The 97,329-nt window shown below is 62.4% G+C and carries 89 protein-coding genes, 14 tRNA genes and 3 pseudogenes (1 of these 106 running past the window's edge); 43 read left to right on the top strand and 63 right to left on the bottom strand.

Annotated elements, in window-relative coordinates; genetic code table 11:
• Together C2U47_RS14285 and C2U47_RS14280 are read right to left on the bottom strand one after the other, a co-directional pair.
• A protein-coding gene (locus tag C2U47_RS14285; protein WP_043155325.1) for an NAD(P)H-dependent flavin oxidoreductase crosses the window boundary here: on the bottom strand, nucleotides 1-422 show its beginning. Its footprint begins 625 nt before the window's first position; 422 of the gene's 1,047 nt are visible here — the first part of the coding sequence; the start codon lies at nucleotides 420-422; its stop codon lies beyond the left edge, outside the window.
• 203 nt (nucleotides 423-625) lie between these two features.
• Nucleotides 626-1,267, bottom strand: a complete 642-nt coding sequence (locus C2U47_RS14280) for a ribonuclease T2 family protein (protein ID WP_043155327.1) — start codon at nucleotides 1,265-1,267, stop codon at nucleotides 626-628.
• Nucleotides 1,268-1,488: 221 nt separating this feature from the next.
• On the opposite strand from C2U47_RS14280, the gene C2U47_RS14275 reads away from it, so the two are divergent.
• The 3 genes from C2U47_RS14275 (at nucleotide 1,489) to C2U47_RS14265 (ending at nucleotide 2,901) form a co-directional block, all read left to right on the top strand.
• On the top strand, nucleotides 1,489-2,049 hold the full coding sequence (locus C2U47_RS14275) for a gamma carbonic anhydrase family protein (protein ID WP_010672952.1): 561 nt from the start codon (nucleotides 1,489-1,491) through the stop codon (nucleotides 2,047-2,049).
• Between the two features lie 146 nt (nucleotides 2,050-2,195).
• Nucleotides 2,196-2,489: a hypothetical protein gene (locus C2U47_RS14270; protein WP_041214573.1), complete on the top strand. Its 294-nt coding sequence runs from the start codon at nucleotides 2,196-2,198 to the stop codon at nucleotides 2,487-2,489.
• 1 nt (nucleotide 2,490) lies between these two features.
• Nucleotides 2,491-2,901 carry a DUF6515 family protein gene (locus C2U47_RS14265; RefSeq protein ID WP_043155330.1) on the top strand — a complete coding sequence of 137 codons (411 nt, stop codon included), beginning with the start codon at nucleotides 2,491-2,493 and terminating at the stop codon, nucleotides 2,899-2,901.
• A gap of 89 nt (nucleotides 2,902-2,990) precedes the next feature.
• Here C2U47_RS14265 and C2U47_RS14260 read toward each other — a convergent pair whose 3' ends face one another.
• Together C2U47_RS14260 and C2U47_RS14255 are read right to left on the bottom strand one after the other, a co-directional pair.
• Complete coding sequence (locus tag C2U47_RS14260) at nucleotides 2,991-4,310, bottom strand: HAMP domain-containing sensor histidine kinase (protein WP_202608037.1); 1,320 nt, start codon at nucleotides 4,308-4,310, stop codon at nucleotides 2,991-2,993.
• A 14-nt stretch (nucleotides 4,311-4,324) separates the two neighbouring features.
• Nucleotides 4,325-5,005: a response regulator transcription factor gene (locus C2U47_RS14255; protein ID WP_010672948.1), complete on the bottom strand. Its 681-nt coding sequence runs from the start codon at nucleotides 5,003-5,005 to the stop codon at nucleotides 4,325-4,327.
• A gap of 148 nt (nucleotides 5,006-5,153) precedes the next feature.
• Here C2U47_RS14255 and C2U47_RS14250 point away from each other — a divergent pair, with 148 nt between their 5' ends.
• Nucleotides 5,154-6,314 (top strand): efflux RND transporter periplasmic adaptor subunit, encoded by a 1,161-nt coding sequence (locus C2U47_RS14250; protein ID WP_045523451.1) that lies wholly within the window; start codon nucleotides 5,154-5,156, stop codon nucleotides 6,312-6,314.
• 2 nt (nucleotides 6,315-6,316) lie between these two features.
• The gene (locus C2U47_RS14245; protein ID WP_045523449.1) at nucleotides 6,317-8,266 is read left to right on the top strand and encodes a MacB family efflux pump subunit; all 1,950 of its coding nucleotides are present in this window, start codon (nucleotides 6,317-6,319) and stop codon (nucleotides 8,264-8,266) included.
• A 224-nt stretch (nucleotides 8,267-8,490) separates the two neighbouring features.
• Here C2U47_RS14245 and C2U47_RS14240 read toward each other — a convergent pair whose 3' ends face one another.
• Together C2U47_RS14240 and C2U47_RS14235 are read right to left on the bottom strand one after the other, a co-directional pair.
• Nucleotides 8,491-10,386: a PhoX family protein gene (locus C2U47_RS14240; RefSeq protein ID WP_049637032.1), complete on the bottom strand. Its 1,896-nt coding sequence runs from the start codon at nucleotides 10,384-10,386 to the stop codon at nucleotides 8,491-8,493.
• A gap of 265 nt (nucleotides 10,387-10,651) precedes the next feature.
• On the bottom strand, nucleotides 10,652-11,560 hold the full coding sequence (locus C2U47_RS14235; RefSeq protein WP_039041304.1) for an SAM hydrolase/SAM-dependent halogenase family protein: 909 nt from the start codon (nucleotides 11,558-11,560) through the stop codon (nucleotides 10,652-10,654).
• 150 nt (nucleotides 11,561-11,710) lie between these two features.
• On the opposite strand from C2U47_RS14235, the gene C2U47_RS14230 reads away from it, so the two are divergent.
• Nucleotides 11,711-12,172: a hypothetical protein gene (locus C2U47_RS14230; protein WP_045523445.1), complete on the top strand. Its 462-nt coding sequence runs from the start codon at nucleotides 11,711-11,713 to the stop codon at nucleotides 12,170-12,172.
• A gap of 7 nt (nucleotides 12,173-12,179) precedes the next feature.
• Here C2U47_RS14230 and C2U47_RS23630 read toward each other — a convergent pair.
• Nucleotides 12,180-13,405 (bottom strand): annotated as a pseudogene (locus tag C2U47_RS23630) (MFS transporter).
• Nucleotides 13,406-13,651: 246 nt separating this feature from the next.
• Between C2U47_RS23630 and C2U47_RS14220 the strand changes: the two are divergent.
• The 12 genes and pseudogenes from C2U47_RS14220 (at nucleotide 13,652) to C2U47_RS14170 (ending at nucleotide 23,830) form a co-directional block, all read left to right on the top strand.
• Nucleotides 13,652-14,608 carry a LysR family transcriptional regulator gene (locus tag C2U47_RS14220; RefSeq protein ID WP_103261704.1) on the top strand — a complete coding sequence of 319 codons (957 nt, stop codon included), beginning with the start codon at nucleotides 13,652-13,654 and terminating at the stop codon, nucleotides 14,606-14,608.
• A 39-nt stretch (nucleotides 14,609-14,647) separates the two neighbouring features.
• Nucleotides 14,648-15,319 (top strand): CsgG/HfaB family protein, encoded by a 672-nt coding sequence (locus C2U47_RS14215; protein ID WP_045523438.1) that lies wholly within the window; start codon nucleotides 14,648-14,650, stop codon nucleotides 15,317-15,319.
• A gap of 11 nt (nucleotides 15,320-15,330) precedes the next feature.
• Entirely contained in the window at nucleotides 15,331-15,690 is a 360-nt protein-coding gene (locus tag C2U47_RS14210; protein WP_080944194.1) for a DUF4810 domain-containing protein, read from the top strand.
• Nucleotides 15,687-16,115 (top strand): annotated as a pseudogene (locus C2U47_RS14205) (GNA1162 family protein); the annotation flags it as partial. The gene C2U47_RS14210 and the pseudogene C2U47_RS14205, both read left to right, overlap by 4 nt.
• 71 nt (nucleotides 16,116-16,186) lie before the next feature.
• Nucleotides 16,187-16,339, top strand: a complete 153-nt coding sequence (locus C2U47_RS23325; RefSeq protein WP_233735896.1) for a GNA1162 family protein — start codon at nucleotides 16,187-16,189, stop codon at nucleotides 16,337-16,339.
• 219 nt (nucleotides 16,340-16,558) lie between these two features.
• The gene (locus C2U47_RS14200) at nucleotides 16,559-18,034 is read left to right on the top strand and encodes a GGDEF domain-containing protein (RefSeq protein ID WP_069784919.1); all 1,476 of its coding nucleotides are present in this window, start codon (nucleotides 16,559-16,561) and stop codon (nucleotides 18,032-18,034) included.
• Between the two features lie 102 nt (nucleotides 18,035-18,136).
• Nucleotides 18,137-19,387 carry a DEAD/DEAH box helicase gene (locus C2U47_RS14195; protein WP_069784920.1) on the top strand — a complete coding sequence of 417 codons (1,251 nt, stop codon included), beginning with the start codon at nucleotides 18,137-18,139 and terminating at the stop codon, nucleotides 19,385-19,387.
• Nucleotides 19,388-19,608: 221 nt separating this feature from the next.
• Nucleotides 19,609-20,934, top strand: a complete 1,326-nt coding sequence (locus C2U47_RS14190) for a ferric reductase-like transmembrane domain-containing protein (RefSeq protein WP_103261703.1) — start codon at nucleotides 19,609-19,611, stop codon at nucleotides 20,932-20,934.
• A 144-nt stretch (nucleotides 20,935-21,078) separates the two neighbouring features.
• On the top strand, nucleotides 21,079-21,906 hold the full coding sequence (locus C2U47_RS14185; RefSeq protein WP_069784922.1) for an AraC family transcriptional regulator: 828 nt from the start codon (nucleotides 21,079-21,081) through the stop codon (nucleotides 21,904-21,906).
• A 16-nt stretch (nucleotides 21,907-21,922) separates the two neighbouring features.
• Nucleotides 21,923-22,528: a LysE family translocator gene (locus C2U47_RS14180; protein WP_069784923.1), complete on the top strand. Its 606-nt coding sequence runs from the start codon at nucleotides 21,923-21,925 to the stop codon at nucleotides 22,526-22,528.
• 162 nt (nucleotides 22,529-22,690) lie between these two features.
• On the top strand, nucleotides 22,691-23,200 hold the full coding sequence (locus C2U47_RS14175; RefSeq protein WP_049637034.1) for a hypothetical protein: 510 nt from the start codon (nucleotides 22,691-22,693) through the stop codon (nucleotides 23,198-23,200).
• A gap of 234 nt (nucleotides 23,201-23,434) precedes the next feature.
• Nucleotides 23,435-23,830: a hypothetical protein gene (locus tag C2U47_RS14170; protein ID WP_045523424.1), complete on the top strand. Its 396-nt coding sequence runs from the start codon at nucleotides 23,435-23,437 to the stop codon at nucleotides 23,828-23,830.
• A 144-nt stretch (nucleotides 23,831-23,974) separates the two neighbouring features.
• Here C2U47_RS14170 and C2U47_RS23320 read toward each other — a convergent pair whose 3' ends face one another.
• Nucleotides 23,975-24,160 carry a hypothetical protein gene (locus tag C2U47_RS23320; protein ID WP_045523422.1) on the bottom strand — a complete coding sequence of 62 codons (186 nt, stop codon included), beginning with the start codon at nucleotides 24,158-24,160 and terminating at the stop codon, nucleotides 23,975-23,977.
• Nucleotides 24,161-24,593: 433 nt separating this feature from the next.
• On the opposite strand from C2U47_RS23320, the gene C2U47_RS22930 reads away from it, so the two are divergent.
• The 3 genes from C2U47_RS22930 (at nucleotide 24,594) to C2U47_RS14155 (ending at nucleotide 27,816) form a co-directional block, all read left to right on the top strand.
• The gene (locus C2U47_RS22930) at nucleotides 24,594-25,094 is read left to right on the top strand and encodes a hypothetical protein (protein WP_125117098.1); all 501 of its coding nucleotides are present in this window, start codon (nucleotides 24,594-24,596) and stop codon (nucleotides 25,092-25,094) included.
• 693 nt (nucleotides 25,095-25,787) lie between these two features.
• Complete coding sequence (locus C2U47_RS14160; protein WP_052815317.1) at nucleotides 25,788-26,828, top strand: IS481-like element ISAs19 family transposase; 1,041 nt, start codon at nucleotides 25,788-25,790, stop codon at nucleotides 26,826-26,828.
• 136 nt (nucleotides 26,829-26,964) lie between these two features.
• The gene (locus tag C2U47_RS14155; RefSeq protein WP_080988540.1) at nucleotides 26,965-27,816 is read left to right on the top strand and encodes an HNH endonuclease; all 852 of its coding nucleotides are present in this window, start codon (nucleotides 26,965-26,967) and stop codon (nucleotides 27,814-27,816) included.
• A 215-nt stretch (nucleotides 27,817-28,031) separates the two neighbouring features.
• Here C2U47_RS14155 and C2U47_RS14150 read toward each other — a convergent pair whose 3' ends face one another.
• Nucleotides 28,032-29,735 carry an amidase gene (locus C2U47_RS14150; protein ID WP_045523418.1) on the bottom strand — a complete coding sequence of 568 codons (1,704 nt, stop codon included), beginning with the start codon at nucleotides 29,733-29,735 and terminating at the stop codon, nucleotides 28,032-28,034.
• A gap of 136 nt (nucleotides 29,736-29,871) precedes the next feature.
• Entirely contained in the window at nucleotides 29,872-30,969 is a 1,098-nt protein-coding gene (gene aguA / locus C2U47_RS14145; RefSeq protein ID WP_049635914.1) for an agmatine deiminase, read from the bottom strand.
• 146 nt (nucleotides 30,970-31,115) lie between these two features.
• Between aguA and C2U47_RS14140 the strand changes: the two genes are divergently transcribed.
• Nucleotides 31,116-32,027 carry a LysR family transcriptional regulator gene (locus C2U47_RS14140; protein WP_049635915.1) on the top strand — a complete coding sequence of 304 codons (912 nt, stop codon included), beginning with the start codon at nucleotides 31,116-31,118 and terminating at the stop codon, nucleotides 32,025-32,027.
• Nucleotides 32,028-32,403: 376 nt separating this feature from the next.
• A complete protein-coding gene (locus C2U47_RS14135) occupies nucleotides 32,404-32,781 on the top strand; it encodes an endonuclease domain-containing protein (protein WP_080988541.1) in 378 nt (125 codons plus the stop codon).
• Nucleotides 32,782-33,057: 276 nt separating this feature from the next.
• On the opposite strand, the gene C2U47_RS14130 is transcribed toward C2U47_RS14135, so the two are convergent.
• Nucleotides 33,058-33,624 carry a TetR/AcrR family transcriptional regulator gene (locus C2U47_RS14130; RefSeq protein WP_049635917.1) on the bottom strand — a complete coding sequence of 189 codons (567 nt, stop codon included), beginning with the start codon at nucleotides 33,622-33,624 and terminating at the stop codon, nucleotides 33,058-33,060.
• Between the two features lie 167 nt (nucleotides 33,625-33,791).
• On the opposite strand from C2U47_RS14130, the gene C2U47_RS14125 reads away from it, so the two are divergent.
• From C2U47_RS14125 to C2U47_RS23550, 3 genes are all read left to right on the top strand, one after another.
• On the top strand, nucleotides 33,792-34,829 hold the full coding sequence (locus C2U47_RS14125; RefSeq protein ID WP_049635918.1) for an alkene reductase: 1,038 nt from the start codon (nucleotides 33,792-33,794) through the stop codon (nucleotides 34,827-34,829).
• 193 nt (nucleotides 34,830-35,022) lie between these two features.
• Complete coding sequence (locus C2U47_RS14120; RefSeq protein ID WP_043155371.1) at nucleotides 35,023-35,949, top strand: MarR family transcriptional regulator; 927 nt, start codon at nucleotides 35,023-35,025, stop codon at nucleotides 35,947-35,949.
• Nucleotides 35,946-36,407, top strand: a complete 462-nt coding sequence (locus tag C2U47_RS23550; RefSeq protein ID WP_039039413.1) for an acyltransferase — start codon at nucleotides 35,946-35,948, stop codon at nucleotides 36,405-36,407. The genes C2U47_RS14120 and C2U47_RS23550 overlap by 4 nt, the downstream gene beginning before the upstream one ends.
• Before the next feature lie 181 nt (nucleotides 36,408-36,588).
• Here the strand turns inward: C2U47_RS23550 and C2U47_RS14110 are convergent, their stop codons facing one another.
• From C2U47_RS14110 to C2U47_RS14095, 4 genes are all read right to left on the bottom strand, one after another.
• On the bottom strand, nucleotides 36,589-37,038 hold the full coding sequence (locus C2U47_RS14110; RefSeq protein WP_049635919.1) for a GNAT family N-acetyltransferase: 450 nt from the start codon (nucleotides 37,036-37,038) through the stop codon (nucleotides 36,589-36,591).
• Nucleotides 37,039-37,111: 73 nt separating this feature from the next.
• The gene (locus tag C2U47_RS14105; protein WP_043155376.1) at nucleotides 37,112-37,450 is read right to left on the bottom strand and encodes a nuclear transport factor 2 family protein; all 339 of its coding nucleotides are present in this window, start codon (nucleotides 37,448-37,450) and stop codon (nucleotides 37,112-37,114) included.
• A gap of 168 nt (nucleotides 37,451-37,618) precedes the next feature.
• Entirely contained in the window at nucleotides 37,619-39,208 is a 1,590-nt protein-coding gene (gene prfC, locus C2U47_RS14100; protein WP_102949290.1) for a peptide chain release factor 3, read from the bottom strand.
• A 244-nt stretch (nucleotides 39,209-39,452) separates the two neighbouring features.
• A complete protein-coding gene (locus C2U47_RS14095) occupies nucleotides 39,453-41,315 on the bottom strand; it encodes a diguanylate cyclase (protein ID WP_049635921.1) in 1,863 nt (620 codons plus the stop codon).
• A 195-nt stretch (nucleotides 41,316-41,510) separates the two neighbouring features.
• Between C2U47_RS14095 and C2U47_RS14090 the strand changes: the two genes are divergently transcribed.
• Complete coding sequence (locus tag C2U47_RS14090) at nucleotides 41,511-42,515, top strand: sensor domain-containing diguanylate cyclase (protein WP_049635922.1); 1,005 nt, start codon at nucleotides 41,511-41,513, stop codon at nucleotides 42,513-42,515.
• Between the two features lie 12 nt (nucleotides 42,516-42,527).
• Here C2U47_RS14090 and viaA read toward each other — a convergent pair.
• Nucleotides 42,528-43,980, bottom strand: a pseudogene (gene viaA / locus C2U47_RS14085) (ATPase RavA stimulator ViaA).
• Nucleotides 43,981-44,075: 95 nt separating this feature from the next.
• Nucleotides 44,076-45,689 carry an ATPase RavA domain-containing protein gene (locus C2U47_RS14080; RefSeq protein ID WP_049635923.1) on the bottom strand — a complete coding sequence of 538 codons (1,614 nt, stop codon included), beginning with the start codon at nucleotides 45,687-45,689 and terminating at the stop codon, nucleotides 44,076-44,078.
• Between the two features lie 216 nt (nucleotides 45,690-45,905).
• Between C2U47_RS14080 and C2U47_RS14075 the strand changes: the two genes are divergently transcribed.
• Together C2U47_RS14075 and rimI are read left to right on the top strand one after the other, a co-directional pair.
• Nucleotides 45,906-46,343, top strand: coding sequence for a DNA polymerase III subunit psi (locus C2U47_RS14075; protein ID WP_049635924.1), 438 nt, complete (start codon nucleotides 45,906-45,908; stop codon nucleotides 46,341-46,343).
• Between the two features lie 74 nt (nucleotides 46,344-46,417).
• Nucleotides 46,418-46,867, top strand: coding sequence for a ribosomal protein S18-alanine N-acetyltransferase (gene rimI / locus C2U47_RS14070; RefSeq protein WP_029313700.1), 450 nt, complete (start codon nucleotides 46,418-46,420; stop codon nucleotides 46,865-46,867).
• Between the two features lie 72 nt (nucleotides 46,868-46,939).
• Here the strand turns inward: rimI and C2U47_RS14065 are convergent, their stop codons facing one another.
• Nucleotides 46,940-47,482: a thioredoxin family protein gene (locus C2U47_RS14065; protein ID WP_039039406.1), complete on the bottom strand. Its 543-nt coding sequence runs from the start codon at nucleotides 47,480-47,482 to the stop codon at nucleotides 46,940-46,942.
• Nucleotides 47,483-47,663: 181 nt separating this feature from the next.
• Here C2U47_RS14065 and C2U47_RS14060 point away from each other — a divergent pair, with 181 nt between their 5' ends.
• A complete protein-coding gene (locus C2U47_RS14060; RefSeq protein ID WP_049635925.1) occupies nucleotides 47,664-49,454 on the top strand; it encodes an AMP-dependent synthetase/ligase in 1,791 nt (596 codons plus the stop codon).
• Nucleotides 49,455-49,514: 60 nt separating this feature from the next.
• Here C2U47_RS14060 and C2U47_RS14055 read toward each other — a convergent pair whose 3' ends face one another.
• The 4 genes from C2U47_RS14055 to C2U47_RS14040 form a co-directional block, all read right to left on the bottom strand.
• The gene (locus C2U47_RS14055) at nucleotides 49,515-50,729 is read right to left on the bottom strand and encodes an aldose 1-epimerase family protein (RefSeq protein WP_049635926.1); all 1,215 of its coding nucleotides are present in this window, start codon (nucleotides 50,727-50,729) and stop codon (nucleotides 49,515-49,517) included.
• 227 nt (nucleotides 50,730-50,956) lie between these two features.
• Nucleotides 50,957-51,649 carry an aspartate/glutamate racemase family protein gene (locus tag C2U47_RS14050; RefSeq protein ID WP_043155387.1) on the bottom strand — a complete coding sequence of 231 codons (693 nt, stop codon included), beginning with the start codon at nucleotides 51,647-51,649 and terminating at the stop codon, nucleotides 50,957-50,959.
• 135 nt (nucleotides 51,650-51,784) lie between these two features.
• Nucleotides 51,785-52,375, bottom strand: coding sequence for a LysE family translocator (locus C2U47_RS14045; RefSeq protein ID WP_010672906.1), 591 nt, complete (start codon nucleotides 52,373-52,375; stop codon nucleotides 51,785-51,787).
• Between the two features lie 102 nt (nucleotides 52,376-52,477).
• Nucleotides 52,478-53,074: a LysE family translocator gene (locus C2U47_RS14040; RefSeq protein ID WP_039039402.1), complete on the bottom strand. Its 597-nt coding sequence runs from the start codon at nucleotides 53,072-53,074 to the stop codon at nucleotides 52,478-52,480.
• A gap of 116 nt (nucleotides 53,075-53,190) precedes the next feature.
• Here C2U47_RS14040 and C2U47_RS14035 point away from each other — a divergent pair, with 116 nt between their 5' ends.
• The 3 genes from C2U47_RS14035 to C2U47_RS14025 all read left to right on the top strand — a co-directional run bounded on the left by C2U47_RS14035 (nucleotide 53,191) and on the right by C2U47_RS14025 (nucleotide 56,838).
• The gene (locus tag C2U47_RS14035) at nucleotides 53,191-54,564 is read left to right on the top strand and encodes an aminotransferase-like domain-containing protein (protein ID WP_049635927.1); all 1,374 of its coding nucleotides are present in this window, start codon (nucleotides 53,191-53,193) and stop codon (nucleotides 54,562-54,564) included.
• Nucleotides 54,565-54,593: 29 nt separating this feature from the next.
• Nucleotides 54,594-55,058: a hypothetical protein gene (locus C2U47_RS14030; protein ID WP_049635928.1), complete on the top strand. Its 465-nt coding sequence runs from the start codon at nucleotides 54,594-54,596 to the stop codon at nucleotides 55,056-55,058.
• Nucleotides 55,059-55,200: 142 nt separating this feature from the next.
• Nucleotides 55,201-56,838, top strand: coding sequence for a hypothetical protein (locus tag C2U47_RS14025; RefSeq protein ID WP_049635929.1), 1,638 nt, complete (start codon nucleotides 55,201-55,203; stop codon nucleotides 56,836-56,838).
• A 74-nt stretch (nucleotides 56,839-56,912) separates the two neighbouring features.
• On the opposite strand, the gene C2U47_RS14020 is transcribed toward C2U47_RS14025, so the two are convergent.
• The 3 genes from C2U47_RS14020 to C2U47_RS14010 all read right to left on the bottom strand — a co-directional run bounded on the left by C2U47_RS14020 (nucleotide 56,913) and on the right by C2U47_RS14010 (nucleotide 61,001).
• Nucleotides 56,913-58,226 (bottom strand): sodium-dependent transporter, encoded by a 1,314-nt coding sequence (locus tag C2U47_RS14020; RefSeq protein ID WP_041211033.1) that lies wholly within the window; start codon nucleotides 58,224-58,226, stop codon nucleotides 56,913-56,915.
• A gap of 412 nt (nucleotides 58,227-58,638) precedes the next feature.
• Nucleotides 58,639-59,952, bottom strand: a complete 1,314-nt coding sequence (locus C2U47_RS14015; protein WP_049635930.1) for a sodium-dependent transporter — start codon at nucleotides 59,950-59,952, stop codon at nucleotides 58,639-58,641.
• 209 nt (nucleotides 59,953-60,161) lie between these two features.
• The gene (locus C2U47_RS14010) at nucleotides 60,162-61,001 is read right to left on the bottom strand and encodes an isopenicillin N synthase family dioxygenase (RefSeq protein WP_069784926.1); all 840 of its coding nucleotides are present in this window, start codon (nucleotides 60,999-61,001) and stop codon (nucleotides 60,162-60,164) included.
• 200 nt (nucleotides 61,002-61,201) lie between these two features.
• Between C2U47_RS14010 and C2U47_RS14005 the strand changes: the two genes are divergently transcribed.
• On the top strand, nucleotides 61,202-61,765 hold the full coding sequence (locus C2U47_RS14005) for a DUF2799 domain-containing protein (protein WP_010672898.1): 564 nt from the start codon (nucleotides 61,202-61,204) through the stop codon (nucleotides 61,763-61,765).
• A gap of 54 nt (nucleotides 61,766-61,819) precedes the next feature.
• Here the strand turns inward: C2U47_RS14005 and C2U47_RS14000 are convergent, their stop codons facing one another.
• Nucleotides 61,820-62,641: a Cof-type HAD-IIB family hydrolase gene (locus C2U47_RS14000; protein ID WP_049635931.1), complete on the bottom strand. Its 822-nt coding sequence runs from the start codon at nucleotides 62,639-62,641 to the stop codon at nucleotides 61,820-61,822.
• Between the two features lie 234 nt (nucleotides 62,642-62,875).
• A complete protein-coding gene (locus C2U47_RS13995; protein WP_049635932.1) occupies nucleotides 62,876-64,114 on the bottom strand; it encodes an MFS transporter in 1,239 nt (412 codons plus the stop codon).
• A 148-nt stretch (nucleotides 64,115-64,262) separates the two neighbouring features.
• Between C2U47_RS13995 and C2U47_RS13990 the strand changes: the two genes are divergently transcribed.
• Nucleotides 64,263-64,886 (top strand): helix-turn-helix transcriptional regulator, encoded by a 624-nt coding sequence (locus C2U47_RS13990; RefSeq protein WP_041214535.1) that lies wholly within the window; start codon nucleotides 64,263-64,265, stop codon nucleotides 64,884-64,886.
• Between the two features lie 309 nt (nucleotides 64,887-65,195).
• A complete protein-coding gene (locus C2U47_RS13985; RefSeq protein ID WP_010672894.1) occupies nucleotides 65,196-65,672 on the top strand; it encodes an Lrp/AsnC family transcriptional regulator in 477 nt (158 codons plus the stop codon).
• 136 nt (nucleotides 65,673-65,808) lie between these two features.
• Here the strand turns inward: C2U47_RS13985 and C2U47_RS13980 are convergent, their stop codons facing one another.
• The 3 genes from C2U47_RS13980 to C2U47_RS13970 form a co-directional block, all read right to left on the bottom strand.
• On the bottom strand, nucleotides 65,809-66,126 hold the full coding sequence (locus C2U47_RS13980) for a hypothetical protein (protein WP_041211026.1): 318 nt from the start codon (nucleotides 66,124-66,126) through the stop codon (nucleotides 65,809-65,811).
• Between the two features lie 148 nt (nucleotides 66,127-66,274).
• Complete coding sequence (locus C2U47_RS13975; protein ID WP_029313696.1) at nucleotides 66,275-66,505, bottom strand: hypothetical protein; 231 nt, start codon at nucleotides 66,503-66,505, stop codon at nucleotides 66,275-66,277.
• A 35-nt stretch (nucleotides 66,506-66,540) separates the two neighbouring features.
• Entirely contained in the window at nucleotides 66,541-66,966 is a 426-nt protein-coding gene (locus tag C2U47_RS13970; RefSeq protein WP_029313694.1) for a MarR family winged helix-turn-helix transcriptional regulator, read from the bottom strand.
• Nucleotides 66,967-67,141: 175 nt separating this feature from the next.
• On the opposite strand from C2U47_RS13970, the gene C2U47_RS13965 reads away from it, so the two are divergent.
• The 4 genes from C2U47_RS13965 (at nucleotide 67,142) to C2U47_RS13950 (ending at nucleotide 71,088) form a co-directional block, all read left to right on the top strand.
• A complete protein-coding gene (locus C2U47_RS13965; RefSeq protein WP_049635933.1) occupies nucleotides 67,142-68,146 on the top strand; it encodes an NADP-dependent oxidoreductase in 1,005 nt (334 codons plus the stop codon).
• A 178-nt stretch (nucleotides 68,147-68,324) separates the two neighbouring features.
• The gene (locus tag C2U47_RS13960) at nucleotides 68,325-68,765 is read left to right on the top strand and encodes a nucleotide triphosphate diphosphatase NUDT15 (protein WP_039039391.1); all 441 of its coding nucleotides are present in this window, start codon (nucleotides 68,325-68,327) and stop codon (nucleotides 68,763-68,765) included.
• Nucleotides 68,766-68,938: 173 nt separating this feature from the next.
• Nucleotides 68,939-70,081 carry a chromate efflux transporter gene (chrA, locus tag C2U47_RS13955; RefSeq protein ID WP_049635934.1) on the top strand — a complete coding sequence of 381 codons (1,143 nt, stop codon included), beginning with the start codon at nucleotides 68,939-68,941 and terminating at the stop codon, nucleotides 70,079-70,081.
• A 137-nt stretch (nucleotides 70,082-70,218) separates the two neighbouring features.
• Nucleotides 70,219-71,088, top strand: a complete 870-nt coding sequence (locus C2U47_RS13950; protein WP_053288131.1) for an AraC family transcriptional regulator — start codon at nucleotides 70,219-70,221, stop codon at nucleotides 71,086-71,088.
• Between the two features lie 70 nt (nucleotides 71,089-71,158).
• Here C2U47_RS13950 and msrB read toward each other — a convergent pair whose 3' ends face one another.
• From msrB to malQ, 4 genes are all read right to left on the bottom strand, one after another.
• A complete protein-coding gene (msrB, locus tag C2U47_RS13945) occupies nucleotides 71,159-71,545 on the bottom strand; it encodes a peptide-methionine (R)-S-oxide reductase MsrB (RefSeq protein WP_049635936.1) in 387 nt (128 codons plus the stop codon).
• 56 nt (nucleotides 71,546-71,601) lie between these two features.
• The gene (gene glgX, locus C2U47_RS13940; protein WP_049635937.1) at nucleotides 71,602-73,740 is read right to left on the bottom strand and encodes a glycogen debranching protein GlgX; all 2,139 of its coding nucleotides are present in this window, start codon (nucleotides 73,738-73,740) and stop codon (nucleotides 71,602-71,604) included.
• Nucleotides 73,740-75,917, bottom strand: a complete 2,178-nt coding sequence (glgB, locus tag C2U47_RS13935) for a 1,4-alpha-glucan branching protein GlgB (RefSeq protein WP_049635938.1) — start codon at nucleotides 75,915-75,917, stop codon at nucleotides 73,740-73,742. Before glgB ends, glgX begins: the two co-directional genes overlap by 1 nt.
• An 82-nt stretch (nucleotides 75,918-75,999) precedes the next feature.
• The gene (malQ, locus tag C2U47_RS13930) at nucleotides 76,000-78,189 is read right to left on the bottom strand and encodes a 4-alpha-glucanotransferase (protein ID WP_042883055.1); all 2,190 of its coding nucleotides are present in this window, start codon (nucleotides 78,187-78,189) and stop codon (nucleotides 76,000-76,002) included.
• 346 nt (nucleotides 78,190-78,535) lie between these two features.
• Between malQ and gap the strand changes: the two genes are divergently transcribed.
• Together gap and C2U47_RS13920 are read left to right on the top strand one after the other, a co-directional pair.
• The gene (gene gap, locus C2U47_RS13925; RefSeq protein ID WP_010672882.1) at nucleotides 78,536-79,531 is read left to right on the top strand and encodes a type I glyceraldehyde-3-phosphate dehydrogenase; all 996 of its coding nucleotides are present in this window, start codon (nucleotides 78,536-78,538) and stop codon (nucleotides 79,529-79,531) included.
• A 105-nt stretch (nucleotides 79,532-79,636) separates the two neighbouring features.
• The gene (locus tag C2U47_RS13920; protein WP_049635939.1) at nucleotides 79,637-80,497 is read left to right on the top strand and encodes a D-hexose-6-phosphate mutarotase; all 861 of its coding nucleotides are present in this window, start codon (nucleotides 79,637-79,639) and stop codon (nucleotides 80,495-80,497) included.
• 70 nt (nucleotides 80,498-80,567) lie between these two features.
• On the opposite strand, the gene nadA is transcribed toward C2U47_RS13920, so the two are convergent.
• Nucleotides 80,568-81,641: a quinolinate synthase NadA gene (gene nadA, locus C2U47_RS13915; protein ID WP_010672880.1), complete on the bottom strand. Its 1,074-nt coding sequence runs from the start codon at nucleotides 81,639-81,641 to the stop codon at nucleotides 80,568-80,570.
• A gap of 142 nt (nucleotides 81,642-81,783) precedes the next feature.
• On the opposite strand from nadA, the gene C2U47_RS13910 reads away from it, so the two are divergent.
• The gene (locus tag C2U47_RS13910) at nucleotides 81,784-83,889 is read left to right on the top strand and encodes a methyl-accepting chemotaxis protein (protein ID WP_049635940.1); all 2,106 of its coding nucleotides are present in this window, start codon (nucleotides 81,784-81,786) and stop codon (nucleotides 83,887-83,889) included.
• Nucleotides 83,890-83,936: 47 nt separating this feature from the next.
• Here the strand turns inward: C2U47_RS13910 and C2U47_RS13905 are convergent.
• The 28 genes from C2U47_RS13905 to ruvA form a co-directional block, all read right to left on the bottom strand.
• Nucleotides 83,937-84,012 (bottom strand) — tRNA-Val (locus tag C2U47_RS13905).
• A 19-nt stretch (nucleotides 84,013-84,031) separates the two neighbouring features.
• Nucleotides 84,032-84,107, bottom strand: a tRNA-Lys gene (locus tag C2U47_RS13900).
• A gap of 22 nt (nucleotides 84,108-84,129) precedes the next feature.
• A tRNA-Val gene (locus C2U47_RS13895) sits at nucleotides 84,130-84,205 on the bottom strand.
• Nucleotides 84,206-84,224: 19 nt separating this feature from the next.
• Nucleotides 84,225-84,300 (bottom strand) — tRNA-Lys (locus C2U47_RS13890).
• A 21-nt stretch (nucleotides 84,301-84,321) separates the two neighbouring features.
• Nucleotides 84,322-84,397 (bottom strand) — tRNA-Val (locus C2U47_RS13885).
• 19 nt (nucleotides 84,398-84,416) lie between these two features.
• A tRNA-Lys gene (locus C2U47_RS13880) sits at nucleotides 84,417-84,492 on the bottom strand.
• Nucleotides 84,493-84,514: 22 nt separating this feature from the next.
• Nucleotides 84,515-84,590: transfer RNA gene (locus tag C2U47_RS13875), tRNA-Val, on the bottom strand.
• A gap of 19 nt (nucleotides 84,591-84,609) precedes the next feature.
• Nucleotides 84,610-84,685 (bottom strand) — tRNA-Lys (locus C2U47_RS13870).
• A 22-nt stretch (nucleotides 84,686-84,707) separates the two neighbouring features.
• Nucleotides 84,708-84,783 (bottom strand) — tRNA-Val (locus C2U47_RS13865).
• 19 nt (nucleotides 84,784-84,802) lie between these two features.
• Nucleotides 84,803-84,878 (bottom strand) — tRNA-Lys (locus tag C2U47_RS13860).
• 48 nt (nucleotides 84,879-84,926) lie between these two features.
• Nucleotides 84,927-85,002: transfer RNA gene (locus C2U47_RS13855), tRNA-Val, on the bottom strand.
• A gap of 19 nt (nucleotides 85,003-85,021) precedes the next feature.
• Nucleotides 85,022-85,097: transfer RNA gene (locus C2U47_RS13850), tRNA-Lys, on the bottom strand.
• Nucleotides 85,098-85,145: 48 nt separating this feature from the next.
• A tRNA-Val gene (locus tag C2U47_RS13845) sits at nucleotides 85,146-85,220 on the bottom strand.
• 32 nt (nucleotides 85,221-85,252) lie between these two features.
• Nucleotides 85,253-85,328, bottom strand: a tRNA-Lys gene (locus C2U47_RS13840).
• 174 nt (nucleotides 85,329-85,502) lie between these two features.
• Nucleotides 85,503-86,312: a tol-pal system protein YbgF gene (gene ybgF / locus C2U47_RS13835; RefSeq protein ID WP_042014605.1), complete on the bottom strand. Its 810-nt coding sequence runs from the start codon at nucleotides 86,310-86,312 to the stop codon at nucleotides 85,503-85,505.
• Nucleotides 86,313-86,469: 157 nt separating this feature from the next.
• Entirely contained in the window at nucleotides 86,470-86,994 is a 525-nt protein-coding gene (gene pal, locus C2U47_RS13830; RefSeq protein ID WP_010672877.1) for a peptidoglycan-associated lipoprotein Pal, read from the bottom strand.
• A gap of 48 nt (nucleotides 86,995-87,042) precedes the next feature.
• Nucleotides 87,043-88,368 carry a Tol-Pal system beta propeller repeat protein TolB gene (gene tolB / locus C2U47_RS13825; protein WP_049635941.1) on the bottom strand — a complete coding sequence of 442 codons (1,326 nt, stop codon included), beginning with the start codon at nucleotides 88,366-88,368 and terminating at the stop codon, nucleotides 87,043-87,045.
• Between the two features lie 77 nt (nucleotides 88,369-88,445).
• On the bottom strand, nucleotides 88,446-89,576 hold the full coding sequence (gene tolA / locus C2U47_RS13820; protein WP_010672875.1) for a cell envelope integrity protein TolA: 1,131 nt from the start codon (nucleotides 89,574-89,576) through the stop codon (nucleotides 88,446-88,448).
• 5 nt (nucleotides 89,577-89,581) lie between these two features.
• Nucleotides 89,582-90,028 carry a protein TolR gene (gene tolR, locus C2U47_RS13815; RefSeq protein ID WP_010672874.1) on the bottom strand — a complete coding sequence of 149 codons (447 nt, stop codon included), beginning with the start codon at nucleotides 90,026-90,028 and terminating at the stop codon, nucleotides 89,582-89,584.
• Nucleotides 90,028-90,714, bottom strand: a complete 687-nt coding sequence (gene tolQ, locus C2U47_RS13810) for a protein TolQ (RefSeq protein WP_010672873.1) — start codon at nucleotides 90,712-90,714, stop codon at nucleotides 90,028-90,030. Before tolQ ends, tolR begins: the two co-directional genes overlap by 1 nt.
• Complete coding sequence (ybgC, locus tag C2U47_RS13805) at nucleotides 90,704-91,111, bottom strand: tol-pal system-associated acyl-CoA thioesterase (protein ID WP_010672872.1); 408 nt, start codon at nucleotides 91,109-91,111, stop codon at nucleotides 90,704-90,706. The genes tolQ and ybgC overlap by 11 nt, the downstream gene beginning before the upstream one ends.
• A 286-nt stretch (nucleotides 91,112-91,397) precedes the next feature.
• Nucleotides 91,398-91,709 carry a cyd operon YbgE family protein gene (locus C2U47_RS13800; RefSeq protein ID WP_039039483.1) on the bottom strand — a complete coding sequence of 104 codons (312 nt, stop codon included), beginning with the start codon at nucleotides 91,707-91,709 and terminating at the stop codon, nucleotides 91,398-91,400.
• A complete protein-coding gene (gene cydX / locus C2U47_RS13795; protein ID WP_005331536.1) occupies nucleotides 91,696-91,812 on the bottom strand; it encodes a cytochrome bd-I oxidase subunit CydX in 117 nt (38 codons plus the stop codon). Before cydX ends, C2U47_RS13800 begins: the two co-directional genes overlap by 14 nt.
• A gap of 14 nt (nucleotides 91,813-91,826) precedes the next feature.
• A complete protein-coding gene (gene cydB, locus C2U47_RS13790) occupies nucleotides 91,827-92,963 on the bottom strand; it encodes a cytochrome d ubiquinol oxidase subunit II (protein WP_010672870.1) in 1,137 nt (378 codons plus the stop codon).
• A gap of 12 nt (nucleotides 92,964-92,975) precedes the next feature.
• On the bottom strand, nucleotides 92,976-94,532 hold the full coding sequence (locus tag C2U47_RS13785; RefSeq protein WP_010672869.1) for a cytochrome ubiquinol oxidase subunit I: 1,557 nt from the start codon (nucleotides 94,530-94,532) through the stop codon (nucleotides 92,976-92,978).
• 686 nt (nucleotides 94,533-95,218) lie between these two features.
• The gene (locus C2U47_RS22925; RefSeq protein WP_029313687.1) at nucleotides 95,219-95,461 is read right to left on the bottom strand and encodes a hypothetical protein; all 243 of its coding nucleotides are present in this window, start codon (nucleotides 95,459-95,461) and stop codon (nucleotides 95,219-95,221) included.
• A 10-nt stretch (nucleotides 95,462-95,471) separates the two neighbouring features.
• Nucleotides 95,472-96,482, bottom strand: a complete 1,011-nt coding sequence (ruvB, locus tag C2U47_RS13780; RefSeq protein ID WP_041211014.1) for a Holliday junction branch migration DNA helicase RuvB — start codon at nucleotides 96,480-96,482, stop codon at nucleotides 95,472-95,474.
• Nucleotides 96,483-96,490: 8 nt separating this feature from the next.
• Nucleotides 96,491-97,105 carry a Holliday junction branch migration protein RuvA gene (ruvA, locus tag C2U47_RS13775; RefSeq protein WP_010672867.1) on the bottom strand — a complete coding sequence of 205 codons (615 nt, stop codon included), beginning with the start codon at nucleotides 97,103-97,105 and terminating at the stop codon, nucleotides 96,491-96,493.
• Nucleotides 97,106-97,329: the final 224 nt, after the last annotated feature.

The following is a 97,329-nucleotide window of genomic DNA, read 5'->3' as shown; positions in this document are numbered from 1 at the left end:
TGGGCAAGCAATTCGGGCTCGGGCAAGCCGAAGTGGAAACTGACCACGGCAGGTCTGAACTCTGCAAGCAGGGCCGCATGCTCGTCATTGAAGGGGGCCCGAGAGGGGGCTCGCGACGGCGCAGCGGCATCCACCCCGAACTCGGCGTAATAGGGTAACAGTACCTGGCGCCAGCGCTGCTCCGCTGCTGGTTCCGGCTCCTGCTGCCGATGGCAAAAGAAGTTGATGTTGTATGGGCCCGGCCCGCTGGCGGCGAGGCGACTCAGCTCCTTGCGCAGATCGGCACCACTCAGCATGGCGGCAGGCAGGGAGCCCAGTGCCCCCGCACTGGTCGCCGCCATCGCCAGGGCGCTGTCCTGCACGCCCGCCATGGGGGCCTGAATGACGGGATAGCGCATCCCCAGTTCAGCAAAGAGCGTCATATGATGGTTTCCTGTTTCTGATGGTGAGTCTGCCTGTGCGCCAGAGGCGGGTTGAGTCGGCATAGCGCACCTGACGTGCTGACACGTCGTCTGGCCATATCGCCTGTCCAGTTCCCGGCCAGACATCCTGTCTTCGCTTTCATCCATCAGGCTCCTTGAGGTTCATGGCACATCGGGCCCGCGAAGGGCCCGAACGTGAAGTGTCAACGCACGCTGCGCAGCAGGAAGTCCGGCTGGCCACAGGAGCGGCGCTCCCGCTTCTGCATCTCGTCGGAGCAGGGAACAGCATCCGTCCCCTGCTTGTTGATGCAGATGTAGATCTCCCGCAGGAAGCGGCCCCCATCAGCGCAGGCCACCGTGATGTTATCGGGGGCCAGCCACTCGTTGGCGCTCGACAGATCGGCCTTGAGCTGGAAGCTGTTTTTGCGCAGCGGCTCTTCCGGCGATTGATAGGCGGCCGGGATCTTCACCTTCTGGCGCAGATCGCTGGCCAATTGGTGAAATGCCTCCTGGCTCAGCCCGGAACAGGTGCCGTGCTTCTCCCATTCATGGCGATAGAGGAAGCGGCTGGGGTAGAGCCCGGCAAACTGCTGCTCCATATCCGCATCCAACCGCTCGCGGGTGCAGCTGGCGGGGTAGCCGCGCTGATACTGGGGCCAGAGCCCATGCAGCACGAACCCCAGCTTGCGGGCGCACTGCTCCCGATCCCCTGGCTTGATGGCGCAATGCTCGGGCGACCAGGAGAGTGCCATGGCGTAATAGTCAAACTCCCCCGCATGGCCCTTGCCCTGGGCGGCGGAGATCCACAACAGCGACCCCACCAGCCATACCATGACCTGCTTCATCTCTCGTTCCCCCTCATCTCTTTGCACCCGGTGGCGCCCCATTTTGCGCCCTCATGCTCCCATAACAGGGAGTCAAAGAACAATCGCTCAAAATGGCCTTACTCACTGTGGGTCAGACCAGTAAAAGGTTTCCCCTGCCGGATCAGAGGCGTAAGCTGGCTCTCCGGCGGGCCTTCATGACGCGCCACGTTTCCCCGATTTCATCAGCAACAGGACGTAACATGATCCGCAAGAATCCCTCAGGTCACCTGCCCGTTATCGACGAATCCGCCTATATCGACAAGACCGCCATCATCTGTGGCAAGGTGATCATCAAGGAGAACGTGTTTGTCGGCCCCTATGCCGTGATCCGCGCAGACGAAGTGGACGAGAGTGGTGACATGGAACCCATCGTCATCGGCGCCAACTCCAACATTCAGGATGGCGTCGTCATCCACTCCAAATCCGGCGCTGCCGTCACCATCGGCGAGTTCAGCTCCATCGCCCACCGCAGCATCGTCCACGGCCCCTGCGAAGTGGGTAACCGGGTCTTCATCGGCTTCAACAGCGTGTTGTTCAACTGCCACATCGGCGAAGGGTCCGTGGTGCGCCACAACTCCGTGGTCGATGGCTGCGATATTCCCCCCGGCTTCTATGTCCCCTCCACCACCCGCATCAACCAGCAGAGCGATCTGGCGCAGATCCCGCGCGTCACCGTGGACGCCACCGAGTTCTCCGAGGATGTGGCTCACACCAATATCGACCTGGTCAGGGGTTACAAGGCGCTCTCCAACGAGTTTTGATCCGGCGAGCGGTTCACGACACACAACGGGCGCCACGGCGCCCGTTGTCACAACTGTAAAGAGGGCGAAAAGAGGGTGTAAAGGTGGTTGAGCCGGGCGCACGCGTCGCGTTTGATGGGGGCGTTCCCATCAATGGAGTCATCATCATGTCACGCTATCCTGTCGCCCTTGCCCTTCTGCTGGGCACCACGCTCCTTCATGCCGGCGAGATGCCGCCCCCGATGGGCGCCCGCCAGGGAGGCCCCATGACACCGCCCCCCTCAGTGCTCTATCACGCCAGCAAGCAGGGTGCGGATCCCCAGGTCCTGGTCCAGGCGCTGTCCAAAAACATTGATGCCGCCAAGCCGGATACCCGCTATGAGGTCACGGTCAGCGTGCGCGAACTGCCGCCCCAGCCACTCAAACCCCAGCCCGCCGGTGCACCGCTCAAGGGGCAGTGAGATGAGTCTGCACCGCCCTTCACTCTGGCTGCTTGCCATGGCCATCGCCCTGCCCGCCATGGCGGGTCCGGGGAACATGAGCAGACCGGGCGGATGGGAGAGCCCTGCCCCGCAGTACGGCCATGGGGCTGGTCCCGGCTTCGGCCACCGCGTCGACCGGCTGCCGGGAGGGGTGGAAACCTTGCTGCTGGCCGGGCTCACCTACTATGTGCTCGACGGCATCTTCTACCGTCGGCAGGAGAACCACTATGTGGTGGTCTCCCCACCTCCTCAGGTCCTGGTGGTGGCAGAGACAGGGCTCATCCCCCTGGATCTGGATGGCCGCCGCTATTACGTCAGGGAGGGTCACTACTACCTGCGAGAAATAGACGGGCGCTACACCGAGGTGCCGCCGCCAGCGGCGCTGCGCTGAATCGCACGGTGGAACAGATACGAGCAGGGGGCCTTGGCCCCCTCTTTCATTACCGGGGTTTTACCCCACTCAGGTCTGAGCCGCGTACCTCAGGACGGGTCATACAGGGGCAGCGTCATGGTCACTCTCAGCCCCCCCTGTGCGCGATTGCGCGCCTGGATGGTACCGCCCTGTAGAATCACCGCCTTGCGGGCGATGGCGAGCCCGAGCCCGTAGCCCTTGCCCATGCGGGGTGAGCCGATGCGTACGAAGGGGTCGAAGATCCCCGCCAGCTTCCCCTCCTCCACCCCGGGCCCCCGATCGGCGATGGAGAGCTGCACCTCCTGGCCCAGGCGCAGCACGCGAACATTCACCATCTGGCCCGACTGCGAGAAACGCAGGGCGTTGCGCACCACGTTCTCCACGGCGCGGCGCACCAGCTCGGCATGCCCCAGCAGGAGACAACCCTCCCCCAGCGCCGCCTCGAGCCCTATCTCGACTCCGGATTGCTGGGCTTCGAACCTGGCATCCTGGACAACCGTCTCCACCAGCGCCAGCAGGTCGTAGTGGCTCTGCTCAAGCCCGTGGCCCTGCTCGGCACGGGAGAGGGTCAGCAGCTCCCCTATCATCCTGTCCATCCGCTCCGTCTCGAGCCGGATCCGCGCCAGGGCGTCGCTCGCCTTCTCTGGGCGCTGCTCCGCCAGGCCGATGGCCATCTGGATGCGGGCCAGGGGGGATCGCAGTTCGTGGGAGACGTCGTGAAGCAGTTGCTCGCGCCCCTCGACCAACTGCTGCAACCGCTCCACCATGAGATCGAACTCCTTCGCCACCTCCGTCAGCTCGTCCCGGCGCCAGCGCAGAGCGGGCCAGAGTCTGACCCCCAGATCCCCCCTGGCTACCCGATCGAAGCTGCGCCGCAGGGCGTTCATGGGCCGGGTCAGGTGCCAGGCGAACAGAATGCTGAACAAGAGTCCCCCCAGGCCGCCAATCCAGAGCATGGGCGGAGGAATGTTGAGCCAGGAGAGGGGGCCGGGGGCCGGCCCGCCGGGGAGGACGCGCGGGTCCGCTCTGGTCTGCAGCAGATAGGTCTGCCCGTCGCTGGCAATCACGGTGCGTGTCAGCACGCTGCCCGGGCCAGGTTCCCCGGAGGCTGTCAACCTGGATGCCCGGGGCGCTGGCCGGGGAGGCGCATCGGAGACATCGAGGAGTGTTATCTGCAGCAACGGCGGCGACATGGCCTGGCTCAATGCCGTCGCAGCCTCGATTCCCCCCTTTGCCAGCACGGCTGCCGCCATCTCCAGATGCTGGCTCGCCAACTGCTGGGCCAGGTGCTCTTCCGGGGGGTCACGCTCGGCACGAAAACCGAGCCAGAGCAGTTGGCTGACCAGCACGATGGCCAGCCAAAACCCCAGCAGAATCTTCCAGAACAAACGTCCCTTGAGGATCACCGTATCTTGTACCCTATGCTGCGCACCGTCTCTATGGTGACGGCCTCCCCCGCTTTTTGCTGCAGTTTCTGCCTCAGGTTGCAGATGTGCACATCGACGCTGCGATCATAGGCCTCCCTCGGGCGCCCTACCCCTTGCAGGGAGAGGGTGTCCTTGGTGACCACCTGCTCCGGTGCTCGCACCAGCAACACCAGCATGTTGAACTCGGTGGCGGTCAGCTCCAGCGGCTCCCCCTGCCAGAGACAGACCCGGTTGGCCGGGGTGACCGTCAGATCCCCCAGGATGAGGGCATCCGGCGAGGGGGTTGCGCTCCCCCCCTCGTTGACCCGCCGCAGAACGGCCCGCAGCCGGGCCACCAGCTCCCTGGGGTAGCAGGGTTTGGGCACATAGTCATCGGCCCCCATCTCCAGTCCCACCACTCGATCCACGTTGTCCCCCTTGGCGGTCAGCATGATGATCGGCAGGCGGCTGCGCTGGCGCACCTGGCGCAGCACCTCGGTGCCGCTCAAGTCGGGCAGCATCACATCCAGCAGCAGGGCGCTGTAACGGCCGGAGAGGGCATGGTGAACACCTTCCCCTCCGGTCAGCACCTGGGTGGTATCAAACCCCTCTCCCCCCAGGTATTCACTCAACATGGCGCCCAGTTCGGCATCGTCATCCACCAGCAGGATCTTCATATGCGGTCTCCCTTGTCGGCGGCCATTTTCGCCGCTTGCCACGCACTTGGCAGCCATTTTTACGAAACCCTTACGCTTGGCGCAAAGAGCCTTAACCCGGCTCTGGGGTAGAGTGCCGCCGTGATCGTCATTCAGGATACAGGTTGTCATGCCCACGTTCTCCCCTCGTCTCTTCTGGCTGCTGCCCCTGTGCGCCCTCGCCCTGTTGCTGGCCTGGCGCCCCCAGGCCAAGGCACCCGCCAGCGACTACATCACCGCCAGCGCAAAGACCCGGGATCTGGAGCAGCTCATCATGGCGGACGGCACCCTGAAGGCGCGCAAGCAGGTGAGCGTGGGCGCCCAGGTGTCGGGCCAGATCAAGAAACTGCACGTGACTCTGGGGCAGGAGGTCAAACAGGGGGAGCTGCTGGTCGAGATAGACGATCTGCCCCAGCAGAACGCCCTCAAGGATGCCCTGGCCCAGCGCGACAACCTCCAGGCCCAGCTGGATTCCAAAGAGGCCACCCTTCGCAATGCTCGCCTCGCATACCAGCGCCAGCAGCAGATCGTCGCAAGAGGCCTTGGCAGCACGGCCGACCATGACAGCGCCAAGGCGACCCTGGACGAGACCCTGGCCGATATCCGGGCCCTCAACGCCCAGCGGGTGCAGGCCGAGATCGCGGTGGACACAGCCCGGGTCAACCTGGGGTATACCCGGATCCTGGCCCCCCTCTCCGGTACCGTGGTGGCCATGCCGGTGGAGGAGGGGCAGACCCTCAACGCCAGCCAGAGCACCCCTACCCTGCTCAAGATTGCCCAGCTCGACACCATGACGGTGGAGGCCAGGATCTCCGAGGCCGACGTCATCAACGTCCGGGTCGGCATGCCGGTCTATTTCACCATTCTTGGCAACAGCCAGCGCCGCTTCGAGGGATCCCTGCGGGCCATCGAGCCCGCCCCCGACACCATCAATGACGACGACACCACCACCAGCAGCAGCGACAGCAGCGCCATCTATTATCACGGCCTGTTCGAGGTGCCCAACCAGGACGGTCAGCTCAGGATCAGCATGACGGCCCAGGTCTATCTGGTGGTCGCCCGGCTCAAAGATGCGCTGGTGATCCCGGCCATCGCCCTGCAGGGGGATCAGGTCAGGGTGATCGACGACGGAGGCCGGATCAGCCTGCGCCGGGTCAAGGTCGGCCTGAACAACAAGGTGGATGCCCAGATCCTGTCGGGCCTGAGCGCCGGTGAGCGGGTCATCGTCAGCGAAGTGAGCGCAGGCCAGAGCAACGCCGCCGGGGGCATGCCGCCCCCCATGGGGATGTGACCATGGGCGCCTTGTTGCAACTGCGGGGCATCCGCCGCCACTTCAAAGAGGGTGAGCGCACCGTCACCGTGCTCGATGGCATCGATCTGGCGATCGCCCGTGGAGAGATGGTGGCCATCGTCGGCGCTTCGGGCTCCGGCAAATCCACCCTGATGAACCTGCTGGGCTGCCTGGATCAGCCGAGCGAGGGGGCCTATCTGGTGGCCGGGCGCGACACTGCCACCCTCAGCCGGGACGAGCTCGCCGCCCTGCGCCGGGAGCACTTCGGCTTCATTTTCCAGCGTTATCACCTGCTGGCGGATCTCGATGCCCGCACCAATGTGGAAGTGCCCGCCCTCTACGCCGGTCTGGATCCGGCCGAGCGACGCCAGCGGGCCGAGGCCCTGCTGACCCGCTTCGGCCTCGCCAGCCGGCTCGAACACAAGCCAAGCCAGCTCTCCGGCGGCCAGCAGCAGCGGGTCAGCATCGCCCGGGCCCTCATCAACGGCGGCGAGGTGATCCTGGCCGACGAGCCGACCGGGGCCCTCGACAGCCAGAGCGGCGCCGAGGTGATGGCGAGCCTTCAAGCTCTGCATCGCCAGGGCCACACCCTGGTGATCGTCACCCACGACATGGACATCGCCCGCCACGCCGAGCGGATCATCGAACTGAAAGATGGCCGGGTGATCGCCGATCGCCGCACGCGCGAGCCACAGGCCCTTCCCCAGGCGACCCAGGCCGCCACCAAGACGTCCGCCAGGGGGAAGACCCCGCGGATGGCGGGGCTCGGGAATGCCCTGCAGATGGCCCTCAAGGCCATGGTTGCCCAGCGTCTGCGCACCTTTCTCACCATGCTCGGCATCATCATAGGTATCGCCTCGGTGGTGACCGTGGTGGCCCTCGGCCAGGGCTCCCGGGAGCGGGTGCTGGAGAACATCAACGCCATGGGCACCAGCACCCTGGAGGTGTTCCCCGGCCGCGGCTTCGGGGACATGCGCTCCGCTACCATACAGACGTTGCGGATCGGGGACGCCGAGGCCATCGCCCGGCTGGACTACGTGCACAGCGTCACCCCCAGCCTCAGCACCAGCGCCACCCTGCGCCTTGGCAGCACCGCCGTCTCCGGCACCATCAACGGCGTCGGCGCCCAGTTCTTCCAGGTCAGGGGCTATCGCCTGGCCCAGGGCATGGGCTTTGATCGCCAGAGCGAGGAGAGCCTGGCCCAGGAGGTGGTGATCGACGAGCACACCCGGGACAAGCTGTTCGCCCCGACCCAGTCCCCCCTGGGCCAGGTGATCCTGCTGGGGGATCTGCCCTGCCGGGTGATCGGGGTCGCCATCAAGAACCAGAGCGGCTTTGGCAGCGACGAGACCCTCAACGTCTGGATCCCTCATACCACCGCCATGAGCCGCCTGCTGGGGCAGAGCCATCTGCGCAGCATCAGTGTGCGGGTGCGGGACGAGGTGAGCCTGGACGCCGCCCAGGATGGCATCAGCCGCCTGCTCACCCTGCGCCACGGCAGCCAGGACTTCTTCCTGCTCAACACCGACAGCATCCGCCAGACCATCAGCCAGACCAGCGCCACCCTGACCACGCTGATCGCTCTCATCGCCCTCATTTCCCTGATCGTCGGGGGCATAGGGGTGATGAACATCATGCTGGTCTCGGTCACCGAGCGCACCCGGGAGATAGGGGTGCGGATGGCGGTCGGCGCCCGGACCCGGGATATCCAGCAGCAGTTCCTCATTGAAGCCGTGCTGATCTGCCTGCTGGGGGGCGTGCTCGGCATCGCCCTCTCCCTGGTGCTGGGCCAACTGTTCGACCACTTCAGCAGCGGCGTCCGGATGAGCTACTCCCTTGCCGCCATGGGGGTGGCCTGCCTTTGCGCCAGCCTGATCGGGGTAATATTCGGCTTCGCCCCGGCCCGCCGGGCCGCCAGGCTGGATCCCATCCACGCACTGGAGCGCGAATAGCCCGCATTGACGCCGGGGTGACGCCACTCACCCCGACACCGGATCGGGGGCCGATGCCCGGCCCCGCCACCAAGCCTGAACGCCCGCACTTCTTCCCTGAATGCGCGGGTTCTTTGACCGGGTCCCGTACCCGGTCTTTTTTTGTCTCCCGCCCGCCACACCCACAAAAAAAGCCGCCCGAAGGCGGCTTTTGTCATCACGGGCCAGTCGGTTACCCCGGGCCATCAGGCGCCGATGATGCCGCCATCGTCCCGGGTGATCCGCAACACAGCGGAGCGGGGAATGGCGGTGCCGCCGTCCGGGAAATGGGAGGGCGCCCCCTCCTCACCCGGGTGCTGCACCCCGACGAACAGAGTGCGCCAGTCAGGCGTGAAGGTGAGGCCCGTTATTTCGCAGGCCACAGGGCCGGTCAGGAAGCGGCGCACCTCGCCGCTCGCGGGATCGGCGCACAGCATCTGGTTGTTGCCCATGCCGGCAAACTGCTTCTCGTTGGAGTAGTCGCCGTCGGTCTGGATCCAGAGCCGCCCCGCCTCGTCGAAGCCGATGCCGTCCGGGCTGTTGAACATGTTGTCCGGATGGATGTTGGCACTGCCCGCCATCAGCCCCTCCTTGTGCACGCCAGGGTTGCCCGCCAGCAGGAAGAGATCCCACTCGAAGCTGTCGCTCCCGTGAGCGTCCCCCATCGGGCGCCAGCGGATGATCTGGCCATAGGGGTTCTCGGCCCTGGGGTTGGCGCCATCGAGAGGTTGGTTCTCCTTGAGGCCGCGGTTCTTGTTGTTGGTCAGGGTGCAGTAGACCTCGGCCCTGTGGGGATGCACGGCCACCCACTCGGGCCTGTCCATGGTGGTGGCACCGAGCCGGGTCGCCGCTTCCCGGGCGAAGATGAGCACCTCCCCCTGATCGGCGAAGCCGTTCTCCCGGGTCAGACCATGCTCGCCGTGTACCAGGGGCAGCCACTGGCCGGTGCCCTTGAGCTCCCCCTCCCTCGCCTCGAAGCGGGCCACATAGAGGGTGCCCTCGTCCAGCAGATCCCGGTTGGCGGGGTCATTGCCCGGCGCCACCTTGTTCTTCGAGACGAAGCGGTAGATGTGCTCCCCCCGCTCGTCATCGCCGAGGTAGACCACGGCGCGGCCATCCTGGTTGACGGTGAAGGCCGCATTCTCATGCTTGAAGCGGCCAAGGGCGGTACGCTTCTTCGGGGTGGAGGCGGGATCGCGGGGATCGATTTCCACCACCCAGCCGAAGCGGTGCGGCTCCTGGGGATGCTTCGCGAGATCGAACCGCTCGTCAAATTTGTGCCAGCCAAAGCCTGCATCCTCGGCGGCCAGGCCGTAGCGGGCGGCGCGCTGGTCCAGCACCGGCTTGCCCTCGCTGCCGAAGTAGCCGTTGAAGTTCTCCTCGCAGGTGAGGTAGGTCCCCCAGGGGGTCTGGCCATTGGCGCAGTTGTTGAAGGTGCCAAGGGCGGTGCGCCCCTCGGGATCGGCCTGGGTCTTGAGCAGGGCATGGCCCGCCGCCGGGCCGCTCAATGTCATGGGGGTCGTGGCGGTGATACGGCGGTTGAGGGCCCCCCTGGGGTTGGCCTGCCACTTGCCATCGATGCGCACCAGCTCCACCAGGGAAACCCCGTGGGCCGCCTGGGCCTTGGCGACAGCCTCTGCACTGAGGGTCTTGCCACCATCTTCAAACAGGTATTCGTAGTTGGTGTATTCGTTGTTGACGGCGAGCAGGGCGCGATCCGGGCCCAGGGAGAAGAAGCTCATGCCGTCGTTGTTGTCGCCAAACTGGCGTGCCTGGGCCTTGGCGTCATTGCCCTGGGCAAAGGCGGGGGCATCGGGGAAGAGGGCATCTCCCCAGGCGATCAGCACCTCGGCCTTGTAGCCGGTCGGCACCACTATGGTGTCGGCCACCGAGGCGGGCACGGCCTGGAAGCCAAGCAGCGGCCGGGTGGCGGCGGCCACGGCCTGGGCCACGGGGCTCGCGGCGAAGAAGGCCACCATGCTGGCGGCGCCCACCCCTTTGAGGAAGCCACGGCGGCTCAGGACCGCCTCGATGAGGCGGTTGAACGCCGGCTCCTGATCGCGGGGGTGGTTGGCACTGTCTCTCTCGTCAAAACGGCTCATCGGCTTTTCCTTGTTATCTCGGCGCAATCATTGCGTCATCACGGCGTCCGGCCACAGCATGGCAGCGCTTTATTAAACGAGGATGACAAATGATGAGATAACTGGCTGGCCCGGCAAGACGCCACCGCCAAAGAGAAGGGGCGGTGGACAGGAGTCCCACCGCCCCGAAAGACATGTCGCCGACAGAAGGGTTGAACCCTATCCGCACTTCTTCAGACTGCTATGCCCGTTTGTACCGGAAGCACCCGCTGACAGCTGGCAGCCTCTAGCCGCACTTCTTCAGGCTGATATGCCAGTTGGCGCCGGATTGCACCTGATGTTTGGCGGCGAAGCTGTCCATGTTAAGCGCCACCGACACCTGCAACAGGCTGTTGAGGTAGACCAGGGGCTGGCCCTCCGGCACATCGCCAAAGCTGCTGACGTAGGGAGCCTTGCCCTCGTATTTCAGCGCATCCCCTTCGCTGATCCTGATGCAGGCGTTGTCCCCCTTGTGGATACCCGCCTTGGTCAGCAGGCTGTCGTCGATATTGGTCCAGACGTTGCCGTACTGCACGTCCAGGATCGGAATGGTGCCCTTGAGGGTACCGTCTTGCTCGGCCACCGCGGGCTGATAGGGGATGGTCACCACCTCGGCGGGCAGCAGGGGCCCCACCTGCTCGAAGCTGATGGCACCGGAGGCGAGGCGCGCGCCGGTGTAGGCGTAGACGTCGCGGCCGTGGAAGGTGTAGGACTTCTCGGAGCCCTTGAGGCGGTTGGTCTTCTCGTCTATCTGGCGCACCGCCTCGATGCCGAAGTGCTCCGCCACCAGGGTCAGGGTGCCGTTGTCCGGGCTGACGATGTAGTGGCCGCTCCTGGTCTTGAGTACCACCGACTTGCGTTCGGTGCCGACACCGGGGTCCACCACGCTGACGAAGACGGTGCCCGCGGGCCAGTATTGCAGGGTCTGATAGAGGCGGTAGGAGGCTTCCCAGATGTTGTAGGCCGGGATCTCGTGGGTCAGGTCATGGAGCGGCAGGGTGCGGTCCACCCCGAAGGCGACCCCCTTCATGGCCGAGACGGCGCCATCCTTGAGACCGAAGTCGGTCTGGAACACCAGGGCCTCGTTGGCAAGGGCACTAGCCCCCACCAGAGAGAGGGCGAGCACGAGGGCGCGGGGGACGATACGAATATCCATGTCAGGGCTCCTTTAAAGACGTTTGGACGTCCAGATTGCCACTCATGGGAATCTATGCAACCCCTGATGCCCGAATGGGGGGCGAAATGACTCGCCAATCCGCCCCGTGCGGGTGTATCCATGGGGCATCCAACGCCGGGAGCACACCAGATGACCAGAGAGCATCACGACACCATTTTGCTGAGCCTGGGCAATACCCGAAGCCAGGTCGCGCTCACCGCGGCCGATGGCACCAGCCAGACATTTGCATTGACACTGGGGCTCGATGCTCTGACCCCGGGGCCCTTTCGCCGGGATCCGCCGACGCCCCTGGAGCTTGAGCAGGCCATCATGGTGGTGGAGGATGTGCTGATGCCCCTCGCGGCACGGATCCCGCCCCACCCCGTGCTGCACCTGCAAAGCCCGGAGCCCCTGGCCGAGGTGCTCGGCAACCGGGTGCAGAGCCGGGAAAACATAGAGCGGTTGTTCGGCCAGCTTGCCGCCATGGTGGAGGGGGATCCCCTGGCATCGGCTCAGTTGCCGAGGGAGAAGCGCATCGCCGCCGCCCTGCTGATCCTGCGGGAGTGGATGCACCACCTGGATGCCGGGAGCGTCGTCCTGGTCGATGGGTGATGCCTTGTCACACAGCGGGTTCGAAGCGCCGCCGAGACACCGCCCAGGCCAGCCCCAGGCTTGTCAGGGTGCTGCCGACGAAGAGCAGATCCAGCGCGACGCCAAGACCGGCCCCGTCGCTCACCCAGCCCAGCAACACGGGTACCCAGTTCGCCACATAGGCGATCACATAGAAGAGGGAGAGCAGCCGCGCGTGGCTGGCCGGGGGCGCGATGCGATTGATCAGGGTTGCACTGCCCACGAACACGGCCCCCTGGGCATAGCCCGCCACCAGCAGCCCGAGTCCCGCCAGCCAGCTGGGCAGGCCGTGAACGGCCCCGGCAAAGAGCAGCACGCACAGCGCCAGGGTCAGCACGCCACTTTGCAGGGTATGGCGGGCATCGAGGCGACGGGCCCAGAGCTGGCAAAGCCCGGAGAAGACCAGATAGGCCGCGACGAGATAGCCGAACAGCCCCAGATCCGTCATGCCCAGCATCTCGCTCACCACCTTGGGACCCATGGCCAGCAAGCTGGCCGCCACCGCCCAGGCGGTGAAGAGCGCCAGAGCGCAGAGGAAGAACCCGGCCCCCGTGGCCCTGAGCCCCTCCCCCAGGGATCCGCCCCCCTGCCCGCTCGGGGCGGCCTCCGTCGCCCTCACCCCTTTGGGCCAGCTCAACACCAGCCCCCGATGGCGCAGGCCGCCATCCCCAGGATCAGCAAAAACGGCAGCGTGGTCGGGTAGAGATCCTGCTGCAGCGCCAGCCCGCTGAACACGGGGCCAAGGGCCAGCCCGGCGGTGAAAGACAATGTGGCGCTAAGCGCCGCCCGCTTGCCCCCATCCCTGGGGCCAAAACGCAGCAGCGCCACATTGGCGGCGCCGGTCAGGCTGCCCGTGCCAATCCCGGCCAGCAGCCGCGCCAGCAAAAGGGCCCAGAAGCTGTCGGCCAGGGAGAAGAGTAGGGCCCCGCCCCCGACCGCCACCAGGGCAGGCAGGATCAGGGTGCGCAGATCCGCCACTCGTCCTGCCAGGTTGCCCACCCCGAACAAGGCGATGAGCACGCCCCCCGCATAGCCGCCATAGATGAGGCTGAGGCCGAGATCGCTCAGAGCCAGCGCCGCCTGGTAATGGGGATAGAGCGGGGTAGGCACGCTGCTGTTGAGCAGGGCCGACATCAGGGCGAGGGAGAGAAACCAGCGTAGACGAGGATGGACAACCTGACCTGGCTCGCAAGCCGGGACGCTTGAGACAGACATGGACACTCCAGTGGCAGACGAATGAAACCGCAATCGGGAGCGACATCATAGCGATCCCGCCCACTCCGGACTGCGGCAGTTCTGCATCACGCCGACTCAATCCTGCATCACGTCGGGGTGGCACGCGCCCTTGGCCGGGGAGCCGCAGGCACGCACCGGACCCGGTCTATCCCCTTGTGCTGCCATCCCCGCTGGCATCTAATATTGCGGCGCCAATCGGGCGTTCTGCTTGAGTGAGGAGCAAGCATGATCAACTGGGACGATGCCCGCTTCTTCCTGGCCCTGGCACGGCGGGGCAGTCTGCGGCAGGCCGGACTCGAGCTCGGGGTGGATCAGGCCACCGTCGGGCGGCGGATCACCCTGCTCGAGCAGCAGCTGGGGGCCAAGCTGTTTATCCGCACCCCAAGACACTATCGCCCCAGCCCTCTGGGGGAAGCGCTGCTGCCCCAGGCCGAGGCCATGGCGCAGGCGGCCCTGGCCATGATGCGCACCGCGAGCTTGGGGGAGCTGGAAGGGGAGCTTTGCATCGCCACCACGGATACCCTGGCCCAGGGCTTCGTGCTGCCCGCGTTCACCCTGCTGCGCCAGCGCCACCCCGGTATCCGCCTCAAGTTGCTGACCGCCGTCAGCGTGAGCGACATCCCCAATCAGGAGGCGGATCTCGCCATTCGCAGCGTGCGTCCCGAGCAGGGAGATCTCGTGGTCAAACGGCTCGCCACCATCAAGATGGGGCTCTACGCCTCTCCCGACTACCTGGCCAGACGGGGCACGCCCCGTTCGGGTCAGGCACTGCAAGAGCACGACCTGCTGCTCTTTCCCAAAGAGCTGGTGGCCCGTCACTGGCTGAGTCTGTGCGGCGAACCGCTCCACGAACCCAACGTGGTCCTGCAGAGCAATGCCCAGCTGGTGCTGATGGCCGCCGCCCGGCAGGGGCTCGGCATCGCCCTGCTCTCCACCTTCCTCGCCGAGGAGGATCCCGCCCTGGTGCGCCTGCTGCCTGACCAGCACGATCCCATCGACATCTGGATGGTGCTGCACCCGGATGTGCAGAAGACGGGCCGCATGCGCGCCCTGGTGGCAGCCCTGGAGGAGGTGTTCCAGCCCCTGCAGCAGACCCAGCCCTCCGCCCCCCTGTCAAACGCACAGGGATTGAGCGGGTATGCCCCCCATACGGGGCACTTTCTTCGCAACGAACCATGTTAGAGTCCGCCGCTGTTTTTTCCTTTGATAACGGGGCCTTACATGAAGAAGTTTGTTGTTTCATCCAGTGTCATCCTGATGGCGGGCTTGCTGACAGCCTGTGCGAGCGAGTCGTCGCGCACCCTGGAGGTACCCAAGGTTGCCTCCTATCAGAGCCACTATCAGGGCGCACGCAGCCCCATCGCCGTCGGCAAGTTCGACAACCGTTCCAGCTACATGCGTGGCATCTTCTCCGACGGCGTGGACCGGCTGGGCAACCAGGCGAAAACCGTGCTGCTCACCCACCTGCAGCAGACCGGCCGCTTCAGCGTGCTGGATCGCGACAACATGGCGGAGATCCAGGCCGAAGCCGGGATCAAGCAACAGGCTCAGCAACTCAAGGGCGCCGACTACGTGGTCACCGGCGACGTCACCGAGTTTGGTCGCAAGGAAGTCGGTGATCATCAGCTGTTTGGCATCCTGGGTCGTGGCAAGTCACAGATCGCCTATGCCAAGGTCAACCTGAACATCGTCAACGTCACCACCTCGGAAGTGGTCTTCTCTTCCCAGGGTGCCGGGGAGTACGAACTCTCCAACCGCGAGATCGTCGGCTTCGGCGGCACCGCCAGCTACGACTCCACCCTGAACGGCAAGGTGCTGGATCTCGCCATCCGCGAGGCCGTCAACAATCTGGTGAACGGCATCGAGACCGGTGCCTGGCGCCCGGTCCAATGAGGAGAGACGAGATGACGCGGTTCCGTCCTTCCCTGTTGCTGGTCAGCGGCCTGCTGCTGAGCGCCTGCGCCCAGGGGCCGCAGACGCTCTACAACTGGGATCAATATCAGGGAGTGGTTTACCAGCACATGCAGGGTGACGACACCGGGGTCGAAGCGCAGATCGATGCACTGGAGAAAAACCAGCAAGAAGCGAGCGCCAAGGGGCAGGCTGTGCCACCGGGCTTTCACGCTCACCTCGGCATGCTGTACGCCCAGCTCGGCAAGGATGCCCAGACTCGCGAGCAGTTCGAAACCGAGAAGCGCCTCTTCCCCGAATCGGCCCCCTTCATGAACTTCCTGATGTCCAACAAGAAGGGAGAGACCCAATGACCCTGCGCACCCTCCTTGCCCTCACGCTGGGCGCCCTCCTCCTGGGCGGCTGTGCACAGGGCCCCGGTTACGACTACAGCAACTTCAAGGAGAGCAGACCGACCTCCATTCTGGTGCTGCCGCCGGTGAATCACTCGCCGGACATCAAGGCGGGCCCCAGCCTGCAATCCCAGATCACCTATCCGCTCGCCGAGTCCGGCTATTACGTGCTGCCGGTAGCGGTCACCAACGAGACGTTCCGGCAGAACGGCGTGACCGAGCCCGCCGACATCCAGGCGCTGCCCATCAAGAAGCTCCACGAGATCTACGGAGCCGATACCGCCCTCTACCTCGACATCAAGGAGTACGGCACCAGCTATCTGGTCATCTCCAGCGAGACAGTGGTCACCGCCAGTGCCCGCCTGGTGGATCTGCGCACCGGCAAGCTGCTGTGGGAAGGCAGTGCCAGCGCCAGCAGTGCCGAGCAGCAGGGCAATTCGGGGGCGGCCTCATCGGCATGCTGGTGGTGGCGGTGGTCAATCAGATTGCCAACACCCTTACCGACAAGGGTCATGAAATCGCCGGTATCACCAGCGTCAGGCTGCTCAGTGCCGACATGCCCAACGGCATCCTCCATGGCCCCCGCTCGCCGAAATACCAGGCTCGCTAAGGCGCCCGTCACAGTCCACACAAGAGGGCGCCATGCCCTCTTGTTTCAGTCGCCACCCCTTTCCCCTGCCTGACATCGAATGACGCCTCATCGTCTATCTTTTTGATATTGTTGGCTCATTCTTGCGCATGCCGGGTGACGACCCACCAACTTCATCTGGTGATGCCCGGCAAAATCAGTTACAAAAAAGGCCTCTGTCACCACGGAAGCGTTCACGCCATGGCCGCCTCACTGCTGCGTTTCCTCCCCCGTCGATGGCTCACCCGGCTTGGCTGGCTCTGCCTGGCCCTGATGGGGCTCGGATTGGTGTGCAACTACACCTACTTCGTCATCAGGCACGACATGGCGCTCATCACCGCCAAGCAGCCCAACCTGTTCGAGGTGTTCTATCAGCGGGCTCGCATCCTGGCGCCAGAGAAACTGGCCGCCTTCATCGACAACAGCAGCATCAAGATGCCCATCTTCAGCGAGAACGGGGATGCGACGGCCTATGCCTATGGCTATGATCTCCCCACCCTGAAGCGCCTGGCGGTCATTCCCGTGTTGCCCCCGGCCAACCAGATGCTCCTCGCCTACCTGTACGTCATCTCCAACCCCGAGGTCCTCAACCTCTACGCCTTCTATGACGATCGCCGCCTGCTTGGCATGGTCGCCAACAAGGGGATGCTGCCGAGCCAGCTGCTCCCGGTCAACACCGACCTCAATGACATCGAGCCCTGGACCCACTTTTTCGGTTGCGCCTTTTTCGCGGCCACCCATGTCCCCTGCAGCACGGATGAAGCCTGGGTATCCGAGATCTACACCGACACCTTCACCGGACTGAATACCATCACCCTCTACTTCCCCTTCGTCTATTACGAGCCCGCCATCAAGGACTACCGCTATGAGCTCAAGGGCATCGACATCGCCGTCGACCGGGCGTTCAAGGATGTGCTGCACCCCTTCGAGAGCCTCAATCCGACCCGGACCGTCCTCTCCTTTGAAGAGGTCGAGCCCTGCCGCCCGTTCCACCTCTGCCTGAGCACGCCGCTGATGCGCACTCAGGCAGGCAATGATCTCTACCTCAAGTGGTCATACAGTTACGGCGGTTTCATCCGGTCCGTGCTCTACGGGGCGGCCTTCAAGCTCTATCTCATCGCCCTGCTGCTGATCATGCTGACGGGGCGCAGCCTGGTTACCCGTCTGCGCATCCTGGCCCAGACCGACCACCTGACCCGGCTGCCACGCCGTGACATCCTCAATCAGGCGCTGCTGCGGGAGCACGACTACCTGATGATCCTCGACATCGACAACTTCAAGTCCGTCAACGACACCCATGGTCACGGGGTGGGTGACCTGGCGCTCGTCGCCTTCGCCAATCACCTCAAGACCAATATCCGCAAGGGCGATGTCGCCATTCGCTGGGGCGGGGAAGAGTTCATCGTGCTGTTCAAGGGGATGGACGATGACAACATGATGCATCACTCCGCCGCCCGCCTGCTGGAGCGGCCATTGCGCATCCCCGAGCTGCCCGCCCCCATCACCTTCTCCGCCGGAGTAACCCGCATTCGCGATTACCTGACGGTGGCCGAGGCGGTGCAACTGGCCGACGACCTGCTCTATCACGTCAAGCAGCACGGCAAGCGCAATATCGCCTATTACCAGGGGCAAACCATCCGCCTTGTCCGCGATCCGGGTGACAATTCAGCCCCCTGAGCGCCCCGGCTTCTGCCGCTCCCCTGCTATCTGTTACCATCCCGGCCACGCTGATTGTTTCCGCCCCGGCCACGGGGCGGGATAACCCCATACTGGTGCCCTATGTCCATTGCCTCTTTCGCCGAACTGGCCCTCTCCCCCCGCTTGCAGCAAACCCTGACCGAGCTTGGCTACGCCGCCCCCACCCCGGTGCAGGCCAGCGCCATCCCCCTGATCCTCGCGGGGCGGGATCTGATGGCGGGCGCCCAGACCGGCACCGGCAAGACCGCCGCCTTCGTGCTGCCGCTGCTGGAGCAGTTGCTGGCGCAGCCGCAAGGGGAATCCCGCCCGATCCGTGCACTGGTGCTGGTGCCGACCCGCGAGCTGGCGGTGCAGGTACATGAGAGCGTCACGCGCTACGCCAGGGGCACCACTCTCACCAGCACGCTGGTCTACGGCGGGGTGAGCATCGCCGCACAGGTGGAGGCGCTGAACGCCGGGGTGGATATCCTCATCGCCACCCCGGGCCGCCTGCTCGATCACCTGCGCCAGGGGACGCTCACGCTGGCAGAACTGCGCCATCTGGTGTTTGACGAGGCGGACAGGATGCTCGACATGGGCTTTATGGACGAGATCCAGGCGCTGTTGAAGCAAATCCCGGCGGATCGCCAGACCCTGCTGTTCTCGGCCACCTGCGATGACAACCTCTTTGCCCTCTGCAAGGTACTGCTGCGCGACCCGGCGCTGGTGGAAGTGGCACCGCGCAACACCACGGCGGCCGAGGTGGAGCAGCGGGTCTATGCGGTGGACAGCGATCGCAAGCTGGCGCTGGTCCAACACATGCTGACCGTGAAGGGCTGGGCGCCGGCGCTGATCTTCAGCCGCACTCGCCAGGGGGCCGACAAGCTGGCCCAGCAGCTTGGCAAGGGGGGCATCAATGCGCTGGCCTTCCACGGGGATCTGTCACAGAGCGCGCGGGAAAACGTGCTGCTGGCGTTTCGCGCAGGCACCTTGCAGGCGCTGGTCGCCACCGACGTGGCGGCCCGCGGCCTCGATATCACGGATCTCAACCATGTGATCAATCTGGAGTTCCCCCATCAGCCCGAGGATTACGTCCATCGCATCGGGCGCACCGGCCGCGCCGGCAACAAGGGGCTCGCCATCACCCTGTTCAGCCCGGAAGACGCCCCCCTGCTGGAAAAAGTCGAAGCCGTGCTCGATACCCGCCTGCCCCAGCAGTGGTTCCCGGGCTTTGAGCCGGATCTCACCCGCTTCGACCCCGAGCCGCGCCGCGCCAGCAAGGGCGCCCAGAAGCAGAAGGCCAGAAAGCAGGCCCTCGCGGGCAACAAGGGCGGCAAGGGACGAAAATCCTGACACGACTGTTTGCTGGGACAGCCATGCGCCTGCCCCAGCATCACCCCTCTCCAGACCCAGGCCTGTGGGGTGACGCCAACCGCTTTCCTGCCCCCCTGTTCTGCTCCGCGCCCTCCTCCTCAGTCCGCTTGCCCTGACCCGGCGACCCTTTGCCACACTCTGCTACAAAAGAGGTAGTCAGGGGGCACACTTTCGCCACAAAGCAGGCGTGCAATGGAGGCATGGACAAGGAGGACATCATGAAACCCGCATCCCTCGTCTGGGCCCTGCCCCTGACCCTCACCCTGCTCTGGCTCGCTGGCCTCACCCAGTGGCCCGCCAGCGTCTGGCCCTGGCGCCACGAGCTGCTGATCCTGACCGGCCTGATTGGCCTTGGCGCCATGACCCTCTCTTTGCTGCTCGCCCTGCGCCTGCCCAGGCTCGAAGCCTGGTGCGGCGGGCTGGATCGCATGTTGCACCTGCACCGCAGCAGCGCCCTCTGGGCCACCGGCACCCTGGTGGCCCACTGGCTGCTGGTGGAAGCCCCCAAGTGGGCTGTCGCCGCCGACTGGCTGACCCGGCCGGCGCGCCGCGGAGCTGGTGCTGGTGCTGGTGCTGGTGCTGGTGCTGGTGCTGGTGCTGGCAACGATGCCCTCTGGCACAGCCTCGGCAATACCCTGGGGGAATGGAGTTTTTATCTGCTGCTGGCGCTGGTGGTGGTAAGCCTGCTGGCGGTGGTGCGCTACGAGCGCTTCAAGGTGGTTCACCGGCTGGCCCCGGTCATCTATCTGATGGGCTGGCTGCACGGGCTCTGCCTGCTGCCGCGCATCGGCGCCCTGACCCCGGTCGGCCTGACCCTGCTTATCGGCGGCGGGCTGGGTGCTCTGGGGGCGCTCTACTCCCTGTTTGGCCGGGTGGGACGGGACGCACGCCGCCAAGGGGCGGTCAGCGCCCTCACTCCTCTGGACGAGCGCACCCTGGAGATCCGGATTGGCCTCACCGCGCCCCTGCACGGCTATCGCCCGGGGCAGTTCGCCTTCTTCGACTTTGCCGGGCGCGGCGAGCCCCACCCCTACACCCTGGTCAATGTCTCGGCAGACTGCCGCACCCTGACCCTGGCGGTGCGCGCCCTCGGGGATCACACCCGCTGGCTGCACCGCCACCTCAAGGTGGGGAATGCGGTGATCGTGACCGGCCCCTATGGCGCCTTCGCCCTGCCGGATCCGGCCCCCGCGCTCTGGGTCGGCGCCGGTATCGGCATCACCCCCTTCGTCGCCTGGCTGGAGGCCCTGGTACGCCGTGGTGAACAACGCCCCGGCACCACCTTGCTGCAATGCGCTCCCAGCGCCGAGGCCGCCCCCTATCACAGTCGGCTGGCCGATCTGTGCCGCCGGGTCGGGATCGACTACCGGCTGCATCTGGAGTCCGAGCGCGGCCGACTGGATCTCGCCGCCCTGGGCGAGCGCCAGCACACCCCGGTGTGGTTCTGCGGCCCCGAGCCCATGGCCCACACCCTGGATGCCCATCTGGCCACCCCGCTGCACCGGGAGCTGTTTCGCTTTCGCTGACGGGCCAGCCGGCGCAGCCAGCCATCGGCTGCACCGTTTTTCTCGGTGCGGGGCGCAGGCGGGCCGGCAAACAGCAAGATTGTCCAAGCGAGAGGCACACCCTTGGGGCTAGATTAGGGGGGCAGTCTGGTACAGGAGGGAAAGATGGCGCAGGACAACCAGTTCATATTCGCACACAGTCAGCACCTGGCGAGCCTGACTGCACTGCGGGTCAACATGACGGAATTTCGCTACGACCGTCACGCCCACGAGGAGTACTCCTTCGGGGTCACTCTGGCCGGGCGGCAGAACTTCTTCTGCCACGGCGGAGCCCACTCCAGCCCGGCAGGCAGCGTCATCCAGTTCAATCCCGGGGATGTCCACGACGGTCATGCCGGTGACAACGCCAGCCTCGACTACACCATGCTCTACATTCCGCCCCACGAACTCACCCCGCTGTTTGCCGATGCCGCGGGCGAGCGGGCAATGGGGACCTATCGGTTGTTGAAGCCCCTGGTGCGCGATGAGGCGCTGAGCGCCTGCATCCTCGAGCTGGCCCAGGCGGTGCGCGGCCAGGCCGACAGCATAGAGCAGGAGTTTGCCCTCTATCGCCTCGCCACCCGGGTGATGCAGCAGGCGGGACGTTTTGAGCCCAATGGCCGGGTGAGCCGCATCGATCGCCTCCTGTTGCAGGCCAGGGACTTTATCCACGCCCACTTCCAGCAGGATATCTCCCTGGCCGACATCAGCGCGGCGGCCAACATCTCCAAGTACCACTTCCTGCGGCTGTTTCGCCAACAGCTTGGCATCACACCCCATCAATACGTGATCAACTGCCGCATCAATGCCGCACGGCGCGCCCTGGCCGCCGGAGAGTCGGCGCAGGATCTGGTGTACCGCTACGGTTTCACCGATCTCAGTCACCTCAACCGTCGCTTCAAGCGCATCTATGGCATGACCCCCACCCAATACAGCGCCAGCCTGATCCGCTGAGCCCAAGGAACACCCCATGATTGAACTTCTCGCCTATGCCATCGGCATCATGTATACCCCTGGCCCCGTCAACCTCATCGGCCTCAATGCAGGCCTGGGTGGCCGCACCCGCGCCTCCCTTGGCTTCTTCCTCGGGGTCGGCTTGGCGATGTTCGTGCTCCTGCTGCTCTTTGGCTGGGCAGGCACCCGCCTGGTGCGGGAAGATACCCTGATCTATGTCAGCCTGGTGGGGTGCCTCTATATCACCTACCTCGCCATCAAGATCGCCAGCGACAGCGGCGAGCTCGGTGCCAACGAGGCGCCTACCCGCCCTCTGGGGGTGCGCAGCGGCTTCGTCATCCAGCTGCTCAACCCCAAGGCGATGATCGCCACCCTGCCCATCACCAGCATTCAGTTCCCGGCGGCCCAGATCCACGGATGGAGCCTGCTGCCCTGGTCCCTGCTGCTCGGCCTGCTGGCCGCCGGTGCCCCCGGCAGCTACTCGATGGCGGGCAGCCTCATCGGACGTCATCTTCAACATCCTCGCTGGTTCAGGTACTTCAACCTGCTGATGGCCGCCCTGCTGCTCTACAGCGCCATGGCCCTGGCCTACCAGCATGTCTACCTGCCGCTGGCTGGCTGAGCAGGTCAATTGCCCACGCCAAAAACGGTGAAACACCACCGATGAAATGGCACTGCAACTGAGAAGACACAGGCCGGGCACTGCTTCACCGGCCTTTTCGGGTCATTTTCGCCATAGGCTGACTATCCTCAACAGGGTCTTGTGCCCGAAGTGGAGCTACCCATGGATCGCTACTACAAACACCTGGCCATCAGCGGCCTCATCTCCTTCGGAGGCCTTGCTCTGGTACTGCTGCTACAAACCATCCCCCTCATGTCCAACATCATGACCGCCATCTTCTTTGCCGGATCGGTGGGGGCCGTCATCAACAACTATTACCGCCTCGCCAGGCTGCACGACAGCGGTGCCATCGCCCACATCAGCCAACCCCGGGTGATCGTGACGCAGTTTTATGTTTCCCTGCTCTTTTCCGGCATTCTCGGCTTTATCGCCTACGGGCTCTTTGCCAGCAGCCTGCTCCAGGGGGACCTGTTTCCCAAGTTCAAACACATGGAGCACCCCTATGTCTCCTTGCAGACTCTGCTGACCCTGGCCTCTCCTGCAACCAATCTGGATGCCGCCAAAGCCGTCATCTGGGCCTTTATCGCCGGTTTTTCCGAGCGATTCGTCCCCAATGCCATCGACGCCCTCACCAAGGCAGTCCCCCCTTCCGGGCAAGACACCCCGGGATAAGGGCCCGGGCAAACAGGAGCATTGCCACCCTGGATGCAGACCGGACTACCCGGCATCCGGATGAAATACACTGGCGCCGCCTGTTGTTCTCGTATCGCCATCACGGACAAGCACCTTACCCCCGGCGTCAACGCAGCAATACGACGCCATGACCAAAACCCTCATTCGGATATTGATGCAGGTTGAATGAATCAATATCATCTTGCCGCCCCTGGTCATGGATAAGAATGTTGTATGTCCTTTGATAAAAAACACGGTGAGTTCATCTTCAATGTGCAGGAACACCTGGTCACCTGTGAGCTGATCGGCCCTTTCAATGAAGAGGGTATGCTGGCGTGGATTGCACAGATAAAGACCGTGGTGAACAGCCTGGACGGTAAGCGTTTCTGCGCCCTGGTGGACCATCGCCAGCATCAGGGGGTGGTGCTCTCCGCCCTGCCCCATCTGCAGGATATTTATGGGTGGCTCGCCCAGAAGAACCTGGTGGCCATCGCCTCCCTCTATTCGGCCAAGGTGCTCCATCATATCGCCCTCTCCTGCCTCTCCCTCACTCACCCGGGCCATATCCAGGCATTCAACGACCCCCAAGAGGCCATCGCCTGGCTGGATGCCCAATATCAGGCGCAGTAGCCAGCCCGGTCTGGCATGAGGCTCACTATGTCGCGCACTAGCCAGCCCGGCCCGTGTTGATGCGCACTGTGCCGTGACGTCACCGGCCCGGTCTGGTTAAAAAGACCGGTATCAACTCCCTCAGGTGCCACGTCCGGCAGCAACCTATGGCAGAGCCCCCAGGGGCTGGAAATGGGCCTCCTTCGGGAGCACCGCAACCTGGGCGGTTAGCTGCCCCGGCACGGCAGTATCCTGGCCAAGGGGCATCTGCACCGCCCGCACGCTGCCGCCCCAGAAACTCGCCACCAGTATCAAGGCCCCGACCAGCCCGTATTTGATCCAGGATTTCATCCTCTTGCTCCCCTCTCGTTGGCCCTTGCCACTCCTGTGGCAAGCAGGCCCATTTATCAGTGGACAGAAGATAGGGGGGATTTGTGAGGAAAAAATGAGGTTGTGTGAAGCCAAGGTGAAGATGGTGAAAATAGCCTCTTCTCTCCATGTTTGTATGAAGAGCAATCTGCAGGCATCTCTCTCACCGTATCTTTATTCGGACGGAAAAAGTGGAAATCAATATCCCGACAAAGCCGCTAATCGGAACAAAATACCGCCCCACCCTCTCTAAATAATACAAGATCACAAAAAATCATAACAACGCAGCACTTTAATTTTAAAAAAACAAAAGTTGACCCAAACGAGCCACCGCAATAATATTGTGAACACTAATCCACATCCCTACCTGTATTTTTACAACTAGTTATCAATACCCATTTATCAAAGGTGGTTTATGTCTTTTTTAACACCCGCAGAAAATTTACCACTTCTTAGATTTGATGACCTAGTAATCAGAACCGCTACGTTAGATGATATGAACAGTATCTATACAATGGGTTATGATGCTTGGGGAGATGGATTAGAACTCAACAAGTATTTGTTTTCCTGTAATAATTCTGAAAAATATAAAAAAGGAACTTGGTATATTCTTGAAGAACGCAATTGTATTTTAAGTTCTATTATATGTTATTCACTACCTTCCATTTATGACATTTCAACCATAGGTATAGGGTCTCTATCTACAGTTTCTGATAAAAGGCGAAATGGCTTTGCCAGAATACTATTAGACGCAGTAAAAAAGAGTATTGCAACCAATTTAAAACAAGAGCATTTATTCTTTACTCCGATATTAACCCTGACTACTACAAGGTATCGGGATTCGAACCTTTACCAGGTTTTCTTCAAAAGAAAAAAGATACTACATGTATGGTTAATTGTAATGACATCGACATGAAAACAATAATTAAAAACTTTAGAAAAAACGCTCTATTATATTTCTAGCACCCACTGTTTTGTAGAGTTGTACCATAACTAACATAAGGAAATGAAAAATTAGTCCGCATACCGCCACGCAGCAAATCATGGCAAAACCGGCAGCATACTTTGGATATCAGTGGCTTCTCGGCCACTACCTGTTCGCGATCGTCCGAATACGCTTCGCTATTCGAACCTACAACACAGATAGCGGCCCCTCACCCTGGCCCTCTCCCGAGGGAGAGGGGATGACCCGTGCCAATACCAAGCCACTCATATTCACCCGCACCACAGAGCCAACGCATAATCAGCGGAGCCTGTTTGCTCCCTTCTCCCACTCTTGATCACAAACAAGGGGAGAAGGGTCGGGGATGAGGGGGAGGTAACAATAAGCCACATCATGTAGGGTCGATTAGCGCAGCGTAATCGTCCGCATACCGCCGCGTACCGAGTCATAGCAAGACCGGCAGGAAACTCCGGATGTCAGCGGCTTCTCGGCCCCCATTCGCGATCGTCCGAATATACTTCGTCATTCAGATCTACAGCCCTTTTGAGGTAGACTACGTGTATGGAGATGGTATTCACCTGACAGTTGCCCACAAAAGGGAGTGGTCATACGGCTTCAAACCGGATAACAAAACGGTACCCCTACCGTGTTATCCGGAGTCACCGTATGACCACCAACGAGAAAGTAGCACGTCGCAAACTCAGCCTGCTAGAGCTCGCCAAAGAGCTCAATAATGTCAGCAAAGCCTGCAAGCTCATCGGCTACAGCCGCCAGCAGTTCTACGAGATTCGCCGTAACTACCAGACCTATGGGGCTGAGGGCTTGCTCGACAAACTCCCCGGCTGTAAAGGGGCGCATCCCAACCGGGTCGCTCCCGAGATTGAACAGGCTATCCTCGATTACTCCCTCACCAGACCAACCCATGGCCCGCTGCGGGTCGCGCAAGAACTGGCTCTGCAAGGCATCAACGTCAGTGCGGGCGGTGTGCGTGGCGTGTGGCAACGTCACGACTTGCTCTCCAAGCATGACCGCTTGTTGCGCCTTGAGAAAACCCATAGGGAACAGACGATTGAGCTCAATGACGAGCAGATCCGCCTGCTCGAGCGCTTCAGCCCCGAGTTTCGCGAACGCCAAATTGAGGTTCACTACACCGGGGAACTGGTGGCGGTCGACACCTTCTTCGTCGGCGCACTCAAGGGGGTGGGCAAGGTGTATCTGCAAACCGTACTGGACTGCTACAGCCGCCACGCCTGGGGACGGCTCTACACCAGCAAGCTGCCGGTGACCTCGGTCCATGTGCTCAACGAAACGGTCCTGCCGTTCTTCGAGGCTCACGAGGCGCGGGTCTATACCATCCTGTCGGACAATGGGCGCGAGTTCTGCGGGCGCCCTGACCATCACCCCTACGAGCTGTTCCTGCAACTGGAGGGGATTGAGCACCGGACCACCAAGGTACGCAGGCCGCAGAGCAACGGCTTTATCGAGCGGCTACATCGCACCCTGCTGGATGAACACTTCCGTATCAAGGGGAGGACGATCTGGTATGAATCAGTGGAGCAGATGCAGACAGACCTGGACAGCTATCTGGATCACTACAACACCCAGCGGCCACATCAGGGCAGGATGATGGAGGGTCAAACCCCCTACAGCATGTTCAAAAAGGGTCTGAAATTGATACCGAAGGAAGTGCGCACTAAAGTAGCGTAAACAAGACACCGGTTTGAGGCCGGTGTCAGGTGATAACTAGATCTGTACAGACTACGCGATTATATATCCAAAGCTACTTTAACAAATAAAACTAAAATACGACTTTATTAAAAATAATTAATATGAGGAGAACAAAGTGCTCAATGTAAAGTATTATGAAACATATTATTTCTGTAACGTAATATCAAATATTCTAATGGAGCAAGACTCATATTTACGTGACCTTCATAACTTTCATGGCGATGGTAATATACTAAATATGCTGCAACCATTTAGAAAGCACTCTGTTTTTCATGACTTTCTAGAGTTTGTAATAGATGATGTCACTTGGGATAACACCTATGATATAGATTTGGAGGAACGACAACAGTTAATAAAAAACAATGCTCATCTTCCAATAATAAATAAACATTTAAAATGGGATATTTTGCCTATTGAACTGGCGTTGACATTTCATGGATTGGAATACGAAAGCTTCTCAAGTTTTCTGCATGAAAGAGACAAGAAATTCACGACATGCGATAAAGATGATATTTATGATTATCTTCTTGAACTAAGGCTTAATGGAAATTTTGAACAACTCATTGAGCATACATCAAAAGAAGTATTCCATGTTCTATTTCAAAATCGTGTGTTAATGCTTGTGTTTAACACAATGATGGCAAATGCTTTGGAACGTGAACATACTGTTGAGTCAAAATCAGATGATCTGATAAGGAAAAATGGCAAGCTAAAAAGGAAAAACATTCCAAGCTGGGTTAGAAAAGCCGTTTATTTTAGAGATAGAGGACGCTGTGTACTCTGTAACAAAGATCTTTCAGGCACATTAAACTTGGATAATGTAGCGAACTATGACCATATTGTACCTTTGTCAAACTTTGGTTTTAATGACATATCAAATATGCAATTACTATGTAAAGAATGCAATCAAAACGATAAGCATGGTGGTGATGCAACCACATCAAGTTTTTATCACTCTTGGTATTAAAAAACGTCATTCCATATAACACATGCACTTTACCAAGAATAATCTTAGAAAGCATGAATAAAAATGCATCAAAGATATTTCAAGAAACGTGCATAATATAAATCGTTTTCCCACAACCAATTTCAAAAATTAAAAACCACCCACCATATAGTGAGTGGCTTTATTATCGTTATGAGCGGACAATCCGCGCTATCTAGTCCTACTGGTAATCACCCTCACCCCAACGGCGGCGTACGTGGCGGCACCATCCGCTTGCTGCCGGTGGACTCGAAGGCCGAGGCGACGCGCAGCAGGTTGTTGTCATCATAGGCGCGACCGGCGAAGGTCAGCCCCACCGGCATACCGATATCGGCCATCACCCCCATGGGGACGGTGACGGTCGGCACGCCGAGGTGACGAATGGCGAGGTTGCCGTTGGCAACCCAGATGCCGTTGCTCCAGGCGATATCGGCGGAGGCCGGATTCACATCCGCGTCAGCCGGGGCGACGTCGGCGACGGTGGGGAACAGCACGGCGTCGAGCTTGAGCCCGTCCATCCAGTCCTCGAGATCCAGCTTGCGAGTCTTCTCCAGACCGCGCAGGCCGTCCGGCACTGTGGGGATCTCGTCAAAGCGCTTGATGCCGCGCTTGGCCATATTGACGTACTCGTCCATGCCCGCCGCCAGATCGCCCTCGCGATTCGGCAGGGTGCCCGGATCGTGGGGGAAGATCTTCGGCCCATCGACATCGGCCAGCTTGTTGAGCTTGGGATCGCCGTTGGCACGCAGGAAGTCGTCGAACGCCCAGCCGGAGAGCTCCCACAGCTCGTCGTTGAGAAACTCCGGGCTCACGATGCCGCGATTGAACACGGTCGGCGCGCCGGGTCGGTCCCCTTCGCAGTTGGAGACCAGCGGGAAGTCCACTTCGATGACTTCTGCGCCAGCGGCTTCCAGCGCCTTGCGCGCATCTTCCCAGAGGGCGATCACGGTCTCGCGGGTATGGATGCGCTGACCGGTCGGGCCGCCGATACCGGGGTTGTCGCTGGTGCCGGCCAGTTCATCCTTGTTGATAAACATGCGCGGCACACCGAGGCGCTTGCCTTTGAGGGCATCGGGCTTGGCAGCCAGCTCCAGATAGGAAGCCGGACGCACTTCGGAGGCTTTGGGCAGCTTGACCCAGGGCTGCATGCGCCACAGATCACCGCGAGTGTCGGCATCGTCGGCGACGACTACATCGAGCACTTCCAGCAGATCGGCCATGGTGCGGGCGTAGGGCACGACGACATCCATGGTCGGGGTCAGGGGCCAGTTGCCGCGCACCGAAATCACGCCACGGGACGGGGTGTAGGCACACAGGCCGTTGTTGGACGCAGGACCCCGGCCGCTCGACCAGGTCTCTTCCGCCAGACCGAAGGCGGCGAAGCTGGCGGCGGTGGCAGTGCCGGCCCCGTTGGAGGAGCCGGAGGCAAAGGGCGCGGTCAGGTAGTCGGCGTTGTAGGGGCTCTCAGCGCGACCATAGACGCCGCGCTGCATGCCGCCATTGGCCATGGGCGGCATATTGGTCTTGCCAAGGCAGATGGCGCCGGCGGCGCGCAGGCGCTCAACGGTAAAGGCATCGCGCTGGGCCACCAGATCCTTGAAGGCCGGGCTACCGGAGGCGGCGGTCAGCCCCTTGACCAGATAGCTGTCTTTGGCGGTGTAGGGGATGCCGTCGAGCGGCCCCAGGGTTTCCCCACGGGCGCGGCGCGCATCGGAAGCTTGCGCCTCTTTCAGGGCATCGGGGTTGGGCACCACGACGGCATTGAGGCGGGTTGGTGTCTCGGGGCCGTCATAGGCGGCGATCCGGGCCTGATAGGCCTCGACCAGTTCGACCGCGGTGGTGCGGCCTGATTCGAGCGCAGCACGCAGCTCGACAATGGAAACCTCGGTCACTTCGATCATGGGGATCTCCTGTAAAAGGGTGACTGTTTGTCATGATGATCGCCGCATCGGCGCCTGCGGCCATCACGTTATCAAGAGATAAAACCCCACGGCGTGGGGTTTTGAATACCAACCTTGGCTGGCTTGGAACAGGTTCTTACTTGCCAGAAGGAATTTGCTGGGTAATGCAGTGGATATTGCCACCGCCCAGCAGGATCTCGCGGGCCGGTACGCCGACGACCTTATGCTCCGGGAAGATCTCTTCCAGAATGCGCTGGGCTTCGCCGTCGGTGGCGGCATCCAGCAGCGGGTAGACGATGCGATCGTTGGTGATAAGGAAGTTCACGTAGGAACCGGCCAGACGGCCTTCTGCCTCGCGCGGCACACCGCTGCCGCTCTCGACGCCGGCAGACTCTTCCTCTGTGCAGTAGAGCGGGCCCGGCTGGGGCAGCTTCCACACTTTCAGCTTGCGACCCTTGGCGTCGACCGCCGCTTCCAGCACCTGGAGGGCGGCCAGGGAGCGGGCGTACTGGGGATCTGTCTCATCATCGGTCCAGTGCAGGGCCACTTCACCCGGGCGCACGAAGCAGCACATGTTGTCGATGTGGCCGTCGGTCTCGTCCATGTAGACCCCTTCGTCCAGCCAGATAAAACTGGTGACACCCAGATAGTCGCGCAGGTGAGCTTCGATCTGCTCTTTGGTCAGGTGCGGGTTGCGGTTTTCGTTGAGCAGGCACTCGGCGGTGGTCAGGCAGGTGCCTTCGCCATCCACATGGATGGAGCCCCCTTCCAGAATGAGCGGCGCGTCGTAACGACCCATGCCGTGCTGTTCCAGCATCCGGGCAGCGACCTCTTCATCCTGGTTCCACGGGTAGTAGAGACCCCCCTTGTGACCGCCCCAGGCGTTGAAGCCCCAATCCACCCCACGGCACTCGCCTGCGGCGTTGGTGACGATGGTGGGGCCAGTGTCGCGGGCCCAGCAGTCATCGCTGGCCATCTCAACCAGGGTAACGTGGGCGGGCATGATGCCACGGGCCTGCTCCATAAACTGGGCCGGCACCCCCATAAAGACCGGCGTCGCGCCACCGATGGCATCCGCCACCTTGGCGAAGGTGGCCTGGGCGAAGCGACCGGCTTCCCGCCAGTTGTCCGGGCGGAACGGCCAGATCATCCAGACGGCCTGCTGGTGAGCCCACTCGGCGGGCATGGTGAAGCCGTCGGCGGCCGGCGTGGTGTTCATGGTCTTGATGCTCATCGCAAGGCTCCTTGCATGGATTGAGGCCCCCGATTTGCCTGGGAACCCTGAAAAAAATAAGAGTGGGTCGCAGTGTAAGAAGTTGCGCGCCCATCCATCAAATGAATAGGATTAATTGTCCCATAAACACGGCGAATAATCCCCCCATGAAACTGCACCAGCTCGACCTCAATCTGCTGCTCGCCTTTGACGCCCTGATGACGCAAGGGAGCGTGACCCGCGCCGCCGAATCGCTCTTTATCAGCCAGCCCGCCATGAGCCACTCCCTCGGCCGGTTGCGGGCCTTTCTCGGCGACCCGCTGCTGGTGCGCACGCCCCAGGGGATGTTGCCGACTCCCCGGGCCCAGCGCCTGCATCTGGGGGTGCAGCAGGCGCTGCGGCTGCTGGAGCAGCAGCTCTGGGAGGAGGACGAGTTCGCGCCGCGCCAGTCGAAGCGCCGCTTCGTACTCTGCACCACGGATTACGTGGAGTGCGTGCTGATCCCGCCCCTTATCCAGCGCCTCAGGAAGCTGGCCCCCGGCGTCACCATCGAGATCCGCATCCTGCGCGATACCCTGCCCGAAGCCGAGCTGGCGAGCGGCGAGATAGATCTCGTGCTGGGGTTTGACGAGTACATGCAGGTGCCGGGGTATCTGGGCAAGGAGACCTGGCTCACCGAACCCCTGGCCGGGCTGGTGCGTGCCACCCTGGAGCTGGAGGAGGAGCGCATCACCCTCGACCAGCTAATCGAGATGCCCCATGTGTTCCACTCGCCGCTCGGCACCTCGGAGGCGAGCCTCGACCGCTATTTGCAGAGCCTGGGCCATAGCCGCACCATCTCGGTCAACAGCCAGAGCTATATGTCCGCCGCCGCCATCGTGAGCCAGAGCGATCACCTCTTGGTACTGCCCAGCATGGTGGCCGAGCTGCTCGCCAGCCACTGGCCGCTGAAAAGCCTGCCCCTGCCCGACGACGTGCCGGACTATCACCTCAACTGCGTCTGGCACCCGGTCCACGCCCAGCAACCGGCGTTGACCTGGTTGAAGGCGTTGATGAAGGATCTGGTGAATCCGGGCTAAGCGGCAGCGGCTGGCATACCAAAGCACCATGCGCAGCAGCCGGCCCAGGTGTGGCTCAAGCATCTGATGAAAGAGCTGGTGACTCCTGAAAAACCCGACGGCGTGTGACTCCCCCCCTCATCCCCAACCCTTCTCCCGCAAGGGGAGAAGGGAGCGGATCTGCGCCACTGGCAGCATCGCAAACAACCTGTCTGCTAGGGCGGAATACATCCCACCAGCACATCGACCTGTCGATTCATCAGTTCAATGTCACACCACACCACGATGGCCCCGAGATGACCAACAAGATGACAACTGTCACTCGATCTGTCCCCTCTCCCTCTGGGGAGAGGGCCAGGGTGAGGGGACGCCACCCACTCAGTCACCAGACCGGGGAATGGCTATATCTAATAGGGTCAAACAGCTCTGGATAGGCACCAAGAGAACCCATCCGTTTGCCAAGCGCATGAGGCGAGAAGCCACCCTTGCCGAACAGAAGCTGTGGCTGCAATTGCGCGACCGCCGTCTGGCCGGGGTGAAATTCCGTCGCCAGATGCCCATCGGGCCCTACATTGTCGATTTCATCTCTCTTGAGCAGAGGTTGATCATCGAGGTAGACGGGTCACAGCACAACGAACCGGCCGGACGGCAACATGATGGCGCAAGAACGGCCTACCTCAATCAGCAGGGCTTTCGGGTGATCCGGGTGTGGAATAACGATGTGTTGAGTCGGATGGAGGCCGTACTGAAACTTCTTTTGCTCTCTTTGCGCTGAGCACGAGCCCTCCACCTCATCCCCAGCCCTTCTCCCATTCTTTTGTAAATAAGTGGGAGAAGGGAGCAAACAACCCAGCGGCGTGTGGCTTCCCCCAGAAACAGCCATGGCTCCCGCAAGGGGAGAAGGGAACAAACAACCAAGCGGCGTGCGACCTCCCCCAGAAACAACCATGGCTCCCGCAAGGGGAGAAGGGGGCAAAATCCCTGCTGCGAGGGGAGTTCCCAGCAACAACAAAGGCTCCCGCGGGAGCCTTTGTTGTTTCCATCCTCGCCATCACGCCCGCAGGGCGCTCATCATCCGGGCGACGACACCGGCCAGCAGAGGGCGGTCGGGGTGGCACTGGGCGAAGGTGACCAGTCCCTGGATATGGACCTGCAAGAAGGCGGTCAGGGTGGGGATGTCCCCCTCTTTTGCCAGCTCTCCCTTCGCCTTTGCCAGGGCCAGCTGCCCGGCCAGATCTTGTTCCAGCTCGCCGTAGATGGCCTTGAAGCGAAGGTGCAGCTCCTCATCCTGCTCCGCCAGCTCCATCAGGGTGCGGGTCAGCAGGCAGGAGCCCTGCAGGGCATCGTCCACCACCTGCTCGAGGTAGGCGTGCAGCCCCGCCAGCGGGCTGGGCTGTGCCAGGCAGCGGCGGCGCAGGGCCCCCTTCTCTGCCACATAGTGATCGACCGCCGCCAGCAGCAGGCCGCGCTTGTTGCCAAAGGCGGCATAGAGGCTGCCCGGGTGCAGGCCGGTTGCGGCCACCAGCTCCTGCATGGTGGTCTTGGCATAGCCTTTGGCGCGAAAGGCTTCCATGGCGTTTCGCAAGACGGCATCCCGATCGTATTCGGCGCTGCGCATGGGGTCTCCGGTGGCAAGGTCCCGCGGGACGGAAAAAACAGGGCGGCAAGTTTACCCCAGCCTCCCCCGTCAATCCATGTTGAATGCTTGCTCAAAAAATACTTGCACACAAACCAAAAAACGTCTTGAATGCCCGTTCAAGAATCACTCCCTCAGGACAGACGATCATGAATACCCTGTTTCAGCCCTATCGCCTCAACGACACCCTCACCCTCGCGAACCGTTTCATGATGGCCCCCCTCACCCGCTGCATGGCGGGCCCGGGTCTGGTGCCCACCGAACAGATGGCCGCCTACTACGGCCGCCGCGCCGACATCGGCCTCATCATCTCCGAAGCCACCATCATCCGTCCGGACGGGCAGGGCTACCCCAATACCCCGGGGCTCTACAGCGCCGAACAGATCGCCGGCTGGAAGAAAGTGACCAGCGCCGTGCATGCCAACGGCGGCAAGATCTTCGCCCAGCTGTGGCACGTGGGCCGTCTCTCCCACCCCTTCTTCCACCACGCCGAAGTGCTGGCCCCCTCCGCCGTCGCCCATGAGGGCACGGTGCCGCGCATGCGCGAGCTGGTCTATCAGGTGCCGCGCGCCCTGACCGGGAGCGAAATCGCCCAGCTGGTCGAGGATTACGCCCAGGCCGCCGCCAACGCCATCGAAGCGGGCTTTGACGGGGTGGAGATCCACGGTGCCAACGGCTACCTCATCGATCAGTTCCTGCACCACGCCAGCAACCTGCGCACCGACAACTACGGCGGCAGCCCCGAGAACATGAGCCGCTTCGCGCTGGAGGTGGTGGATGCCATCGCCGCCCGCATCGGCGGGGATCGCACCGGCCTTCGTCTCTCCCCCGGCGCCTATGTGCACCTGGAGGGGGATGCCCGGGATCGCGCCGTGTTCGACCACCTGCTGGCCGAGCTGAACCAGCGCACTCTGGCCTATCTGCACTTGGGCATCTTCGATGACAGCCTCACCTTCGACTACCTGGACGGCCGCGCCTCCGACTACCTGCGTGCCCGCTACGACGGCCACCTGGTGGGGGTCGGCAACTACAGCGCAGAGACCGCGCTCGAGGCCATCGAGGCGGACCGCTTCGACCTCGTCGCCATCGGTCGCCCCCTCATCGCCAACCCGGACTACTTCGCCAAGGTGAAACAGGGCGACGCCCTGGTGCCCTATGCCGACACCATGCTGGCCGAGCTGGTCTAACCCTCGCCGGCGCCTTGCCTGACCAAGGATGGGATCCGCGCCCCCCGCGCGGGTTTCCAATGTTTGGGCCCTCTCCCGGGCCCTTTTTTCTGCCTGCCTTTCACCCTTTTTCACGCAAATGGTTGTCACCAACAACCAAACGATGCTATTGGTTGCGTACAACAACCAAATACCATCACTAGGAGACAACCCCATGGATCCCCGCCCCCTGCGCGCCCTGTCAAGGGAACTGGTACGCGAACTCGGCATGCTCTCCCAGCAGTGCGGCTCGCTGGCCCTGAGCCCCCTGGAGGCCCACCTGCTCATCGAGCTGGAGAACGGTCCCGCCACCAACCAGCAGCTTGCCGAGCGCCTTCGCATCGACAAATCCAACGCCAGCCGCCCCCTGGCCCGCCTCGCCGAGCGGGAGCTTATCGCCTGGCAACCCCACCCCTCTGACGGGCGCAGCAAGGAGGCGAGCCTCACCGAGCCGGGCAAGGCACAGCTTGAGGAGCTGCACCGGCAGATGGACGAGACCATGGCGGGGGCCCTGGCCCAGCTCTCCCCCGCCGAGTGCGAGCAGATCTGGGAGGGCATGCGGCTCTATCGCAGCGCCCTCTCCCGCGCCCGCCGCCAGCAGGGCTTCGTCATCCGCCCCATCACCCCGGCCGACAATCCCCGGATCGCCGCCGTGGTGCGCGCCGTCTCCGCCGAATACGGCCTCACCGCCGACAAGGGGTACGGGGTGGCGGATCCCAACCTCGATTTTCTCCACGAGACCTATCAGGGGGAGCGCAGCCGCTACTGGGTGATTGAGGGACCGGACGGCGCCATTCTCGGCGGGGGTGGCATAGCGCCGCTGGCGGGGGCAGCGGATGTGTGCGAGCTGCAGAAGATGTACTTCCTGCCCGCCCTGCGAGGGCTGGGGCTGGGACGGCGGCTGGTGTTGCAGGCGCTGGCCGAGGCTCGCGCCCTGGGTTACCAGCGCTGCTATCTGGAGACCACCGCCGTGCTGCGGGAAGCCACCGCCCTCTATGAATCCCTGGGCTTCGAACACCTGCCTGGGCCCCTTGGCTGCACGGGCCACGACGCCTGCGAGATCTGCATGGTACTGGCGCTCGACGGGAAGGAGGGGAGATGAGTGAACCAACCCGACTCTCTGTCGGCATACGAGATGTCAGCTTCGGTGAAAGGGTGAAGCTGGTTGAGCCTGTCAATCTCTACGGCTGTACCCTGGCTGACGATGTCTTTGTCGGCCCCTTCGTGGAGATACAGTCGAACGTCTCCATAGGTCGCGCAACCCGCATCCAGTCCCACAGCTTTATCTGTGAGCATGTGACCATAGGTGAGCGCTGTTTTATCGGTCACGGCGTCATGTTTGCCAATGACCTCTTTCAAAGCGGCGCCCCCGACCCGGATCCCGCCAGTTGGGGCCGAACCCACATTGGGGATGGGGTATCCATCGGTTCAAACGCCACCATTTTGCCGGTACGGATATGCCAGGGAGCCGTCATCGGTGCCGGCGCAGTGGTGACCCGGGACATCACTGTACCTGGCACCTATGCCGGCAACCCCGCCAGATTGCTGCGTACTTTCTAGCCAGAAGCGCCAATTCCCCCCTCACCCCCCCTTCTCCCGCAAGGGTAGAAGGGGGGACGGACAGGCAATCTGTCGATACCCCGCGAGCCCGATCACCCCGTATCACGACCCCAGGCTGACACCGCGCCTCCCCAGAAGAGCGCTTGCCATTCATCTCATGGACAGTGACACATAACGCCTGTCAGGCTCCAACCCGTTGGGTATAGTGATCAAAGGCGATTACCTTTTGATACCCTTCTGATTCATAAAGTAATTTTGCAGGTTGATTGGAGACAGCCGTCGCCAGTTTGACGGTCAGGGCATCTGTCTCCCTAGCAAAGCTGGCCACCCGTTTCAGCAGCGCTCTTGCCACCCCCTGCTGGCGAGCTGACTCGACGACATAAAGATCATTGAGGTACCACATCCTCTTCATCGCGACGGAAGAGAATGCCGGATACAACTGGACAAAGCCTGCACACTCTCCCGCCTCGTTGCGTGCCAGAAAGATAACTGAATCCGCCCCCTGAAGGCGTTCCCCAATGAATCGGGTTGCCTCATCACTGTCCGGCGCTTGCCCATAAAACTGCCGATAGGCATCAAACAGACGGCTGGTTTCTTCAATGTGGGCCAACGTGGCCTTGAATATCTGCATGGCATCTCCTTGTCACCCTTCCCTGCACAGCGGTGCAATAGGATGGGGCCGTATGGCAAATACAGTGTCGGGTTTAAGAGGGGAAATAGAACCAGGCGGTCTGGATAAGACCCTCCTTCACCTCGAACACCGCCACGCTCTCGATGGGCTCGGGGGAGAGGCCGTGGATCAGCTCGTGATCGAACACCTTGTTGCCCATGACAGTGCGTGACAGCAGCTCGGCCTTGAGCAGCGGGTTGTTGAATCTGTGCTGTGCATAGAAGGCCCGCAGCGCCCCCTTGCCGACTGTGCTCGGCGTCTCGGTCGGCATGCGATAGCCTTTGAAATCCGGGGCAAAGCAGGCCACGAAGGCGTCGAGATCGTGGGCATTGTAGGCGGCAAACTGCGCCTCTACGGGTTGGGTGACGGACATGTCTCTCTCCATGAGTGAAATTTAAATCACTTATCCTTTATTTTTATTCACTCATCAAGCCCCGGATGGGGATCTACGCCCCTTCCAATGAAACGCCCCATAACAAAAAACCCCGCCGAAGCGGGGTCTCTCTGGTCATCAGCCACCCGCTGGGTGCGGGCGGAGTGATCAGTGTTCGCGGGTCTGGCGGAAGTGAACGTCCGGGTGACGCTCCTGGGCCAGGCGCAGGTTGACCATGGTCGGCGCGATGTAGGTGAGGTTGTCACCGCCATCGAGGGCCAGGTTGACCTCGTTCTTGCGCTTGAACTCCTCGAACTTCTTGACGTCGCTCCCTTCCACCCAGCGGGCGGTGGCGACGTTGACCGCCTCGTAGATGGCCTCGACGTTGTACTCGCTCTTCAGACGAGAAACCACCACGTCGAACTGCAGCACACCGACCGCACCGACGATGAGATCGTTGCTGATGAGCGGACGGAACACCTGCACCGCCCCCTCCTCGGAGAGCTGCACCAACCCCTTGAGCAGTTGCTTCTGCTTGAGGGGGTCACGCAGGCGGATGCGGCGGAACAGTTCAGGTGCGAAGTTCGGGATGCCGGTGAACTTGAGATCTTCACCCTGGGTGAAGGTGTCGCCGATCTGGATGGTGCCGTGGTTGTGCAGACCGATGATGTCGCCGGCACAGGCCTCGACCGCCTGTTCGCGGTCACCGGCCATGAAGGTGACGGCGTCGGAGATGTTCACGTCCTTGCCGATGCGCACGTGGCGCATCTTCATGCCCTTGCTGTAAGTACCTGACACGATACGCATAAAGGCGATACGGTCGCGGTGTTTCGGGTCCATGTTCGCCTGGATCTTGAACACGAAACCGGAGAACTTCTCCTCGGTGGCCACCACTTCGCGGCTCTCGGCCTTGCGCGGCATGGGGGCTGGCGCCCAGTCGGTCAGGCCATCCAGCATGTGGTCGACACCGAAGTTGCCGAGGGCGGTCCCGAAGAAGACCGGGGTCATCTCGCCGGCGATGAAGGCGTCGTGATCGAACTCGGGAGAGGCGCCCTGCACCAGCTCCAGCTCGCCACGCAGCTGGGCAGCCAGATCGTCGCCGATGGCGGCATCCAGCTCGGGGTTGTTCAACCCCTTGACCACCCGCTTCTCCTGGATGGTGTGGCCCTGACCGCTCTGATAGAGATAGGTCTCGTCCTTGTAGAGGTGATAGACACCCTTGAAGGATTTGCCACAGCCAATAGGCCAGGTGATGGGGGCGCACATGATGTTGAGCTCGCGCTCCACCTCGTCCATGACCTCCATCGGGTCGCGCACTTCGCGGTCCAGCTTGTTCATGAAGGTGAGGATGGGGGTGTCGCGCAGCCGGGTCACTTCCATCAGCTTGCGGGTCCGGTCTTCAACACCCTTGGCGGCGTCGATGACCATCAGGCAGCAGTCGACCGCCGTGAGGGTACGGTAGGTATCTTCGGAGAAGTCCTCGTGACCCGGGGTATCGAGCAGGTTGACCAGGCAGTCGGCGTAGGGGAACTGCATCACGGAAGTGGTGATGGAGATACCGCGCTGCTTCTCCATCTCCATCCAGTCGGATTTGGCGTGCTGGCCCGAGCCACGGCCCTTGACGGTACCGGCGCGCTGAATGGCCTGTCCGAACAGCAGGACCTTTTCGGTGATGGTGGTTTTACCCGCATCCGGGTGCGAGATGATCGCAAAAGTGCGTCTCTTGGAGACTTCACTCAGAAATTCAGCTGACATAATTCGACGTTCTTCTATTGAGCGGCGGCCTGGAGCCACCGTGGGAAAAATGCGGGACAGCACCTTGGAATCAGGGCGCCCATGCAGACAACGACACCACGCGGGCGGGTCAGTGACCGCCGGTGGAGACAGGAGAAGCGCGTTGCATTACATGGGTCTGGCCCCGGGTCAAAGCAAAATTGCGCGGCATTATACCCGCGCGAGTGAAAAATACCCAGCCCGCTATCACGGGGGCCCGGGGTCGACCTCACCGGGCCGTCATCACCCGGTTGCGCCCCGCCAGCTTGGCCTGGTACATGGCCTCGTCGGCCCGGCGTACCAGCTCGCCCAGGTTGTCATCCTCGGGTTTGTACTGGGCGCAGCCGATGCTGATGTGGATGGGGTGATCCGCAGGCACCCCCTCAATCTCGAGGCAGGCGACGGCGAGGCGGATCCGCTCCGCCACCTCGACGGCCTCGCCCAGGAGGGTATCCGGCAGCAGCACCAGAAACTCCTCGCCGCCGTTGCGCCCCACCCTGTCGAGGCTGCGCAACTGCTCCTCGATGCACTGGGCCACGGCGGTGAGCACCCTGTCCCCCACGTGGTGGCCCAGCTGGTCGTTCACCTTCTTGAAGTGATCCACATCCAGCAGCAGCACGCACAGGGGTTTGCCCTCCTCCCGGGCCTGGGTGAACCATTTGCGCCCCTTGGCCTGGATCTGGCGCCGGTTGTGGATGCCGGTCAGTTCGTCCGTCATGGCGAGGCGCTGCATCTTGCGGGTGCGCCCGCGCTGGTGCACCACCAGGGTGCCCATCACCACCAGCAGCAGGGCCACCACCAGGTATTGCCAGTAGCGCCGCTCCTGCAACTGCTTGAGTTTCTCCGCCTGCAACTGCTGCTGGGACCTGAGGGTCTGGTTTTCCAGCTCCTTGCGGGCGAGATCGAACTCGAAACGCATCTGCAAGGAGCGCTGTTCCCGCAATCTGAGCTCGAGGGCCTGGCGGGTCTCGACATAGGTCTTGAGGCTGGTGAGGGCCGACTGGATATGCCCCTGACGCTCCAGCACCCGGGCCCGTGTCTCATGCACCCGGGCGAGGAAACGCAGGTTCTGCTCCCGGGTAAAGATGGGCTCGGCCTCGTCCAGGTGCCGCAGCGCCTCGCCGGGTCGGTTCAGGGCCTCGAGGACCTCGGCCATGACGAGGTGCCAGTGGCCCAGGGTGACGCTGTCCGCCCCCTCCCCCTGATGAAGGGAGGCTGCCGCCTGATCGAGCTTGGTCATGGCCTGGTCCGGCTTGCCCTGTTTCTGCAGGATGGTGGCCAGCTCTATCCGGCTCCAGGCCAGGACCCCTTCCTGGTTTGATCCCAGATAGTAACGCTCCGCTTCGGCCATCAGGGGCAGCGCCTTGTCGTACTCTTCGGTGTCGATGTAGAGGAGCCCCTGCTGGCTGTGAATGTCCACCAGGTACTCCTCGACCCCGAGCTGCCGGTAGTCGTGCTCCAGCTCCTTGAAATAGCTCTCGGCCCGCTCATAGAGCCCCATCCTGCGATAGGCATTGGCAATATTGGCGAGCACCTCGCGCCCCTTGGCCTCCAGCCCGAGCGCCTCGTATCGCTGGTGGGCATCGATGAGATCCATCAGCCCCTCCGCCAGCTCCCCCTGGTAGGAGTACATCTCCCCCCGCAGGCTCAGGATGTCGGCACGCTGACGCTCATCCCCGAGTCGGCGAGCCAGGGTCAGGGCGGCGTCGTAATCCTCCCCCGCCCCGGCCATGTTGCCGAGCAGTTGCCGGTGATACCCGCGGCAGGCGAGCAACCCCACCTCGGTGACCCTGTCCTTGCGGGCACGGGCCTGCGCCAGCCCCTGCTCGGCAAACGCCACCGCGCGGCGAAACTCCTCGTCTCGTTCACTCGGCTGGGCCCAGCACTGCAGCCGGGCAAGGCGGCCCTGCACCTCGGGCGGATAGTGTGCCTGTTCGGCAGTCAGGGCGGCGACGCGCTCGCGAAATACCTGCACCGGCATCGTCGACTCTTCCAGTCGCTGCAACGCCAGTTGCAACTCGTACCCAGCCAGTGGCGTCGCCTGGGCCAGGGCAACCCCCAGCAACAGACCACCTCCCATCAGGATCTTCATGCGGACATTTTCTCCTCTTCACTGGCCGGACGCCGCGCTCACCGCTGTCATCATATCCCCACAGACTCTGGGCGCACAGCCGTCAGAGGGTGGGAAAACGCCTCATATCGGACGAGAGCCTCCCCTATCCCCTTCTTTACAGAAGGAGAGAGTGCATCGACTATATATGCTTTCGAACAGGGGAAGGGATGAGGAATGACCTACGAGGAGCTGAGGGAGGCTTACGACAGGTTGTTGCTGGAGAACGAGCGTCTCAAACGCATCGCGGATGACGCGCGGGAGAAGCTGGACGCCGCTATGGACGGCACCGGCCTGTGCATCTGGCAGAACCATGTGCCCACCGGCAAACTCATCATCTTCAACCGCCGCTGGGGCTCCATGCTCGGTTACCAGCCCAAGGAGCTGTCGGCCCACTTCGACGTCTGGCGCGCCCACCTGCACCCGGAGGACAGGGAGCAGGTGCTGCAGGCCTTCTTCGACCATCTGGAGGGCAAGAGCCCGTTTTATCAGGCGATGCACCGGATGATCGGCAAGGATGGCAAGACCACCTGGGTGCTGGACCGGGGCCGGGTGGTGGAGCGGGATGATCAGGGCAACCCCGTCCGGGTGATGGGCACCCACATCGACATCACCCACGAGAAGGAGTACGAGCAGCAGCTCGCTCAGCTTGCCCACCGGGATCCCCTCACCGGCCTGTTCAACCGCACCGCGCTGCACCGCCACTTTCCCGGGGAGTACCAGGCCATCTGTTTCATCGATCTCGATGACTTCAAGCTGGTGAACGACAACCTGGGCCACCGGGCAGGTGACGAACTGCTGGTCTCCCTTGCCCAGCGCCTTCGCCACTGCTGCGCCGAGGAGGTACGGCTGGGGCGCATCGGCGGGGACGAGTTCGTGCTGCTGCTGCCCTGGGCGTGCGACGATCCCCGCACCAGCCACCTCGCCCGCCAGTGCATCGATGCCATCGCCACCCCCTTCGAGCTGCCCAACGGGGACGCCTCGGTGGGACTGAGCATGGGAATTGCGGCCATCCGGCCCCAGGACGATTTCGGCGCGGCACTGGCCCGGGCGGATCAGGCCATGTACAGGGTCAAGCGCAGCGGCAAGCGGGGTTTTTATATTGCCCAGCCAAGCGGTCAGCCGCTGCTGGATCAGGAGCAGGTCAACGAACGGGGCCTCTACCACAGGCCCACTCTCTGAGCCTGAGCACCCTCAATGGCGCTGCCAGCGCCGCAGCAGGCGTCCACGCAGGCCGCAATCGAGCAGCCAGCTGTTGTCGAACACCCGCAAAATAGCCGCCTTGGCGTGACGGGACATGGCGACCGCATGGAAGCGTGTCTGCTGCGCCCGTCGCCGGTTCATCCGCTCGAGCAGGGCGTGGGGCAGGTTCTGGGCGATGAAGTCGGAGATCACCAGCACGTCGGCCTTGGCAAAGGCGGGTTGTTCGAGCTGGGTCAGGGCCTGCTCCAGGCAGGGCACCAGATCGGTCCCCCCGTGAAAACTCATGGAGAGAAAGCGCTCCGCCTTCTCAAGCCCGGTGTCGGCGGTGATCTCCAGGGTCGCCACCTCGGTGGAGAAGAGCATCAGATAGCAGCCCCGCTTCTCCTCCATCGCCCCTTGAGCAGGGCGAGAAACAGCGCCTTGGCACACTCCTCCGGATAGCCCCCCATGGAACCTGACGTATCGACGCAGACGATGAAAGGGCCACGCGGCTGCACCTCCTGCCCTCCCTGCTCGGGGGAGCGCAGCATCAGACGCTGGCGCGGCAGGGTGCCCCGCGACTGGTAGCTCAGCAGGCGCCGCTCCAGATAACGGCGATAGAACTCCAGTTCCAGCTCCGGCAGCGCCAGCATCACCGCCTCGCTCGGCAGGAGGCGCATCAGATCGCTGGCCGGGTGCACCCCCACCAGATCGTCGGGCACATCGTCACTTTGCACCTCCTCCAGCTCGTGCACAGGTACCGGCGGCAGCGTCCTGTCCTCGCTGCGCCGCTCCCGCTCGCTGCGCCCAAGCAGGGCGGCGATCTCCGCGAGCAGAGGCTCCTGCTGCAACATGCGGGCGTACTGCTTCACCAGCGCCAGGCTGCGCTTGTGCCAGCTCCCCTGGGCCAGATCCCAGAGCCCCCGGCGGAGATCTGGTGCGGATCCAGGGCATCGGCCAGGGTCCGGTTGGCCAGCAGTTGATCCTCTATCTCCTGGCGCTGCTTCTCCCGCTCCGCCTCCGCTATCTGCTGCTGCAACTGCAACAGGCTGCCCACCAGGCTGGCACGCCACTTCTCGATGAAGAGCTGGCGCAGCCCCTCGGTGGGCTGGGCCACTATCTGGCGCACCAGGCTGCGGGCATCCCCCGCAAAGGGGCTGTGCTGCTCAAGGGCTTCCAGCAAGGCGGGCAGGCGCCCCACCAGCTCCGGCAGGGGCAGTTGCCGGTGGGCCTGATAGAGCAGGTATTCCCGCTCGAGGGCCACCGGCACCGGCTTGTGACGCATCTCCTCCCCAAGCTGTTCGCTCCAGGTTTGGATGCGCTTTCTGAGCAGCTTCCCCTGCAGGGGCGAGCGCTTGAGGAACTCGGAGATCTTGGGGGTGGAGGCAAGCAGCAGCGCCATCTCCCCCGCCAGCTCCCCCTCCCCCATGAGCAGCCCCAGGTCCATCATGCCGATCTCTAGCATGGGCCACCCCGGACGTTGAGATGTGATGGAGTATCATGCTGACGAAACATGTTTTTCATCCTGTTTATTTCACCAATCCCACGTCAGGCGCGACGTCACCCCTGTGCATCGAGAAGAGGCAGACGATCCCGCCACTGCTGCAGCTCGGCCCCCAGCCGCTCAAGGTCCCGGCTCAGCACGAAGAAGCTGTCCTCCACCTGACGCAGCCAGTGGTCCCCCACGAACAGATGGGGCTGGTGACGGTCGAACAGGTTGCGCTGGCCCTTGAGGTTTTGCAGCACCCGGTTCACCTGGCCCGTCAGGTCGTCCAGGGCCGACAGCCAGGGGGCCATCACCACCTCGGGGATGGGGGTGCGCTCCACCAGCATCAAGGGCACGGGCTGGCGCTGGATATCCAGCACGTGCAGCCGCAACTGCTCGTCCAGCACCAGCTCGTAGTGCCCCTCCTTGGGGTTGCCGAGGGGCCAGCCCACCAGCGCCTCCCCGGTGGGGTGCCAGTGAGAGAGCAAGGTGCGATCGAAGGTGAGGGTGCCGGTGAGGCGTTCGGGATCACTGCCATCCAGGGGCGCCGGGGTGAGCAGCTGGAAGTGCACCAGCTTGCCGAACGGCCTGGCGTTGGCCAGCGGCAGTTCGGTGCCGCGGGCGCGGCGGCCGAACCACTGCTTGCGCTTGACAGCCTTGCAGCCGATGCGCAGGGCGACCGCCCCCTGCAACTGCTTGAACTGCTCGCGCAGGGAGAGCAGCTCCCGGGTCAGCGCCAGTTGCTGGTAACCGTAGAGGCGGGAAAACTCGCCGATCATCTCCAGCAGCGCGGTGCGGGAAGCCTCGTCGTGCCAGAGGCAATCCTTGAACAGCAGCAGATCCAGGGGAGCCACCTCGTCGCGGCCATTGAAGAAGGCGCTCGCCTTGATGAGCCGCACCGCCTTCTTCCAGCGCCGATCCGAGACATAGCAGCCGTGCCCGAGTAGACTGTCGAGCTGCTGGCGCAGCTGGTAGATGAGTTCGAAACAGGCGTCCGGCAGGCGCACCTGCTCGATGGCATCCTGCCAGGCGTCGTACTCTTCCCCCCGAATCTGCACCGAGGGGGTCAGGTTCTGATGGGACTGGCCATCGCTCGCCAGCATGGCCTGGAAGTTGGATTTCTCCTGCACCCTGTCCATCCAGACCCGCACCAGCATGCGGTCGTAGAGCGCCTCCAGCCCGCTGTCCGGGGCCGGCAGCTCGTTCGAGGCGGTGACCAGCAGCCGCATGGGAATGGGGTGCTGGCTGTCGCCGTTGCGAAACTGCCGCTCGTTGATGGCGGTGAGCAGGGTGTTGAGGATGGCGGGGCCCGCCTTCCAGATCTCGTCGAGGAAGACCACCTCGGCCTCCGGCAGGTAGCCGCTGGTCAACCGCAGGTACTTGCCATCCTCCTTGAGCGCCTGGATGGAGAGGGGGCCGAACACCTCCTCCGGCGTACTGAAACGGGTCATCAGGTATTCGAAATGGCGGGCATCCTGAAACGCCAGCTTGAGGCGCCGCGCGATCAGGCTCTTGGCGATGCCCGGGGGGCCCAGCAGAAAGACGCTCTCGCCACTCAGGGCCGCCAGCAGGCCGAGCCGCAGGGCATCCTGGCGCTCATACAGTCCCTCGCCAAGGGCGGAAAGGAGCCGTGGCAGGCGCTCATGAATGGGGGTGGCACGAACAGTATTCTGGGCTAAAGGCGGCATAGGCACAGTTCCGAAGCTGATAGGTCATCCGTGGTGACGGGGTCCGGCCTCTGGCCCCGCTCCACTCTCATTGTCTGTCATCTCTGCCCCCGGGGAGGCGCTCGTTTGCCATCGCCACAGGGCGAAAAGCGCACGTCCGGGGTGCAGCAAATCCCGCGAGAGTGTACTCTGCGCATCATTATTTACCCCAACGCAGATCAAGAGTGAGCCTTCGCCATGCAAGATCCCCTGCTGGACCCGCTGCGCCAGCGCATCCTGGCCCGCATGGGCATCCCCCTCTGGCAACAAAGAGGCCGACTCCTGGCGGGAGGCACCAGCCCCGACGGCGCCGCGCAGCCGGCAAACACGCCCGCCGACGAGGTGCTGGCCCCGCAGGAGACTGCCCCTCTGCCGACCGGCAAGCTCTGGCTGCTGGCCGAGACGCTGCCCGCGCCCTCCCTGCTCGGGGACATCTGCCGCTGGCTCGGCCTTGGCACAGACGAGGTCTCCCTGCTGTCCGAGATGCCTTCCCTGCCCGCGGGGGCCACTTCGCCCCTGCTCTGGCTGACGGCGCCGGACCCTCGCTGGCCCGATGCCCTGGTCTGCCCGCTCAAGCCCGATGGGGCGCACAAGCGCGCCCTCTGGCAGCAGTGCCGGCAGCGCCACACCCCTTGATGCTCACGACCATGGCACGGCCATGGTGTCCATCGCAAGCCTGAATCCCGTCCGGAGTGACCATGTCTGACCTCTTGCCCCACTTTCGCCCCCTGCTCGAATCGGACTTCGAAGCCATCTACCCCATCGAGCAGGCCGCCCACCAGGAGCCCTGGAGCCAGGCCAACCTGCTCTCCTGCTTCGGGCCGCGCTATCTCAACGGCCTGATGCTGGTGGACGGACGACCGGCCGGTTTCTACATCTCGGATCTGGTGGCGGGAGACAGCTCCCTGATGAACATCTGCGTGCATCCCGATTTTCAGGGCAAGGGGCTGGGGCGGGCGCTGCTCAGGGAGTACCTGGCCCGCAGCAAGGCCGGCAAGGCCGAGGCCTGGTTCCTGGAGGTCAGGGCCGGCAACCGCACCGCCATCAACCTCTACGAGAGCGAGGGGTTTGCCGAATATTGCCGCCGCGCCGACTACTATGGCACCGGGCAGGAGAGGGAGGATGCCGTGCTGATGTCCCGTCTGTTCGACTTCGGCTGACAACCCGCAGCAGACCGCCGTCAGCGGGCGCCCCCCTCTGACCTCCCTGACTCCCCCGCTTCGCTTCCCCCCTCAGGGCAGGGGCGCGTTGTCGATGGAGGGGTCTTCCAGGCTCAGGGTCACCCTCAGCACGGCCTCGAAGGCGGCTCCCGAGAGGGGCATGAAGAAGCCGCGACCATAGGTGACGCCGGGCATCCAGATCTGTTCGATATCCACCGCGATCTTGATGGGGCGAAGCGGCTCACCCGGTCGCTGGACATAGATGCCAGGGGCCGTCGCAACCTGGGGGAAGCGGCGCAGAATGTGCTCGCTGCCATCCCCCGCATCCGGGTTGAGTCGCACCTTCACCAACTTCGCCAGGGCGGATTGCATCTCGGGGGCACGCCACAGCCTGGTATTCAGCGCCTTGCAGCGTCGGCACTTGGCGCGCTCGATCACGTAGAGCAAGGGGTATCCTTCCCTCAGCGCCAGCCGCTGCGCCTGCTCATAGCCCTCGGCGCCACTCAGCCAGGGATTATCCTGCTCCCCCGCGCCCCCCAGCAAATACCAGAGGGCGCCAGCCCCCGCCAACAGCAGCAACACGCCGGTGAACAGGCTCTTGATCCCGATATTCATGGTGCAACTCCCTGAATGAATCCGATCCCTGCCCCCTATCATGCCTCACTCTCATCTGGTTGACGACTTTGTGATCCAGGACAAATGGCGCACACTTGTAAGCTGTAATGTTAGAGTTTAAACTCCAGCCCCGATTTTGGTGCCCCTGCGGGCGCACAACTGTTACTTGAGGATGCGTGAGATGTCGCAGTTTCATCTGGTTAGAGTGATGCGTGAGCGTATTGCCCGCCTTGGCAACAAGGCCGCCCTGCGCGTCCAGCAGGATGGCCAGTGGCGCGCCATCGGCTGGCGAACCCTGGGTCAGGCCATGGATTATTGCGCCCAGGGCCTGATCCGGGCGGGCCACCAGTCCGGCGAGATGGTCGGCATCTATGCCCGCAACATGCCCGAGTGGACCCAGGCCGACCTCGGCATCCTGGCCGCCCGCGGCGTCAGCGTGCCCATCTACCCCACCAGCACCCTCGATCAGCTGCGCTACATCGTCAAGGATGCCGGCATCAGGATGCTGTTCGTGGGGGAGCAGCCCCAGTTCGATCAGGCGCTGCACCTCATCGACAGCGGCGAGATAAGCCACATCGTCGCCCTGGACGGCACCGTCGATCTGCGCGGCTGCGCCTCGGCCAGCCACTTCCAGACCTTCCTCGTCTCCGGCAACCACCAACCCAGCGAGCTGGTGCTGCGCGAGCGCGAGCGCCACTACCGCATGGACGACCTGCTGACCCTCATCTACACCTCGGGCACCACGGGCGAACCCAAGGGGGTCATGCTCGATTTCGCCAACATGGCCGCCTGCTTCGAGATGCATGACGCTCGCCTCGACCTCAGCGAGCAGGATGTCTCCCTCTGCATGCTGCCGCTGAGCCATGTGTTCGAGCGAGCCTGGAGCTACTACGTGCTCTATTGCGGCGCCGAGAACGTCTACATTCGCGACCCGCAGAAGGTGATGGATGTCATCGGCGAGGTGAAGCCCACCGTGATGTGCGCCGTGCCCCGCCTCTACGAGAAGGCCTACGCCATGATCCAGGCCAAGGTCGCCCAGGCGCCGCGCCTGCGCCGCGCCCTGTTCGGCTGGGCCACCCGGGTGGGCAAACAGATGGTCGCCACCCGTCAGGCGGGCAAGTCCGCCTCTCCCCTGCTCTATGGCCAGCTCTGGCTTGCCGAGCGCCTGGTGTTTCGCAATCTGCGCGCCCGTTTCGGCGGTCGCACCCGCTTCCTGCCGGTGGCGGGCGCCCGTCTCGCGGACGAGGTGAATCTCTTCTTCCAGGCCATGGGGCTCAACCTCAAGTACGGCTACGGCATGACCGAGACCACCGCCACCGTCTGCTGCTATGAAGACACCCAGTTCAGGCTGGGCTCCATTGGCACGGCGCTAAACGGCATCGAGGTGAGACTCGGCGAGAACAACGAACTGCTGGTGCGCGCCCCCACCGTGATGCGTGGCTACTACAACAAGCCGGAGGCCACCGCCGAGGTGATGACCGAGGATGGCTTCCTGCGCACCGGCGATGCAGGCGAGCTGGATGACGAGGGCAACATCTACTTCACCGAGCGCTTGAAGGAGCTGATGAAGACCTCCAACGGCAAGTACGTGGCGCCGCAACTGGTCGAAGGGACCCTCGGCAAGGATCGCTTCATCGAGCAGATTGCCATCGTCGCCGATGCCCGCCACTTCGTGTCGGCGCTCATCGTGCCCTGCTTCGAGTCCCTGGAGGAGTACGCCCGCTCCATCAACCTGCAGTACCAGTGCAAGACCGAGCTGCTGCGCCACTCCCGAGTGATGGAGTTCTTCGAGGCTCGCATTCAGGATCTGCAAAAGGAGCTGGCCAAGTTCGAGCAGGTGAAGAAGTTCACCCTGCTGCCGAGCGCCTTCTCCATGGAGCTCGGGGAGATCACCCCCACCATGAAGCTGCGCCGCAAGATCATCGAGGCCAAGTACCAGCGCGAGATAGAAGCCATGTACAGCCACGTCTGATCGACGGGCCTGATATGAAAAAGCCGCTCATGGAGCGGCTTTTTGCTGGGCGTCTCTCCCTTATGGCAGCTTGACCAGGGGTTGCGCGCGCAGCTCGGTGGCCCGACCGCCCTGGATCTTCTCCACCTGGGCCAGGGCCTGCTTCACCTCGTCGGCATTTTGCAGCAGGCGATAGGTCAGATCGAAGGTCTTGGTCTCCCCCGGCTGGATCTTGGGGACCAGCCCGAGCGGGCGCTGGTACTTGGTGCTGTAGGCATAGCTGGTACCGGGTTCGATGCCGGTCACATAGCCCTGGGCCCGGGTGTCGGTGTTCTTCCACAGGGTCAGCACCGGCAGCTGTCTGGTGTTGTAGCCCACCGCCACTCCGGCGTTGCCGGCCCGGTTGTTCAGCACTGCCAGGGTATTGCCGTCGGCGTCGCTGTAGGGCACCAGGTTGAACACCATCTCGTCGAAGCCCTTGGTGGGCCCCAGATAGGTTTGCCAGCCCTTGAGTCCGGCCTTGGCGTAGTCATTGAACGGGGAGATCTGCTTCACCGGCGTGCTCACCCTGGCTCCCTCCTCCAGAATGGGGGCCCCGAAGTTGCCGTGATAGATGATCTGGTACTCGTTCTCGTAGTCCGCGTGGTTGGTCAGCTTGTCCTGCAGGGCAAACTCCGCCTGACCGGGCACCACGCTCAGCTGGGTCCAGGTGACCAGTTCGCTCATCTTGAAGGTGCGCTCGTCCACCCGGCCCAGCACGTGGATGGCATAGGGCGGCTCTTCGTCCACGGTCACGCTGACCACGGAGGCGGGAATGTTCTGCACCCGGCCATGCAGGCTCTTGAGGCGGCCGTCGTCATCCACCCCGGGATGACCCGTCCACTCGTAGCCGCAGCGCACCAGCATCTCGTTGAAGCCGTCGAGCCAGCCGAGGCCGCCACGGCTCTCGAGATCGATGAAGGCGGGATTGACCACCTCCTTGACCGGTGAATCCCAGCCGAGGCGCAGATCCGCCGCCTTGACCTCCTTGATCCCCATGCCGCGGGTCGGCACCAGGGTGATCTTCATGACGCCGTTGTCGACGATGAGCAGATCCACCCCTTCCTGGCGGCCGCCGTGCAGGCGTTTCTTCTCGATGGTGAAGGGAACCGGGCTCTTGATACCGAGCTTCTCGCTGGTGATCTTCCAGTCACCCACATCCAGCCCTTGCTGGGAGTCGGTCAGCAGAAATTCGGCGGCGTGACCCGCGGTGGCGCCCAGGGCGAGCAGCACGGCAATGGAGAGTTTCTTCAACATGGATTTATCCTCGTGTCTCTTGTTTTTGTGAAAGCTGAATCGTTTCAGTGATCGAAAACTAGGCGTCTGATGCCCCGGACTCAAGAGACAAAAAGAGGAAATGTGAGCCGATTGACAATAAAAACGGCTTCAGCCCTGCTGAAATGAAGGCTGACTCACAGTTATGAAAGGAGGAAAAAACAGGCGGGGCGCCGAGAGGGGCGCCCCCTCACCCCGCCCGCACCACATCAGGCAAGGGCCAGCGTCACCGCGGCTTCGGCGTGGATGGCGGTGGTGTCATAGAGAGGCACGGCGGCCTGGCACGCCCCCACCAGCAGGGCGATCTCGGTGCAACCCAGGATCACCGCCTGGGCACCGGTCTGTGCCAGATCGGCGATGATGGCCAGATACTCGGCCTGAGACGACTCGCGAATATCGCCGAGGCAGAGCTCGTCATAGATGATGCGGTGCACCCGCTCCCGTGCAGCGTCATCAGGCACCAGCACCTCCAGCCCGAAGCGCTCCTGGAGCCGCCCCTTGTAGAAATCCTGCTCCATGGTGAAGCGGGTGCCGAGCAAGCCTACCCGGGTCACCCCGTCGGCCTGGAGGCGATGGGCCGTGGCATCGGCGATGTGGAGCAGGGGAATGTCGATGGCGGCCTCGATCTCCGGCGCCACCTTGTGCATGGTGTTGGTCCCGATCAGCAGAAAATCGGCGCCACCGGCCTGGATGGCCCTGGCCTCGGCCGCCAGCAGACGGGCGGTGGCGGGCCAGTCACCGGCGTGCTGCAACCGCTCTATCCCGGCAAAATCCACGCTGCTCAGCAGCACCCGCGCCGAGTGCAGACCGCCGAGCCGCTCGCGTACCCCCCGGTTGAGGGCCTGGTAATAGCTGACGGTGGACTCCCAGCTCATGCCACCCAGCAGACCGATACATTTCATGGGATCTCCTTATGTAACCCGATGGTGCAAACCAATGCTGCAATCCCTCAGGGGGCGCGTTTGATCGCACCGCCCCGGCAATAAAAAAGGCCCCGAAGGGCCAACAAGACAGCCGGTAAAGGCTCAGGCCGAGGCCTAAACCCAGATCATCAGCACGCAGGCCGCCGTGGCGAGCCCCATGCCCAGATTGAAACGACGCCAGCCGGTGGCGGTGCGGATGAGGCGGCGCACCTGGGCACCGAACAGCACCCAGAAGGCGCCGGTATAGAGGCCGGTCACGAAGAAAATGCCGAGCACCCAGCCTGCGGACGGCCAGTAAGCCTCCCCCGCCAGGGTGAAGCCGCTGATGGCGGAGAGCGCCATCATCCAGGCCTTGGGATTGAGCAGTTGCAGCATGGCCCCCTGATGGGCCGGGATGAGCGGCCGGTTCCCCTCCGCCGGGCCACTGGCGTTGGCCACCTTCCAGGCCAGCCAGAGCAGGTAGGCCGACCCCACCAGCTTGAGGCCGTCGTGCAGCAGGGGCAGACGCTCGAACACCACCCCAAGCCCCAGGGCCGTGGCCAGGATCATCAGGTTGATGCCCCCCACCACCCCCACCAGCAGAGGCACGGAGCGGCGAAACCCCTGGGCGGCCCCGGCACTGGTGAGCAGCATGTTGTTGGGGCCCGGCGTGCCACAGGTGATAAGGGCAAAGCCCGCCAGGGGGAGCAACCAGTTCAGATCCATCTCAACCTCGTTCAGATACGGCAAGCCTCCTAATATGCAGAGCCGACGCCCTGACGACAAGGTCAGCAATGCATTTTCTTTGCATGAATAATCAAGACGCTGTTAATACCAGAGCATCACCACGCACAGGGCGGTCAAGGCACCCAGGCTGCCGTTGAGACGACGCCACCCCTTGTCCGAGTTGATCCAGCGACTGAGCTGATGGCCAAACATCACCCAGGCGAAGCAGACCGGGAACCCCGCCATGGGGAAGACACTCATGATGCCCCACATGCTCGGCCAGTAGTCGCTCCCCGGCAGGCTGAACAGACTGATGGCCGAGATCCCCATCATCCACGCCTTGGGATTGAGGAACTGGAAGCCCAATCCTTCAAGCAGAGTCAAGGGGCGGGCACGGCTGGCGGGATCTCCGGGGGCGCCTGCCACCGCGATGCGCCACGCCAGCCAGAGCAGGTAGAGGCTGCCCAGCACCTGCAGGCTCAGCTTGAGCAGGGGCCAGCGCTCGAACAGCGGATAGAAGCCGAGCGCCAGCACCAGTTGCAACACAGGCTGGCCCACCGCCACCCCGATGAGATGGGGCAGGGTGCGCCGCACGCCGAAGTTGGCGCCGGACGCCGTCAACATCAGGTTGTTCGGCCCGGGCGTGCCGCAGGTGAGCAGGGCGAAGCCAAACAGGGTGGCATACCATTCGATGGTCATGGGGAGACTCCTTTCTCGCCACATTGTACCGATACAATGTGTGCTTGTTGGTTGTGTAAAGACTGATAATCACGCTATATTGCGGACAATCTTGGATCAATGGATTTATTGTCACCATGACAATCTGGACGCCCGACCTCACCCCTTTCGAGGGGCCCCTCTACCTCAAACTGGTCAAAGCCATCGAGCAGGCCATCGCCACCGGCACCCTCTCACCCGAGACCCGGCTGCCGACCCACAGGGCTCTGGCAGACAAGCTGGGGGTCACCGTGGGCACCGTCACCCGCGCCTACACCGAGGCGGAGCGACGGGGCCTGCTGGCGGCCCGGGTCGGGCACGGCACCTGGGTCAGGGGAGCGGCGGATCCCGCCAACGAATGGGTGATCCGCAATGAAGACAGCCAGCGCATCGAGTTGTGGCAGAACCTCCCGGTCCAGCTGGACAGGGGCGCCATCATCAGGCCCCTGCTCACCGATCTGGCGCAGGGGGATCTCAACGGCCTGCTCGGTTATGACAAGGAGGCCGGACGCCCCGCACAGCGCCAGCTGTTCGTCGACTGGCTCGCCGAGCAGGGCATCACGGCGAGCGAAGATCGCCTGCTGTTCAGCCATGGTGCCCAGCACGGCATCATGCTGGCCCTGCTGGCCACCGGCTGCGTGGGAGAGACCCTGTTTTGCGAGGGACTGAGCTACCCCGGCATGCTGGGTAATGCACGCCAGCTCAAGAATCAGGTGGTGGGGCTGGCGATGGATGAGGAGGGACTGCTGCCAGAGGCGCTGGATGCCGCGTGCCGTACCCGCCGGGCCAAGCTGCTCTACCTCACCCCCACCCTGCAAAACCCCACCACGGCCACCATGAGCCTGGCGCGGCGCGACGCCATCGTCGCCATCGCCCGTCGCCACGATCTGCTGATCGTCGAGGATGACGTCAACGGCCTGCTGCCCGAAAGTGCGATCCCTCCCCTGGTCAACCTGGCACCGGAGCGGGTCATCTACCTTGGCAGTCTCGCCAAGATCGCCTGCGGCGGCCTGCGGGTCGGCTTCGTGTTGTCCCCTCCCGCCCTTCGCAACGGCTTCGCCCAGGCGATGCGGCTGTCGAGCTGGATGGTGAGTCCGCTGCTCATCGAACTGGCCTGCAAGCTGGTGAGCCAGCGCCAGATCATGCCGCTCATCGAACACCAGCGAAAAATCCTGGCGCGCCGGGGTGAGCTACTGCGCCACCTGCTGCCGGGAGCGCGCTGGCAGGCGGGGTCCATGCACGCCTGGCTGCCGCTGCCCGAGCCCTGGCGCAGCCAGGAGTTTGCGGAGGCCGCCAACGCCCTTGACGTGGGGGTCGCCAGCGGAGAACACTTCGCCGCCGGCCAGTTTGCCGCCCCGCAGGGAGTACGCCTCAGCCTGAGCCAGCCCGCCACCGACGCCCGCGTCGCCGAAGGGCTGGAGCGCCTCGCCGGGCTGCTGAGGGGCACGCCGCCCACCAATCCCCTGCTATAGTCATTGACCCTGGCACCCGAGGAGCCTTCATGTCTGCCGCCCGTCCCGCCCTGCTGATCACAACCCTGCTGCTGGGAGGCTGCGCCTCCCCGGCCCATCAACAGCTTGGCGCCGCCCTGAGCGGACTGGAGGGGGAGCTGACGCGGCTGGAGGAGGAGTTGGCAGCCATGAACGGCCTTCACTATCAAAAAGCCATCGACGCCCCGGTGGCGCTGCGCCGCTATCTCAAGGCCCCCGCACCGACGGCGGAGGGGCTGGTGCCCGTGCAGAGCCGACTGCAAGATGGCCCCCAGCTGCGCTACGACTACCGGCTGCCCGCCGGGATGACACGGCTGCCCACCGACAACCCCTGCCTGCGCTACGAGTTCGAGCTGCGCCGCCTCGGGCGCCTGGGCCAGCTCGAGCTCACCTGGCAGGGAAAGGCGGGAGCCGGGGAGCTGCGTGTCCCCCAGCGGGACTGCCCCTTCTCGGCCAGGGGGCCCGGCCTTCAGTGATGCTATCTTTGCCCCGCCCAAGGCCGGCACTGAGCCATCCCTGACCCAGGTGGGGTATTGACCCCCTCTGGCTCTCGCGGGAGAGTGGAGGCTAACTTTGAATCCAACCTCGCCACCCCCGACCGGCGAAGGAGCGTCAAAGATGCAGATCCTCCTCATCGAAGACGATGCCATGATGGGCTCGACCCTCACCCAGGGACTGAGTGATCTGGGGCTGCCCCCCACCGAGCTGTTCCACTGCAAAGAGATTGCAAGCCTGCCCGCCCTGCTGCGCCAGCACGCCTTCGATGCCATTCTTTGCCGCCAGTATCACCACCAGGCCCACGAGGGAGTCAGGCTGCTGCATGAAGCACACCACCTGGGCCTGCTCGCGCCCGGCTGCGTGCTCCTGCTGCTGGAGCAGGACGAGGACACCGGCCAGTTCCCCCCCTCCGACCTCTATTTCGCCCTGCGTCTGGCCGTGCCCTTCACCACGGAGCAGCTGGCGCACAGCCTGCAAGCGCTGCTGGCACTGACCACGGTGACCCGCCCCCTGGCCACCCCCATGGCGCTCAGGGAGTGGCGCAGCGCCTGCGCCCAGTGCGAGGATCTGCTTTACCGGCACGCCAGCCACAAGGGGCTGGAAGCACAGATGGACAGGGTAAAGGGCTACATGCTGCTGCAAGCCGGGGAACGGGTGCAGGCCGCCCAGCACTACGCCATCTGCACCACGGAGCACGATGCCTGGTGGCCACGCCAGGGACTGAACCAGGCTCTGCTCGGGCTGAACCGGGTGGAGAGCGCCCACAAGGATCTGGCCCGCAACCGGGAGCGACTGCCCCCCGTCATCCATCAGGCGCTGGTTCTCGCCTGCCAACTGCACGAGGCGCAGTGGGATCCGGCCTGGGAAACCTTGTCAGGCTTGCTGCACCGCTGCCCCTGGCAGCCGCAGTGGCGCCAGGTGGCCATTTTGCTGGCCTTGCTGCGAAGGGATGAAGGTCAGGTGCTGGCGCAGGCCAGCGATTTCATCCTGCGCTACTTCCCCAAACAGACGTTTCGCCACTCCGTTGAACGCTGCCTGCTGGATGCGACCCTGGCGGTGCTCTGGCATCCACCGGGAGAGGCCAGAGTTCATGGGCTGCAGCAGGCTCTGGAGGAGCTCGGTCAGCAGGCCGTGACCCTGCGTGCCCACGAGGAGGGGCTGCTGCGCGCCCTGATGCTGGGTCTGGATTATCGATTCGATGGCGCCTTGATGCTGCTGGCCAAGCACCCGCCGGAGGCGGCGCGGGACAATCACCTCAACCAGCTGCTCGGGGTGGCCGTCAGCCAGTTCTGCGGGCTTCCCCACCATGCCCAGCGTTATCTGGCCCAGCTCGGCCAGTATCAGGGGCCGGTGGCACAGACCCCGCTGTTGCAGGGGCTCATTTTGCAGGTGGTCGACGATCTGGCGCGGCAACTGGCGCAGCGGGAGCAGCAGCTGACCCAGCTGCGCGAGGAGCGGCAACGGGCCATGACCACGGGTCAGCTCCAGCTCGCCGTGCAGAGCGCTCTGACCCTGCAGGAGCGATTCCCGGCCCAGGCGGGGGATGCCTGGCAACTGCTGGTATTGCTGACCCAGTGCTGGCCCGCTGGCATGGCGGCCCCGGCGGTGGCCCGCCTGGTGGACAGGCTGGAGCAGCGTCTCAACCACAGTGCCGCCTTCCTGGAACACCATGGGAACGCCTATCGGGAAACCCTGCAACAGGTGAGATCTCACCTGGCCCCCAAACTGCCGCCCCTCGGTCCCCATCAGGGCCTATAGCCATCCAGGGCGGTGCATGCCGCCCTGGCAGGTGCATGCCGCCCTGGCAGGTGCATGCCGCCCTGGCAGGTGTGTTACAACAAGCCCCGCACCAGGATCCCCGCGATCAGCAGGGGGGCGACCAGCCGCCAGCACCAGAGCAGCGCACCACGCATCAGCGGCGAGAGATCCGCAGGCACAATACTGTCCCCCAGCTTCCAGCCAAGCAGCAGGGTCAGCACCAGACCGAACAGGGGCATCATCAGGTTGGAGGTGAGGTAATCCAGCAGATCGAACAGGGTTTTGCCAAACAGGGTGTAGTCCGCCCAGGGCCCGAATGACAGACTGACCGGAATGCCGCAGGCCATGATGAGCAGGGTCAGCACCCGGCAGGCATTGCGGCGCGACCAGCCCCACTCCTCGGTGGTGAAGCGCACCAGGTGCTCCAGCATGGAGATGGAGGAGGAGAGCGCCGCCACCAGCAGCAGCAGGAAGAAGATCACCGCCAGCCCCTGACCGAACGGCAGGTGGTTGAACACCGCCGGCATGGTCATGAAGGTGAGGCCGGGGCCGGCGGCAGGATCGATGCCGGTGGAGGCCAGCACCGGGAAGATCATCAGCCCCGCCAGCACCGAGATGCAGCTCGCCAGGGTGACCACCCAGACCCCGGAGCGCAGCGCCCCGTCACTGCTCGGCAGGTAGGCGCCATAGGTGGTGTGTACCCCGAGGCCAATGGAGAGGGAGAAGAACGCCAGCCCCAGGGCGTCGAGCACCCCCTGCCCCGTCAGGTGGGAAAAGTCGGGCATCAGGAACTGGCGTACCCCGGCCATGGCCCCCGGCATGGAGAGCCCGGTCACCACCAGGAGCAGCATCATCACGAACAGGGCCGGCATCATCCAGCGCAGCGCCCGCTCCACCCCTTGTTGCAGCCCTCCCTGCACGAACCACCAGGTGAGCCCGGCGAAGACGAGATGGGTGAGGGCCGGCCAGAGGGGATCGCTCACATAACCGGTAAAGAGTGCGGTGAGGGTGCTCGCCTCACTCAGGTTGAGCTCACCGCCCACGGCCAGGGCCGCATAGCCCACGGTCCAGCCCCCCACCACGCTGTAGAAGCTGTAGATGAAGAAGCCACACAGGATCCCCATGTAACCCATCCAGCGCCAGTTCGGCCCCACCAACTTGTGGAAGGCGCCGAGCACGCCGCGCTGGCTGCGGCTGCCGAGCAGGGTCTCCCCCACCAGCACCGCGACCCCCAGGGTGAAGCTGAAGAGCAGGAACACCAGCAGGAAGGCACCGCCCCCGTTGGTGGCTGTCACATAGGGAAACTTCCAGATGGCGCCAAGGCCGATCGCCGAGCCGGCGGCCGCCAGCACATGACCAATACGGGAAGACCACTGAACCTGGCTCATACAACCTCCGGGCAAGACAACATCAGTTCGATACTCCATGGCTAGACGCGGTGTGCGCCGCAACAAAAAAGGCCGCCTGAGGGCGACCTTTGCAATGAACAGTCAGACAAACGACACCTGCAAGGTCACCTCTCCAGGAAGGGGCTAAATCGGCCACAGAGAGCGATAAGGGGTGACATGGGAGGGCGACGCCTGCACGGTAAAAAGGAGCCACAGCCTAAACCATGGCAAGAGAAGTTGACAGGAAATAGTCTAAAACAGAACCAAAAACAGATTTAACCAAAACAAAATATCGAAATTACAGACCGTTACTCTATTTATTTTTAATTAACAGATTTTTATAAAGAGTCAATCCTGCCACCCCACTCCCCTGCCAGCCCGGCCGGGGAGTGGCACAGATGACCAACCCTCCCTACACCAGGCCGCGCACCAGAATGCCACCAATGAGCAGGGGAGCCAGCCAGCGCCAGCAGCCCATCAGCAGTGCCCGCCAGTGGGGAGCCAGCCCTTCGGGCAGCGCCTGGCGACCGAGCCGCCAGCCCAGCAGCAGCGTCAGGGCCAGCCCGAACAGGGGCATCATCAGGTTGGAGGTGATGAAGTCCAGCAACTCGAAGATGTTCTTGCCAAACAGGGTCAGGGTGGCCCAGGGACCGAACGACAGGCTCACCGGGATGCCACCCGCCATCACCAGGGCAATGACCAGGTTGCACGCCGTGCGGCGGGACCAGCCCAGGCTCTCGCACAGGAAGCACTGCAAGTGCTCCAGCAGGGAGATGGAGGAGGAGAGCGCCGCCACCACCAGCAGGGAGAAGAACACCACCGCCAGCCCCTGGCCGAAGGGCAGTTGCTGGAACACCGCCGGCATGGTCATGAAGGTGAGGCCCGGGCCCGAGGCCGGGTCAATACCGGTCGCCGCCAGTACCGGGAAGATCATCAGGCCCGCCAGCACGGCGATGACGCTCGCCAACAGCACTACCCAGAGGCTGGAGCGACCGACCCCTTCGCTGGAAGGCAGGTAGGCGCCATAGGTGGTGTGGATGCCAAGGCCGATGGAGAGGGAGAAAAAGGCCAGCCCCATGGCGTCCAGCACACCCGACATGCCGAGCTTGCTGAAATCGGGCATCAGGAAGTGGCGCACCCCGGCCATGGCGCCCGGCAGGGTGAGGCCGAAGGCCACCAGCAGCAGGATCATGATGAAGAGGGCCGGCATCATCCAGCGCAGGGTGCGCTCCACCCCTTGTTGCACGCCGCCCCGCACGAACCACCAGGTCAAGCCGGCAAACAGCAGGTGGGTCAGCACCGGCCAGAACGGATCACCGACGTAGTCGTTGAAACGGGCGGTCAGTGCCGCGCCGTCCCCCTGTTGCAGCTCCCCCGCCAGGGCCATGCCCGTGTACCCCAGGGTCCAGCCGCCCACCACGCTGTAGAAACAGAAGATGAGCAGGCTGCACAGCAAACCCATGGCACCGACCCAGCGCCAGCGCCTGCCCATCAGTTCACCAAAGGCTCCCACCACCCCGCGCCGGGTCAGGCTGCCGATCAGGGTCTCCCCCATCAGCACCGCCACCCCCAGGGTGAAGCTGAACAGCAGAAAGACCAGCAGGAAGGCGCCGCCACCGTTGGCGGCGGTGACATAGGGGAACTTCCAGATGGCGCCGAGACCGACCGCGGAACCTGCGGCGGCCAGGATGTAACCGAGCCGGGATGACCATTGGGACTGCTTCATAAGAACTCCACGGGAAGGGCCTGCCAGCGAGGCCCGAAATGGCGCTCAGAGTACGCCCGCGGGCGCGCAATCACTCGGCGTATATCCGATATAAAACTTAGTTTTTAGCATCATTAACCAATAAAATTCGGATAACCAACCAATCGTGCCACAAAATAAAAACCGGAGCGGGGATGCTCCGGTTTGTTGTCTGCCCGGGTCTGGCGGGATTAGATCACCCCCAGCTCCCGCAGCCGCTCCATCAGATAGCTGTGGGCGGTGTGACGCTCCGAGAGCACCACATCCGGACGGGGGTGCAGGAAGAGCGGCAAGGAGATGCGGGACTTGGCGGCACTGTCCCCGGTCGGGTTGATGACCCTGTGGGTGGTGGAGGGGTAATAGCCGCGGGAGGCCTCCTGCAGCATGTCACCGATGTTGATGATGAGGGTGCCGAAATCGCAGGGCACATCCATCCACTCCCCGTCTGAACCTTTCACCTGCAGGCCCGGCTCGTTGGAGGCGGGCAGAATGGTCAGCAGGTTGATGTCTTCATGGGCGGCGGCGCGGATGGCACCCGGCTCCTCGGTGCCGTCGAAGGGCGGGTAGTGCAGCACCCGCAGCAAGGTCTTGTGGCTCTCTTCGATCATGGAGGAGAGCGGGCAGCTGTAATGGGCGGCGATGTCGCCCGGGGTGTGTTGCTCCACCCAGCCCAGCAGCTCGGCGGCCAGATCGTTGGCCAGGCGGTAGTACTCCATCGCCTGCTCTTTCAGCTCTGCCGGCATCTGGCCCCAGGGATAGATGTGGAAGTACTCCTTGATGTCCTTCTGGCTGTGGCCCTTGGCCACCTCGGACACCGAGGGCGGGAAGTAGCCGTCCTGGGTCTCGCGATTGAACAGGAAATCCTGCTTCTGTTCGCTCATGAAGAAGCGATACCAGTTGTCATAGATGGACTGCACCAGCTCCTTCGGGATGGGGTGGTGAGTCAGCACCCCGAAGCCGGTGGTGCGCAGGGATTCGGTGAAGCGCTCGGCCGCATCGGGGGAGCGATAATCGACGGTCAGGACTTTCATTGTTTTTATGTTACATGCCAGTTAAAAGTAGGCGCAGTTTACCCTGCCTCCCCGGGCAAGAAAAGGCTGCCGGAAGCCCGTCTACAACGGCTTGAAAATACTGATAAAAACATCATGATACGGCCCCCTCGCCCGGTGCTTGTCCCGGACGGGCCTCCTCTTCTAGAATGCCCCACCCCCTTTGCTGTCGGAGCCCCCTCATGTCCCCCAAGATCCTGTTGTTGACCCTTCCCTTCCTGCTCGCCGGGTGCAGTTCCCTCTCGGAGGAGGAGTGCCGTGCCATGAGCTGGTACAACCAAGGCTATCAGGACGGGGAGCAGGGCAAGACCCGGAGCGCCACCCGCGACTATCAGAAGACCTGCGGGGAGTACGGCCTCAAGGTGGATGAGGCGGAGTGGCAGCGCGGCTACGCCAAGGGGCTGGAGCTCTATTGCATCCCCGAGCTTGCCTACAGCAAGGGACGGGAGGGGAGCGAATACCTGGGGGTCTGCCCCAACGACACCAGCTTCCTCACCCAGTTCGAGCGCGGCCGCAAGGAGTACCTGCTGGAGCAGCGCCTCGGCGAATTGCAGCAGGAGCTGGAGCGCACCGAGCGGAGCATCCACCAGCTGGATCAGCAGATCCGGGGCGAGAGCGACAGCCGCCAGCGCGACTACTACCGTGCCCAGCGCGAGCGCGCCATCCGTCACTACGAAGGAGTATACCGGGACTACAACCGGCTGCGCTTCCCGGATCGGGTGATCCAGTTCTCCTTCGGGAGCTGACAAAAAGGGGCCGACATGGCCCCTTTCTGTTTATGCCGCAGACTGTTTTTCCCCTCAGGCCGGCAGGACCCAGCGCTGCAACGCCAGGGCGATGCCATCCTCGTTGTGATCCGCGGTGACCCGGTCTGCATGGGCCTGGATCTGGGGCGCCGCATTGCCCATGGCCACCGCCAGCCCCACCTGCTCGAACATGCTGATGTCGTTGTTGTTGTCGCCAAAGGCCACCAGGTTCTCCATGGCGATCCCCTCCCTCGCGGCCCACTGGGCCAGCCGGTTGCCCTTGCTGCAACCTGGCTGCACCAGCTCCACCGCATAGGGGGCCGCCCAGTCACGGGTGAAGGGCAATCTCTCCACCACCTCCCCGACGAAACGGTGCAACCGGCCGGGATCCTGGTTGAACAACTCCAGCTTCCAGATGGGGGACTGCAACCAGGACTCGATATCCTCGGCGGGCAGCAGGGAGACCTTGAGGTGATCCGGCTGGGTTGCCGACCAGCGCCGCATCCGGCCCACGTGCTCCTCGCAGCCCAGGTAGCCGATGCCGTCCCCCAGGTGGAACAGCGCCCCCATCTGCTGGGCTTGCACCTCCTCCAGCAGGGTGGTGAGAGGCGCCACGGCCAGGGGATCCCCGGCGAGGATCCTCTCCTGCACCGGATCATAGAGGTAGGCACCGTTGCTGCAGATGATGGGGGTGTCGAGGGCCAGCTCGTGGTGGAAGGGACGGGCCGTCATGAAGTGGCGACCCGTCACCAGCAGCACCTTGATGTCGTGGGCCCGGGCCTGGGCCAGGGCCGCCCGGGTAGCGGACGAGATCTTGTGATCCCGGTTCAGCAGGGTACCGTCCATGTCCAATGCAATGGCCTGATAACGACTCATATCACCTCCAAGAATGTCGAGACGGGTGCGGCGCCATCCCTCCCGTTTCCAGTGCCATGACGACACATCTCACCGCCGGGAATGCGGACTGGGCATCGCAAGGCCCATGATGGGAGACGCGCTCGCCGGGGGGCGGGAACAGCGGAGCAAAGAGCCATACCGTCCCAGACTCGGCGCCGCGATGCAAGTCCGGCCCGCCATCCCGTCGCCGAACTGTGATCCCCGCGCCCTTCGTCAGCCCGCCTCGGCGCACCCGGCCACGGCGTTTCGCCTGTCCGCCCGTCTGCGCAATCCGTAGAAACCGAGGGCACAGATCACGCCGCAGAGGCCGGCCAGGTAGAAGGGCCACTCGGTCCCCGCCAGCAGCACCAGGCTGCCCAGCACCACCGCCAGGATCTCGCTGCCCACCGCCAGACCGCGGTAGAGCCCCATCGCCTGCCCCTGCTGGCTGGCATGGCTGCGGTTGGAGACCGCCACCGAGGTGGCCAGCTCCCCCAGACTCATGCCGATGCCGGCCGGGATGAAGGTGAGCGCGAGCCCCCACCACTGGGTCGGCAGGATGAACATCAGCATGCCCGCCGCCATCACCAGGTGGCCGACGATGCCAAGGGAGCTGCCGCGCCAGTGCCGTGCCAACTGCTCACCGATCCAGGAGCCCAGCATCATGGGCACGCTCACCAGCACGGCGGCCTGGGCCAGTTGCACCGGATCCCATGCCAGCCGCTCCACCAGCCAGACATTGAAGTAGGTGAAGTAGAGCTGTACCGCCCCATAGCTTGCCAGGGTCAGGGCAAAGTAGGGCAGGAGACGAGGTTGCAGCAGCAGTTGGCGGGTCGAGAGAGGAACCTCATCCCGGGTCGCCGGCACCGGGGGACGATTGGGCAGCAGCCAGAGCACCAGCAGCAGGTTGATCACCGTCATCCCCACCGCCAGCCAGGCCGCCAGGCTGTAATCTCCCGAGACCACGGCCGCATAGCCTCCGATCATGGGACCCACCACCCAGCCCAGGTTCATGCCGATGTTGATGCGGGCGAAGTTGCGGGCCTTGGTCCTGGCCGTGCTCATGTCCGCCGCCATCGCCTGCACGATGGCGATGTCGCCGTTGAAGAAGCCCTCCACCACCCGGCTCAGCAGCAAGAGCGGCAGGGAACGCCAGGCGATGCCGAGAGCCATCAGCACATACCCCGCCAGCACCCCCACCAGACAGAGGGTCAGCACCGGCTTGCGCCCATGGCGATCGGAGAGGCGGCCAAGCAAGGGGGCCCCCAGCAGTTGAAACAGTGGATAGAGCCCCATGATGACGCCAAGCCACACCTTGCGGCTCCAGTCCGACGCCTGTGGCGTCAACATGCCCTGGGCCGGATCCAGCAGCAGCGGCGCCAGGACGGGGGAAGGCAGGCTGAACCCCGCCACCGCCAGCGTCACCGTCATCACCAATACCCAGAGGGTCCCCTGTCCCTTGATCCCTTCCATCTTCGCCTCATTAAATAAAGTCATCGGTTTATTTATATTGTGAGGGGTCGTCCATTAAGTAAAGCAGATTGTTGATTTAAATCGCCCTGCTACCCATAATGACCTCATCCAGGCGGTCACCGCACCGATACCCACCACCGGAGCCCCCATGAACGCCAGTACCGACAAGATCCTCTATCTGCTGAAAACCCGCGGCCCCCAGAGCGCCGCCGAACTCGGCGACCAGTTGCAGATGACGTCCATGGGGGCGCGCCAGCACCTGATGGCCCTGGAGTCCGAGGGCTGGGTGGGGTTTAGCGACGAGGCCCGCGGCCGCGGTCGCCCGGTGCGCCTGTGGCACCTCACCGACCAGGCCTGGCAACGCTTCCCCGACACCCATGGCGATCTGACCCTGCAGCTGATCGACGACATCCGGCAGGTGTTTGGCGACGCGGGCATGGAGCAGCTCATCACGCGGCGGGAGCAGCAGATGCAGGCACGCTATGAATCCAGGCTGACCCAGCCGGCGCTGGCAGACAGGCTGATGACGCTCAAGGCACTGCGCACCCAGGAGGGGTATATGGCGGACATGTCGCAGGAGGAGGACGGCAGCTGGCTGTGGTGGGAGAGTCACTGCCCCATCTGCAGTGCGGCCAGAGCCTGTCGGGGCTTTTGCCGCAGCGAGCTGGCGCTGTTTCGCCGGTTGCTGGCGCCGGCCGAGGTGGAGCGGGAGCAGTATCTGCTGGAGGGGGACAGCCGCTGCCTCTATCGCATCCGGCCGCCCCGCCCCTGAGCGGGCGGAACGCAAAAACAACAAAGCAGGCGCCGGGATGCCTGCTTTGTTGCCTTCGGGGAGGGGGTGCTCTCGTTCCAGCCCGTTGTTTCCCGATAAGGTCGAACGGCTGATGGGGCTCTTGACCCGGTAAGGTCCTTCACCACAGGTGCCTGGTCGGGCGCCTGTCTTGCCACCGGAAGATGTAACCATGTTACTCCCCGCGATGCGGTGAGTGGTTGTGAAGTAGCAGGTATTTTCAGTTGTTTTTGCAATAGTTCACCCTTAATCTAGGAAAAGTGGATTAGTAATTGCGAAGAGGTACGGAGAATGCTGAAACTTGATCGTATAGACAGGCATATTCTGGAGCTGATGCAGGAAAATGGCCGCATCAGCAACCTGGAGCTGGCCGAGCTGGTCGGGCTCTCTCCTTCCCCCTGCTCGCGCCGGGTCAAGGCGCTGGAGGATGCCGGTCTCATCGATACCCATGTCACCCTGCTCAATGCCCGCCAGCTGGGGCTGACCCTCACCGCCTACATTCACATCTCCATGGACAGGCACACTCCGGAGCGGTTCGAGAACTTCGATCGCGCCGTCAAGGATCTGCCCGAGGTGCTGGAGTGCGACCTCATCACCGGCAACGATGCGGATTACCAGCTCAAGGTGGTGGTGCGGGATATGGAGCACTACCAGCACTTCCTGCTGGACAAGCTGACCCACATCTCCGGCGTGACCGGGGTGCGTTCGAGCTTCGTGCTGCGCCGCATCAAGCACAAGACCGCCCTGCCCCTCAACCACCTGGGCTGACAACCCACCCCGCATCCGGGGATGCACCAAAAGCAAGAGGAGGCCAGGGCCTCCTCTTCTTGTCTCTGCTATCAAGGGCATTCGCGGTCAACACAGCCCCCGGGCGCCCTCGCGCCGCCAGGTGGTGGACGCCTCGTCATGCCTCGACCTGGCTGACGTCCTGCACCTGCAGCAACCAGCCGCTCTGCTCCTGCAGGGGTTCGCCGCGCAGCCGCAGCCGCTCACCGGTCGACACCCACTGCCCTTTGGGCAGAGATATTTCCAGGCTCTCGCTGCCGTTGTCGAACACCCAGCGATCGGCGCCCAACGACTCCATCAAGTACCCTTCCATCTCCACTCTGGACTCGGCCTGCCAGGAGGGGGAGGCGGTATCACGGCTCTCGATGAAATCCCCCTGAACACCAAAGCTGGCCAGCCCCCACAGAATGGAGAGCCCGACGATGGATGATTGCATCTCTCTCTCCTGTTGGTTTGCTACCTTGAGGGCCAGTATGGGAAGAGAAAAATGAGTGCACCATGAACAAGGTGCCAAAGTGCTGGCAAGATCGCGAAAAAAACCGGCCCCATGGCCGGTCATGTCATTTTATGTCGTACAGGTCACACTACTTGGCCGCTTCTTCTGCCATCCGTGCAGCCCTTGGTTTATTTGTCCACATGGCCACCCCGCGGTGATCCGCACAGATCCCCTCGTCGGTGACCGCCCGCACCCGGACCCCGTCCTTGCAGATGGCCTGCCAGGCATCGGCATCGTCGATCTGCAGCTCGGAACGGGGATAGGAGGTATCGGCGCAGGCGCACAGCAGGATGGCAAACAGAGGGAGCAGGGATTGCATGGGTTTCATCGGGTCACTCCTGACGGGGAAAGGGATCAGCGCCCCAGCTGCGCCGCCACGCGATCGCAAAGCTGCTTGAGCTGGGCCAACTCAGCATCGGCCAGATCCACCTGATTGCGCAAGCTGTCCGCCAGACAGCACTCCCTGACCTCCTGCTGCAACTGGCGTCCCGCCTCGGTCAGACTGATGCACTTTTGCCGCTCATCCTCGTGGGAGACGGTTCGGGTCAGCCACCCCTTGCTCTCCAGCCGCTTGACGATGGGGGTCAGGGTGCCCGCATCCAGTCCGGTCTCCTGCCCTATCTCCTTGAGGCTGACCTCGTCCCGGGCCCAGAGCGAGAGCATCACCAGGTACTGGGTATAGGTGAGATCCAGCTTGTCCAGCAGCGGCCGATAGGCACGCATCACCGCATTGGAGGCGCTGTAGAGGGCAAAACAGACCTGCTTTTTCAATTCGCTCATGGAGGACCTCGCTGACGACAAGGGGGCAGTATACCCCATCAACTTCGGGGCTGAATAGTTTGCACACAAAACAGTTGCCAGCCCCCGTGTTCAGGACTACCCTGATTTTAGTTTGCACACAAACAAAAATACCAGGCCGCCGCCCGACGCGCGGCCCCACTGCCGGAGAATGCCCATGAATGCCATCAGCCATCAAATCCAACTGCTGCGTCGCCCCACCGGTCTCCCCACCCTGGAGGACTTCGCCCTCCGGGACGTGCCCCTGCCCGCCCTGCAGGAGGGAGAGGTGCAGGTCGCCAACCAGTGGCTGTCGGTGGACCCCTACATGCGCGGCCGCATGAGCGAGGCAAAAAGCTACGTTCCTCCCTTCCCCCTCAACGGCCCCCTCGACGGCGGCGCCATCGGCACGGTACAGGCATCGCGCCACCCCGATTTCAAGGTGGGGGACAAGGTGAGCAGCATGCTGGGCTGGCGGGATGCCTTCGTGGCAAACGCCGCCCAGCTCACCCGCCTGCCCGACACCACCCTGCCGCCCCAGCGCTTCCTCGGCGCCCTCGGCATGCCGGGCATGACCGCCTGGGCGGGCCTGCACAAGGTGGCACACCTGAAGGCCGGTGAAACCCTGCTGGTCTCGGCAGCCTCCGGGGCGGTCGGCACCATGGCGGTCCAGCTCGCCAAGCAGGCGGGGGCCAGGGTCATCGGCTCCACCGGCTCGGCCGACAAGGTCGCCTACCTCAAGACCCTGGGAGCCGATGCGGTGATCAACTACCGGGAGACCCCGGATCTCGACGCCGAGCTGGCCCGCCTCGCCCCCGAAGGCATCCACGTCTACTTCGAGAACGTGGGGGGCGCCATGCTGGATGCCGCCCTTAACCACCTGGTGGTGCACGGGCGCATCGTGCTGTGCGGCCTCATCGAGCAGTACAACAGCAACGGCCAGGCCAGCGGCCCGCGCAACCTCTCCCAGGTGATCCGCAAGCGCATCCTGATGCAGGGGCTGCTGGTCTCCGATCACTGGCAACACTACGGGGCGTTCCTGGCCGAGGCCATGCCGGCCTTCGAGGCGGGCACCCTCCAGGCCGAGGAGACCGTCAGCGAGGGGCTGGCCAGCATGCCGCAAGCCTTTATCGGACTGTTCCAGGGCCGCAATACCGGCAAGATGCTGGTCAGACTGCCCTGATCCGGAGGCATTTCCCATCTATTTAACAGATAGAATATCGCCAGACCCATCCATTTAAGCGATGGAAAATCGGCATCCGATCGCCCTTGAACAGGCGGCTTGCACAACGGGCCCATCCCCCCTAAGGTGGGCCCGTTTTCCCTGGCGCACCCCGCCGTCTCAGCAAGGAGCCTCCCCTATGTCTACCCCCTATCCCCGCGTCGGTGTCGGCGTCATTCTCACCAATGGCCAGGGCCAGGTACTGCTTGGCAAGCGCAAGGGCAGCCATGCCCCCTACTGGTCCATCGCTGGCGGTCATCTGGAATTGGGGGAGACCTTCGAGTCGGCAGCCATCCGGGAGGTGGCGGAGGAGACCGGCTTCGTCATCCGCCAGCCTCGCGTCATCGCCGTCACCAACAACCTGGAGACCTGGCGCGAGAGCGGCCTGCACTACATCTCGGTCACCCTGCTGGCAGAGGTGGACGGGGAGCCGCAACTGCTGGAGCCGGAAAAATGCGAGGGCTGGATCTGGTGCGACCCGCACACTCTGCCCGAGCCTCACTTCGATGCCAGTCGCCAGTCCATCGCCTGCTGGCTGGCGGGACAATGCTACCTGCCCCAGGCACAACCTGCCCCCTGACCCTCACCGGCAGGCTGCCGCGCGTCACCCCGGTACCTCTCGTCAGCTGGCGGAGGCGACCAGCCACCCCGCCAGCCCCTGTTGATGGCAGGCAGCGCGGGAGGGCGTACCGTCACCAAACTGTCACTTTTTTGTCATATTATCCGGGCCAGGATGATGACGAGGAGGGGAAGATGGGACAGGTATTCATGCAGTTCTTGTGGCTGGGGTGCATCAGTGTTGGCGGGCCGGCCGCCCATATCGGCTATTTTCAGCGCACCTTTGTCCAGCGGCTGGGCTGGCTGAACCAGGCGGAGTTCGCCCAGTTGCTGGCCCTGTGCCAACTGCTGCCGGGTCCGGCCTCCAGCCAGCTCGGCTTTGCCATCGGTCGCCACCGTGCCGGCATCGGCGGCGCCCTGGCCGCCTTCGTCGGCTTTACCCTCCCCTCCTTTCTGCTGTTGCTGGCGGCCGCCGTCGGTCTGGGTCAGCTTGCGGGCAACCTCTGGCTGGACGCCGCCCTGCACGGCCTCAAGCTGCTGGCGCTCGTCGTGGTGGCGGATGCCGTGCTCACCATGAGCCGCCAGTTCTGCAAGACGGCGCTGCAACAGGGGGTCATGGTGGCCACCGCCGCCGCCCTCTGGTGCGCCCCCGGTCTTCTGACCCAGGTCGCCATGCTGCTCGGCGCGGCCCTGCTCTGTGCCCTGCGCGAGCCGCACCCGGGGAGTCAGGGCCCCGCGTCCACTCCGGATCGCCAGCCTCACTGGCCGACCCTGCTGCTGTTCGCCCTGCTGTTCGTCGGCCTGCCCCTGGTGGCGAGCGGCCCCGTCAGCCAGTTGCTGGCCGACTTTTACCGGGCAGGCAGCCTGGTGTTTGGCGGTGGTCACGTGGTGCTGCCCCTGTTGCAGGAGAGCCTGGGTCACCACCTGAGCGAGCAGCAGTTCCTGACCGGCTACGGCCTGGCCCAGCTGGTACCCGGCCCCATGTTCACCCTGGCCACCTACCTGGGCGCCGTGCTGTTGCCCGCCACTCCCCTCATCGGGGCGCTGCTGGCGACCCTGGCGCTCTTCCTGCCGGGTTTCTTGCTGCTCTGGGCGCTGGGCCCCTGCTGGCAGCACTGGCTGGCCCGCCCCCGTCTGGCGGGGGCCGTGGCCGGCATCAACGCCGCCGTGGTGGGGCTGCTGCTGGCGGCCCTCTATCAGCCGGTGTGGCAGAGCGCCGTGCTCTCCCCCACCGATCTGGCGCTGGCCGCCGTCGGCTTCTACCTGCTGCGGGTGCCACGGCTCCCCGTTCTGCCCCTCGCCGCCCTGCTGACGGGGGCCGCCCTGCTGCTGGCCTGACGAACCCGCGACAAGTCAGGCAGCGCCCGCCGGGCTGGCGGTCATGGCTCTTATCCCCGAGGGGAGGCAAAGAGAGCAAGATCCGTCAGGACAGCTCGGGCCCGTTGGCCGATAGTGGGCAGCACAGAGGAGAGACCATGGATCACAACCAGACAGAGGCCTACCGCCGACGCTTTCAAACGGTGACAGAGCACATCGAGCGCCATCTCGACGACGACCTGTCGCTGGAGCGGCTCAGCGCCGTGGCGCACTTTTCGCCCTTTCACTTTCATCGGCAATTTGCCGCTTACTGCGGCGTGCCGCTGGGGCGTTACATCCAGCTGCTGCGGCTGAAGCGGGCCTCTTACCGGTTGGCATTCGCGCCTCTGGACAAGGTGACTGATATCGCCCTCGATGCCGGCTTCCAGCATGGCGAATCTTTCAGTCGCGCCTTCAAGCAGACGTTCGGCCTGACGCCCAGCCAGTTCAGGCAGCACCCGGACTGGGCCAGCTGGCATCGCTGCCTGCCACGGCCCCCCACAAAGAGGATTGACCCCATGCGAGTCGACATCATCCAGTTCCCGCAGACCGCCGTCGCCGCCCTGACCCATCAGGGCCTGCCCGAGCGCATCAACGACACCGCGGCGCGCTTCATCCAGTGGCGCAAGGCCACGGGCGACTCCCCGGTCGCCACCAGCCGGACCTATGGCCTGGCGCCGGACGACCCCGCCACGACGGAGGGTGCGGCGTTTCGCTTTACCCTCTGTGGCAGCGTCGAGGCCCCCGTCGCCGAGGACAATGAGTGGGGCGTGAAGAATGCCCTCATCCCGGCCGGGCGCTGCGCCGTGGTACGCCACCACGGCTCCCACGACCTCCTGGCCGACTGTGCCCGGGCGCTCTACCGCGACTGGCTGCCCGCCAGCGGCGAAGAGCTGCGGGATTTTCCACTCTTCTTCCACTACCACAACTTTGTACACGAGGTGCCCACCCATGAGCTGGTCACCGACATCTACCTGCCGCTGGCATAGCCCGGCACCTGACAGGGGGAGATAAAAAAGCGGCGCCTCCGAAGGGAGGCGCCGCTGGTCGTGTCGGGGATCAGGCGTCGGGCTCGAAATCCAGGCTCAGGCTGTTGACGCAGTAGCGCTGGCCGGTCTCGGTCGGCCCGTCGGGAAAGACGTGGCCGAGGTGGGAGCCGCACTGGCTGCAGGTGATCTCCACCCGCTTCATGCCGTGGCTGTTGTCCTCGGTGTAGGTCACCGTCCCCTCGATGGCCCGGTCGAACGAGGGCCAGCCGCAGCCCGCGTCGAACTTGGCTGCTGAGTGGAACAGCACCTGCTTGCAGCAGACGCAGTGGTAATCGCCGCTCTTGCGGTTGTGCAGCAGGGCACCGCTGTAGGGACGCTCGGTCCCTTTCTCCCAGCAGATGTGGAACTGCTCTGCACTCAGCTTGTCGCGCCACTGTTCAGGGTTGTTACTGCTCATTCCGGCTCCTCACCACTGATAACGGTGCCCAGCATACCCAGTCAGGGCGCCTGGCTCTACCCCGCCAGCGGGAACTGTGATCCCGTTGGCAACACGGCGACAACATCCGCTGCCACCACCCCTTCGCTCGCCAGCACCGCCGCCGGCAGGGCGACCCGCTCCAGCAGCTTGAGGGAGTGGGCACGCCCCACCGCCACCTGCCGCTTGATGTCGTCCGGCAGGAAGGGCAGGCCGTCGTTGGTGGCGGTGTCGATGGTCTGGATCCACTCCATGCCCTCCCCCGGCGGCGGCAGGCGGAACTGGATGTCATAGTCGCTGGCGTTGAACAGCACGTACCAGCGCTCCCCGGAGCAGCCAATCATGCCGATGTCCATGGCAAACGCCTGCCCCATGGGGGCGTGCCAGTCCTGATCGGTGAGCTGATGGCCGTCCGGGTGATACCAGTTCACCTGGTGACAGCTGGTCGCCTTGCCGTTCCAGCCGTCGTCGCTCAGTTGCAGGTTGGAGAAGACCCCGGACTCCGCCCGCAGCGCCATCATCTGGCGGGTGAAGGCGAGCAGCCGCTCGTCCTCCGGGCGCAGTTGCCAGTTCACCCAGCTTATCTGGTTGTCCTGACAGTAGGCGTTGTTGTTGCCGAGCTGGCTGCGGCCCATCTCGTCCCCGGCCAGAAAGTGGGGCGTCCCCTGTGACAGCAGCAGGGTGGCGATGAGGTTGCGCTTCTGCTGCTGGCGCAGGTTGTTGATGCGCGGGTCCAGGGTCGGCCCCTCCACCCCGTGGTTGCTGGAGAGGTTGTTGCCGTGGCCGTCCCGGTTGTCCTCGCCGTTGGCCTGGTTGTGGCGCTGGTTGTAGGAGACCAGGTCCTCGAGGGTGAAGCCGTCGTGATAGCAGAGGTAGTTGACGCTGGTGTGGGGGGAGCGCCAGTTCTTCGGGAAGAGATCCCGCGAGCCCACCAGACGGGTGGCAAAATCCCCCATCTTGCCCGCATCCCCGCGCCAGAAGGCGCGCACCGTGTCGCGGTAACGATCGTTGATCTCCAGCCACTGGCTCGGAAACTGGCCGAGACGATAGCCGAAGGGGCCGATGTCCCAGGGTTCGGCGATGAGCCTGACCCGCGCCAGCACGGGATCCGCCATCATGGCCTTGAAGAAGGCGCTCATGGGATCGAACTCCCCCGCTTCCCGCGCCAGGGTGACCGCCAGATCGAAGCGGAAACCGTCCACCTGCATCTCGGTGACCCAGTAGCGCAGGGCATCGAGCACCAGCCGCAGGGTGTTGGGGTGATCCAGATTGACGCTGTTGCCGCAGCCGGTGACGTTGGCGTGGCGATGGTAATCCAGACCGTGGGCACCCGACTCGAAGGCGTAGTAGCCCGCGTTGTCAAACCCCTTGAGGGAGAGCATGGGGCCGTCGAAGCCCGACTCCGCGGTGTGGTTGTAGACCACATCCAGGATCACCTCGAGTCCCGCCCGGTGCAGCTCGCGCACCATGGTCTTGAACTCGGTCACCGCATCCTTCGCCCCGTAGCGCGGTTCGGGCGCGAAGAAGGCGATGGGGTTGTAGCCCCAGTAGTTGGTGAGCCCCAGCTGCTCGAGCCTGGGCTCGGACATGAAGGCCGCCACCGGCATCAGCTGGACCGAGGTCACCCCCAGCCCCTGCAGATGCTCGATCATCAGCGGGTGGCTGATGCCCAGATAGGTGCCCTGCAACGCCTTGGGGATGCCGGGGTGCTGGCGGGTGAACCCTTTGACGTGGGTCTCGTAGAGCACGACCCGCTCCGGCGGGATGCCGGGCTTGCCGACCCCCTGCCAGTCGAAGGCATCGTCCACCACCACCGACTTGCCCACCATGGCCGCGCTGTCCCCCTCGTAGAGGGCGTCGTCCCAGTAGGTAGGACGGCTGAGCGCCCGGGCATAGGGGTCTATCAGCAGCTTGTCCGGGTCGAACAGCAACCCCTCCTGGGGAGAGCCATGCACCCGGTAGCCATAGCGCTGACCAGCCTTGACCCCGCGCACGTGGCCGAACCAGTACTGGCCGCGCCGACCGGGCAAGGGGAGACGCGCCAGCTCCTGCTCCTCGTCGTCGAACAGGCAGAGCTCCACCTTGTCCGATTGGGGAGCCCAGACACAGAAGTGGCAGCCCGTCTCGTCCAGACGGGCGCCAAGCGGGTGATCTACCCCGTTTTCCATTTCAAACATCAGGACTCCTGTTTGATGAACAAGGTCGCGAGCGGCGGCAAGTCCAGCACCAGGCTGTGTGCCATCCCCTGCCAGGGGGTCGCCTCGGCGACGAAGACCAGACCCACATCATAGTTGCTGCCCCAGTAATGCTCGCTGTCGGTGTTGAGCACCACCCGATAGCGACCGGCAGCCGGCACCCCGAGACGGTAACCGATGCGCGGCACCGGGGTGAAGTTGCAGGCCACCACCAGCGGATGGGCCCCCAGCTTGTCGGCCCGCAGCCAGGCGAAGATGCTGTTGTCCGCGTCCTGGTGATCCAGCCAGCGGAAACCGGCCTGTTCATAATCCGCCTGATACAAGGCAGGTTCATGACGATAGAGGTGGTTGAGATCCCGGATCAGCCGCTGCTGGCCGCCGTGCCTGGGGTACTGCAACAGGTGCCAGGGCAGCTGGGCATCATGATTCCACTCGTTGCTCTGGGCGATCTCGGTGCCCATGAAGTTGAGCTTCTTGCCGGGGTGGGCATACATGAAGCCCATGTAGGCGCGCAGGTTGGCGGCCTGCTGCCATTCGTCCCCCGGCATCTTGTAGAGCAGGGAGTGCTTGCCGTGGACCACCTCGTCGTGGGAGAGGGACAGAATGAAGTTCTCGTCATAGTGGTACACCATGGAGAAGGTCATGTCGTTGTGGTGGTAGCGACGGTGAATGGGCTCTTTTTGCATGTAGCTGAGGGTGTCGTGCATCCAGCCCATATTCCACTTGAAGCCAAACCCCAGGCCACCGAGGAAGGTGGGACGGGAGACCCCGGCAAAGGCGGTGGACTCCTCGGCGATGGTCATGGCGTGGGGGTACTTGCCGTACACCTCCTCGTTGGTCCACTTCAAGAGGCTGATCGCCTCGTAGTTGTGGTTGCCGCCATCGACGTTGGGCACCCACTCACCGGCGTTGCGGGAGTAATCCAGATAGAGCATGGAGGCGACCGCATCTACCCGCAGGCCGTCGATGTGGAACTTGTCGAGCCAGAACAGGGCGCTGGCCACCAGGAACTGGCGCACGGTGTCGCGACCGAAGTCATAGATGTAGGAGTTCCAGTCCGGGTGCCAGCCACGGCGCGGATCCTCGTACTCGTAGAGCGGCGTGCCGTCGAAGCGGGCCAGGCCGTGGGCATCGGACGGGAAGTGGGCGGGCACCCAATCCAGAATCACGCCGATCCCCGCCTGGTGGCACTGATCCACGAAGTATTTGAAATCGTCGGCCGTGCCGTAGCGACTGGTGGGGGAGAACATGCCCACCGGCTGGTAGCCCCAGGAGCCGCTGAAGGGGTGCTCGGAGACCGGCAGCAGCTCGATGTGGGTGTACTCCATCTCCTTGATGTAATCCACCAGTTCCACCGCCAGCTCGCGCCAGCTCAGGCTGTCGCCGTTGGAGTGACGCTTCCAGGAACCCACGTGCAGCTCGTAGATGGAAAGGGGCTGCTCGCGCTTGTCATTGAGCTGACTCTCGCGCCAGGCGGCGTCCTGCCACTGGTACTGGCCATGGTCATAGACCACGGAGGCGAACGAGGGGTACTGCTCGCTGTAGAAGCCCACCGGGTCGCTCTTGTGGGGCAGGCGATTGCCCGCCGGGTCCTTCAGTTCGAACTTGTAGCGATCCCCGGCCTTGAGCCCCGGCACGAACAGCACCCAGTGGCCGCACTGGCTGCGCTGCATGGGGTGACGGCGGCCATCCCAGAAGTTGAAATCGCCGATGAGGCTCACCGCCGTGGCGCTCGGCGCATAGACCGCAAAACGGACCCCTTCCACCTGCTGGCCGAGGTGCGTCACGGTGCGCAACTGGGCGCCGAGGGTGTGGTAGAGGTTTTCCGGTTGCCAGGTGAGTTCCGCCAACCCTTCCCAGGCGGCAGCCTGGAACTGATAGGGGTCGATGATGTCGGCACTGGCGTCGGCGTAGGTCGCGATGAGCTGGTAGGGGAAGGGATTCTTGCGGCGGGTGAAAACAGTTTCAAAGAGGCCCGCTTCGTCAGCGGCGGTCAGGGTGGCAACTATCTTGCCTGACTTGAGATCCCTGACCCGGACCTCGAGTGCATCGGGCAACCAGGCGGTGAGTTTCAGGCCTGGCCCATCCGGATTGGCCAGCAGGCCTAGATGGGAGAAGGGATCGGCACAGCGGGCGGCAACCAAACGTTCAACGGGCATCGACATTTCCTTTGATGGCTGAACATCCGCTTCGGCCGAAGCCGAAGCGGATGAAAGTGAGTCACATGTTGGCGTTCAAGGCTCAACGGCTGGCCTCGTCACGGGCCCGGCTCATCTTGCCCGCCAGATTCTTGAGCGCCTCGTCGGCGAAGATATCCTCCAGATCCCGGGAGAGCTTGCGACGCCAGTTGGGGTACTCGTAGCTGGTACCCGGCACGTTGACCGGCTTGTCCATCTCCAGCCAGTCTTCGAGCTGGGTGCTGAACAGGGCACAGCTGCCGCGGGACATGTGCAGTTGCAGACCGTGGTTGAGCTCGGTATTCATGCCGACCCAGTTCACGTCTTGACTGATATTGCCAGAGATGACCCCATGAGCATGCAGGCTGTCAAGGATCCGCTGCTTGGCCTGGTGGCGATCAGCATACAGGGTCTTGAGTACGTCTTCATCCGGGTACAGGCCCAGTTCGCGTCCCAGCGCCAGATCGTCGCAGTGCCAGAAGCCTTTGAGGGTCGGCATGTCGTGGGTGGTCAGGGCGGACATCGCCTGCTCGGCGTAGTGCGCCGGGGAGATGAAGCCACCATCGTCCTTGGAGCGCTCGAAGAAGAACACCTTGTAGGAGTGGACGCCGTTCTCTTTCAGGGTCACGTCGATCCCCTCCGGCACGGTCCCCAGATCCTCGCCGATCAGCAAGCACTGGTTGCGATGAGACTCAAGGGCCAGGATCCCCAGCAGATCGTTCACCGGATAATAGATGTAGGCCCCCTTGGCGGCGGACTCTCCGGGCGGCACCCACCACAGGCGCAGCAAGGCCATCACGTGGTCGATGCGCAGGGCGCCGCAGGAGCGCATGTTGGCACGGAACAGATCCACCATGGGCTGGTAGGCGGCCTCGAACAGCTGGTTCGGGTTCATGGGGGGCAGGCCCCAGTTCTGGCCGAGGGGGCCGAGAATGTCGGGCGGTGCACCGACCGAGGCTTTCGGGCAGTAGAGGTCCCGGTTTGCCCAGATCTCGGTGGAGCCTTCGGAGACGCCGACCGCCAGATCCCGGTAGATCCCCATCACCATGCCGGCGGCCTTGGCGCGGGCATCGGCCCGGGCCAGCTGCTCGTCAGCCAGGAACTGCAGATAGAGATAGAAGGCCACATCCTGCTGGTGCTCGGCCATCCAGGCCGCCACTTCGGGGTTGTGGTAATCGCGCAGCGCCTCGGGCCAGACCGGCCAGCCCCAGGCATTCTCGCCTTTGGCATAGAAGTGGGCCTGCAGGGCGTCAAACGCTGCCTGCTGTTGCAGGCTGTCACCGCCTGCAGCCACAAAGGCATCGAACGCAGCCTGACGCTCGGCGCTGAAGCTGGCCTGGTCGAACACCTGGCGCAGCATCCCGATCTTGGTCTGGATGACGCCGGTGTAATCCACATTGTCCTTGACCCGCAGGGAGGTGAGGTGCTGCTGGAAGGCCGGGCTCGCCACTTCCGCTTTCAGGCGATCGTTGCCCAGGAATTCGGGCACCGCTTCCACATCGATATAGGCGACGTTGAGCCAGCGACGGGAAGAGGGGCTGTAAGGGCTGGCACTCTCCGGGTTCGCCGGATAGAGGGCATGAATGGGGTTGAGACCGACGAAGTGGGCTCCCCAGGCGGCGGCATTCTCAACCAGCTGGCCGAGATCGCTGAAATCGCCGATGCCCCAGTTGTGGCGGCTGCGCAGGCAGTAGAGCTGGACGCTCGGGCCCCACACCTTGCGACCATTGGCGATGGGTGCCTGCTTGTAGCAGGACTTGGGGGCGACGATGAGACGCATGGTGGCCAGCGGCTCGTCATTGCCCTCTTCCAGCAGGATGAGCTGGTGATAACCCAGCGCAGGCTGCACATCCAGGGTGACGCGATAGGCCTGACACTCCATCTCCTCGAACTCGGCCACCCCGACCAGCTCACCCTCGATGGGGGTGAGTTGACCGGACAGCACTGCACCCTGCTCCTGCTGGAGCTGCCAGGTGAGGGCATCGTTGACAAATTCGATGGGGAGGCGAACCTCAAGAGTAACGGCGTCGCCGCTGCGTACCACCATCACGGGATCCAGCGCGCGCAGCCAATGCTGGCGGTGCTCCTGCTCAAGCTGTTCGGACAGGGCGGCCTCGTCATCGACGCGGTAGCCCATGGCGCCCAGCATGGCGGCCTTGCTCTCTTCCGATACCAGGGCCGGCTGGCCCCAGGCATCAACATACTCACTGGCAATGCCTTTGGCGGCAGCCAGCTGTTCAATCAGGGTGGTCATAGTTTGAGAATTCCCGCTGTGGATTCTGTCTACGCTATTTTGTGATTAATTTTTATGGTTGGTACTTGAACAGTGGCTCTTTGGCCATGCTAAACCGCGCACATTTTTACATATCTCCCCGGCTGGATGTGTGACCGGGCAGGCACTATTGTTGTTCTCTGCCACCGACTTTGCTGATGATGCATTCAACAAAAGTTGGTAGCCAGTTACATAAACCGAAAATAAATTTCACAGTTTTTCATGATATAGCGCAATTTCGCGCAGATTGTTGGTTGACTCGCGAGGGAGTTCTAGTAAATTTACAAACGGAATTTTCTTTGACTACTGAACAGTTAGGTAACCAATTATGACTATCAAAGTAGGTATTAACGGTTTTGGCCGTATCGGTCGTTTCGTTTTCCGTCTGGCCGCTGAGCGTGCTGACATCGAAGTGGTTGGTATCAACGACCTGATCGACGTTGACTACATGGCTTACATGCTGAAGTACGACTCCACTCACGGTCGCTTCAAGGGCACTGTTGAAGTCAAAGACGGCAACCTGATCGTCAACGGCAAAACCGTACGTGTTACCGCTGAACGTGACCCGGCCAACCTGAAATGGGGCGAAATCGGTGTTGACGTTGTTGCCGAAGCAACCGGTCTGTTCCTGACCGACGAAACCGCTCGCAAGCACATCGCTGCCGGTGCCAAGAAAGTCGTACTGACCGGTCCGTCCAAAGACGCTACCCCGATGTTCGTCATGGGCGTCAACCAGGATTCCTACGCTGGCCAGGACATCGTTTCCAACGCTTCCTGCACCACCAACTGCCTGGCCCCCATCGCCAAGGTTCTGAACGATACCTTCGGTATCGAATCCGGCCTGATGACCACCGTTCACGCTACCACTGCTACCCAGAAGACCGTTGATGGTCCGTCTGCCAAAGACTGGCGCGGTGGCCGCGGTGCGGCTCAGAACATCATCCCGTCCTCTACCGGTGCTGCCAAGGCTGTTGGCGTGGTCATCCCGGAACTGAACGGCAAGCTGACCGGCATGGCCTTCCGCGTTCCGACTCCGGACGTGTCCGTTGTTGACCTGACCGTCAACCTGAAGAAAGAAGCGTCCTACGCTGAAATCTGCCAGGCCATGAAGGCTGCCTCCGAAGGCGCCATGAAGGGCGTGCTGGGCTACACCGAAGACGAAGTGGTTTCCACCGACTTCCTGGGTGAGCGTCAGACTTCCGTGTTCGATGCCAAGGCTGGTATCCAGCTGAACAAGACCTTCGTGAAAGTCGTCTCCTGGTACGACAACGAAATGGGCTACTCCAGCAAGGTTCTGGACCTGATCGCTCACATCTCCAAGTAATTTGGGATGCGCAATCGCGTAGCTTGAAAAAAGGCGGCCAATGGCCGCCTTTTTGTATTCTGAATCACGGACCCTTTCTGAATGTCCCCGAGCACTGGAGCCTTTATGACACCGACACGTACGCTGACTGCCCACTGCACCCTGAGCCAGGATGGCCTGCCCCTGCTGACCATAGACAATGAGCACGCCAGGGCCGAGATAAGCCTGTTTGGCGCCCATGTGCTGCGTTACCAACGCCATGGTGAGCCGGCCTCTCTCTGGCTCAGCGACAAGGCGATACTGGATGGCAGCAAGCCCATTCGCGGCGGCATTCCCCTCTGCTGGCCCTGGTTCGGCCCCTCCCCCGCTCGCGTTGGCAGCGGCAAGCCGGCTCATGGCTTCGCACGCAACTGCCTGTGGACGCTGGATGGGGTCTCCGATCACGGGGATGGCACACTCGTCCACCTCTCCCTGCGTGACAACGATGCCAGCAGGACACTCTGGCCCCATGCCTTCGAGCTGGAGCTGGACGTACTGGTCGGCAAGGAGCTTTCCCTGGTGCTGACCACCCGCAACACCGGCAAGTCAGCGCTCACCTACAATGCCGCCCTGCACACCTACCTGCAGATCAGTGCGCCGGAAGCGGTGACCGTGACCGGCCTCGGCGAACCCTATCTGGACAAGCTGACCGGCCGAAACGAACTGCAACAGGGAGCGCTGACCGTCACCGCAGCCATGGATCGCATCTACCGCCAGCCCGATGCCATGGTCAGCGTGCAGGATGGTGAGCGCACCACCCGGGTGGTCAACGGCAACCACGACAGCGTGGTGGTCTGGACCCCCTGGCAGGAAGGGGCCAGCGCCATGGCCGACATGAGTGACAACGGTTATCGCACCATGCTCTGTGTCGAGGCGGCCATCACCGCCGAGGACGGGATCACCGTCCAGCCCGACGAGGAGCACAGCTTCTCCACCGTCATCATCTGACGATACAGATGACGGACAAATAAAGAGGGCTCCCGCAGGAGCCCTCTTTGCATCTTGCCATCAGAGTCAGTCAGGCGTTGCCCTGGGTCTTGAGCTTGAGCTCCGCGGCGAAATCCAGCATGCGGTCGAGCGGGACAAGCGCTTTGAGACGCAGTGCCTCATCCACATGGATCTCGTGACGCTCGGCACCGTCGGTCAGGGCCTCCTTGATGGCCACCAGGCCGTTCATCGCCATCCAGGGGCAGTGGGCGCAGCTACGGCAGGTGGCACCATCACCGCCGGTGGGCGCCTCCACCATCTCTTTCTCCGGGCAGGCCTGCTGCATCTTGTAGAAGATGCCGCGATCGGTCGCCACGATCAGTTTCTGCTGGGGCAGCTCTTTGGCGGCCTTGATGAGCTGGCTGGTGGAACCCACCGCATCCGCCAGCTCGATGACGGAGGCCGGGGACTCCGGGTGCACCAGCACGGCGGCATCCGGGTTCTGGGCCTTGAGCTCGCGCAGCGCCTTGGCCTTGAACTCGTCGTGCACGATGCAGTGACCCTGCCAGCGCAGCATCTCGGCCCCTGTCTTCTTCTCGATATAGGCGCCGAGGTGGCGGTCTGGGCCCCAGATGATCTTGTGACCCTGACTGTCCAGATGTTCGACGATCTCCAGTGCAATACTGGAGGTGACCACCCAGTCGGCCCGTGCTTTCACCGCTGCCGAGGTATTGGCATAGACCACCACGATGTGATCGGGGTGCGCATCGCAGAAGGCGGAGAACTGGTCGATGGGACAACCCAGATCAAGAGAGCACTCGGCCTCCAGCGTCGGCATCAGCACCCGCTTGTGGGGGCTCAGGATCTTGGAGGTCTCTCCCATGAAGCGCACACCGGCCACGATCAGGGTCTGGGCTGCATGGTCGCGACCGAAGCGGGCCATCTCCAGGGAGTCACCCACGAAGCCACCGGTGGCTTCTGCCAGGGCCTGGATCTCGGGATCCGTGTAGTAATGGGCAACCAGCACGGCCTGGCGCGCCTGCAGCAGCACCTTGATCTCGGCGATCAGGGTCGCCTTCTGCTCGGGAGTCAGGGGCTGTGGTTTGGCCGGGAAGGGGTAGTCCATCTCGACTACCGGCGGAATACTGCTCAGTGCATTGCTCATTGCGACTGTTCCATCAACGCTCGGGAAGGCCAAAATTATAACCAGAAGCCGTGCACAAACCCATCAACAAATCCAGTACAGTACAACTGTCAGGACCCGCTCCGACCATATCGTTGTCATTCTTGCCAAAAGGAGTTGTCGAATGAAACAACGTTCGCTCAAGACCAAGTTGTTGTTGCTCACGCTGGGACTTTTTCTCGCCAGTGGCGTCGCCATGACATGGATACAGTCCTCCTCGCTGAACGGCCTGCGCGATGACATCATGGCGCAGACCCGTGGCGCCCTGGAGCAGGAGGTTTCCCGTTCCCTGCAATTCCAGGCAGAGCGGTATGCCGTGCAGATCGAAGACCAGTTGCAGCAGGCCTATCAGATACCGCTCGGCATGGCGGCGCAGCTTGAAGGAAGCATGGCCCAGCCGGACCAGCGGCTGAGTCGCCCGCAAGTGGAGCTTCTGCTTGGCAGCCGCCTGCGCCAGGCAAACGGGATCAGCTCCATCTACGCCCAGTTCGAACCCAACGGTTACGACGAACAGGACGCCGACTGGCAGACGGGCGCCAGCCATTCGGTTGCCGGCAAGGGCAGTCTCGAGGTCTACTTCACCCGGGAACAGAACGGAAACATCGCGCAGCAGACCATAGATGCCGCCACCAGTGACGCCAAGTTCGACACCTCGCGCAATGAATTCGGCATTCGCAACAGCGAGTGGTATCTCTGCGGTCGCGAGACTCGTCGCCCCTGCCTGATGGAACCCTACCTCTACGAGATAAGCCCTGGCCAGAAGATGCTGATGACCAGCCTGACGGTGCCCGTCCTCAAGGATGGCAAGTTTGCCGGGATCACCGGGGTCGACATGAACCTGCCCATCTTCCAGCAACTGGCCGAGCACCTTGGCAAGAGCCTCTATGACAACCAGGCCGAGGTCACCCTGGTCAGCAAGGCGGGCTTCATCGTCGGCAGCAACCGCCATTCGGACAAACTGGGGCGCCCCCTGACAGAGGCCGGACTGGTTGCCCCGAATGGACACCCCGCCGATACCGACAGCGATTTCATCTTGCAGCAGCCCATACGGATCGAGGCTGCCGACAACCAGTGGTGGCTGATGATCAAGGTGCCCAAGGCCCTCGCCCTCAGCCAGGCCAACACCATCAGCCAGCAGCTCGGCAGCCTGTTGCAGGCTACCCAGCAGCAGCAGCTGGTTGCCATCGTTGTCATCACCCTGGTGGCCCTGGGCCTGCTTGTCTGGTTCATCCAGACCATCACGGCGCCCCTCTCCCTCATCAGCCGCCACGTCTCCCACCTCGCCAGCAATGAGGGCGACCTGACCCAGCAGATGCGTATCGACACCCACCAGGAGCTCATCGAGCTGGGCAGGCATCTCAATGCCTTCCTCGGCAAGCTGAGGGCCATGGTGCAGGGCAGCAAGCAGATTGGGCAACAGGTGCATCAGCAGGCCAGGGGCATGAAGCAGACGGCCGATGCCATGCGCAGCAGCCTGGATGATCAGAGCCTGGAGCTGGAGAGCGTGGTCAGCGCCATGCACGAGATGAGCACCACGGCAGTCAGCGTGGCGGGCTATGCGGAACAGGCGGCGCAGGAGTCGGAAGCGGCGACCCACCATGTCAGCACGGCCCAGCAGACCTTGAGCAGGGCCCGCAACGAGATCCATACCCTGGTCGAGGACATGCATCAGGCCGACAAGGCGGTCGCCCAGGTCGCCCAGCGCAGCACCAATATCAGCCACATCCTCGATGTGATCCGGGCCATTGCCGAACAGACCAATCTGCTGGCCCTCAACGCAGCCATCGAGGCGGCGCGGGCCGGCGACATGGGCAGGGGTTTTGCCGTCGTGGCGGACGAGGTGAGGGCGCTGGCCAACAAGACCCGCTCATCCACCGACGAGATAGGGCAGCTCATCGGCAGCCTGCAAACCGAGGTCACCAGCAGCCAGCAGTTGATGAGCACGGGGATCGCCCGCTCGGTGAGCACGGTTGAAGGCACGGAGCAGGCCTTCGAGGCACTCAATCAGGTGGTCACCCAGATCCAGCAGATCCATGATCACATCAGCCAGGTGGCGACCGCCGCCGAGCAGCAGAGTGCCGTGAGCGACACCATCAACCAGAACCTGATGCGCATCGGTGACGCCGCCACCACCCTGGGACAAGAGGCCAATGCCAGCCAGCGCCTGAGCGAGGCACTGGAACAGGCGGCCACCACCCTGGCAAGCGAGCTGGATCGACTGCGAACCTGATGGGAGACGGAAACGAAAAAGCCCGCATCGCTGCGGGCTTTTCAATATGGTGGTCGTTACTGGGCTCGAACCAGTGACCCCCTCCTTGTAAGGGAGGTGCTCTCCCAGCTGAGCTAAACGACCTGGGATATGACTGAAATGATGGTGGGTCGTGCTGGATTCGAACCAGCGACCAATTGATTAAAAGTCAACTGCTCTACCGACTGAGCTAACGACCCATCGAAATCATTTTTTAAAGCATGGTGGTCGTTACTGGGCTCGAACCAGTGACCCCCTCCTTGTAAGGGAGGTGCTCTCCCAGCTGAGCTAAACGACCTGGGATATGACTGAAATGATGGTGGGTCGTGCTGGATTCGAACCAGCGACCAATTGATTAAAAGTCAACTGCTCTACCGACTGAGCTAACGACCCATCGAAATCATTTTTAAAGCATGGTGGTCGTTACTGGGCTCGAACCAGTGACCCCCTCCTTGTAAGGGAGGTGCTCTCCCAGCTGAGCTAAACGACCTGGGATATGACTGAAATGATGGTGGGTCGTGCTGGATTCGAACCAGCGACCAATTGATTAAAAGTCAACTGCTCTACCGACTGAGCTAACGACCCATCGAAATCATTTTTTAAAGCATGGTGGTCGTTACTGGGCTCGAACCAGTGACCCCCTCCTTGTAAGGGAGGTGCTCTCCCAGCTGAGCTAAACGACCTGGGACAAGACTGAAATGATGGTGGGTCGTGCTGGATTCGAACCAGCGACCAATTGATTAAAAGTCAACTGCTCTACCGACTGAGCTAACGACCCATCGAAATCATTTTTTAAAGCATGGTGGTCGTTACTGGGCTCGAACCAGTGACCCCCTCCTTGTAAGGGAGGTGCTCTCCCAGCTGAGCTAAACGACCTGGGATTCAATGTTCAGAGTGGTGGGTCGTGTAGGGTTCGAACCTACGACCAATTGATTAAGAGTCAACTGCTCTACCGACTGAGCTAACGACCCACATCCTGAACCTTTCACCAACCGCATGTGGCGGCCAGTGTTACAACATGGTGGTCGTTACTGGGCTCGAACCAGTGACCCCCTCCTTGTAAGGGAGGTGCTCTCCCAGCTGAGCTAAACGACCTGGGATTCAATGTTCAGAGTGGTGGGTCGTGTAGGGTTCGAACCTACGACCAATTGATTAAGAGTCAACTGCTCTACCGACTGAGCTAACGACCCACATCCTGAACCTTTCACCAACCGCATGTGGCGGCCAGCATTACAACATGGTGGTCGTTACTGGGCTCGAACCAGTGACCCCTCCTTGTAAGGGAGGTGCTCTCCCAGCTGAGCTAAACGACCTGGGAATATTGTCTTCACCTGCTGTGAAGAAATGGTGGGTCGTGCTGGATTCGAACCAGCGACCAATTGATTAAAAGTCAACTGCTCTACCGACTGAGCTAACGACCCTCACCACGACCAGCGCCGACTGCATTACTGCTCCGGCTCTGACGGCGGCCTATATTACGGATTTATCATCCTGGCGCAATAGAAAAATCTTAAATTAAATCTGATTGTTCACTGCGCATACAAAGCACGGCGGTATTTACAAGAGTGTTACGAAAACAGTGACATGCAGCAATGTCACAGCTTGGCCAGACTCTGTTTGGCCAGCTGGGCCGGCGAGGTGTTGGGGTAACCCTTGATCACCTGCTCATAGAAGGCCTTGGCCTCTGTTTTTTTGCCGTCAAGCTGGGCGAGCATGCCGAGTTTCAGCAGGGCATCGGCCCGCTTGGGTGACTTGCTGTATTTGTTCGCCACCGTGGAGAACTGGCTCGCGGCCCCCGCCCTGTCGCCCTTGTTGAACATCAGCTGGCCAAGCCAGTAGTGGGCATTGGGAACATAGCTGGAGTTCGGGAACTGCTTGATGAACCCTTCGAAGGCAGGAATGGCCTTGTCGTAGTTCTTCTCCTTGAGCACCATGTTCACGGCCGCGTCGTAGGCCTGGTTCTCATCCTGGTTGGTGGAGTAGTTGGCTGCCGCGGCAGGAGGCGTTGCAGCACCTGCAGCAGGTGTTGCGGGCGCGGCGGCAGGCTGGCTGTTGGCCACCTTGTCGAGCTCTTGGTAGAGTTGGCGCTGGCGCTCCTGGGACTGCTCCATCTGGTAGGTCTGCTGTTCCAGCTGACCACGCAGCTCGGAGACCTCCCCTTGCAGGGAGTCGACCTGTTGCTGCAGTTCGGCCTGCAGACGCAGACGGGCGTTGAGGGTACGCTCCAGCAGAGCAACCCGGTCTTCCAGGCTGCCGGTCGGTACGATGGCACCATTGTTGCCGCTCAGCACCACGCCGCTGCTGCCAGAATCCCCGCTCAGATCGCTCACGGGTGCCGCCGCTTGCGCATTCAAAGCAACCAACACGGCCAGCGCAACACCAGCTTGCTTGTACACAGATTTCATTCGGATCAAACCTTAGCGTTTAGTGCAAATAAAACGGCCAGCGCATAGTCGCTCGCTGATACAGATTTCATTCGGATCAAACCTTGACGTTTAGTGCAAATAAAACGGCCATCGAAATGGCCGCTTGCATATAAACGAACTTCGTTCGACTCAAACCTTAGTAAACCAGGACCGCACGGCGGTTCTTGGCAAAGGCTTCCTCGGTGTGGGACAGATCCAGCGGCTTCTCTTCGCCATAGCTGACGATGGAGAGCTGCTCGGCCTGCACACCCAGGGTTTGCAGATACTTGGCAACAGCCTTGGCACGACGCTCACCCAGCGCGATGTTGTATTCCGGCGTACCGCGCTCGTCGGCGTGGCCTTCGATCAGTACCTTGACGCTCGGACGTTCACGCAGGTAGCTGGCGTGGGCATCCAGCAGGTCGGCGTACTGACCCTGAATGTCGTAACCATCGTACGGGAAGTAGATCACGTTGTCGCGTTGCAGCGCTTCGAACTTCTGACGCATCTGCTCTTCCGGGGACAACATGCCGTTGGCGCCGCCGGTTTGTACACCGCCCATGCCGTCGGTCATGCCGGACTCGGCGCCAGCGGCGTCGGAGTCGGAAGAGGAGCTACAGGCAGCCAGGGTGAACAGTGGCAGTGCGATGGCCAGACCCTTGAGCAGTTTATTGAGTTGCATGCTATTTCCTTAAACCTTTATAACAAAACAAAAAACAATCGATTTTTATCAATTCAAGAAGGGCGACCAAGCTGGTGCACGAATTTCACCGCTACTGGTCGGAAGCACTGCCTTGAAGCGACCGTCGGTCGACACCAATGCAAGACTCTTACGACCCTGATAGATGGTGGCATAAATGATCATGCTGCCATTGGGAGCCACACTTGGCGATTCATCCAGAGCACTCTGGGTCAGTACCAGCATGGCTCCATTTTCCATATCCTGGCGAGCGATGCGATATTGTCCCTGAACCCGGGTCACCATCACCATGGACTTGCCGTCCGGTGTGATGGATGCCCCCTGGTTGGAATCCCCTTCCCAGGTCATCCGGCGAGTCATGCCAGTCGCCAAATTTACGCTATAAATCTGGGGTTTGCCACCACGTTCAGAGGTGAACAGCAAAGTTTGACCGTCCGGCATCCAGGAGGGTTCGGTGTCGATGGTGCGGTTATTTGTGACTCGAGTGAGTTGCTTGCTAGCAACATCAACGACATAGATGTCAGGCTGCCCATCTTTGGACAGAACAATAGCCAAACGACGACCATCCGGAGACCACTCCGGCGCACCGTTGATGCCACGGAAGCTGGTGATCAGACTGCGCTGCTGGGTGTAGATGTCCTGCACATAGATCTCGGACTTCTGGTTCTCGAAGCTCACGTAAGCCAGCTTGCTGCCATCCGGCGACCAGGCCGGGGACATCAGGGGTTCACGGGAGCGCAGCAGAGTCTTCTCGTTGTAGCCGTCGTAGTCGGAGATCCGCAGCTGATACGGGAACTGGGTGCCCTGCTGCACGGAGACATAGGCCAGACGAGTCAGGAAGGCACCACGCTCACCGGTCAGACGCTCGTAGACGATGTCGGAGATGCGGTGGGCAAACTGGCGCATCTGCGCACCCGGGATGGTCGCCATGCGGCTGTCCAGGATGTAACCGTTCGCCTCACCGCCCTGGGTCTTGGCCAGCTGGCCTTTCAGGACGTCGACCAGCTCGAAGTTGATCTTGTAGGTGCCATCACCCACGGCGGCGATGGAGCCGACCACCACGGCTTCGACTCCCTGGGAAGCCCAGGGTGCGAAGTTGATCTCGCCGCTGGAGCTCGGCGCCTGCGGCATCTGGCCACGGGCCAGCGGCTTGAACTTGCCGCTGCGCATCAGGTCGTTGGAGACCACTTCCGCGATATCCTGCGGCAACTGGCCATTGCCCTCCCACTTGAAGGGAGCGATGGCGATGGGACGTGCACTGTCGATACCGCCGGTGATGACGATATCCAAGGCCGCCTGAGCACTCTGGCCCAGCAACAAACAGCCAACCAAAGCAAAAAACACTTTTCTTATCATGGCTTAAACTCTCAGTTCCAATTTGAGACTCAGTTCTCTGATCAACAACCTTTGCCAATCAAAGCAGAAACACTCTCTTAAATCGTTGGCGCTAGCTGAAGGCGTAGATCCTTCATCAATTCGAATGCCGCCGGATCCTTCGGCACCGGCAACTGGTTGGCCTTCAGAACCGCCGCCTTGCCGGAGCGGCAGACCGCCGGATCACCCTGACCGTTGTCCACCGAGATGACGAAGCCGCTACTGGCCAACTTGACACCGATAGTACATGTTTTGCCCCGCATGGTGGGATCCAAAATCATGTAGCGCTCGACCGTGGCCTTGATGAGGGCGGCATACTTGTCGACCTCGCCCTTGGCGGCTGCCGATGCTGCCTGACTGCGCGCATTGGCCTCGGCGGCCAGCTGCTGCTCCATCATGGCTTCCATCTCTTTTTGCAACTTGGCCTCTTCGGCCGCCTTGCGCTTGCGCTCCGCCTCAATCTTGGCCTTTCTGTCGGCCTCGGCCTTCGCCTTCTTCTCTGCGTCAGCTTTTGCCTTCTTGTCCGCCTCTTCCTTCGCCTTCTTCTCGGCCTCGGCCTTGGCTTTCTTCTCGGCTTCCGCCTTCGCCTTTTTCTCGGCTTCGGCCTTGGCCTTCTTCTCGGCTTCCGCTTTCTTGGCCTTGGCCTCTTCCGCCTTGGCCTTCTCTTCAGCCTGCTTCTTCTCCAGCTCTTCTTTTTTCTTCTTGAGCGCCAGCGCCTTGGCCTCTTCCGCCGCCTTGCGTTCGGCTTCGGCCTTCTTGGTCTTCTGCTCTTCCAGCTTGCGGGCTTCCTCGGCTTTCTGGGCCTTCTCTTCCGCCTGCTTCTGTTCAGCCTCTTTCTTCTGCTTGTCGGCTTCGGCCTTGCGGGTCGCCTCTTCGGCCTGCTTGCGCTTGGTCTCGGCGATACGCAGACGCTCCTGCTCCTGTGCCAGCTCGCGTTTGACGCGCTCAGCGTCTTCCTTGTCCTTCTGCTGCTGTGCAGCCTTGGGCTGGGCCTGCTTCTGCTGCTGGACCTGCTGCATCTGCTGCTCCAGCATTTCGCTGTCCATCATGACCGCATTGACGATCTGTCCCTTGGACTCGGGGCGCTTGGGTTTGCTGAAGTCGACACCGACCAGCAGGATGATGCCGATGATCAGATGCAGCAGCAGCGACGCGACGAGATAACCGGAAATACCACGCTTCACATCCATCTCCGTCAGTTCACCGGATCCGTCATCAGACCAACCTGAGGCACACCGGCTTTCTTGAGGGCCACCATCAGCAGGATCACCTCCTCGTAGCGCACGGACTTGTCACCGGCGACCACCACAGGCGCGTTCTGGTTGATGGCCAGATAGCCCATGGCCTTCTCGGTGATGTACTGCTGCATCGCCTCTGGTGTGCCGCTCGGTACGGGTTCGTCATCCGCCTCGCCGGCCTTGATGACGTACTCACCCTCGGTATTGACGCTGACGATGAAAGGCGGCTTGGAGTCTTCCGGCAACTGCTCGGACTCCGCCTGGGGCAGGTCGACCTTGACCCCCTGCGTGATCACGGGCGTGACCGCCATGAAGATGATGAGCAGCACCAGCATGACGTCGATATAGGGCACCACGTTGATCTCGGCGACCTTTTTGCGTTTGAGCCGCTGATAGGTTTGCATTACTTCTCACCCTGCTGTGCGATTTGGCGATTCAGAATGGTGGTGAACTCGTCCATGAAGTTGGCGTAGGCGTTTTCCAGCCGTTCGACCTTGTTGGTGAAGCGGTTGTAGAAGATAACGGCCGGGATGGCGGCAAACAGACCCATGGCGGTGGCGATCAGCGCCTCCGCGATACCCGGTGCCACCATCTGCAGGGTCGCCTGCTGAACCTGGCCCAGAGCGATAAAGGCGTTCATGATCCCCCAGACGGTACCGAACAGACCGATATAGGGGCTGATGGAGCCGATGGTCGCCAAGACCGGCAGGTTGGACTCGAGATCGTCCACTGCACGGGACAGGGAAACGCGCATGGCGCGATAGGTACCGTCCATCACCGCATCCTGACCGCGGGCTCCGGCCTTGAGCAGGCGGGCATACTCCTTGAAGCCGGAGTAGAAGATGTCTTCCATGCCTTCGATGTCGTCACGACGGGAGGAGGACTCCTGGTAGAGACGATTGAGGTCGACCCCGGACCAGAATCTGTCTTCAAACTGCTCCGAGGCGAGGTTGGCCGCCTTGATGGCCTTGGAGCGCTGGATGATCAGCGCCCAGGAGACGACCGACATGCCCATCAGGGTCATCATGACCAGTTTCACCAACAGACTGGCTTGCCAGAACAGGCCAATAAACGAAATTTCAGCGTGCACTTAACAGCACTCCCTTGATTTTTTCAGGTATTGCAACAGGTTTCATTTGCGGATGACTGACACAGGCGATCTGTACCATGGCCTGAGTGATCAGCCGTCCATCAGCCGCCAGGATCTGCTGTGAAAAACGCATGGAAGCGCGTTTCACTTCAGTTACTTGCGTCATTACGGTCAGCAGTTCATTGAAGCGGGCCGCCGCGCGGAAGTCGATTTCGGTGCGACTCACCACAAACGCGATCCCCGCCTGCAGCAGGACATCCTGTTCGATGCCGCCTGCGCGCAGGAATTCGGTGCGGGCCCGTTCCATAAACTTGAGATAATTGGCGTTGTAGACGATGCCTCCGGCATCCGTGTCTTCGTAGTAGACACGCACCGGAAACTCAGAGACTTCCCCCATAAAAATCTGTGATCCATTCGACAGTCAGATGGGGGGCTATCATAGCGCAGGGCTGAATAGGAAAGAAGCAGGGGGAGACAGGGAAATCCCCTCTCTCCCTGTTTTTTATGGTGTGCTGCGGCGCCGACAGGCCGAAGACCACAGGGCTGTCAGCATCGCAAGAAAAGCGGAAAAGAGAAGTGGCTGCGAGCGGCGTGACGAGCGAGGTTCTGTCGCTCTGACCGGGCGACGGCACGCCCCTCAAAAAAGAAGAAGGAGGTGGGCTCATGCCGACCTCCTTCATCATTTATGGCAGGTAGTAGCTGCTGGTCAGCCAGAGCCCGCAGAGCAGGCTGGGCAGGGCGAGCCAGGGGAAGAACAGCACGCGACCCACCAGGCTGCGCGGGTGAAACCCCAGTCCATGCATGACACCGCAACAGACCGCCCACATCAGCCAGGGCGCAAGCCAGAGGCCGTGCTCACTGGTATTGGCCGCGACCAGGTTGGGCGCCTGCAAGATGGCGACAGCCAGCAGGGCCGCCGCCAGCAGCATCAGACCTTGCCATGGCTGGCGCTCCAGAGGAGCGGCCAGCCGGGCGAGCCTGTCACTTGTCTTCATCAATCTGACGATCCAGGTTCTCGGTGTGCTCCAGCCAGAGCGCATTGATAATCCCAAACGCACAGGCCAGCAGCAGCCCCAGGATCCAGGTGAAATACCACATATCAGGGCACCTTCTTAGTAGAGCGATTGTTGGTTGTCTTCGATGTGCTTGTTACTCACCCGGCCGAACATCTTGATGTAGGTCCAGATGGTGTAAGCCAGCACGGTCGGCACGAAGACGACTGCGACTACCGTCATCACCTTGAGGGTGTTGAAGGAGGCGGTGGAATCCCACATGGTCAGGCTCTGGGACGGCTCGAGGCTCGAAGGCATCACGAACGGGAACATGGAGAAGCCCGCGGTCAGGATGATGCCGGCGATGGCCAGGGAGGAGAACAGGAACGCCACCCAACCCTTGTCCAGCTTGGCCGCCACGGCGGTCAGCAGACACATCACCAGACCCAGCACGGGTGCGGCAATCATCCAGGGATAGAGGTTGTAGTTCTGCATCCAAGCACCGGCCTGCACCACCACTTCCTTGTGAAGGGGGTTGGTGACGGCGTCGGTGGCGACGGAGCCCACAATCACATAACCATCCATGCCGCTCACCCAGACACCGGCCAGGGCGAACAGCACCAGGGTCAGCAGGGAGAAGATCATGGCGGCGGTGCGAGAGCGCGCCAGCACTTCACCTTCGGTCTTCATCATCAGCCAGGTTGCACCCTGGGTGATGATCATGAAGAGGCTCACCAGACCGGCCAGCAGACCGAACGGATTGAGCAGGCCGAAGAAGTTGCCGTGATAGGTCATCATCAGGAACTGGTTGAAGCTGAACGGTACACCCTGCAGCAGGTTGCCGAACGCCACCCCGAAGATAACAGGGGGAATGGCGCTACCGGCAAACAGAGCCCAGTCCCAGTTGGAGCGCCACTTGGCGTCTTCCTGCAGGGAGCGGTACTTGAAGCCGACCGGACGGAAGAACAGCGCCATCAAGGTCAGGATCATGGCGATGTAGAAGCCGGAGAAGGCCGCCGCATAGACCATGGGCCAGGCGGCGAACAGGGCTCCACCGGCGGTCACCAGCCAGACCTGGTTGCCTTCCCAGTGCGGCCCCATGGTGTTGAGCATCACGCGACGCTCCACATCCTTCTTGCCGACGAAGGGGAGCAGGGCGCCCACCCCCATATCGAAACCGTCGGTGATGGCAAACCCGATCAGCAGCACGCCGACCAGCACCCACCAGACCAGACGCAACAGTTCGTAATCAAACATGGGTCACTCTCCTTATGCCTTGCTCTGTTCGAAGTGGTACTTGCCCGTCTTCAGGCTGCTTGGGCCCAGGCGCGCATACTTGAACATCAGGTACATCTCGATGATCAGCAGTACTGTGTAGAACAGGAAGATCCCGATCAGAGAGAACCAGATCTCGGACGCAGGAATGTTGGATGCAGAGACATAAGTCGGCAGCATCTCGGCGATGGTCCAGGGTTGACGACCATACTCAGCGACAAACCAGCCAGCCTCGATGGCGATCCAGGGCAGCGGAATGCCGTACAGCAGCGCCTTGAGCAGCCACTTGCGCTCGCCGATCTTGTGGCGGGTGCTGTCATAGAAGGCCAGACCGATCAGCACCAGCATCAGGATGCCGCAGGCAACCATGATGCGGAAGGCGAAGAACAGCGGCAGTACCTGCGGGATGGAGTCATCCACGGCAGCCTTGATCTGCTCGTCGGTGGCGTCGGTCACGTTGGGGGTGTAACGCTTGAGCAGCAGACCGTAGCCCAGATCCTGCTTCACTTCGTCGAAGCGGGCGCGGGTATCGTCGGACTTGTCACCGGATTGCAGCTTGGTCAGCAGGTCGTAGGCGGTCATGCCGTTGCGCACGCGCAGCTCATGCTCGCTCTTGAGATCCTTGAGACCAGTCACCTGACCGTCGAGGGAACGGGTGGCGATGATGCCGAGGGCATAGGGGATCTTGATGGCGTAGTCGGTGCGCATCTCCTCCTGGTTCGGGATCCCGAACAGGGTGAAGGATGCCGGAGCCGGCTCCGTGTTCCACTCGGCCTCGATGGCCGCCAGTTTCACCTTCTGCACTTCCCCGGTCTCGTAGCCGGACTCGTCACCCAGCACCAGCACGGAGAGGATGGAGGCCATGCCGAACGCGGCCGCGATGGCGAAGGAGCGACGAGCGAACGCCACATCACGATTCTTCAGCAGGTAATAGGAGGAGATCCCGAGCACGAACATGGCACCCGTGGTATAGCCTGCCGCCACGGTGTGGACGAACTTGACCTGTGCAACCGGGTTGAACACCAGGTCGGCGAAGCTCACCATCTCCATGCGCATGGATTCGAAGTTGAACTCGGCACCCACCGGGTTCTGCATCCAGCCGTTGGCGACCAGGATCCACAGTGCGGAGAGGTTGGTCCCGAGCGCCATCAGCCAGGTAGCCGCCAGGTGCTGGCGCTTGCTGAGACGATCCCAACCGAAGAAGAACATACCGACGAAGGTGGACTCCAGGAAGAAGGCCATCAAGCCTTCGATGGCCAGCGGGGCCCCGAAGATGTCGCCGACATAGTGGGAGTAGTAAGCCCAGTTGGTACCGAACTGAAACTCCATGGTGAGCCCGGTGGTAACCCCGAGGGCAAAGTTGATACCAAACAACTTGCCCCAGAACTTGGTCATGTCCCGGTACACTGTGTTGTTGGTCATCACATAGACAGACTCCATGATCGCCAGGATGAAGGCCATCCCCAGCGTCAAGGGTACAAACAGGAAGTGATAAAGGGCCGTCGCAGCAAATTGGAACCGCGATAGGTCTACCACATGCTCAGCAATCATGATGTTTCCTCACCGATTATTGGCACGGCTATTTTAAGTTTTAAGGACAAAGCTTCCATTGGAAGTCCCCGAACGGTCGGTCACCCCTCGCGGACTGACCGGATTCGACTGCCACCACATTAACAACAAGGCAATATACAGGAACAAAAAAAGCTAATGTTTAACATCTAATAAACAATAACCAGGGTTCTATTCCCGCCTATAATGATCGCTGTTTTATATCACCTTTATTTGATTGAAATCAATGTAAAACCACCCTCAATACATGTTTTTTCAAGGTAACTTATAGGGCTTTCCCCATTAATTATGGGAGCTTCATCACAAAAAACGATAAGTCGTAAATAATTGATTTAAATCAATTTTATGACCAACCAAAATAGTTTCAATTCTGTTAAACAAATACGCAACCACGGAAATAAAGCCCTCGCGTCTCGATTATTTCAATAAATGGCCAGGCTCATCCAAAAATCAATTTAAACCCAGTAAAAACACATGTTTATGCGGATTGGCACTCCTACCAAAATCATTAGTTTATCTAATCAGAAGCCCATAGATTTTCTTGTTTGTCCCACCCGTAAAGAGCTCCTACAATGCGCCTCGCAGTGAGGGCATACCTCTGAATACAGGCCGGTCATTCCGGGTTCCCGGTACGTATTCGATGAACATTTCGAACCTGTTTGTTGGGATTAATGATGAAAAAGTTTGTTGCCAAGACCATCCGTTACTACAAGCTTTCTTTCGTTCAACTCTATCAAATGAACCGACTCTGAAGCCTCGCGACGGCTCCTCTGTTTTTTCCCGACCGGTCTGCAGACGCGCTCACTGTCTGTGAACATCCATCCTGAATTGTCTTTGCCCACCGCCTGTGCCGTGGGCTTTTTTTTGCCTGCAAAACAAAAAGCCGCCTCAAGGGCGGCTTTTTGGTTCATATCGCAACGTCTACTGATCTGCCGGTCGTTCCAGGCCAAAGTGTGCGTAGGCTCTCTGAGTTGCGATCCGCCCTCTGGGTGTACGTTGCAGATAGCCTTGCTGGATCAGATAAGGTTCCAGCACGTCTTCTATGGTGTCCTTCTCCTCACCGATGGCGGCGGCCAGGTTGTCGAGCCCGACTGGCCCCCCCATAAACTTGTCGATGACGGCCAACAATAGCTTGCGATCCATGAAGTCGAAACCTTCATTGTCCACGTCCAGCATGTCCATAGCACGGGCCGCAATGGGTCCGTCAATTCGCCCGTCAGACTTCACCTGGGCAAAATCTCGTACCCGCCTTAACAAACGGTTAGCAATGCGCGGTGTCCCCCGGGAGCGACGGGCTACCTCGAGAGCGCCGTCTTCCGTCATGTCGAGCCCGAGGCAGCGGGCGCTGCGAGAGACGATGTCGGTCAGGTCCTTGACGTTGTAAAACTCGAGGCGCTGCACGATGCCAAACCGGTCACGCAGGGGGCTGGTGAGGGAGCCGGCCCGGGTGGTGGCACCGATCAGGGTGAAGGGAGGGAGATCGAGCTTGATGGAGCGGGCCGCCGGCCCCTCCCCTATCATGATGTCGAGCTGATAATCCTCCATGGCCGGGTAGAGCACCTCCTCCACCACCGGGCTGAGACGGTGGATCTCGTCGATGAAGAGCACATCGTTCGGTTCCAGGTTGGTGAGGAGCGCCGCCAGATCGCCGGCCTTCTCCAGCACGGGGCCCGAGGTGGTCTTGATGTTGACCCCCATCTCGTTGGCGACGATGTTGGCTAGCGTGGTCTTGCCAAGGCCGGGAGGCCCGAAGATCAGCAGATGATCGAGGGCCTCCCCGCGCTGGCGGGCGGCCTCGATGAAGATCTCCATCTGATCGCAGACGTGATCCTGTCCGGTGTAATCGGCCAGCTTTCTGGGCCGGATGGCCCGATCGATGATCTCGTCCTCACGGGCGGCACCGGCCGAGATGAGGCGATCCGCTTCAATCATTGTCTACCTCACACCAGGCTGCGCAGGGATTCACGAATGATCTCCTCTACCGACATGCCGTCGGCGGCCACCTTGCTGACGATCTGGCTGGCCTGCTGCGGCTTGTAGCCGAGGGCCACCAGTGCACTGGCCGCTTCCTCGCTCGCATCCGGGGCACGCAGCGGGCTCTCTTTCGCGGGCAGGGTGATTTCGGCCGGGGAGAAGAGATCGTGGCTGACCCAGCCCTTGAGGCGGTCTTTCATCTCCACCACCAGGCGCTCGGCGGTCTTCTTGCCCACGCCGGGCAACTTGACCAGGGAGCTTATCTCCTCGCGCTCAACGCTCATCACAAACTGGGTGGCCGTCATGCCGGAGAGAATGGCCAGTGCCAGCTTGGGGCCGACCCCGTTGGTCTTGATCAGCTCGCGAAACAGCGCCCGCTCCTGCTTGTGGTTGAAGCCGTAGAGCAGCTGGGCATCTTCACGCACCACGAAGTGGGTGTGAATGACGGCCTCTTTCCCGAGTTCGGGCAGATCATAGAAGCAGCTCATGGGCATATGAACCTCATATCCCACCCCTCCGACTTCCAGCAACACCTCGGGGGGTTGCTTCTCGATGATGACGCCTCTCAAGCGACCGATCATGTTCTTTTCCTCGCCACGCAGACTCTCGCAAATTGGGTCATAGCATAAAGAATAACTGGATAAGTATCCAGCATAGGTCCATGCAGATCATGGGATGACCAGCTCTTCATACCCGGCCATTTCCCTCGTTCAGAACACAGTCTGTCACTTTATTTTCCATCGGGGATGGCACATCTTCGTCATTGATTGAACACTGAAATGGTCTTGTTCGGCACCAGGGAAGG

The sequence above is a fragment of the Aeromonas sp. ASNIH7 genome (genome assembly GCF_002903485.1).
GTDB classification, from domain to species: domain Bacteria; phylum Pseudomonadota; class Gammaproteobacteria; order Enterobacterales; family Aeromonadaceae; genus Aeromonas; species Aeromonas caviae.
This window is presented reverse-complemented; position numbering and strand designations above follow the sequence as displayed.

Bases quoted from the DNA above. Each gene is read 5' to 3' on its own strand.
- C2U47_RS14280 (WP_043155327.1), bottom strand. From the start codon at position 1,267: ATGAAGCAGGTCATGGTATGGCTGGTGGGGTCGCTGTTGTGGATCTCC.
- C2U47_RS14275 (WP_010672952.1), top strand. From the start codon at position 1,489: ATGATCCGCAAGAATCCCTCAGGTCACCTGCCCGTTATCGACGAATCC.
- C2U47_RS14270 (WP_041214573.1), top strand. From the start codon at position 2,196: ATGTCACGCTATCCTGTCGCCCTTGCCCTTCTGCTGGGCACCACGCTC.
- C2U47_RS14265 (WP_043155330.1), top strand. From the start codon at position 2,491: ATGAGTCTGCACCGCCCTTCACTCTGGCTGCTTGCCATGGCCATCGCC.
- C2U47_RS14255 (WP_010672948.1), bottom strand. From the start codon at position 5,005: ATGAAGATCCTGCTGGTGGATGACGATGCCGAACTGGGCGCCATGTTG.
- C2U47_RS14250 (WP_045523451.1), top strand. From the start codon at position 5,154: ATGCCCACGTTCTCCCCTCGTCTCTTCTGGCTGCTGCCCCTGTGCGCC.
- C2U47_RS14245 (WP_045523449.1), top strand. From the start codon at position 6,317: ATGGGCGCCTTGTTGCAACTGCGGGGCATCCGCCGCCACTTCAAAGAG.
- C2U47_RS14240 (WP_049637032.1), bottom strand. From the start codon at position 10,386: ATGAGCCGTTTTGACGAGAGAGACAGTGCCAACCACCCCCGCGATCAG.
- C2U47_RS14235 (WP_039041304.1), bottom strand. From the start codon at position 11,560: ATGGATATTCGTATCGTCCCCCGCGCCCTCGTGCTCGCCCTCTCTCTG.
- C2U47_RS14230 (WP_045523445.1), top strand. From the start codon at position 11,711: ATGACCAGAGAGCATCACGACACCATTTTGCTGAGCCTGGGCAATACC.
- C2U47_RS14220 (WP_103261704.1), top strand. From the start codon at position 13,652: ATGATCAACTGGGACGATGCCCGCTTCTTCCTGGCCCTGGCACGGCGG.
- C2U47_RS14215 (WP_045523438.1), top strand. From the start codon at position 14,648: ATGAAGAAGTTTGTTGTTTCATCCAGTGTCATCCTGATGGCGGGCTTG.
- C2U47_RS14210 (WP_080944194.1), top strand. From the start codon at position 15,331: ATGACGCGGTTCCGTCCTTCCCTGTTGCTGGTCAGCGGCCTGCTGCTG.
- C2U47_RS23325 (WP_233735896.1), top strand. From the start codon at position 16,187: ATGCTGGTGGTGGCGGTGGTCAATCAGATTGCCAACACCCTTACCGAC.
- C2U47_RS14200 (WP_069784919.1), top strand. From the start codon at position 16,559: ATGGCCGCCTCACTGCTGCGTTTCCTCCCCCGTCGATGGCTCACCCGG.
- C2U47_RS14195 (WP_069784920.1), top strand. From the start codon at position 18,137: ATGTCCATTGCCTCTTTCGCCGAACTGGCCCTCTCCCCCCGCTTGCAG.
- C2U47_RS14190 (WP_103261703.1), top strand. From the start codon at position 19,609: ATGGACAAGGAGGACATCATGAAACCCGCATCCCTCGTCTGGGCCCTG.
- C2U47_RS14185 (WP_069784922.1), top strand. From the start codon at position 21,079: ATGGCGCAGGACAACCAGTTCATATTCGCACACAGTCAGCACCTGGCG.
- C2U47_RS14180 (WP_069784923.1), top strand. From the start codon at position 21,923: ATGATTGAACTTCTCGCCTATGCCATCGGCATCATGTATACCCCTGGC.
- C2U47_RS14175 (WP_049637034.1), top strand. From the start codon at position 22,691: ATGGATCGCTACTACAAACACCTGGCCATCAGCGGCCTCATCTCCTTC.
- C2U47_RS14170 (WP_045523424.1), top strand. From the start codon at position 23,435: ATGTCCTTTGATAAAAAACACGGTGAGTTCATCTTCAATGTGCAGGAA.
- C2U47_RS23320 (WP_045523422.1), bottom strand. From the start codon at position 24,160: ATGAAATCCTGGATCAAATACGGGCTGGTCGGGGCCTTGATACTGGTG.
- C2U47_RS22930 (WP_125117098.1), top strand. From the start codon at position 24,594: ATGTCTTTTTTAACACCCGCAGAAAATTTACCACTTCTTAGATTTGAT.
- C2U47_RS14160 (WP_052815317.1), top strand. From the start codon at position 25,788: ATGACCACCAACGAGAAAGTAGCACGTCGCAAACTCAGCCTGCTAGAG.
- C2U47_RS14150 (WP_045523418.1), bottom strand. From the start codon at position 29,735: ATGATCGAAGTGACCGAGGTTTCCATTGTCGAGCTGCGTGCTGCGCTC.
- aguA (WP_049635914.1), bottom strand. From the start codon at position 30,969: ATGAGCATCAAGACCATGAACACCACGCCGGCCGCCGACGGCTTCACC.
- C2U47_RS14140 (WP_049635915.1), top strand. From the start codon at position 31,116: ATGAAACTGCACCAGCTCGACCTCAATCTGCTGCTCGCCTTTGACGCC.
- C2U47_RS14135 (WP_080988541.1), top strand. From the start codon at position 32,404: ATGGCTATATCTAATAGGGTCAAACAGCTCTGGATAGGCACCAAGAGA.
- C2U47_RS14130 (WP_049635917.1), bottom strand. From the start codon at position 33,624: ATGCGCAGCGCCGAATACGATCGGGATGCCGTCTTGCGAAACGCCATG.
- C2U47_RS14125 (WP_049635918.1), top strand. From the start codon at position 33,792: ATGAATACCCTGTTTCAGCCCTATCGCCTCAACGACACCCTCACCCTC.
- C2U47_RS14120 (WP_043155371.1), top strand. From the start codon at position 35,023: ATGGATCCCCGCCCCCTGCGCGCCCTGTCAAGGGAACTGGTACGCGAA.
- C2U47_RS23550 (WP_039039413.1), top strand. From the start codon at position 35,946: ATGAGTGAACCAACCCGACTCTCTGTCGGCATACGAGATGTCAGCTTC.
- C2U47_RS14110 (WP_049635919.1), bottom strand. From the start codon at position 37,038: ATGCAGATATTCAAGGCCACGTTGGCCCACATTGAAGAAACCAGCCGT.
- C2U47_RS14105 (WP_043155376.1), bottom strand. From the start codon at position 37,450: ATGTCCGTCACCCAACCCGTAGAGGCGCAGTTTGCCGCCTACAATGCC.
- C2U47_RS14095 (WP_049635921.1), bottom strand. From the start codon at position 41,315: ATGAAGATCCTGATGGGAGGTGGTCTGTTGCTGGGGGTTGCCCTGGCC.
- C2U47_RS14090 (WP_049635922.1), top strand. From the start codon at position 41,511: ATGACCTACGAGGAGCTGAGGGAGGCTTACGACAGGTTGTTGCTGGAG.
- C2U47_RS14080 (WP_049635923.1), bottom strand. From the start codon at position 45,689: ATGCCGCCTTTAGCCCAGAATACTGTTCGTGCCACCCCCATTCATGAG.
- C2U47_RS14075 (WP_049635924.1), top strand. From the start codon at position 45,906: ATGCAAGATCCCCTGCTGGACCCGCTGCGCCAGCGCATCCTGGCCCGC.
- C2U47_RS14065 (WP_039039406.1), bottom strand. From the start codon at position 47,482: ATGAATATCGGGATCAAGAGCCTGTTCACCGGCGTGTTGCTGCTGTTG.
- C2U47_RS14060 (WP_049635925.1), top strand. From the start codon at position 47,664: ATGTCGCAGTTTCATCTGGTTAGAGTGATGCGTGAGCGTATTGCCCGC.
- C2U47_RS14055 (WP_049635926.1), bottom strand. From the start codon at position 50,729: ATGTTGAAGAAACTCTCCATTGCCGTGCTGCTCGCCCTGGGCGCCACC.
- C2U47_RS14050 (WP_043155387.1), bottom strand. From the start codon at position 51,649: ATGAAATGTATCGGTCTGCTGGGTGGCATGAGCTGGGAGTCCACCGTC.
- C2U47_RS14045 (WP_010672906.1), bottom strand. From the start codon at position 52,375: ATGGATCTGAACTGGTTGCTCCCCCTGGCGGGCTTTGCCCTTATCACC.
- C2U47_RS14040 (WP_039039402.1), bottom strand. From the start codon at position 53,074: ATGACCATCGAATGGTATGCCACCCTGTTTGGCTTCGCCCTGCTCACC.
- C2U47_RS14035 (WP_049635927.1), top strand. From the start codon at position 53,191: ATGACAATCTGGACGCCCGACCTCACCCCTTTCGAGGGGCCCCTCTAC.
- C2U47_RS14030 (WP_049635928.1), top strand. From the start codon at position 54,594: ATGTCTGCCGCCCGTCCCGCCCTGCTGATCACAACCCTGCTGCTGGGA.
- C2U47_RS14025 (WP_049635929.1), top strand. From the start codon at position 55,201: ATGCAGATCCTCCTCATCGAAGACGATGCCATGATGGGCTCGACCCTC.
- C2U47_RS14020 (WP_041211033.1), bottom strand. From the start codon at position 58,226: ATGAGCCAGGTTCAGTGGTCTTCCCGTATTGGTCATGTGCTGGCGGCC.
- C2U47_RS14015 (WP_049635930.1), bottom strand. From the start codon at position 59,952: ATGAAGCAGTCCCAATGGTCATCCCGGCTCGGTTACATCCTGGCCGCC.
- C2U47_RS14010 (WP_069784926.1), bottom strand. From the start codon at position 61,001: ATGAAAGTCCTGACCGTCGATTATCGCTCCCCCGATGCGGCCGAGCGC.
- C2U47_RS14005 (WP_010672898.1), top strand. From the start codon at position 61,202: ATGTCCCCCAAGATCCTGTTGTTGACCCTTCCCTTCCTGCTCGCCGGG.
- C2U47_RS14000 (WP_049635931.1), bottom strand. From the start codon at position 62,641: ATGAGTCGTTATCAGGCCATTGCATTGGACATGGACGGTACCCTGCTG.
- C2U47_RS13995 (WP_049635932.1), bottom strand. From the start codon at position 64,114: ATGGAAGGGATCAAGGGACAGGGGACCCTCTGGGTATTGGTGATGACG.
- C2U47_RS13990 (WP_041214535.1), top strand. From the start codon at position 64,263: ATGAACGCCAGTACCGACAAGATCCTCTATCTGCTGAAAACCCGCGGC.
- C2U47_RS13985 (WP_010672894.1), top strand. From the start codon at position 65,196: ATGCTGAAACTTGATCGTATAGACAGGCATATTCTGGAGCTGATGCAG.
- C2U47_RS13980 (WP_041211026.1), bottom strand. From the start codon at position 66,126: ATGCAATCATCCATCGTCGGGCTCTCCATTCTGTGGGGGCTGGCCAGC.
- C2U47_RS13975 (WP_029313696.1), bottom strand. From the start codon at position 66,505: ATGCAATCCCTGCTCCCTCTGTTTGCCATCCTGCTGTGCGCCTGCGCC.
- C2U47_RS13970 (WP_029313694.1), bottom strand. From the start codon at position 66,966: ATGAGCGAATTGAAAAAGCAGGTCTGTTTTGCCCTCTACAGCGCCTCC.
- C2U47_RS13965 (WP_049635933.1), top strand. From the start codon at position 67,142: ATGAATGCCATCAGCCATCAAATCCAACTGCTGCGTCGCCCCACCGGT.
- C2U47_RS13960 (WP_039039391.1), top strand. From the start codon at position 68,325: ATGTCTACCCCCTATCCCCGCGTCGGTGTCGGCGTCATTCTCACCAAT.
- chrA (WP_049635934.1), top strand. From the start codon at position 68,939: ATGGGACAGGTATTCATGCAGTTCTTGTGGCTGGGGTGCATCAGTGTT.
- C2U47_RS13950 (WP_053288131.1), top strand. From the start codon at position 70,219: ATGGATCACAACCAGACAGAGGCCTACCGCCGACGCTTTCAAACGGTG.
- msrB (WP_049635936.1), bottom strand. From the start codon at position 71,545: ATGAGCAGTAACAACCCTGAACAGTGGCGCGACAAGCTGAGTGCAGAG.
- glgX (WP_049635937.1), bottom strand. From the start codon at position 73,740: ATGTTTGAAATGGAAAACGGGGTAGATCACCCGCTTGGCGCCCGTCTG.
- glgB (WP_049635938.1), bottom strand. From the start codon at position 75,917: ATGCCCGTTGAACGTTTGGTTGCCGCCCGCTGTGCCGATCCCTTCTCC.
- malQ (WP_042883055.1), bottom strand. From the start codon at position 78,189: ATGACCACCCTGATTGAACAGCTGGCTGCCGCCAAAGGCATTGCCAGT.
- gap (WP_010672882.1), top strand. From the start codon at position 78,536: ATGACTATCAAAGTAGGTATTAACGGTTTTGGCCGTATCGGTCGTTTC.
- C2U47_RS13920 (WP_049635939.1), top strand. From the start codon at position 79,637: ATGACACCGACACGTACGCTGACTGCCCACTGCACCCTGAGCCAGGAT.
- nadA (WP_010672880.1), bottom strand. From the start codon at position 81,641: ATGAGCAATGCACTGAGCAGTATTCCGCCGGTAGTCGAGATGGACTAC.
- C2U47_RS13910 (WP_049635940.1), top strand. From the start codon at position 81,784: ATGAAACAACGTTCGCTCAAGACCAAGTTGTTGTTGCTCACGCTGGGA.
- ybgF (WP_042014605.1), bottom strand. From the start codon at position 86,312: ATGAAATCTGTGTACAAGCAAGCTGGTGTTGCGCTGGCCGTGTTGGTT.
- pal (WP_010672877.1), bottom strand. From the start codon at position 86,994: ATGCAACTCAATAAACTGCTCAAGGGTCTGGCCATCGCACTGCCACTG.
- tolB (WP_049635941.1), bottom strand. From the start codon at position 88,368: ATGATAAGAAAAGTGTTTTTTGCTTTGGTTGGCTGTTTGTTGCTGGGC.
- tolA (WP_010672875.1), bottom strand. From the start codon at position 89,576: ATGGATGTGAAGCGTGGTATTTCCGGTTATCTCGTCGCGTCGCTGCTG.
- tolR (WP_010672874.1), bottom strand. From the start codon at position 90,028: ATGCAAACCTATCAGCGGCTCAAACGCAAAAAGGTCGCCGAGATCAAC.
- ybgC (WP_010672872.1), bottom strand. From the start codon at position 91,111: ATGGGGGAAGTCTCTGAGTTTCCGGTGCGTGTCTACTACGAAGACACG.
- C2U47_RS13800 (WP_039039483.1), bottom strand. From the start codon at position 91,709: ATGAAGACAAGTGACAGGCTCGCCCGGCTGGCCGCTCCTCTGGAGCGC.
- cydX (WP_005331536.1), bottom strand. From the start codon at position 91,812: ATGTGGTATTTCACCTGGATCCTGGGGCTGCTGCTGGCCTGTGCGTTT.
- cydB (WP_010672870.1), bottom strand. From the start codon at position 92,963: ATGTTTGATTACGAACTGTTGCGTCTGGTCTGGTGGGTGCTGGTCGGC.
- C2U47_RS13785 (WP_010672869.1), bottom strand. From the start codon at position 94,532: ATGATTGCTGAGCATGTGGTAGACCTATCGCGGTTCCAATTTGCTGCG.
- C2U47_RS22925 (WP_029313687.1), bottom strand. From the start codon at position 95,461: ATGAACCAAAAAGCCGCCCTTGAGGCGGCTTTTTGTTTTGCAGGCAAA.
- ruvB (WP_041211014.1), bottom strand. From the start codon at position 96,482: ATGATTGAAGCGGATCGCCTCATCTCGGCCGGTGCCGCCCGTGAGGAC.
- ruvA (WP_010672867.1), bottom strand. From the start codon at position 97,105: ATGATCGGTCGCTTGAGAGGCGTCATCATCGAGAAGCAACCCCCCGAG.